Raw genomic sequence first — 115343 nt, forward strand, 5'->3', positions numbered from 1 at the left:
CGTCGACAAGTACCGGGCCAACACCCCCGACGTCATGGTGCTCGACATCATGCTGCCCGACATGGACGGGCTCGGAGTGCTGGCGCAGATCCGCGCCGAGGACGCCTACACGCCGACCCTGTTCCTCACCGCGCGCGACTCGGTGGCCGACCGCGTCACCGGGCTGACCGCCGGCGGCGACGATTACATGACCAAGCCGTTCTCGCTCGAGGAACTGGTCGCGCGGTTGCGGGGCCTGCTGCGCCGGTCGGCGTACATGACACCCGCCGACGACGAGTCGCTGGGGATCGGCGACCTGGTGCTCGACGGGGCCAGCCGGGAGGTGACCCGCGGCGGCACAGCGATCGCGTTGACCTCCACCGAGTTCGAACTGCTGCGGTTCCTGATGCGTAACCCGCGTAAGGCGTTGAGCCGCAGAGAGATTCTGCACCGCGTGTGGAACTACGATTTCGGCGGGCGGTCCAGCATCGTGGATCTGTACGTGTCTTATCTGCGCAAGAAGGTCGACGCGGGCCGCGAGCCGATGATCCACACCGTGCGCGGCGTCGGATACATGCTCAGGCCGCCAGGGTGAAACGGATCTGGCAGAGCTGGACCCTGCGACGGCAACTCGTTGTCGGCGTCTCGGCGGTGGTGATGCTCGCGCTGGTGACGTTCGGGACGATGTCGGTGGTGAGCCTGCGCTCCTCGGTGCTGGGCATCATCGACTCGCAATTGGCCACCAGCGCCGAGGGTTTCAGCCAGTCGCTGACGAAATACCGCACCACACCGTTGCAGAACGGTGAGCTGCCGCCGCCCGGCGCAATGAAACCGCTGACCCATCTGATCGGGCAGGCGCCGGACAACGTCGTCGCCCTGATTCAGAACGGCACGGTGGTCGACTCGGCGCACTTCATCGACGGGGATGCGGTGCCCGCACCGCCGGCGGTGGTCGACGCGATCGGCCGAATGTCCTGGGACACAGCCGGACCGCACACCGTCAAGCTGCCGGAACTGGGCTGGTACCGGATGGAGAGCCGGCCCGGTGACGGTGACGAAATGCTGGTGACCGCGGTGTCGCGGGCACCGGCGTGGGACGCGATGATGCGCGAGACCGCGATCGTCGCGGGGATGACGGTGCTCGCGCTGGTGATCACCGCGCTCAGCACCGTCGCGATCGTGCGATACGCGCTACGCCCGCTGCGTCGGGTCGCGGCCACCGCCGCCGAGGTGGCGACGCTGCCGCTCGACCGCGACCACCACGCGATCACACCCCGGGTGCCCACCGGCGACACCGACCCGCGCACCGAAGTCGGCCTCGTCGGCGACACCCTGAACCGGCTACTCGACCACGTCGAGCGCGCATTGGCCGACGTCGCCGCCTCCGACCGGCGGATGCGCCAGTTCATCACCGACGCCAGCCACGAACTGCGCACCCCGCTGGCCGCGATCCACGGTTACGCCGAACTCACCCGGCAGGACAGCGCGGTGCTGCCGGAAACCACCGAATACTCGCTGGCGCGGATCGAAGCCGAGACCCAGCGGATGAACTCACTGGTCGCCGACCTGCTGCTGCTGGCCCGGCTCGACGAGGGCCAAGACCTCGACAGCGCCGACGTCGACCTCGGCGACCTCGTCGTCGACGCGGTCAACGACGCCGCGGTGTCCGCGCCGCAGCACCGGTGGGTGACCGACGTGCCCGAGTACCCGGTCTGGGTGCGCGGCGACCGGACCCGGCTGCACCAGACCTTGGCGAACCTGCTGTCCAATGCGCGCGTGCACACCCCGCCGGGCACCACGGTGGCCGCCGCGCTGCACCCTGGACCTGCGGGGTTCGTCGAGGTGACAGTCAGCGACGACGGACCCGGCATCGCCTCCGAGCTGCTGCCCCATCTGTTCGAGCGGTTCGTCCGCGCCGACAAGTCGCGCTCTCGGGAAGCCGGCAGCTTCGGCCTCGGGTTGTCGATCGTCGCGTCGATCGTCGAGGCGCACGGCGGGACCATCCGGGCGGAATCCGGCGCGGGCCGGACGCGGTTCACGATCCGGCTGCCGGAGATCGTCGACCACACCGCGCCCACCGCGAGAAAAGTGGCCTCTTCTTCGTTTCGTGACCATTCAAGCGGGTAGGCTTGTCTCACTGGGTCTGAGCTGACAGCCCCGCCACAGCGTCACCTTCGAGGTGAGCTCTATTGACCACCATTGAGACCCGCAAGTTCGAACGTTCCCACGTCGAGATCACCGGCCCCGCCGACGCCGACGAATTTCTCGAGGATACGTACGGCGTCGCCTTGCGGCCCAGTCGCCGACTGCCTCCGCGCTGGGAAGGGCCCGTCCTCACCCACACCAGGACAACTGCCGGCTCGTTGGCGATCGACGAGTTGTACACGGCAGGTCACATGGACGTCCGCTCCGACCCGCTGAACAAGGTGGTCGGCATCTGGACCGCGGGCGGTCAGGTCGCCACCGCCTGCGACGGCACCCACACCGAGGTGGGTGCGGGAAACATCGGCATCCTTGCGCAACCGCACCTGCCGTATCGGGCACGGTTCGACGAGGCCAGGCTCACCGCGGTGCTGCTCGATCCGGCGGTGGTTGCGGGGGTAGCCGCCGGCCTGCCCAGCAGTCACGCGCCGCTGCCGATCCGCTTCACCAGCCTGCAACCCGTCGACACCTCCGCGGCGCAGGCGTGGAAGAGCACGGTCAGCTACGTCAGGGACATCCTGCTCGCCGACCGGTCGGTGGCCACGCCACTGGTGGTCGGGCATGCCTGCCGCCTGCTGGCTGCGGTGACGCTGGCAACGTTCCCGAACACGGCTACGTCGGAGCCGACCCCGCACGACCGCACCGACCACCAACCGGTCCTGCTGCGCCGGGCGATGGAATTTATCGACGCGAACGCCACCAACGACATCGCGCTCGCCGACATCGCGGAGGCCGTGCATGTCACGCCGCGAGCCGTGCAGTACATGTTCCGCCGCCATCTGGAAACCACGCCGCTGCAATACCTTCGCCGGCTGCGGCTGCATTACGCCCATCAGGAGCTGCTGGCCGCGAACCGCGGCAGCGACACGGTGACCGACATCGCGGCACGGTGGGGCTTCGCCCACACCGGGCGATTCGCGCTGCTGTATCGCCAGACCTATGGGCAGAGCCCACACACGACGCTGCGCGGCTGATTCGCAGTATGCCGGGCGCGGCCTACTCTGGACAGCATCTCGTCCACGGGCAGGAGGTGGTCACGACGCACGACACCGACGACGCTGTTGCCCGCCGCGACCTCGCCCGCCGGCGGGCAGAGGAACTACGGGAACGCATGCGCGAGTTGACCAATGGATGTTCACCGACCACGGACTCGGTGAGGCAGGCGCGGTTGCGCGCCGAACAGGCCGCTGAGCGTGCCCGCCGAGCTCACCGTGCGGCGGCCGAACGGCACCGGGAGGCCGGCATGGCGCACCTGCGGGCCGCGGCCGCCCACGAGCAGGCGGCGTTGCAGGCGGACGACCGCATGGTCGAGGCCCATCAGGACCTGGCCGAGCATCACCGAGAGGCGGCGGACCGCCACGAGTGGGCGGCGCGCTGTGAGGACACCGAGGGGTGACCGGGGTCAGGCCAGCGCCTCCAGCAATAGCAACGCGCCGTGACCGAACCCTCCGAGGTGTGGAATCCCGTGCAGGTCACCCGGATTCGCGTCGTCTTGCCGCGGCGGTTCACGGCTTCTACAGTGGTTTCGGTAGTGATGTCGGGGTCGACGAACGCCTGACCGATCAGTGGCTTCACCTGTTCGGTGGGTAGCCCGATGTCCAACGCGGTCAGCGGCGAACCCACGGCCTCGTCCGACCGCAGCCCCCACAGTTCGACGCAGCCGCGGTTCCACAGCACCACCCGCATCTCACGGTCCACCACGACCATGCCGTACTGGATCGAGTTCACCAGGGAGTCCAGGAACATCCTGGTTTCGCCCAGTTCGACACTGCGCTCCCGCAGCGCGTCGTTGATCGTGTGGAGCTCGTCGTTGGTGGACTGCAACTCCTCGTTCATCGTCTCGAGCTCTTCGTTGGTGGACTGCAGTTCCTCGTTGGTGGTCTCGAGTTCCTCGACGGTGGACTGCAATTCCTCGTTGGTGGTCTCGAGCTCCTCATTGGTCGACTGCAGTTCCTCGTAGGCTGCCTCGAGTTGACTGTTGGTCTGAACCACCTTGTCGAGCAGTGCGCGCGTGGCCGTCACATCGAAGAAGACGATCGACACGCCGAGCAGCCCGTTGTCGCTGTCCACCAACGGGTTGACGTGGATCTCGAACCACGCCGAATCGGAACCCTGCCGCTGCCACTGCACATCGGGGATGCGGGCCGACCGGCGTTCGACCTTGGCTTGTTCGAGATATGCGCGCAGTTCGACCGGACGGTAGGACACCTCCAGGTCGCGCAACAACCGGCCGATGTCACGTGCCGACAGCCCGAACGTCGACTCCGCCTGCTGGTTGATCATGGCGACCGTGTCGTCCCCGGTCACCACGATCTGAGCGACGGGTCCCGCGCGGAACGCCAGTTCGCGGATCGGGTCCAGGCCGGGCAGATCACCGTGGCGCTCGCTGGCGGTGGTGCCGTTGCCGTTGTCATATCGCTGCACACCGGCGTGGGATCCGGCCGCCTTCCTGAAGATCCGGTGCTTGAGGTTGAGCGGGGCGAAACGGTCGCTGTGGCTCAGCAGCATCTCTGCGTGTCCGAGAAACAGGGTGCCCTGCGGCGCGAGCGCGAAATGTAAACGGCTCAATACGTTTCGCTGGGTCTCCGCGTTGAGGTACATCAGCGTGTTCCGACAAATCACAAGGTCTGCGCGAGAGATCGGGGCGTCCTTGACCAGATCGTTCCTGCCGAAGATCACCGCTCTGCGGAGATCCTTGCGAAACACGTAGCGGCTGTTGACCTTCTCGAAGTAGATGCTCAGCAGCTCCGGCGGCACCGACTCGACGGCACGTTCCTCGTAGCTCGCGGTGCGCGCCTCGGCCAGCGCGTCCTCGTCGATGTCGGTCGCGTAGATTTTCACCCGCTGCCGGAAGGCATCGGGCCCCATCGCCTCCGCGAGGAGCATCGCCGTCGTGTACGCCTCCTGGCCGGAGGCACATCCTGCGCTCCACACCCGGATCGGATCGTTGGGACCGCGTTCGGCGAGAATGGCCGGGACCACCTCGTCGCGGATGCAGTCCCACGCCGGCGCGTCGCGGAAGAAACTCGTGACGTTGATCAGAATCGTGTTGAACAGCGCGTTGAACTCGTCGGCGCTGGCCTGTAGGTGGTCGAGGTACTCCTCGTAACTCTCGAAGCCGGCGTGGGTCATCCGGTGCCGCACCCGCCGCATCAACGAGGTGCGCTTGTAGCCGGTGAAGTCGAACCCCCGCGAGTCACGCATGAAGTTCAGCAACGTCTCGAACGCCTCGTCAGGTTGCTCGTTCAATTGCTGTCCGTTCATCTGTACTCGCGGAGTCTGTCCGACGATACCTACTACAGCGTGTTCTCCGGACCCAGGACCGCCCACACCACCTTGCCGGACGTGTTGGGGGTGTTGCCCCACGCGCGACACAGCGCGGCGACGATCTGCAGCCCCGACGGCTGCGCATACGCTGCGACGCTCTCACGCACCCCCGCCGGACGGGGGTCCGCATCAGTGACCGCGACGGTCACCGTCGCGTCCTTGGCTTCGAGTCGCAGCGTGGGGCAGCTCTCGGTGTGCCGCAACACGTTCTCCACCAGCGTGGTCGCCACCACCTTGGCGGTCGGAATCAGCTCGGGCATCGACCACGCCGTCAGCCACTGCGCAATCAGCTCGCGGGTGCGCTGCAGGCTTGCTGCTTCGGCAAGCAGTACGGCGCGGGCCCGGCGGCGAACCGAGGTCGCGGGTTCGCCGGTCACCGCGGCCAGCGCACCGGACAGCGTCGGATGCACAGGCACGTACCGCGTCACCCCGTTGCGCGCGAGAGCCGAGCGGTCGTGGGCGGACTCGGACACCAACACGATCGGGACCTCGGGCCACCGGTCGACGTGCCACCGCGCGCTGGTGAACACCGCGAGTGCTGATTCCGCGGGCACCTGGAGGTCGGCGACATCGACGATGACGCCATGGGGTTCCTCGAGTGCGGCCTTGATGATCGCGTCGCGCAGGGGTCGGTATGTGCTGCTGTCCAGCACCCCGGTCGGCCGCAGCACTACCGCGTCGCCCACGGATTCGGCCGCCACCCGCAGGACACTTTCGTCAGAGGCCACCGGATTCACCCGTAGCCGGTGTCACCGCCAGTTGCTCGCCGAGCACCGTCGCCGCGCGGTCCGCCTCCTCGGCGGTCTGAAGGTAGCGCTCCTGCATCCCGCCGGGGCCGACGGTGTCGGCCAGCCGCCGCGACATCTTTGCTTTCTCGCGCAAGCTGCGCAGCGCCACCCACAGCGCGCCCTCGATCTCGTCGTCGCGTGCCTTCAGCAGCGCGTCGGCGGTCCAAGCATGCCCCACCCGACAGCGGTAGCTGCTCGGCCCGACCTCGATGAGCGAACCGTTGCAGTCGGGGCACACGTAGCCCGAGTGCGGGCCCAATTCCTCCGAGTCGAACGATGTCGAGAACCGGCGGCCCATGGCGATGCGGTTCTCCAGATCCATGGTGTTGTCCGGTTCCATGTCGCGGACCTCGATCTCTCGCTCGAGCAGTTTCATCAACAAGGGTCCGATGTCGCTGGCCGTCACCTGGTGGTCGGCCACCCCGGCGTCGATGGCATTGGTGGGCATCGCCGGAAACATCGCGTCGTCGGGACGCTGGACGATCGTGGTGCCGCCCCGAGAGCGGATGGCCGCGGCGCCGAGCACGCCATCGTCGAGTACCCCCGACAGCAGCACGCCGACGGCGTGAGGCCCGAAAGACAGTGCGACTGAACGGAAGAGCGCGTTCACCGCCGGACGGCGGCCGTTCTCGGTGGGGCCCTCCGAAAGCAGGATGTGACCGTCGGCGACCATCAGGTGACGGTCGGGCACACAGACGTAGATGTGCCCGGGCTTCAGCGCCGACCCGTCGGTGGCCGGTTCCGCAGGCAGCGGGCCTGCGCGGTCGAGGATCTTCGGCAGTACGCTCGGCGCCTCCGGCGGCATGTGCAGCACCACGAGGACGGCGTACGGCGCGTCCTGGGGCAGGTTCGCGACGAGGCGGGTGAGCGCCTCGACCCCACCGGCGGACGCCCCGACCGCCACCACCCGCAATTCGTCGTCCACCACTCCGGGCGGCTACCCGGCGATCGGCGGTGATAACCCTTTCAGACCTTCGCGATCACGTGCTCGGCGAATTTCTCGAGGTGCCGGATCTTGGTGTCGAGCGGTTCGGTGTCGGGACCGGTGATGTACGGGATCCGGAATCCGACGATGACGTCGGTGACACCCAGGTCCTCGAGGCGTTTGATGCCGTCGAGGCTGTAGGCGTCGGCGGAGATGACGTGGATCTCGAACGGGCCGGTGCGGCCCTCCTCCTCACGGATCTGCTTGAGCCGTTTGAGTAGAAGGTCGAGTTCCTCGGGCGAGCCGCCGCCGTGCATCCAACCGTCGTTGCGGGCGGCGCGCTTGAGTGCGGCGTCGGCGTGCCCGCCGATCAGGATCGGGATCGGCTCGGTGGGCGCCGGGGTCATCTTCGTTTTCGGGATGTCGTAGAACTCGCCGTGGAACTCGAAGTACTCGCCGGTGGTCAGGCCGCGGATGATCTCGATGCACTCGTCCATCCGCTTGCCGCGCTTGGCGAACGGCACGTCCATCAACTCGTAGTCCTCGGGCCAGGGGCTGGTGCCGACACCGAGACCGAGGCGGTTGCCGAACAGCGCCGCCAGCGACCCGGCCTGCTTGGCGACCAGTGCGGGCGGGCGGATCGGCAGCTTGAGCACGAAGAAGTTGAACCGCAGGGTCGTCGTCACCGCGCTGAGCGCGCCGGCGAGCACGAACGCCTCGATGAACGCCTTGCCGTCGAGGAATTCGCGGTTGCCGTCGAGGGTGTAGGGATATTTCGAGTAGGACTCAAAGGGGTAGGCGACGCTGTCGGCGATCGTCATCGCGTGATAGCCGGCGGCCTCGGCCGCCTGCGCCAGCGGCAGGTAGTAGGTGGGATCAGTCATCGCTTCGGCATAGGTGAACCGCACGCGGTCATACTAGAACGTGTTCTAGTCCAGGGTTTAGGGATTGGTGCGCCGGGAATCGCCGAGTGTGTGAGCGCAGCCAAGGCCATGTACAAACCCCTGTCGATCGTCAGCAGCGTCGTCGGCGGCCTGATCGCCGGCAAGATCTTCACCGAGATCTGGCAGCGGGTGAACCCGTCCGACGAAGAACCCGACCCGAAGGACCTCAGCCGCTCGACGCGTGAGGTGATGATCGCCGCCGCGCTGCAGGGCCTGCTCATCGGCGTGGTGCGCGCGGCGCTGGCCCGCGGCCAGGCGAAGGGCTTCCACGCGCTGACCAACGAGAACCCCGAGTAGCCGCGTGGCGAACCTCGTCGCCGACGCGATGGTCGCGCGGCTGCGCGACTGGGGGGTGACGCGGATCTTCGGCTACGCCGGCGACGGCGTCAACACGCTGCTCGGCGCCCTGGCGAGGGCGGGTGACCCCGAGTTCGTCTCGACCCGGCACGAGGAACTCGCGGCCTTCATGGCCTGCGGGCACGCCAAGTACACCGGCGAGGTCGGCGTCTGCCTGGCCACCCAGGGGCCCGGCGCGATCCATCTTCTCGCCGGCCTCTACGACGCGAAACTCGACCGTCGGCCGGTGGTGGCGATCGTCGGTCAGGTGGTGTCGACGGCGCTGGGCAGCGGCTATCTGCAGGAGGTCGACCTGCACACGTTGTTCAAGGACGTCTGCGCGCAGTATGTGCAGACCGTGTTCACGCCGGAGCAGATGCCCGCGGCGGTGGACAACGCGATGCGCACCGCGATCGCCACGTCGACCCCGACGTGTCTGATCGTGCCGCACGACGTCCAGAAGGCGTCGATGCCCGAGGAACTCGAGCACAGCCACGGAATCGTTCCGTCGTCGGCGGTCTACGCACGGCCGCACATCGTGGCCAGAGACGACGACGTCCGTCGCGCCGCCGAGGTGCTCAACGACGGCGCCAAGGTGGCGCTGCTGGTCGGCCGTGGCGCTGGGGGCGCCGAGGAGCAGATCCGCGACATCGTCGACGCGCTGGGCGCGGGCGCGACGACGTCGCTGCTGGGCAAGCCGGTGCTCGACGAGGCGGCGCCGTGGCACACCGGTGTGATGGGCCATCTCGGCACCACCGCGAGCGCCGAGTTGATGGCCGCCTGCGACACGCTGCTTATCGTCGGGAGCAACGACCCGTGGACGGAGTTCTACCCGAAACCCGGTCAGGCGCGGGCGGTTCAGGTCGACATCGAGCCGCGCGTGGTGGGCGCGAAGTATCCGATCGACGTGGCGGTGACCGGAGATGCGGCCGATGCACTGTCGCGGTTGCTGCCACTGCTGCGCCGCAAGGACGACCGGCAGTGGCAGCAGCAGGTCACGCAGTGGACCGAACGGTGGCACCGCGAATCCGCGCAACGTGCTGAGGTGCAGGGCGAATCGGCGAACCCGGAGTTCGTGGTGCGGGCGCTGTCCGAACACCTGCCGGGCGACGCGCGCGTCGCGGTCGACGTCGGGTCGGCGACGTACTGGTACGCCCGACACCTGCGGTTGCCGCGCGACGTGCCGGCCCACGTGTCGGGATACCTCGCGTCGATGGGGTGTGCGCTGCCGTACGGCGTCGCGGCCAAACTCGATGCCCCGGACCGCCCGGTGGTCGCGCTGGTCGGCGACGGCGCCATGCAGATGAGCGGGCTGCTCGAGCTCGTCACGCTGGCCGACCGGTGGCGTGACTGGGCGGATCCCCGGTTCGTGGTGCTGGTGCTGCACAACCGCGACCTGAGCGAAGTGTCCTGGGAACAGCGGGAAATGGAAGGCGACCCGCGGTTCTCGGCGTCACAGGACGTGCCGTCGTTCCCCTATGCGGACTACGCCCAGTTGCTGGGTCTGCGCGGAATCCGCATCACCGAGTCCGGCCAGGCGCACGAGGCGTGGCGACAGGCGCTCGAAGCGGACCGCCCGACCGTGATCGAGGCGCTCGTCGACCCCGCGACGCCGCTGCTGCCCCCGCTGATGCCATCATCGAAGACCGACACGGTACTCAGCGCGCTGAACGTCGAGTCCAACAGCGCTGCGGCGCAGCGGGTCACGGACCAGAGCGAAGGGCAATCCTAGATCTCGTACGGGGGAGCGCCGACACCGACGACGGTGTGGGTGCCCCAGGGCGTGATCTCGGTCAGCTGACCGTCAGCGCTGCGGTCCCCGATCAACAGACGTACCTTCTGCGGCAAGCGCGCCGGCGCGGCCAGGTCGAAAACCATTCCACGCCAGTGATACCGGCCGTCGATCGGATCGAGGTGACCGGTCAGGCGCACCCGCACCGGATGGTCGGTGTCGTCGAGCCGCGCGGCCGCCGGCCCGTCGTACACGGCGGTCATGCGGGCAGAAACCCGCTTCGGCGCCACATCCTGCGTGCGATGGGCCCGAGCAGCCCCACCTCGTCGAGGAACGCGGCCAGCGGAGCGAAGCCCGCGACCTGAGTCTCGATACGGTGCGGGCTGCGCCGCGCCATCCGTCGCGCCTGCCTGGCATCGAGCCCGACGCGGTGATACTGCACCTTGTTCGTGAACAGGAAACGGAAGAAGTAGCCGCCCAGCCCGTTGATATTGGACACCACGAACTTCGGCAGCGGGCGCATGTTCGGTACCCGCCTGCGCAGCCCGTCGCGGGCGAACTGGATGTGCCGGGCCTCCTCGGTGACGTGAATCCGCATAAGCCGCTGCACGATCGGCTGCAGCTCATCGTCGTCCATCATCCTGCGCTGCAGCGAGTCGAAGATCTCCTCGCCGATCAGCGCCGCCACCCACAGCGCCGCACCCTGGAACGCGAACGGCAGCGCGTTGATGATCACGCGCTGATACCACCTGGGCCACACCGGCTTTGCCCCGACGCGTTCGATCGCCTTGCCGAACATCACCATGTGGCGGGTCTCGTCGCCGAGTTCGGTCAACTCGTAGTGGGTGGCGCTGGCGGTCGGGTCCTGGTGCATCATCTTGCGCAGCAGCGACTGGTTGAGGATGTTCTCGAACCAGATGCCCGCCGACAGCGTGTTGACCAGTTCTTGACGGCTCAGTTCGATCTGCTGCTCGCGTGTCATCGCGTCCCACAGCGGGGTGCCGTACAGCGAGACGACCTTGGGCGGCAGGAAGAACTTGTCGGGGTCCAGCGGGGCGTCCCAGTCGATGTCGACGACGGGCGCGTAGGACCGCTTCACCGAACCTCGCAGCAGGCGTTCGGAGGACTCGTTGCGAGTGGGGCTCGGCGCTGAGCTGGTCATCGTTGACGTCCCTTCCGTGACGGTTCACCCAAGGTATGCAGCGATGTTGAGTTAGTCAATACCCGCGGTACCGCATACTGCGGGTAACACGCCGTTTCGGTCCGTCGCTCCCGGGTATCGGGGTGGCATGCAGACCGATGAGGCCACGAAGGCGGGCTCCCCGCCGGATCCGGACGACCCGCGCAAACCGGATTCGCCGACCGACCTGACCCGGCCGTCGCTGCTCTACGCCATGCGCAAGGCCGTCCGCGAGTTCCAGCACGACGAGTGCACCGACCTGGCCGCGGCGCTGACCTACTACGCGGTGCTGTCCATCTTCCCGGCGCTCGTCGTCGTGGTGTCCCTGCTCGGTGTGTTCGGCCAGGGGCGGCGCACCGTCGACGCCCTGCTCGACATCGCCGACGACGTGGCGCCGGCATCCGCGCTGGACACCCTGCGGCCGACGATCGAGCAGCTGGTGGCCTCGCCGTCGGCGGGGTTCGCGCTCGTCGTCGGCATCGTCGGCGCGCTGTGGTCGGCATCGGGGTTCGTCGGCGCGTTCGGGCGGGCGATGAACCGCATCTACGAGATCGAGGAAGGCCGGCCGGTGTGGAAACTGCGCCCGGTGCAGCTGCTGCTGACGCTGGCCGGGTTGGTGATGGCCGCCGCCGTGGTGTTCATGCTGGCGGTCAGCGGCCCGGTGGCCCAGGCACTCGGCGACGCGGTTGGGCTGGGCGACGCCGCGGTCACCGTCTGGAACATCGCCCGCTGGCCGCTGATCCTGCTGTGCGTCGTGCTCGCGGTGGCGATCCTGTACTACGTAACTCCCAACGTCGAACAACCGAAGTTCCGGTGGATCAGCGGCGGCGCCGCGCTGGCGATCGTGGTGTGGTTGGTGGCGTCGCTGCTGTTCGGCCTCTACGTCGCGAACTTCAGCAGCTACAACAAGACCTATGGGGCACTGGCCGGCGTCATCGTGTTCCTGCTGTGGCTGTGGATCACCAACCTGGCGTTGTTGTTCGGCGCCGAGGTGGACGCCGAGGTGGAACGCAGCAGGCAACTGCAGGCCGGCATGCCCGCCGAACACGAACTGCAGCTCCCGCCGAAGGACACCCGCAACCTGCGCAAGGAGGAGGCCGCGGCCGAGAAGGACGTCAAGCGGGCGCGCAAGCTTCGCTTTTCGCGGGGCCGCAAGCACTGACGGCATACTCTGCGGCGTGACCCGTCGAATTCACGTCATCGGCATCGGGGCGGGCGACCCGGACCACGTGACCGCGCAGGCGGTCACCGCGCTCAACGACACCCAGGTGTTCTTCGCGATGGACAAGGGCGCCCAGAAGGACGACCTGGTCGCGTTGCGGCGCGAGATCTGCCGTCGGTTCATCCGCGAACCCGGCTACCGGTTCGTCGCGCTGCCCGACCCGCCGCGCGCCAAGGACGGCGACTATCGGCAGGCGGTCGCCGACTGGCATGCCGCGCGGGCCCGCATGTGGGCGGACGCGATCACCGCCGAACTCGGGCCCGACGGTGTCGGCGCCTTTCTGGCGTGGGGTGATCCGTCGCTGTACGACAGCACCCTGCGGATACTGGAAACGGTTGCCGGGCAAGTCGACATCGACTACGACGTGATCCCCGGCGTCACCGCGATCCAGGCCCTGACCGCGCGGCACCGTATCCCGCTCAACGATGTCGGCGAACCGGTGCTGATCACCACCGGCAGGCAGCTGCGCGAGCACGGGCTGGCCGGGAGCGCGGTGGTGATGCTCGACGCCGACTGTTCGTTTCTGACCTGCCCCGCGTCGACTCGCATCTGGTGGGGCGCCTACCTCGGCACACCGCACGAGATCTTGATGTCCGGCACGGTCGGTGAGATCGGCGACGAGATCGCGCGGCTGCGCGCCGACGCCAGGGCCCGGCACGGCTGGATCATGGACACCTACCTGCTGCGTTCGGCACACTGACCGCACGACCGGCTTCCTGCTGCGTGCCGCGCTGACCGGATTCGCACTGTGGGTGGTGACGCTGATCGTGCCCGGCATCCGGTTCGTCGGCGCCGAATCCCGGCTCGCCGAGATCGGCATCGTCTTCGTCGTCGCGGTGATCTTCGGTTTGGTCAACGCGATCATCAAGCCGATCGTGCAGATCATCTCGATCCCGCTCTACATCGTCACGCTCGGGCTGTTCCACATCGTCATCAATGCGTTCATGCTGTGGATCACCTCGTGGATCACCGAGCACACCACGCACTGGGGACTGTTCATCGACGACTTCTGGTGGACGGCGATCTGGGCCGCGATCGTGTTGTCGATCGTGAGCTGGGCGCTGTCTCTCGTTACCGGCGGCCTCGGACGGCGCTGACCGGCACACTGGAACCATGCCCGAACTGCCCGAAGTCGAAGCGCTCGCGGACCACCTGCGCCGTCACGCCGTCGGCCTGACCGTCGCCCGCATCGACGTCTCCGCGCTGTCGGTGCTCAAGACCTTCGACCCGACGCTGACCGCGCTGCACGGCCAGACCGTGACCGGCGCCGACCGGTGGGGCAAGTACCTCGGACTGGCGGCGGGCGGCCTGCACCTGATCACGCATCTGTCGCGGGCGGGGTGGCTGCGGTGGTCGGACAAGCTGGCCGCCGCACCGCTGAAACCGGGCAAGGGGCCGATCGCGCTGCGGGTGCATCTCGGCACACCGGGGGAGGGTGCGGGTTTCGACCTCACCGAGGCAGGCACCCAGAAACGGCTGGCGGTGTGGCTCGTCGACGACCCGGCCAAGGTGCCCGGCATCGCGACGCTCGGTCCGGACGCGCTGTCGCTGGGCCTCGAGGACCTGGCCGGCGTGCTGGCGGGCAACAGCGGGCGGATCAAGACCGTCATCACCGACCAGAAGGTCATCGCCGGCATCGGCAACGCCTACAGCGACGAGATCCTGCATGTCGCGCGGCTTTCGCCGTTCGCGACCGCGGGCAAGCTCACCGACGCGCAGTTGTCCTCGTTGCACGACGCGATGATCGGCGTGCTCAGCGACGCAGTGACCCGTTCGGTCGGGCAGCAGGCGGCGACGCTGAAAGGCGAGAAGCGCTCGGGGTTGCGGGTGCACGCCAGGACCGGTCTGCCGTGCCCGGTCTGCGGGGATACCGTGCGCGAAGTGTCGTTCGCGGACAAGTCATTTCAGTACTGCCCGACGTGTCAGACCGGCGGCAAGATCCTCGCCGACCGGCGGATGTCGCGGCTGCTCAAATGACCCGGCAGTACGAGCGGGTGGCCGACGCCAGCGCCTGACGGAACAGCGGGTCGAACCGGCGGGCGTCGCCGACGGCCTGCGTAGCCGTCGACAGAGCCGCCGCGCAGCCGGGGCTGTGCAGCGAATTCCATTGCGCGGCGATCTCTTCGACCATGGTCTTGTTCAACCGGTCGATCTGCCCGCGCGACTCGGCCAGGTCCGGAGCCGTCGTCGGCGCGGTGGCGGGATCGAACTTCCACTGCCCGAACCGGGTGTACTCGATGCCTTCGGTCGCATCGATCTGGTTGCGGAAGACGTCCCGGACGTACTGCCGGTCGATGCCGCGGGCGTCGGCCTCGGCGGCGACGTCGTCGAGCACCTTGTCGGCGCGCGGCTTGTCGGTGAGCGGGCCGCCGTTGATCCACTTGGCGGCGGCGACGGGGTCGGCGGTCTCGAGCCGTTGCGCCGCGGCGTCCACCAGCCGGTACAGCGGGCTCACAGGTTGCGCGCCCGCCGTCGCTTGCGGGAGTGCGAAAGACAGGGTGGCCAGCAGGAGGACCGTCGTCCGCAGTATGAGCATCCGCCCATTCTGACCCCGCGAACCTTGCCATAACCTGTGAGGGTGATTCGGCAGAAGATCTTGATCACCGGCGCCAGCTCCGGGCTGGGCGCGGGCATGGCGCGGGCATTCGCCGCAAAGGGGCGCGACCTGGCGCTGTGTGCCCGGCGCACCGACCGCCTCGACGAGCTCAAGGCCGAGCTGCTCGAGCGGCATCCCGGCATCACCGTCGCCGTCGCCGCGCTCGACGTCAACGATCACGAGCAGGTGCCCAAGGTGTTCGAGGCGCTCTCCGATGAACTCGGCGGGATCGACCGCGTCATCGTCAACGCCGGCATCGGCAAGGGCGCCCGGCTCGGGTCCGGGAAGCTGTGGGCGAACAAGGCCACGATCGAGACCAATCTCGTTGCGGCGCTTGTCCAGATCGAGACCGCGCTCGAGATGTTCAAGGACGCCGGCGACGGCCACCTGGTGCTGGTGTCCTCGGTGCTGGGCAACAAGGGGGTGCCGGGGGTGAAGGCGGCCTACGCGGCGAGCAAGGCCGGCGTGTCCTCACTCGGGGAGTCGCTGCGGGCGGAGTATGCGCGTGGGCCCATCGCGGTGACCGTTCTCGAACCGGGTTATATCGAATCCGAGATGACCGCCAAAGCCGCGTCGACGAACTTGATGGTGGACAACGAGACTGGTGTCCGGGCGATGGTCGACGCGATCGAGCGCGAGCGCGGACGCGCCGCAGTGCCGTGGTGGCCGTGGGCCCCGCTGGTCCAGCTGATGCGGGTGCTGCCGCCGCGGCTGACGAAGCCGTTCGCCTAAGCCTCCGTGTAGAGGCCGCCGCTACGGGGTAAACCGCAGCGCTGGTGTCTACGGGAGGTTTCGATGAGGGTGCTGTTGACCGGGGGGACCGGTTTTGTCGGGGCGTGGACGGCAAAGGCCGTCGCCGATGCGGGCCACCAGGTGAGGTTCCTGGTGCGTGATCCGGCCCGATTGGAGACCAGCGCCGCGCAGCTCGGGATCGACACCGGCGACTTCGCCGTCGGCGACATCTCCGACGCCGAGTCGACGGCCGCGGCGATGGACGGGTGTGACGCCGTAATCCATTCGGCGGCAATGGTTTCGATCGACTCGCGACAAGCCGACGTGATGCTCGAGACCAACCTCAGCGGTGCCCACAATGTGCTCGGCCAGGCGGCCGACCGCGGGCTGGACCCGATCGTGCACGTCTCGAGTTTCAGTGCGCTGTTCCGTCCCGGCTGCCGCGTGCTGCACGCCGATCTGCCGGTGGTCGGCGGGAGCGACGGCTACGGCAAGTCCAAGGCGGCGGTGGAGAAGTATGCCCGCGAACTGCAGGAGCAGGGTGCGCCGGTCACCATCACCTATCCGGGCATGGTGCTGGGGCCGCCGGCGGGCAAGCAGTTCGGCGAGGCGGCGGAAGGGGTCGAAGCGGCGGTGCGGATGCGCGGGGTTCCCGGTCGCGGCGCCGCGTGGACCGTGGTCGACGTGCGCGACCTCGCCGCATTGCACGCGGCGCTGCTCGAGCCCGGCAAAGGTCCGCGCCGATACATGGCCGGCGGCAAGCGGGTTGCGCTCGCCGAGCTCGCAACGATGATCGGACACGCAGCGGGGCAAACACTTCGGGTGTACCCCGTGCCAGATGTGCTCCTGCGCAACGTCGGACGGCTCATGGACGTGGTCGGACCGTATCTGCCGCTCGACGCGCCGGTCACCGGGGCGGCGATGCAGTACTACACCCAGATGCCCTCGTGTGACGACTCTCCCAGCGAAACCGAGCTCGGCATCAGCTACCGCGATCCGCAGGAAACGCTGGCGGACACCGTTTCCGGGCTGCGGCGCGTCGGCCGATTGTGAGCGTCCTCATGAGACACACAGGAACTCGGAGGTTTCGTCGACCGGACGCGGTGGTAGCCCTAAGGACATGAACGTGAAGATGATGAAGATGACGCCTCTGTTGTTCGCGGGTGCAGCGGCAGCCGCCATCGCCGCCGCGCCGATCGCTGGTGCGCAGCCCGCTCCTCCGCCGCCGTGCCTGAATGCCGACGGCACTCCCTGCGCGGGTCTCGGCAACATCGAAGCCGGCCCCGGTGGCGGTGCCGACGTGAACATCCCCAACGGCCCGCAGGGCACCGCTGATGGTGGCGGCGCGTCCGGTGTGATTCCGGGTGGCCCCGGCGGTACGGCTGGTCCCGGCGGCGCGAGCGGTTCACTCGCCCCGAACGGTCCCGGCGGCACGGCCGGCCCCGGTGGAGCCGCCGGATGCCTGCCGAACGTCGGCTGCATCAACATTCCGGTTGGCTGAGGTCTGACCTCTCCCTGACCGCCCGCAAGCGGCGCGCACTCCCTCGGGAGTGCGCGCCGTTTTGCCTTTCGGGGCACGTCGCGAAATCACTTCTGTCTCTTTGGTTTCAGAGGTCACATCGCCAGGTCGGTTTGTCGGTGGGTCGAACTAGTGTTCGAAGTATGGAGTCGGGCCGGGTCAGCGAGCGGATCGCGGCGTTGCGCCGCGAGGTCGATGCGCTGATGGCCGAGCCCCTCGATGCCTTGAGCACTGCGCAGGTGTTGGCGGCGACCGCGGAGTGGGAGTCGTTTGTGCGCGCGTCGGCGATGGTGAGGCATCACCTGGTGGCGCAGTTGGGCCGCGCACCGGTTACCGAGCTGGGGGAGTCCAGTGTGGGTCGGGCGCTGTCGACGTTGTTGCGGATCTCGGTCGCGCAGGGCAATCAGCGGGTGGCCGAGGCCAAACAGTTGGCCCCGCGGGTCACGATGACCGGTGAGCGGTTGGCCCCGGTGCTCGCGAACACGGCTGCAGCGGTGCGGCAAGGGTTGATCGGTGCTGAGCATGTACGGGTGATCCGCAAGTTCTTCGATCGCCAGATCCCGCGGTCGGTGGGCTTTGATGTGCGCGAGGCCGCCGAAGCACACTTGGCTGACCTGGCGGGTGGGCTGGATCCGCAACAGCTGGGTCAGGCCGCCAAGCGGTTGGCTCAGCACATCGATCAAGACGGTGAGTTCTGCGAGGAGTTGGTCAAGCAAAAGCGTGGGATCTGGTTCAGCAAGCAGCGCCCCGATGGCAGCAGCGAGATCCACGGCACCGTCGATGCGGCGACGCGGGCGTGGATCGAAGCGGGCTGGGCGATCTACGGCATCTACGGCGCCCCGGGCAGCAACAACCCCGACGCCCCGGACGTCGAACCCGCCCCCGAGCCCGGCGACGACCCCGCCGAACCCTCAGCGGACGTCGTGGTCACCGATACCCGCACGCGGGCGCAGCGCAATCACGATGCGATGGGCGCGATGTGCCGAGATCTGCTGGCGTTGCGGGGCCGCAGCACCCATAACGGGTTGCCGGCCACCGTCGTCATCACCGCGACCCTGCAGGACTTGCAGGCCGCGGCGGGGCACGGGGTGACCGCGGGCGGGACCCTGGTGCCGATGCGCGACGTGATCGCGATGGCCGCTGACGCGCACAACTATCTGGCGGTGTTCGACCAGCACACCAGCCAACCGCTCTACCTCGGGCGGGCGCGCCGGTGTGCCAGCACCGCGCAGCGGTTGATGCTGTTCGGCCGCGAGCGTGGCTGCACCAGACCCGGCTGCACCGCGGCGGCCTATGAAACCCAGGTCCACCACGCGGTCACCGACTGGGCCGACGGCGGGCGCACCGACATCACCGAACTCACCCTGGCCTGCGGGCCCCACAACCGCTCAGTGAAACCCGGCGGCTGGCGCACCGGCAAACGCCGCGACTTCCGCACCGAATGGCTACCCCCACCACAGCTCGACACCGGCCAAGCCCGGGTCAACAACTACCACCACCCCGAGCGCTACCTGATCCCCGACGACGGCGCCGACGGTGACGCCGGCGACGGCGACGGCGAAAGACCCAGCCCCAGCGACCCTGACCGCGACGCCAGCTGACGCCGCGGAGCGCCACCCTGCGCATATGTCATATACCCTTGACGAATCGTTGGGTTTTCCTAACACTGTGTTGTATGAGTCCGGTGAGAAGGGGCAAGACGCTCCCGATCCACAACCGCATCGGCGTGCTGCGCGCCGAGCGACGGATGACGCGGGCCGAACTCGCGGCGCTGATCGACGTCAACCCGCAGACCGTGGGCGCGCTGGAACGGGGCGATCACTACCCGAGCCTCGATCTGGCGTTCCGCATCTGCGACGTGTTCGGACTGCCCGTCGAGGCGGTGTTCTCCCGCGAGGAGTTCACCCCGCTGTCCACCGAGCTCTACCGAAATCCGCGACTGCAAGGAGGCGACCGAGATGTCCCCGTCGACCCGGCAAGCTGATCGAAACCTGATCGACCGATACCAGGACTTCCGCACCCGGCGCTTCCTCAAACACGAACGCACCTACGCCAATTCACTGCCGCGGTGGCGTACTCAACGCCGGCGTCGGATGCTCGTCGTCGTCATGGCGGCGACCCTGGCCGTCATGCTCTGCGTCAGTGTGGTGTGCGCCTTCGGATTTCGACAGGCCGCGCTCATCTGGCTGCCTGCCACCCTGATCTTCTTCCCGACATTCCTCGTGTTGCAGATCGTGTCCGGCCGCCAGGGTGACGCCCCGCAGGGAGTGCTCGACGAGTACGAGATCCAACAGCGCAACAGCGCCCGGTCCATCGGCCTGACGGTGACCCAGAACCTGATGCTGGTGCCGATCCTCTACCTGATCGTGCTGTCGGTGAACATGCGGACCGCCGACGCCGACGCCGTACGCGACATGGCGTACGCCGGAGGTCTGATGGCGCTGGCCGTGCTGCTGATCGGCGGATGCCTGCCCGTGATGATCCTCGGCTGGAGCCGACCGGACCCCGACGCCTAGGCGGACCTGCCGCGCTCGGTGCGATACCTGCGCACCAGCGCGTCGGTCGACGAGTCCGACTGCTCGGCCGGCGAGTCGTCGCCGGTGATCACCGGCAGCAGCGCCTTGGCCTGTGTCTTGCCGAGTTCGACACCCCACTGGTCGAACGAGTCGATGCCCCCGATGACGCCCTCGGTGAACACCTGATGCTCGTACAGTGCGATCAACTGCCCCAGCACCGACGGTGTCAGCCGGGTCGCCAGAATCGACGTCGACGGCCGGTTGCCCGGCATCACCTTGTGCGCCACCACATGTGGCGGAGTGCCCTCGGCGGCGATCTCCTCGGCGGTCTTGCCGAATGCGAGCACCTGCGTCTGCGCGAAGAAGTTGCTCATCAGCAGGTCGTGCATGCTGCCGGTGCCGTCGCCGGTCGGCAGGTCGTCGGTCGGCTGCGAGAAGCCGAGGAAGTCCGCGGGCACCAGCCGCGTACCTTGATGCAGCAACTGGTAGAACGCGTGCTGGCCGTTGGTTCCCGGTTCGCCCCAGAAGATCTCGCCCGTGCTCGTCGTCACCGGTGATCCGTCCGCGCGCACCGACTTGCCGTTGGACTCCATGGTCAGCTGCTGCAGATATGCGGCGAACCGCGCGAGGTCGTTCGAATACGGCAGCACCGCACGGGTTTCCGCCCCGAAGAACTCGTTGTACCAGAGCCCGATCAGCCCCAGCAGCACCGGCACATTGGCTTCCAGCGGCGCCGTGCGGAAATGCTCGTCGACGATGTGGAAACCGGACAGGAACTCGCCGAACCGTTCACGGCCGATCACCGCCATCACGCTCAGGCCGATCGCGCTGTCCACCGAGTAGCGACCCCCGACCCAGTCCCAGAACCCGAACATGTTGTCGGTGTTGATGCCGAAGTCGTCGACCAGCTTCTTGTTCGTCGACACCGCCACGAAATGCTTGGCCACCGCGGCATCACCCAGCGCGTCGGTCAACCACCGGCGCGCCGCCATCGCGTTGGTCAGCGTCTCGAGCGTGGAGAACGTCTTCGACGCCACGATGAAAAGCGTTGTCGCCGGGTCGAGCCCGTCGAGCTTGGCCACCAGGTCGGCCGGGTCGACGTTGGACACGAACCGTGCCGAGATCCCCGCATCCCCGTAGTGCCGCAACGCCAGCGTCGCCATCGCCGGGCCGAGATCGGATCCGCCGATGCCGATGTTGACGACCGTCGTGATCCGTTGGCCCGTCGCCCCCGTCCACTCGCCGCTGCGCAGCCGGTCGGTGAAGTCGCCCATCCGATCGAGGACCTCGTGCACGTCGGCGACGACGTTCTGCCCGTCGACCACCAACTCCGCGTCGCGCGGCAACCGCAGCGCGGTGTGCAGCACCGCCCGGTCCTCCGACGTGTTGATGTGCGCGCCCGAGAACATCGCGTCCCGGCGCTGCTCGAGCCCGGCCGCCCGCGCCAACTCCACCAGCAACCCGAGCGTCTCGCGGGTGACGCGGTGCTTGCTGTAGTCGACGTAGAGGTCGCCCACGGTTGCGGCCATCTCGGTGCCGCGAGCCGGGTCGTCGGCGAACAACTCACGCAGGTGCTTGTCGCCGATCTGATCGTGGTGGCGTTGCAGGGCCTGCCAGGCGGGGGTCGAGGCGATATCGCTACTCATGTGCACGACCCTAATGCGGCGATTTGACCAAAGGTGTAATCAAGAGTCATGGATACCGCGAAGCTGCTGTCGTCAGTGCCCACCGGGCTGTGGATCGGTGGTGAGGAGCGTCAGGGCTCGTCCACCTTCGACGTGCTCGACCCCTCCGACGATCAGGTGCTCACCTCAGTCGCCAACGCCACCGCCGACGACGCGATCGCCGCGCTCGACGCCGCCTGCGCTGTCCAGGCCGACTGGGCGGCCACCGCACCACGTGAACGCGGCGAGATCCTGCGCGCGGTCTTCGAGAAGATCACCGAACGCGCCGAGGACATCGCGACCCTGATGACCCTCGAGATGGGCAAGACGTTGCGCGAGAGCATGGGTGAAGTCACCTACGGCGGGGAGTTCTTCCGCTGGTTCTCCGAAGAGGCGGTGCGCATCGCGGGGCGCTACACGCCGAGCCCCGCGGGCACCGGCCGCGTGCTCGTCACCAAGCAGCCCGTCGGCCCGTGCTACGCGATCACCCCGTGGAACTTCCCACTGGCGATGGGCACCCGCAAGATCGGGCCCGCCTTCGCCGCCGGCTGCACGATGATCGTCAAACCGGCGCAGGAGACGCCGCTGACGATGCTGTACCTGGCCAAGCTGATGGACGAGGCCGGCCTGCCCAAGGGGGTGCTGTCGGTGCTGCCGACCAAGAGCCCCGGCGACGTCACCGCCGCCCTCATCGACGACGGCCGGCTGCGCAAGCTCACCTTCACCGGATCCACCGGTGTCGGCAAGGCACTGGTCAAGCAGTCGGCGGACAAGCTGCTGCGGACCTCGATGGAACTCGGCGGCAACGCCCCGTTCGTGGTGTTCGACGACGCCGATGTCGACGCCGCCGTCGACGGCGCGATCCTGGCCAAGATGCGCAACGGCGGCGAGGCCTGCACCGCGGCCAACCGCTTCCACGTCGCCAACTCGGTGCGCGAGGAGTTCACCGAGAAACTCGTCAAGCGGATGAGCGAGTTCACCCTCGGCAAGGGCATCGACGAGTCGGCCACCCTCGGCCCGCTGATCAACGCCAAGCAGGTCGCCACCGTCGAAGACCTGGTCTCCGATGCCGTCTCGCGCGGCGCGACAGTCGCCATCGGTGGCGTCGCCCCCGGCGGGCCGGGCAACTTCTATCCGGCCACCGTGCTCGCCGACGTCCCCGCCGACGCCCGCATCCTCAAGGAGGAGGTGTTCGGGCCCGTCGCACCGATCACCGGGTTCGACACCGAAGAAGAAGGCATCAAGGCCGCCAACGACACCGAGTACGGGCTGGCCGCCTACGTCTACACGCAGTCGCTGGACCGGGCGCTGCGCGTCGCCGAGGGCATCCAGTCCGGCATGGTCGGCGTCAACCGCGGCGTGATCTCCGATCCGTCCGCACCGTTCGGTGGCGTCAAGGAATCCGGCTTCGGACGCGAGGGCGGTTTCGAGGGCATCGACGAATACCTCGACATCAAGTACATCGCCTTGACGAAGTAACAAGACACGCCGCCGCGCCTGCCGCCACGCGTCTGCCCGCGCAGGCAAGATTTCCCGAGTGAACGCGCGTCGCTCCGTCGCGCCCGCTGATCGCCGCCCGGGTCGGCGTGGCGAGATCCCCGCCCTGGACGGCATCCGAGCCGTCGCCGTCGCGCTGGTGCTCGCCGACCACGGCGGCATCCCCGGCGTGACCGGCGGGTTCCTCGGCGTCGACGTGTTCTTCGTGCTGAGCGGCTTCCTGATCACGTCGCTGCTGCTCGACGAGCACGCAGGCACCGGGCGAATCGGCCTGCGCGACTTCTGGATCCGGCGCGCCCGCCGGCTGCTGCCGGCGCTGCTGGTGATGGTGCTCGCCGTCGTCGCCGTGCGGGGGCTGTTCGCCGCCGAGTCCATCGCCACGCTGCGCGACGACGCCGTCGCGTCGTTCTTCTGGATGGCGAACTGGATGTTCGTCGCGCAACACACCGACTACTTCGCGCAGGGCGCACCACCGTCCCCGCTGCAGCACACCTGGTCGCTCGGCGTCGAGGAGCAGTATTACGTGCTGTGGCCGCTGCTGCTGATCGCGCTTGCGGCGGTGTTCTGCCGACGCAACCGGCACCGGCTGCGGTGGGTGGTGCTCGGCGCGGCGAGCGCGGGCGCGATCGCCTCGGCCGCCGCGGCGATCGTGTTCACCGACGGCGCGACTTTGAACCGGATCTACTTCGGCACCGACACGCGCGCGCAGGCCCTGCTCGTCGGCGCGGCCGCGGCCGCCCTGCTCGTGCACGACTGGACCACCGTGACGCTCGGCGGGCCGGTGATCCGCACGCGGTGGCTGCGCTGGGTCGCGCGCATGCTGTCCGTCGTCGGCGTCGCGGTGCTCGGCTACGCGGCGCACACCGGCACCGGCAGCGTGGCCGACTTCCGCGGCGGTCTGCTGATCGTGGTCGCCGTCGCGGCGGCGCTGGTGATCGGGGCGGTCGCGCTGGACCAGGAGGGGCCGGTCGCGCGCGTGCTGGCGTGGCGGCCGCTGGTGTTCCTGGGCGCCATCTCCTACGGCGTCTACCTGTGGCACTGGCCGATCTTCCTGGCGGTCAACGGCGAGCGGACGGGCTGGTCGGGCTGGTCGTTGTTCGCGGTGCGGTGCGCCGCGACGCTGGCGGTCGCGCTGCTGTCGTGGTGGCTGCTCGAGCAGCCGATCCGGCGCTGGCGCCCGGTGATCGTCCCGATGCTGCCGTTGGCGGGTGCGACGGCGGCGACGGCGGCCGTCGTCACCATGACCGTGCTGCCGGTCGGGGTGCCGCATGAACCGGTGCAGGAGTCGCGCATCGACTCGGCGGCGCTGGTCGCGCCCGAGGTGCCGGTCGAGGTGCGCAGGCCCACCGCCCGCGACCCCGGCACGCGGAGCGTCGCGGTGTTCGGTGACTCGGTGGCCTGGACGCTGATGCGCTATCTGCCGCCGACGCCGGGCCTGTCGTTCTCCAACTACACGACGATCGGCTGCGGCATCGCGCGCGGCGGGCCGTACCGCTACGTCGGGCAGACGCTCAACCAGAAGCCCGAGTGCGACACCTGGCCGATGCGGTGGTCGCAGCGCATCTCCCACGACCGGCCCGACGTGGCGCTGCTGATCGTCGGCCGCTGGGAGGTCGTCGACCGGATGAACGAGAGCCGCTGGACCCACATCGGCAAGCCGGCCTACGACGCGTACCTACGCGGTGAGCTCAACCGCGCGCTCGACATCCTGTCGTCGACGGGGGCGCGCGTCGTGATCACCACCGAGCCCTACAACCGGCGCGCCGAGAAACCGGACGGCAGCCTCTACCCCGAGGACAACCCGGACCGCACCGACGACTGGAACGCGTTGCTGCGCAGCGTGGTCAAGTACCGGCAGAACGTCACGGTGCTCGACCTCAACCGCAAACTGGGGCCCAACGGCGGCTACACCAACCGCATCGACGGCATTAAGGTGCGCGCGGACGGGGTGCACCCGACGCCGGAGGCGGTCGAGTGGCTCACGCCGTGGTTGGTGGACGCGCTGCGTTAGGAATGGCCGAGGCGGCCCCGCTAGGAATGGCCGAGGCGGCTCAGTTAGGAATGGCCGAGGCGGCCGCGGCCCAGGCGCAGCAGCAGCATCGCCAGGTCCTTGCCCTCCGGGCCGAGTTCGCTGTAGCGCTCGATGACCTTCATCTCGCGGCTGTGCACCAGCCGGGTGCCGCCGGACGCCATGCGGGCCTGCCCGATGAGCTTGGACACCTCGGTACGCCGCTTGACGGCGGCCAGGATCTCGGCGTCGAGCCGGTCGATCTCCTGGCGAAGATCATCGATATCAGGCACGGTTTCGGTTTCGATCGTCATGGCCTTCTCTTCACTCTCGTTGGGGTCCGTGGGCGCTTCCGTTCGGGCCTCACACAAGAGACGAGCCCCGAATCCGGAAGCGGACCGCGGGGCTCTTGGGGAAGCAGCTAGACCACGGGCACCGCGGACCGGTACCCGTAGAAAAATCGCCGCTTGTCGAGCACGAAAGAAAGTGTGCCACCAACGACAGCGTCAGCGCAAAGGTTGTCCCTGCGCAGCGGTAGGTTTGTCGGTGATATGTCTGTTTCTTCACCGGCCACCGATACCGACCATCTGCTCGACGGGCTCAACCCGCAGCAGCGTCAGGCCGTCCTGCACGAGGGCTCGCCGCTGCTCATCGTCGCCGGGGCGGGCTCCGGCAAAACCGCGGTGCTCACCCGCCGGATCGCCTACCTGCTGGCGGCCCGCGACGTCGGCGTCGGTCAGGTCCTGGCCATCACGTTCACCAACAAGGCCGCTGCCGAGATGCGCGAGCGTGTCGTCGGGCTGGTCGGGCCGCGCGCCCGGTCGATGTGGGTGTCGACGTTCCACTCCACCTGCGTGCGGATCCTGCGCAACCAGGCCTCGCTGATCAAGGGCCTCAACTCGAACTTCTCGATCTACGACGCCGACGACTCGCGGCGGCTGTTGCTGATGATCGGCAAGGACATGGGCCTGGACACCAAGCGGTACTCGCCGCGGCTGCTGTCCAACGGCATCTCCAATCACAAGAACGAGCTGATCGGCCCCGAGCAGGCCGCCGCCGAGGCGTCCGAGGCCGGTGAGGAGTTGCCCGGGATCATCGCCGAGGTCTACGCCGAGTACCAGCGGCGGCTGCGCGCGGCCAACGCGCTGGACTTCGACGACCTGATCGGCGAGACCGTCGCGGTGCTGCAGGCCTTCCCGCAGATCGCGCAGTACTACCGGCGCCGGTTCCGGCACATCCTGGTCGACGAGTACCAGGACACCAACCACGCGCAGTACGTGTTGGTGCGCGAGCTTGTGGGATGGGCTGGCTCCGACGACGATCCAGCCGGCGTGCCGCCGGCCGAATTGTGTGTCGTGGGTGACGCCGACCAGTCGATCTACGCGTTCCGCGGGGCGACGATCCGCAACATCGAGGACTTCGAGCGCGACTATCCGAACGCGACAACGATTCTGCTGGAACAGAATTACCGCTCCACGCAGAACATCCTCAACGCGGCCAACTCGGTGATCTCCCGCAACGCCGGGCGGCGCGAGAAGCGGCTGTGGACCGACGAGGGCGACGGCGAACTGATCGTCGGCTACGTCGCCGACAACGAGCACGACGAGGCGCGCTTCGTCGCGCAGGAGATCGACGCGCTCGCCGATCAGGGCGGCTACTCGTACAACGACTTCGCGGTGTTCTACCGCACCAACAACTCCTCTCGGGCACTCGAAGAGGTGTTCATCCGCGCCGGCATCCCGTACAAAGTCGTTGGCGGCGTGCGGTTCTACGAGCGCCGGGAGATCCGCGACATCGTCGCCTATCTGCGGGTGCTGGACAACCCCGGCGACTCGGTCAGCATGCGGCGCATCCTCAACACCCCGCGCCGCGGTATCGGCGACCGCGCCGAAGCGTGCGTCGCGGTGTACGCCGAGAACACCGGGCTGTCCTTCAACGACGCGCTGCAGGCCGCCGCCGAGGGCAAGGTGCCGATGCTCAACACCCGTGCGGAGAAGTGCATCTCGGCGTTCGTGGAGATGCTCGACGAACTGCGCGGCCGCCTGGACGGCGAACTGGGCGAACTGGTCGAAGCGGTGCTCGACCGCACCGGCTACCGCACCGAGCTCGAGTCGTCGAGCGATCCGCAGGATCTCGCGAGGCTGGACAACCTCAACGAATTGGTCAGCGTCGCACACGAATTCAGCATCGATCTGGCCAACAACCAGGCGCTCGCCGAAGACGAACCCATCGACGAGGACATCCCCGACACCGGGGTGCTGGCGCAGTTCCTCGAGCGGGTCTCGCTGGTCGCCGATGCCGACGAACTGCCCGAGCACGGCGCGGGCGTCGTCACGATGATGACCCTGCACACCGCCAAGGGCCTGGAGTTCCCGGTCGTGTTCGTCACCGGCTGGGAGGACGGCATGTTCCCGCACATGCGTGCGCTCGGTGATCCGACGGAGCTGTCCGAGGAACGTCGGCTGGCCTACGTGGGGATCACCCGCGCCCGGCAGCGGCTGTATTTGAGCCGCGCCAAGGTCCGCTCGTCATGGGGCCAGCCGATGCTGAACCCGGAATCGCGCTTCCTCAAGGAGATTCCGCAACATCTCATCGACTGGCGGCGCACCGATCCGACGCCGTCGTTCAGCGCCCCGGTGAGCGGTGCCGGCCGCTTCGGCACACCGCGCCCGTCGCCGGCGCGGACCGGGGCGGGCAAGCGTCCGCTGCTGGTGCTCGAACCCGGCGACCGGGTCACCCACGACAAGTACGGGCTGGGCCGCGTCGAGGAGGTCAGCGGGGTCGGCGAGTCGGCGATGTCGCTGATCGACTTCGGCAGCTCCGGGCGGGTCAAGCTGATGCACAACCACGCGCCGATCAGCAAGCTCTAACCTGAACGTTCCCAGCGGCCGGTTGCGGGCAGCACCGCCAGCACGATGCACGCCACCGGCAGCAGCGGGATCGCGTACACCACCGACGGCAGCTTGGCGCCCGCCACAAAGAGGCTCGAGAAGATGAGCAGCGCCACCACCGCGCCGACGACGATCAGCAGCCGGCTCACCCAGCGCCGCAGCAGCAGCCCGATCAGACCCGCGATCAGTGCGGCCGCCGAGATCGCGGTCAGGAAACCCACAGCGACGCAGAACAACCGGTCCGTGCGCCACCACCCGGTGATCAGATCGGTGGCGATGACGGCCGTCGTCCAGCCGGTGAGGATGGCCACCACCGCAGTGGCCATCGCCATCCTCGGTTTGGCCGGCTGGGTGGGCCCGACGGTGACCGGGCGGGCCCGGGGGATGTACTGGGTGCTCGGATCGCCCTGAGTGGACAGCTGCGTCGGCGCGCCGGTCAGCTGCGTCGGGACATCGGCGAGCTGCGTGGGGGGTTCGGAGACGGGAAACGCTCCGGTGGGGTGACGACGGATGATGCTCGTCTGCGGATCGGGAGAGTCCCCGGTGATCTGCTCGTCGCTGGCCACTCAGCCAGAGTAGTTGCCGGGGGACAGCCCGCGTTTGGCCAACCAGCCGACCGGATCGACCCGGGCGTTCCCGCCCTGCAGCACCTCGAAATGCAGATGCGGCCCGGTCGAGTTGCCGGTGTTGCCCATCTTGGCGATCTGGTCGCCGGCCCACACCCGCTGCCCGACCTCGACCTGCCAGGAGCTCAGGTGCCCGTAGAGCGTCACGGTGCCGTCGGAGTGGCGGACCTTGACCATGTTGCCGTAGCCGGCGTACGGGCCCGCCGAGATCACCACGCCGTCGGAGGCGGCGAGGATCGGGGTGCCGATCGAGTTGGCGATGTCGATGCCGCCGTGCAGCACACCCCAGCGGTAGCCGAAGCCGGAAGTCCACACGCCCTTGGTGGGCATCACGAACATCGGCCGCTGCAGCCGGGCCTCGCGTTCGGCCCGCTCCTGCGCGAACGCCGCGGCCTTCTGGATCTCCTCGGTGTGCAGCGCGGTGCTGGCCGCGGGCGTGACCGCGATGACCTGCATGCCGTCCGAGGGAGCCGCGGCCGGATCGGCGAGCTTGGCGTGGTCGGCGGCGAGCGTGGCCGTCGCCGACGAGTCCTGGGTGGCGTTGGCCATCGAGTAGGCGCCTGCGGCCGTCGCGCCCACCGCCATCGCCGCGACCATCAGCCGGCCCTTCACGGGCACTTCCTGCTTGCGGTGCTGGCCGCCACGCGAGCCGATGTTGATCACATCGGTGGCGGCCATGCCGTCGCTGGTGTCGGTGTAGCTGTCGCGGTAGGCGCGGGTGCGGCGTTCCTGCTGGGGGTCGGCGGCGAACCGCGACGGCACCGCGAGCGGGCGGGGCGTCTCGTCGCAGTCGTGGAGGTCGTCGAGCTCCGGTGCGTGGATGACCTGAGCCTCGCGGTCGAACGCGCTGTTCTCGCGGAAGTCGATGTCGTCGAGGTCGCCGAATTCGTTGAAGGGGATGATGTCGGTGACTTCGGCAGGACGTTCGGTGACGCGACCGTCTATTTGCCGATTCGTCGCTCTATGAAGAGATCTCGACGAACGGTGCGAAGCCAACCTGAGGAATCCTTCTAGTCGTGACCTAAACGTGATCTAGACCAGAGGCACGTTAACCAAATTCCAATGAAGCCTGCAACCCGGGGAGTCATTCCCGTGCAGATTGTGATTTGTATCACGATGCCGGACCGGTGAGATCTACCACATGAGTGGTGGGCGGTGTCAGCGTACGGCAGACGGGTGGATAAAGTTCCCCCGAGCCTTCGGCCCAACAACTCCGCAATCGACGCGCTAGAGACAGTGAGCTAATGGATCTCTTCGAATACCAGGCGAAAGAGCTCTTCGCCAAGCACAACGTGCCCACCACGCCCGGGCGGGTGACCGACACCGCCGAGGACGCCAAGACGATCGCCGACGAGATCGGCAAGCCCGTCATGGTCAAGGCCCAGGTCAAGACGGGCGGCCGCGGCAAGGCCGGCGGCGTCAAGTACGCGGCCACCGCCGACGACGCGTTCACCCACGCCCAGAACATCCTCGGCCTCGACATCAAGGGCCACATCGTCAAGAAGCTGCTGGTCTCCGAGGCCAGCGACATCGCCGAGGAGTACTACATCTCCTTCCTGCTCGACCGCGCCAACCGCACCTACCTGGCGATGTGCTCGGTCGAGGGCGGCATGGAGATCGAAGAGGTCGCCGCGACCAAGCCCGACCGGCTGGCCAAGGTGCCGGTCGACGCCACCAAGGGTGTCGACGAGGCGTTCGCCCGCGAGATCGCGCAGAAGGGCCACTTGCCCGAAGAGGTGCTCGACTCGGCGGCCGTGACCATCGCCAAGCTGTGGGAGGTCTTCGTCAAGGAGGACGCCACGCTGGTCGAGGTCAACCCGCTGGTGCGCACACCGGACGACCAGATCCTGGCGCTCGACGGCAAGGTCACGCTCGACGGCAACGCCGACTTCCGGCATCCCGAGCACGCCGAGTTCGAGGACCGCGACGCCACCGATCCGCTCGAGCTCAAGGCCAAGGAGAACGACCTCAACTACGTCAAGCTCGACGGCGCGGTCGGCATCATCGGCAACGGCGCGGGTCTGGTCATGTCGACGCTCGACGTGGTCGCCTACGCCGGCGAGAAGCACGGTGGCGTCAAGCCGGCCAACTTCCTCGACATCGGCGGCGGCGCCTCGGCCGAGGTGATGGCCGCGGGCCTCGACGTGATCCTCAACGACTCACAGGTCAAGAGCGTGTTCGTCAACGTGTTCGGCGGCATCACGTCCTGTGACGCCGTGGCCAACGGCATCGTCAACGCGCTGAAGATCCTCGGCGACGAGGCCAACAAGCCGCTGGTGGTCCGCCTCGACGGCAACAACGTCGAAGAGGGTCGTCGCATCCTCGCCGAGGCCAACCACCCGCTGGTGATCCAGGCCGACACCATGGACGCCGGTGCCGACAAAGCCGCCGAGCTGGCGAACAAGTAAGGGACGCAACCCATGTCGATCTTTCTGAACAAGAACTCCAAGGTCATCGTCCAGGGCATCACCGGCGGCGAGGGCACCAAGCACACCGCGTTGATGCTCAAGGCGGGCACCCAGCTGGTCGGCGGCGTGAACGCGCGCAAGGCCGGTACGACGGTGTCGCACAAGGACAAGGACGGCAAGGACGTCGAGCTGCCGGTGTTCGGCTCGGTGTCCGAGGCGATGAAGGAGACCGGCGCCGACGTGTCGGTGGTGTTCGTCCCGCCGAAGTTCGCCAAGGACGCGATCATCGAGGCCATCGACGCCGAAATCCCGCTGCTGGTCGTCATCACCGAGGGAATCCCGGTGCAGGACAGCGCCTATGCGTGGGCCTATAACGTCGAGAAGGGGCAGAAGACCCGCATCATCGGGCCGAACTGCCCCGGCATCATCACCCCCGGCGAGGCACTGGCGGGCATCACGCCGGCCAACATCACCGGCTCGGGCCCGGTCGGCCTGGTGTCGAAGTCGGGCACGCTGACCTACCAGATGATGTTCGAGCTGCGCGACTTCGGCTTCTCGACCGCCATCGGCATCGGCGGCGACCCGGTCATCGGCACGACCCACATCGACGCGATCGAGGCGTTCGAGAAGGACCCCGACACCAAGATCATCGTGATGATCGGTGAGATCGGCGGCGACGCCGAGGAGCGGGCCGCCGACTACATCAAGGCCAACGTCACCAAGCCGGTCGTCGGCTACGTCGCGGGCTTCACCGCCCCCGAAGGCAAGACCATGGGCCACGCCGGCGCGATCGTGTCCGGTTCGTCGGGCACCGCGGCCGCGAAGAAGGAAGCCCTGGAGGCCGCGGGTGTGAAGGTCGGCAAGACGCCGTCGGAGACCGCGAACCTGGCCCGGGAGATTCTGCAGAGCCTGTAGCAGGTTCCGGCCGAGCAGACGCGAAATGCCCCGAAATCGCGAGTTTTACGGGCATTTCGCGTCTGCTCGCCATATGAAGTGAGGTCTGTGATGGTCGATCCCCGGACTCCCGTGATCGTCGGCGTCGGGCAGTTCACCGAGCGCATCGACGATCCGGACTACCGCGGCATGTCGGCGGTGGACCTGGCGACGGCCGCCGTGCGGGCAGCGCTGACGGACACCGGTGTCGACGCGGCCACCGTCGCCGAAGCGATCCAGACCGTCTACGCGCTGCGGCAGTTCGAGATCTCCGGGCCGATGCCCGCGACGCTGGGCAAGTCGAACAACTACCCGCGGTCGGTGATGCGCCGCGTCGGCGGCGACCCGGCCCGGGTGGTGCTCGAACCGGTCGGCGGGCAGGGGCCGCAGAAGCTGGTGACCGAGGCCGGCACCGCGATCGCGGCGGGTGAGTTCGACGTCGCGATGATCATCGGTTCCGAACCGGGATCGACGGCCCGCTACTTCGCGAACCGGGACGACAAGCCCGATTTCACCGAACACGTCGACGGGCAACTCGAGGACCGCGGCCACCAGATCCACCGCTACTTCACCGAATACACCGCCAACCACGGGCTGACCGGCGCGGCTGTGCAGTACGGGCTGCTGGACAACGCGCGTCGCAGCCGGCTCGGCCTCAGCGTCGCCGACTACCGCCGCGAGATGGCCGAGTTGTTCGCGCCGATGTCGAAAGTCGCTGCGAAGAACCCGTTCTCGTCGTCACCGGTGGAGCGGTCGGTCGACGACATCACCACCGTCACCGACGACAACCGGATGATCTGCGACCCCTACCCGCGGTTGCTGGTGGCCCGCGATCAGGTCAACCAGGGCGCCGCGGCGATCATGATGTCGGTCGCGGCGGCCCGCAGACTCGGTGTGCCCGAGGACAACTGGGTGTACCTGCACGGACACTCCGATCTGACCGAACAGGGCCTGCTGGACCGTGTCGACCTCGGCGCCAGCCCGGCGGCGGTGCACGCCGCGCGGGAAGCGTTGCGGGTGGCGGGCATCGGCGTGCAGGACGTCGCGACGTTCGACCTCTACAGCTGCTTTCCGTTCCCGGTCTTCGTCGTGTGCGAGGAGCTGGGACTGGGCGCCGACGATCCCCGCGGTCTGACCGTCACCGGCGGACTGCCCTACTTCGGCGGCCCTGGCAACAGCTACTCGCTGCACGCCATCGCCGAGACCGTCGCCCAATTGCGCGACCGTCCGGGACAGTTCGGCTTTGTCGGCGCCAACGGCGGCACCATGAGCAAGTACTCGGTCGGCATCTACTCGACCACCCCTGCCGAGTGGCGAACCGACCGCAGCGCCGAACTCGACGCGGAGATCGCCGCGCTGCCGACGATCCCCGTCACCGAGTGGCCTGAGGGGCCCGGGACGATCGAGACGTACTCGGTGCGCTATGACTGGCCGACGCGCACGGGCATCATCATCGGCCGGTCCGACGCGGACGGCTCGCGGTTCATGGCGATCACCGAGGACGCGGACCTGGTGGCGTTGATGACCGACGGCGACCCGCTGGGCGCGGCGATCACCGTGCGCCGCGACGAGAAGGTCAACCGCGCAACCCTGGCGTGACATGCGCCGGTTGCTGGTCGTCCTGCTGGTCGCGCTCGCTGCCGGGTGCGCCCCCGAGGGCGACGGGTCAACGCTGACGGTGTTCGCCGCGGCGTCGCTGCAGCAGGTGTTCACCGACATTGGCGAGCAGTTCGAGCGCGACCATCCCGGCGTCGCCGTGGAGTTCTCTTTCGCGGGGTCGTCGGACCTCGTGACCCAGCTGACGCAGGGCGCCCGCGCCGACGTCTTCGCCTCCGCCGACACCCGCAACATGGACAGGGCGGCCGAGGCGGGGCTGCTCGCCGGCGCTCCGGTGAACTTCGCCACCAACACCCTCACCATCGCCGTCGGGCCCGGAAACCCGAAGAACATCACCAGCTTTCGCGATCTGGCCCGCCCGGGACTCGCCGTGGTGACCTGCGCTCCGCAGGTGCCCTGCGGGGCGGCGACCGACCGGCTCGAGGACGCCGCGGGGGTGCGGCTGGAACCGGTCAGCGAGGAGTCGTCGGTCACCGATGTGCTGAACAAGGTCATCGGGGGGCAGGCCGACGCCGGCGTCGTCTACGTCACCGACGCCCGCGCGGCGGGGGACCGGGGCGCCGAGGTGCCCGTGCCCGAGGCGGCAGGCATCGTCAACACCTATCCCATTGCGGCGCTGAAGGATTCGCCAGAGCTCGCGCAACAGTTCGTCGCCGCCGTCACCGGGGAGGTGGGGCGCAAGGTGCTCGAGGCGGCCGGGTTCGGGCCGCCCTGATCAGACCAGCGCGGCGAGCTTGCCCGCCAGCCGCTCGACGTAAGCGGCGACGTCGTCGGGCGCCTTGTCGGGCAGCCCGAACAGCACCTCGGTGACGCCGAGATCCGCCCAGCGCGCGAGCTTTTCGGGATCCGGCTTGAAGTCCAGCGCGACGATCTGCGGTGCGCCGTCGCGGCCGGCGGACGCCCAGGTGTCCTGCAGCAGCTTGACCGGCGCATCGATGTCGAAGTCACGCGGCGTGGTGATCCAGCCGTCGGCCGACCGGGCGATCCACTTGAAGTTCTTCTCGGTACCGGCCGCCCCGACCAGCACCGGGATGTGCGACTGCACCGGTTTGGGCCACGCCCAGCTCGGCCCGAAGTTGACGAACTCGCCCTCGTAGGACGCCTCTTCGTCGGTCCACAGCGCGCGCATCGCCTCGAGGTACTCGCGCAGCATCGTGCGGCGGCGGCCCGGCGGCACGTTGTGGTCGGCCAGCTCGTCGGTGTTCCAGCCGAACCCGACGCCGAGGCTGACCCGCCCGCCGGAGAGGTGATCGAGCGTCGCGATCGACTTGGCCAGCGTGATCGGGTCGTGCTCGACCGGCAGCGCGACGGCCGTCGACAGCCGAACACGCGAGGTCACGGCGGCCGCGGTGCCCAGGCTGACCCACGGATCCAGGGTGCGCATGTAGCGGTCGTCGGGCAGCGACTCGTCGCCGGTGGTCGGGTGCGCGGCCTGCCGCTTGATCGGGATATGGGTGTGTTCGGGCACGTAGAACGTGGTGAAGCCGTGATCGTCGGCAAGCTTGGCGGCGGCCGCCGGCGTGATGCCGCGATCGCTGGTGAACAGTACGAGCCCATAATCCATGCCCAGAATTAGAACGTGTTTCAGTCCGGTGGGCAAGGGCCGCCTGCGTAGTGACCCATTCGGCGGTGGCGTAGTCGGCTACTCACGACGCCGTCGTTGCCGACAGGAACAGTTGCGCTCATGACGGTTCGCGGCAAGGCCAACGAGTGGCTGCGGCGGTATCTGCCGCTCGAGATCGCCGGATGGATCGGTGAACTCGGCGCGGCCGCACTGGTCTACCTGTGGACCGGGTCACTGGCCGCCGCGGCCGCCGCCGCGACCATCGGATCCTCGGTGGGCTACTACCTGCCCGCCTATGTCAACGCGGTGCGGTGGTGCACCGTCCCGCACCACCGCACCGGGTTGACCCGCCGCTGGCTCACCCACCTGCTCGCACTGCGCAGCCTGACCGTGGAGTTCGGGCCGGCCGAGGTCGTCGACAGCCTGATCGTGCGGCCGCTGCTGATCTACAGCGCACCGCTGCTGCTCGACCACGTGCTGCTGGGCTGGATCGTCGGCGGCGCCATCGCCGACGTGGCGTTCTACGCCTGCACGATCTGCAGCTACGAGCGGTTCAAGCGGCTGCTCATCATCCGCCCGCGACACGAGGAGGTCTTCGGTGAACCCGTTGCGACGCGCGCAGTTGCGTGAGGGTCTGCGCGAACAGCGAGACCGGTTGACCGCGCTCGTCGCGCGGCACGGCACCCCGCTGCTGGTGCTGCAGCCGCATCTGGTCGCGCGGCGGTACCGGCAGCTGGCCGACGCCCTGCCGAGCTTCCGGCTGCACTACGCGGTGAAGGCGCTCCCGCATCCGTTGGTGCTGTCGACGATCGCGGTCTGCGGCGGCGCCTTCGACGTGGCCACCAGCGCCGAGATCGACCAGCTGCGCGCGCTCAGCGTGCCGATGGACCGGTGCATCGACACGCATCCGGTCAAGAAACCCGCCGACATCGACCACGCGTATGCAGCCGGTATCCGCACATTCGTCGTCGAGAACCCCTGCGAGGCAGCCAAGTTCGTCGGCAGACCGGACGACATCGAGGTGCTGGTGCGGCTGGCGTTCCGCAACCCGACCGCCAAGTCGGACCTGTCGACGAAGTTTGGTGTCGAACCGGCCGAGGCCGAACTGCTGGTCAAGCATGTGCTCGCGGCGGGGGTGAAGTTCGCGGGCTTCAGCTTCCACGTCGGCAGCCAGAGCGCGACCGTCGAACCGTACCGCGCGGCGCTGCGCGGCACGGTCGAGCTGACGGCCCACGTCGAGGACTCGCTCGGGGTGGCCGCCCGCGTCATCGACATCGGCGGCGGCTTCCCGGTGAGCTACCGCGACCAGATGCCCGACGTCGCGGCGCTTTCCGAGATCGTCGACGACGTGCTCGGTCCGGCGCGCGACGAGTTCACCCTGCTGGCCGAACCGGGCCGGTTCTTGGTCGCCGACTGCATGACGCTGGTGACCAGCGTGGTCGGCAGCGCCGTCCGCGACGGCCAGCTGTGGCATTACCTCGACGACGGGCTGTACGGCAGCTACTCCAACGTGATGACCGAGGACGTGCATCCGCCGATCCTGGCGCTGCGCGAAACCGACGGCGGCGCAGGCGATCACGAGCTGGTGACGCTCGCCGGCCCGACGTGTGACAGCGCGGACGTGATCGCGCGGGACTACCCGATGCCGGATCTGGCCGTCGGGGACCTGGTCGTCAGCCCGATGATGGGCGCCTACACCAGCGTGACGGCGTCGCGGTTCAACGGCATCGCGCCGACGCCGATCGTGATGGCGTGAACTAGCTGCCGCCGTGCTGTTCGATCCGCGCGGCGAGCAGCGCGGTCCACTCTGCGAGGTACCGGTCGTCGGCGATGGCGGGCTCGGCCTGATGCAGCAGCGTGGCGGTGAAGCGGGTCCCGGTGAGCCCGTTGACGCCGACCGCGGCCAGCGCGGCGCGCTGCGACGGAGCCATCGCGGGCGCCCATGCGCCGATCCAGTCGGCGAGTTCCGCGTTGAGCCCGTCGATCAGCGCCGCGCAGGCGGCGTGGAGGCGTGCCGACCGGCCCGCCTCGGTGCGGGCCGCGATCTGCAGGAGCTGGCGTTCCTCGTCGACCACGTTGAGCAGGTAGCGCCCGAGGATCGTGAGTTCGGCGCGCAGGTCGCCGAGCCCGGCGAACAGCGCGCGGATGTCGCGCATCGCGCGGCGACGGTCGAGTTGGCGATCGATCCCGGCGTCGAGCAACGCCTCCTTCGACTTGAAGTGGTGGTACAGCGCCCCCGAACCGGCGGCCAGACCCGCGGCCGCCTCGATCTGCGAGACGCTGGTCGCCTCGTAGCCCTTTGCGCTGAACAGCCGCATCGCCTCGGTGACCAGGCGTTCCCGTGTCGGCGCCGGTGCTGGCATTGACCTCTCCCAAGTGATCACTTACCTTACTCAAGTCATCACTTTACTACGCGAGGGTCGGGGTTCGGAGGCTGATATGCAGCGGCACGACCCCCTTCCGCGCGGTCGGATCCGGCGCACCATGCCGCTGGCAGGCTTCACCGCGCGCGCTGCCGGAGGCCGGGTGGTGGCCGGGCTACGCGAGAGAACCGGCGACGCCGGTGCCGTCGAGCGGTTCCACGAGCGCACCGCCGAGCGCTACACAGAACTGCTCGGCCATTCCAAGGGTGTGCTGATGAAGGTCGGGCAGATGATGTCGCTGGTCGACGGCGACGCGTTCGGCACCGGCGGATTCGCGCCCTATCAGAAAGCGCTGTCGCGCCTGCGCCGCGACGCGCCGCCGATGGACCCGGCGCTCGTGCACGAGGTCCTGGCTGCCGAACTCGGTGACGCGGTGACGCTGTTCGAAGAGTTCGACGACGAGCCGATGGCGGCGGCGTCGATCGGCCAGGTGCATCGCGGCGTGCTGCGCGACGGCCGGGAAGTCGCCGTGAAGATCCAGTATCCCGGTGTGGCGCAGGCGATCCGCGACGACCTGGCCAACAGCGAGCTGCTGGCGACGTTCATGCGGTTCGTCTCGTCGGCGGCCGGCGTGGTGCCCGACACCCGCGTGATCGCGCGGGAGGCCGCGGCCAGACTCGCCGAGGAGCTCGACTACCGCCACGAGGCGCGGATGATCGCGCGGTTCGGCGAGCTGTACCGCGGCCACCCGCTGATCCACATTCCGGAGGCTGTTGCGGAGGTGTCCGGTGAGCGGGTGCTGACGATGACGATGCTGCACGGCATGGACTGGGCGCAGGCCCAGCCCGCCGATCAGGACCTCAAGAACACCTGGACCGAGGTGATCGCACGGTTCGTGCACGGCAACTTCCGGCACGCCAACCTGGTGCACGCCGATCCGCACCCCGGCAATTACCGGTTCAACGCCGACGGCAGCGTGGGTTTCCTCGACTTCGGCTGCGTCAAGGTGCTTCCGGAGCAGGCGCGGCACGACTGGGTGCTGATGAACCGGGCCGCACTCGACGGACGCTTCGACGACTGCCGGGCCCACATGCAGGGGGTCGGGTTCGTCGACGACGACACCGACCTGTCCACCGGCGAGATCCACCGCTGGTGGGATGTGCTGCTGCTGGAGTTGACCGGAGCTCCGCAACCGGTCACCTACACCTCGGAAAGCACAGCGAGGCTGATGAATTCGCTGTTCTCGGTCGACGCGAGGAGCCCGGTCAACCGGCTGCGCGTGCCCGAGGACTTCGCGTTCTTCCCGCGCGTGCAGCTGTCGTTGAACCACGTCGCCGTCGGGATGCGCGCCACGCTGTTCGTCCGTGCGCTCATGGACGACCTCGACGGTGTGGCAGAACCGGTCACCGACGTCGGCAGGCTGCACCGCGCGTGGGTACGCGAACGCGGACTACCCGCGGCGCTGGATCGTCATGACCAGTCCTGACGCGACCGCAGCCCGGCTGCCGTGGGACGCGGCGGATCCCTACCCGTACTACGAGCGTCGACGCCGCGACGGCGACGTCGTCTGGGACGAGCACGCCGCTGCGTGGCTGGTGCTCGGATACGAACCCGCGAAACGGGTCCTGACCGGGTCCGGCTGGACCAGCGATCCGCTGGCAAACCCCGGCGCCGCACCCGCTTGGCGCGCTATGGACCCGGATCTGTTGCGGCACAACATCTTGTTCACCGACGGCGACGACCACCGGCGACTGCGCGGCGCGGCGCGCGACGTGTTCACCCCCGGCTTCATCGCAGGCATGACCGACGGTATTGAGGCGATCGCGGCGGCGATCATCGACGAGCTGCCCGCGCACACCGAGTTCGACCTGATGGCCGAAGTTGCCGTACCACTGCCGATTTCGGTCGCGGCCGCCTGGCTGAACCTCGACGAGGAATCCGCTGCGCCGTTGCGGGAGGAGTCCCCGGCCATCAGTGCGATGCTCAGCGACTTCTCCGACGCGGCCACCGTCGACGCCGGCGCCGCGGCGTTCACGGCGCTGGTCGCCGAGTTCCTCCCGCTGGCCGCCGATCGTCGCACCCATCCCGGTGACGACCTGCTCAGCTTCCTGGCCGCCGACCCGACCGTCGATCTCGAGGACGTCGTCATCACCGCCGTCATCATCGCGGTCGCCGGACACGAGACCACCGCAAACCTGTTGGGCGCAGCGGTATTACGACTGGCATCGACGTCCGGCTCCCACCCCGTCGACGGCCGCCTCGTCACCGAACTGCTGCGGCTCGACGGCCCCGTCCAGGCCGTCGCCCGCACCGCCACCGGCGAGCACATCCTCGGCGATGTGCGAATCCGAGCGGGGGAACCGGCACTGGTCGTGCTCGCCGCCGCGAACCGGGACCCGGCGGCGTTCGACGAACCCGACCGGCTGCACCCGGAGCGCTCCGATCCTGCGCCGCTCACGTTCGGCTACGGCGCGCACTACTGCCTCGGTGCCGCGCTGGCCCGCCTCGAGATCACCGTCGCGCTGCGACGCATCCTCGCCCGCGGGCCGAACCTGCGCGGCGACCCGGTGTGGCGCGACACCTCCGCCATCCGCGGGCCCGAGCGCCTTCCGGTGCTGTTCGGGCGCTAACTCGCCACCGTAGTTTTCTTCACCGCGATCCATACCGATGACCGCGGCGCGCGCAGACGCTGAGATGGCAGACCATGACGACCGAACGCATCGCCGACCACGTCAAGTTCGCGTACTGGGTGCCCAACGTCAGCGGCGGGTTGGTGACCAGCGACATCGAACAGCGCACCGACTGGAACTACGACTACAACAAGAAGCTCGCGCAGACCGCGGAGAACAACGGCTTCGAGTACGCGCTGAGCCAGGTCCGCTACGAGGCCAGCTACGGCGCCGAGTACCAGCACGAGTCCTCCAGCTTCAGCCTGGCGCTGCTGCTGGCCACCGAGCGGCTGAAGGTGATCGCCGCCGTGCACCCCGGCCTGTGGCAGCCCGCGGTGCTGGCCAAGCTGGGGGCGACGGCCGATCAGCTCAGCAACGGCCGGTTCGCGGTCAACGTCGTCTCGGGCTGGTTCAAGGACGAGTTCACCCACCTGGGCGAGCCGTGGCTCGAGCACGACGAGCGGTACCGCCGCAGCGCGGAGTTCCTGCAGGTCCTGCGCAAGATCTGGACCGAGGACGACGTGGATTTCCGCGGCGACTTCTACCGCATCCACGACTTCACGCTCAAGCCGAAACCCGTCAACACCCCCGAGCGGCCCAACCCCGAGCTGTTCCAGGGCGGCAACTCCACCGCCGCGCGCCGCAACGGCGGCCTGTACGCCGACTGGTACTTCTCCAACGGCAAGGACTTCAACGGCGTGACCGAGCAGATCGTCGACGTCCGCAACCACGCCCGCAGCGTCGAGCGGGAGGTCCGGTTCGGGCTCAACGGGTTCATCATCGCCCGCGATTCCGAGCGTGAGGCCAAGGACACTCTGCGCGAGATCATCGCCAAGGCCAACCGCCCCGCCGTGGAGGGTTTCCGCGACGCCGTTCAGCAGGCCGGCAACTCGACCGGCGACAAGCGCGGCATGTGGGCCGACTCCAGCTTCGAGGACTTGGTGCAGTACAACGACGGGTTCCGGACCCAGTTGATCGGCACACCCGAGCAGATCGCCGAACGCATTGCGGCGTACCGCAAACGCGGAGTGGACCTGATCCTCGGCGGCTTCCTGCACTTCCAGGAGGAGATCGAGTACTTCGGCGCCAAGGTGCTGCCGTTGGTCCGCGAAATCGAGGAGGCCGAGCGGGATTCGGTGGGCGAACCCGTGCTGGTCTCGGCATGACCCACCGTGCGCTAGCGTGGTTTCGAAGCCCGCCCGAGCACAGGAGAGGCCATGTCGTACCCCTCAGGTCCGCCCGGTAGTCCCGGATACCCGCCCGCCCAACAGCCGACCAATCCGTTCGCCGCGCAGACGCAGCAGTTCGGCAAGGCACCCGAACCCGGTCCGTCGGCCGACGGCCCGAACAAGCTGCCGGCGTATCTGGCGATGGTGGTGGCGGCCCTCGGCCTCGCCGTCTATCTGTCCAGCTTCGCGCCGCTGTTCACGATCTCGGCGTCCGACTTCCCGGGCCTGGGCAGCATCAGCGGCAGCTCCTTCGGTCTCGTGCTCGCGGTCGGGGCGGCGCTGCTGGCCGGGCTGCTCGCCGGCGCCAGCCTGCTGCCGCGCCAGACGGTGTCGACGTCGGTGTACGCGGTGCTCGCGGTCGCGGCGTTCCTGCTCGTCATCGCCGAGGTCATCAACAAGCCCAGCCAGGCGGCCATCGACTGGGGCCTCTACCTGATCATCGCGTTCTCGCTGTTCCAGGCGATCGTCGCGGTGGCGGTGCTGCTGTTCGAGTCGGGCATCATCAGCCCGCCGACGCCGCGGCCCAAGTACGACCAGCCCTACGGGCAGCAGTACGGCGCCCCGGGCCCGTATTACGGCCAGCCGGGTCAGCATCAGCCGGGCCCGCAGCAGCATCAGCAGCGGCCGGGTTATCCGTCGACGTACCCCGGCACGTATCCGGGTGGCCCGTCGACCGGTGGCTACCCGACCGCGCAGCCGCAGCAGCAGGGCGGTCAGCAGGGACAGCAGCCCCAGCAGCCGCAGCAGCAGGGTGGTCAGCAGACCGGGCCGCCGACCCCGCCGACCGGTTTTCCGACCTACGGTCAGCCCCCGTCGAGTTCGGCCCCCACGACACAGGTTCCGGCACAGCCGTCGTCTTCCTCGCAGTCGGGCCAGTCGACCTCGTAGTCTGAGCTGCGCGTGCGGCAACATCGCATGCGTGAGCTTGTGCGAGGAGCGGCGCCACCTGTGAATCAACGGCCAGTCGGCACACGTCAGGCGCGTGAGCTGCTCCGGGTGGCGTTCGGGCCCTCGCTGGTGGCGCTGGTCGTCATCGCGGCCGTCGTGTTGCTGCAGCTGCTGATCGCCAACAGCGACATGACCGGCGCGCTCGGCGCGATCGCCAGCATGTGGCTGGGTGTGCACCTGGTGCCGGTGTCGATCGGCGGCGCCGAACTCGGGGTGATGCCACTGCTGCCGGTGCTCGCGATGGTGTGGGGCACCGCCCGCACGACGGCGGCGGCTACCGCACCCGCCGGGCGGGCGCCGGTGTCCTGGTTCGTCACCCGCTGGGTGGTGGCCTCGGCGCTGGGCGGACCCCTGCTGATCGCCGCGATCGCGCTGGCCGTCATCCACGATGCGGCCTCGGTGCTCACCGAACTGCAGACCCCGCACGCGCTGCGCGCCTTCGCCAGCGTGCTGGCCGTGCACGGCATCGGCGCGGTGATCGGGGTCGGGTCGCGGGTCGGCCGCCGATTGTTGGCGGCCACGGCGTTACCGGGATGGCTGCCCGACGCGGTCCGGGCCGCCACCGCGGGCCTGCTCGCGCTCGCGGGGCTGTCCGGGGTGGTGATGGCCGGCTCGATGATCGTGCACTGGTCGACGATGGACGAGCTGTACTCGATCACCGGCTCGGTGTTCGGCCAGCTCAGCCTGACCCTGCTGTCGGTGCTCTACATCCCGAACGTGATGGTGGGGACGGCCGCCGTCGCGGTCGGGTCCAGTGCGCACGTCGGGTTGGCGACGTTCAGTTCGTTCACCGTGTTCGGCGGGGACATCCCGGCGCTGCCCGTGCTGGCCGCCGCGCCGACGCCGCCGCTGGGCCCGGTGTGGGTGGCGCTGCTGATCGTCGCGGCCGCCTCCGCGGTGGCGGTCGGGCAGCAGTGCGCGCGCCGGCCCCTGCCGCTGTTGCCCGCGCTGGGCAAGCTGGTCGTCGCGGCGGCGCTGGCAGCGGTGACCATGGCGGTGCTGGGGCACGCCGGCGGCGGCCGGCTGGGCAACTTCGGCGACGTCGGGGTGGACCAGGCGACGTTCGGACCCGCGGTGTTCCTGTGGTTCGCGGGGATCGGCGCGCTCACCGTGGCGATGACGGGCGGCATCGCGCGACGCCCGCGCGCACCGAAGCCGGTGGCCGCGCCGGAGCCGGAGCCGGAGCCCGAAGAGCCCGAGCCCGAGGCCGTCGAACCCGAGCCCGAACCAGAGCCTGTCGAACCCGAGCCCGTCGACGAACCGGCGAGCGAACCCGCCCCGAACGGCGTCGTCGAGGACCCGGAGGAGCACTTCATGGTGGACGACGACGGCCCGTCGGGCACCCATTAGGCTGCCAGGCGTGCAGCAACCCCTCCGAGTGCCTCCGAAGGTGCCTGCACGGGTCGTCGTGCTGGCCTCCGGCGCGGGTTCGTTGCTGCGCTCGCTGCTCGACGCGACCGGCGGCGACTATCCCGCCTCGATCGTCGCCGTCGGCGTCGACCGGGACTGCCCCGCCGTCGACATCGCCGCGGCGGCGTCGGTGCCGTCGTACACGGTGCGGCTGCGCGACCACGCTGATCGCGACGCGTGGGACGCGGCGATCACCGAAGCCACCGCCGCGCACCAACCCGACCTCATCGTGTCGGCGGGTTTCATGAAAATACTTGGCGCGCATTTCCTTTCGCGATTCATGGGCCGCATCATCAACACCCATCCCGCGTTGCTGCCCGCGTTTCCCGGCGCGCACGCGGTGCCCGATGCGCTGGCCTACGGGGTGAAGGTGACGGGCTGCAGCGTGCACCTGGTCGACGCGGGCACCGACACCGGGCCGCTGCTGGCGCAGGAAGCCGTCCCGGTCCTCGATGACGACGACGAGGCGACGCTGCACGAACGGATCAAGGTCGTCGAGCGGCGACTGCTGGTAGATGTACTGGCCGCGGTGGCTGTCCGCGGCGTGACCTGGACGGGACGAAAGGCGACATTGGGATGAGCGACGGCAAGCGGCCGATTCGGCGGGCGTTGATCAGCGTCTACGACAAGACCGGCCTGGCCGACCTGGCCCGCGGGCTGCACGACGCCGGGGTCAGCATCGTCTCGACCGGGTCGACCGCGAAAACCATTGCCGCCGCAGGTGTTCCGGTGACACCGGTGGAAGACGTCACCGGCTTCCCCGAGGTGCTCGACGGCCGCGTCAAGACCCTGCACCCGCGGGTACACGCCGGTCTGCTCGCTGATCAGCGCAAGCCCGAACATGTTTCGGCGCTGACCGAGCTCGGCGTGGAGGCGTTCGAGCTCGTGGTGGTGAACCTGTACCCGTTCACCGAGACCGTCGACTCCGGTGCCGGCGAGGACGAATGCGTCGAACAGATCGACATCGGCGGGCCCTCGATGGTGCGTGCCGCCGCCAAGAACCATCCCAGCGTCGCGGTCGTCGTCGACCCGCTCGGCTATGACGGTGTGCTCGCGGCCGTGCGGGCCGGCGGGTTCACGCTCGCCGAGCGAAAGAAGTTGGCGGCGTTGGCGTTCCGGCACACCGCCGAGTACGACGTCGCGGTCGCGTCCTGGATGGGTTCGGTGCTGGCGCCCGAGCAGGACGGCGACGTCTCGCTGCCGCCGTGGGTGGGCGCCACCTGGCGGCGCAGCGCGGTGCTGCGCTACGGCGAGAACCCGCACCAGCAGGCGGCGCTGTACCGCAACGACGCGGCGTGGCCGGGGCTGGCGCAGGCCGAGCAGCTGCACGGCAAGGAGATGTCGTACAACAACTACACCGACGCCGACGCCGCGTGGCGCGCCGCGTTCGACCACTCCGAGATCTGCGTGGCGATCATCAAGCACGCCAACCCGTGTGGCATCGCGGTCTCGTCGGAGTCGGTGGCCGATGCGCACCGCAAGGCCCACGAATGCGATCCGCTGAGCGCGTTCGGCGGGGTGATCGCGGCCAACACCGCGGTGACCGTCGAGATGGCCGAGACCGTCGCCGACATCTTCACCGAGGTGATCGTTGCGCCCGCCTATGAGCCGGGTGCGGTCGAGGTGCTGGCCCGCAAGAAGAACATCCGGGTGCTGGTGGCCGCCGAACCGCAGCCGGGCGCCACCGAGTTCCGTCAGGTCAGCGGCGGCCTGCTGATGCAGCAGCGCGACGAGTTCACCGCACCCGGCGACGATCCGGTCAACTGGACGCTGGCCACCGGTGAACCCGCCGACCCCGCGACCCTCGCGGACCTGAAGTTCGCGTGGCGGGCATGCCGGGCGGTGAAGTCCAACGCGATCGTCGTCGCCGCCGACGGCGCGACCGTCGGCGTCGGAATGGGGCAGGTGAACCGCGTCGACGCCGCCCGGCTGGCCGTGCAGCGCGCGGGCGACCGGGTCCGCGGCGCCGTCGCGGCCTCCGATGCGTTCTTCCCGTTCCCTGACGGGCTCGAGGTGCTGACCGACGCGGGCGTCAAGGCGATCGTCCACCCCGGCGGGTCGGTGCGCGACGGCGAGGTGACCGAGGCCGCGGCCAAGGCCGGCATCACGCTGTACCTCACCGGGGCTCGACACTTCGCGCACTGACGCACCCGGTGCGCCGAACGTGGGTTACCCGCACGCCCTGGCGCCGTTTCGCGTGCGGGTAACCACGTTCGCGCCACACGTCGTAGCTTGGAGTGGTGACTCAACCGCAAGATCTGCCCCGTACCGTCGGCGAGCTGAGAGCGTCCGGCCATCGCGAGCGGGGCGTCAAGGACGAAATCCGGGAGAACCTGCTGTCCGCGCTGGCCGAAGGCCGCGACGCGTGGCCAGGCATCCTGGGCTTCGAAGACACCGTCATCCCCCAACTCGAACGCGCGCTGATCGCCGGCCACGACGTCGTGCTGCTGGGCGAGCGCGGTCAGGGCAAGACCCGGCTGCTGCGCGCGCTGACCGGCCTGCTCGACGAGTGGACCCCGGTGATCGCGGGCTCCGAGCTCGGCGAGCACCCGTACACCCCGATCACCCCGGAGTCGATCCGGCGCGCCGCCGACTCCGGCGACGACCTGCCGATCACCTGGCGCCACCGCAGCGAGCGCTACACCGAGAAGCTGGCTACCCCGGACACCAGCGTCGCCGACCTGGTCGGCGACATCGACCCGATCAAGGTGGCCGAGGGCCGCAGCCTCGGCGACCCGGAGACCATCGCGTTCGGCCTCATCCCGCGCGCACACCGCGGCATCGTCGCGATCAACGAGCTGCCCGACCTCGCCGAGCGCATCCAGGTCGCGATGCTCAACGTGATGGAGGAGCGCGACATCCAGGTCCGCGGCTACACGCTGCGGCTGCCGCTCGACGTGCTCGTCGTCGCCAGCGCCAACCCCGAGGACTACACCAACCGCGGCCGCATCATCACCCCGCTCAAGGACCGGTTCGGCGCCGAGATCCGCACCCACTACCCGCTCGAGCTGGCCGCGGAGGTGGGCGTCATCAAGCAGGAGGCGCACCTGGCGGCCGACGTGCCCGAGTACCTGCTGCACGTGCTGGCCCGGTTCGCCCGCTACCTGCGCGAGTCCCGGTCGATCGACCAGCGCTCCGGGGTGTCGGCGCGGTTCGCGATCGCGGCCGCCGAGACCGTCGCCGCCGCCGCGCGGCACCGCTCGGCGGTCCTCGGTGAGCAGGAGTCGGTCGCGCGGGTGGTCGACCTGTCCAGCGTGGTCGACGTGCTGCGCGGCAAGCTCGAGTTCGAGTCCGGCGAGGAGGGCCGCGAGCAGGCCGTGCTCGAGCACCTGCTGCGCCGGGCCACCGCCGACACCGCGCAGCGGCTGCTCGGCGGCATCGACGTCGGCCCGCTGGTGGTGGCGATCGAGAACGGCTCGGCGGTCACGACCGGGGACCGGGTCTCGGCGCGCGAGGTGCTGGCCGCGGTCCCCGAAGTGCCGGCGATCGCCGAGGTCCAGCAGCGGCTGGCGGCGACGACCGACGGGGAGCGAGCGGCCGCCGTCGAATTGGCCCTCGAGGCGCTGTATCTGGCCAAGCGGATCGACAAGGTGTCCGGAGAAGGCGAAACCGTCTATGGCTAAACACACGTCGCGGTATTCGCGATACACCGGCGGGCCGGATCCGCTGGCGCCGCCGATCGACCTGCGCGACGCGCTCGAGCAGATCGGCCAGGACGTGATGGAGGGCAGCTCGCCGCGGCGGGCGCTCGCCGAGCTGATGCGACGCGGCACCAAGGACATGCGCGGCGCGGACAAGCTCGCCGCCGAAGCCAACCGCCGCCGTCGAGAACTGTTGCAGCGCAACAACCTCGACGGCACCCTGGCCGAGATCAAGAAGCTGCTCGACGAGGCCGTGCTGGCCGAACGCAAGGAGCTGGCCCGCGCGCTCGACGACGACGCGCGGTTCAACGAGATGCGCATCGAGTCGCTGCCGCCGTCGCCCGCCAAGGCGGTCCAGGAGCTCTCCGACTACGACTGGCGCTCGGCCGAGGCCCGCGAAAAGTACGACCAGATCAAGGATCTGCTCGGCCGCGAGATGCTCGACCAGCGCTTCGCCGGCATGAAGCAGGCGCTCGAGAACGCCACCGACGAGGACCGTCAGCGCGTCAACGAGATGCTCGACGACCTCAACGACCTGTTGGACAAACACGCCAAAGGCGAAGACACTCAACAGGATTTTGACGATTTCATGAAGAAGCACGGCGAGTTCTTCCCGGAGAACCCGAGCAACGTCGACGAGCTGCTGGACTCGCTGGCGCAGCGTGCCGCGGCCGCGCAGCGGTTCCGCAACAGCCTGTCGGCCGAACAGCGCGCCGAGCTGGATGCGCTGGCGCAGCAGGCGTTCGGCTCGCCGTCGCTGATGAACGCGCTCAACCGGCTCGACTCGCATCTGCAGGCGGCCCGGCCGGGGGAGGACTGGACGGGGTCGTCGAAGTTCTCCGGCGACAACCCGCTCGGCATGGGCGAGGGCGCTCAGGCGATGGCCGACATCGCCGAGCTCGAACAGCTCGCCGAGGCGCTGTCGCAGAGCTATGCGGGCGCCACGATGGAGGACGTCGACCTCGACATGCTGGCCCGCCAGCTGGGCGAGGAGGCCGCCGTCGACGCGCGCACGCTGTCCGAACTGGAACGCGCGCTGATGGACCAGGGCTTCCTCGACCGCGGCTCCGACGGCCAGTGGCGGTTGTCGCCCAAGGCGATGCGCCAGCTCGGTCAGGCCGCGTTACGCGATGTCGCGCAACGACTTTCGGGCCGCCACGGCGAACGCGACACCCGCCGCGCCGGTGCGGCCGGCGAGTTGACCGGCGCGACCCGGCCGTGGGCGTTCGGCGACACCGAGCCGTGGAACGTGACCCGCACGCTGACCAACGCGGTGCTGCGGCAGGCCGGCGCCGGAGTGGCCGAGCGGCCGATCCGGTTCGCGGTCGAGGACGTCGAGATCTCCGAGACCGAGACGCGCACCCAGGCCGCGGTCGCGCTGCTGGTCGACACGTCGTTCTCGATGGTGATGGAGAACCGGTGGCTGCCGATGAAGCGCACCGCGCTGGCGCTCAACCATCTCGTCAGCACCCGGTTCCGCTCCGACGCCCTGCAGATCATCGCGTTCGGCCGCTATGCGCGCACCGTCTCGGCCGCGGAGCTCACCGGCCTCGAGGGCGTCTACGAGCAGGGCACCAACCTGCACCACGCGCTGGCGCTGGCGGGTCGGCACCTGCGCAGGCACCCCAACGCCCAGCCGGTGGTGCTCGTCGTCACCGACGGCGAACCGACCGCGCATCTGGAGCACTATCCGAGCGACGAGGGCGGGCCCGCGGTCTTCTTCGACTACCCGCCGCATCCGCGCACCATCGCCCACACCGTCAAGGGGTTCGACGAGATGGCCGCGCTCGGGGCGCAGGTGACGATCTTCCGGTTGGGCAACGATCCCGGGCTGGCCCGGTTCATCGACCAGGTCGCGCGCCGGGTGGAGGGCCGGGTCGTGGTGCCCGACCTGGACGGGCTGGGCGCCGCCGTGGTCGGCGACTACCTGACGTCGCGCCGGAGGCGCTGAGCCGGATTAGGCGGCTTTGCGCTTCTTGCGCTTGACGCCGACACTGCCGCCGAGCGCGAAGCCGCGGATGCGCACGCACGGCGCGCCGGGCGAGCCTTCGCCGTCCACCGCGTGGTCGAACGTGCCCATCACGCCGATGCCGCGCAGGTCGACGTTGACCTCCGGCGGCACCAGGATCGTCTGGCCGCCGAAGATTGAATACGAGTGGATCTCCACCTCGGGCGACGTGAAGTCGGCGTACCGCAAATCCACCACCCCGCCGCCGAAGAGGGCGAACGTGGTCATCCGGCGCGGCACATTCCACCGGCCGCGGCGTTCGAACCCGCTCATGATGGCCAGCAGCATGGTCGACGGCGCCGGCCGGCACGGGCCGCCGCTGCGGCCGCGGGTGACCGCGCCGGGCAGATCGGCCGACAACCGGTCCAGCTCGTCGTAGGTCTGCGCGGCGTATGCCCTGGTGAGGCGGTCCTCGTACTCGGGAAGCTGCAGGCGGCCCTGGGCGGCGGCGTCAGTGAGCAGCTGCGCGACCTGTATCCGATCGGTGTCGCCAGCACGCATCGAACCGTTCCGCGACGCTGAAGTGCTCATCGTTTACGAGCCTACGACGAACCGTGGCACATGCAAGCTCGTTGTCCAAACTGTGCCCTCACCCACCACGGCGAAGAATGTAGATGAGCAAACTTCATGCCGGTCGGGCGGGGGAGGACGCCAGAAACTCCGCGAAGCCTTGGGTGCCGAGCGGGTTGTCCGGGACGAGGTTCGCGCCCGTGCGCAGTGCCGCGGCGAGCCGCCCGGGCGCCGGCACCGCGACCACCCGGCGACGGCTGCCACCTGCGGAGAGGTACATCCGGGCCAACTCCGCGTGGGTGTGCACGGTCGGCCCGCCGACGTCGGGGGCGCGCCCCGCGGGCACGTCGGCGGCGAGTTCGACCAGGCGCGCGGCGACGGCCGCGGTGTCGATCGGCTGGAACTGCACGCCGCGCACCGCCCACAGCACCGGCGAATAGCGCTGCACCGCGAAGATCGTGCGCAGCAGGTCGTGGAACTGCGTCGCGCGCAGCACGGTGTGGGCGACGCCGGAGGCCTCGAGGACCCGCTCGGCGGCGAGCTTGGCGCGGTAGTAGGGCAGCGGGATGCGGTCGATCCCGACGATCGACACATGCACGATGTGGCCGACCCCGACGTGGGCGGCGGCCGTGACGAGGTTGCGCATGCCGGTGACGTCCTCGCCGCCGGTGGGTTGGGTGGCGCAGTTGATGACGACGTCCACCCCGTCGAGCGCGGCGTCCAGGCCGGTCCCGTCCAGCAGGTCGCCGCGGGCCCAGTGCACGCCGGTGTAGCCGACGTGGCTCTTGCGGCTGAGCGCGCGGACCCGATGCCCCGCCCCGACGGCCTCCGGGACCACGCGGTGTCCCAGCGTGCCGGTCGCGCCGGTGACGAGGATCGAGTGCGGCATCAGCCCACCCAGCGCGGTGGTCGCTTCTCCAGAAACGCGAGCATGCCTTCGCGGGCCTCCTCGGAGACGAACAGCTCGGCGGACTGCCGGGTGAGCTCGTCGGCGTGCTGATCGAAGGTCTCCAGAATATGCCGCGTGGTCAAGGCTTTCGAGGCCGCCAGACCCTGCGGTGAGGCCTGGCCGATCGCCGCGGCGAGCGAGCCGACGGTGGCCTCGACGTCGTCTGCGGCGACGCTGACCAGCCCGATCCCGGCGGCCTCCGCGGCGCCGAACTTCTCGCCGGTGACGAAGTAGCGGCCAACGGCGCGGGCGGACATCTTGGGCAGCAGGGTCAGCGAGATGATCGACGGCGCGACGCCGATGCGGGCCTCGGTCAGCGCGAAGGTGCTCGCCGGGCCCGCGACGACGATGTCGCACGCTCCGACGAGGCCGAGGCCGCCGGCGCGGACGTGGCCGTCGATCGCGCCGATGACCGGGACCGGCAGCTCGAGGATGCGCCGCAGCAGCCGGGTCATCTCGCGGGCCCGGTCGACGGCGAGCTCGCTGGGGTCCCGGCCGGCTGCTTCGGCGAGATCGGCTCCCGCGCAGAATGTTCCGCCGGTGTGACCGAGGACGACCACCCGCACGGCCGGGTCGTCGACCGCGGCGGTGAAGCCCTGGTGCAGCTGGTCCACCAGCGCCGTCGACAGCGCGTTGCGGTTGGCGGGGGAGTCGAGGGTGAGCCGGGCAACCGGCCCGTCGACCGCGTATCCTACCAGCGTCGCCATCAGTACGACCGGGGCAGGCCCAGCGAGGTCTGCGCGACGAAGTTCAGGATCATCTCCCGGCTGACCGGCGCGATCCGCGCCAGCTTCGACGCCGTGACCGCGGCGGCGATGCCGTACTCCTTGGTCAGCCCGTTGCCGCCGAGCGACTGCACGGCCTGGTCGACCGCGCGCACCGACGCCTCGCCGGCGGCGTACTTGGCCATGTTCGCGGCCTCCGCGGCGCCGACGTCGTCGCCTGCGTCGTACAGCGTTGCCGCCTTCTGCATCATCAGCTTGGCGAGTTCGATCTCGATGTGGTTCTGCGCCAACGGATGCGACAACCCCTGGTGGGCGCCGATCGGCGTCTTCCACACCTGCCGGGTCTTGACGTAGTCGACGGCCTTGTCGATCGCGAAGCGGCCCATGCCGACCGCGCTGGCCGCGCCCATGATGCGTTCGGGGTTCAGCCCGGCGAACAGTTGGGCGATCGCCGCGTCCTCCGAACCGACCAGCGCGTCGGCGGGCAGCCGGACCTCGTCGAGGAACAGCTGGAACTGGTTCTCGGGGCTGACGATCTCCATCTCGATCTTGGTCCAGCTCAGGCCCTTCGTGTCCGTCGGCACGATGAACAGCGCGGGCTTGAGGTTGCCCGTCTTGTGGTCCTCGGTGCGGCCGACGACCAGCACCGCCTGCGCCTGGTCGACGCCGGAGATGTACACCTTCTGCCCCGACAGGATCCAGTCGCTGCCGTCGCGGCGCGCGGTGGTGGTGATGCGGTGGCTGTTGGAACCCGCGTCGGGTTCGGTGATCGCGAACGCCATCGTGATCGACCCGTCGGCGATGCCGGGCAGCCAGCGCCGCTTCTGGTCCTCGGTGCCGAACTTGGCGATGATCGTGCCGTTGATGGCGGGCGAGACGACCATGAGTAACAGCGGACAGCCCGCGGCCGACATCTCCTCCATCACCACCGCCAGCTCGTACATGCCTGCGCCGCCGCCGCCGTACTGCTCGGGGAGGTTAACCCCGATGAAGCCGAGTTTGCCTGCCTCACTCCACAACTCGTCGGTGTGCTGGTCGGCGCGCGCCTTCGTCAGGTAGTAGTCCTGACCGTAGTTGGCGGCCATCGCGGCGACCGCCTTGCGTAGCGCCTGCTGCTCCTCGGTCTCGACGAAACCGCTCATTGCTCTCCTTCGGTAGGGGCCTGGACCCTGGCCAGCACGAAGCCGACGTCGACCTGCTGGCCCACGTCGACGTTGAGTTCGGTGAGCACACCGTCGGCCGGCGCGGTGATGGTGTGCTCCATCTTCATCGCCTCCAGCCACAGCAGCGGCTGGCCCGCGGTGACTTTGTCGCCGACGGCGGCGCCGACGCGCAGCACCGAACCGGGCATCGGCGCCAGCAGCGAACCGTGCGCGACGGCCGCGTCCGGATCGCCGAACCGCGGCACCGTCGCGAACTGCGCCGGCCCGGAGGGTGAGTCGACGAACACCTGGTCGCCGTAGCGGGCGATCTCGAACGGCCGGTCCACCCCGTCGACGGTCAACACCACGCGGTCCGGGGTCGCGGAGGCCAACGAGACACCGGCATGGTCGGGCAGCTCGAGCGCCCCGCGGTTGAAGCGGTAGCGGACCTCGTGTTCAGTGCCCGTGCCGTCGGTGTACCGCTTGACCTGGTATCCGGATGCGAGGTTGCGCCACCCGCTGGGTGCAGCGGCGAAAACGACTGCCTTGGAACGGTTGTCGGCGGCGTCGCTCAGCGCGGCCGCCACCGCTGACAGCGCCGTGGTGCGCTCGTCGGTCACGGGTGCGGCCAGCGCGGCCAGGCCGTGGGTGTCGAAGAACGCGGTGTCGGTGGCGCCGTCGAGGAACGCCGGATGCCGCAGCACGTTGACCAGCAGGTCGCGGTTCGTGCGCACACCGTGGATGCGGGCCCGCGCGACGGCGTCGGCGAGCACGCCCGCGGCGCGGCGGCGGGTCGGTGCATAGGAGATCACCTTGGCCAGCATCGGATCGTAGAAGACCGACACCACCGAGCCGTCGACGATGCCGGAGTCCACGCGCACGTTGTCCGGCACCTCGAAGCGGTGCACCGCACCGGCCTGCGGTTGCCAGTTCTTCGCGGGATCCTCCGCGTACAGCCGCACTTCGATCGAATGACCGTGTGCCGGTGGCGGTTCGGGATCGAGTCTGATGCCGTCGGCCACCGCCAGCTGCAGTTCCACCAGGTCCAGCCCAGTGGTCTCCTCGGTGACCGGATGCTCGACCTGCAGCCGGGTGTTCATCTCGAGGAAGAAGAACTCGCCTGAATCGTCGGCCATGAACTCGACGGTGCCCGCGCCGGTGTAGCCGATCGCGGTCGCGGCCAGCCGGGCGGCCTCGAACAGCCGGGAGCGCATGCCCGGCGTCCGCTCCACGAGCGGCGACGGGGCCTCCTCGACGATCTTCTGGTGGCGGCGCTGGATGGAGCATTCGCGTTCGCCGACCGCCCACACGGTGCCGTGCGCGTCGGCGAGCACCTGCACCTCGACGTGATGGCCGCCTGCGAGATAGCGCTCACAGAACACCGTCGGATCACCGAACGCGGACTGGGCCTCGCGGCGGGCGGCCTGCACCTGCTCGGGCAGCTCGGACAGCTCGCGCACGACGCGCATCCCGCGGCCGCCGCCGCCCGCGGACGCCTTGATCAGCACGGGCAGCTGGGCGGCGGTGACGGCCTCGGAATCCAGTTCCTCGAGCACCGGCACCCCGGCGGCGGCCATCATCTTCTTGGCCTCGATCTTGGAGCCCATCGCCGCGACCGCCTCGACCGGCGGGCCGATCCAGGCCAACCCCGCCGCGGTGACCGCAGCGGCGAATTCGGCGTTCTCCGAGAGGAATCCGTAGCCCGGGTGGATGGCGTCGGCGCCGGAGGCGTGCGCCGCCGCGATCAGTTGCCCGGCGTCGAGGTAGCCGTGCCGACCGTCCAGCCGCACCCGCGCATCGGCCTCGCCGACATGAGGGGACGCGGCGTCGGGGTCGGTGTAGACCGCGACGGTGCCGATCCCGAGGCGTCGGCAGGTGGCAAAGACGCGCCGGGCGATCTCGCCGCGGTTGGCCACCAGAACTCGAGTGATCATCGAAGCCTCACATCCGGAAGACGCCGAAGTTCGACGTCCCCTCTATCGGGCCGTTGGCGATGGCGGACAGGCACATTCCCAGCACGGTGCGGGTGTCGCGCGGGTCGATGACGCCGTCGTCGTAGAGCCGCCCGGACAGGAACATCGGCAGCGACTCGGCGTCGATCTGCGCCTCGACCGCCGCGCGCAGCGCCGCGTCTGCGTCCTCGTCGACGGTCTGCCCGCGGGCCTCGGCGGCGGCACGGCTGACGATCGACAGCACGCCCGCCAATTGCGTGCCGCCCATCACCGCGGATTTGGCGCTGGGCCAGGCGAACAGGAACCGCGGGTCGTAGGCCCGCCCGCACATGCCGTAGTGGCCGGCGCCGTAGGACGCGCCGATCAGCAGCGAGATGTGCGGCACCGTCGAATTGGACACGGCGTTGATCATCATCGAGCCGTGCTTGATCATGCCGCCCTCTTCGTACTTGCGGCCGACCATGTATCCGGTGGTGTTGTGCAGGAACAACAGTGGGGTGTTCGAGCGGTTGGCGAGCTGGATGAACTGGGTGGCCTTCTGCGATTCTTCGGAGAACAGCACGCCGCGGGCGTTGGCCAGGATGCCGAGCGGGTAGCCGTACAGCCGCGCCCACCCGGTCACCAGCGAGGAGCCGTACATCGGTTTGAACTCGTCGAACTCCGAACCGTCGACGACGCGGGCGATGACGTCGCGGGGGTCGAACGGGATGCGCAGGTCGGCGGGAACGATGCCGACGAGTTCCTCGGCGTCGTAGCGCGGTTCGACGACCGGTGCGGGCGCCGGGCCCTGCTTGCGCCAGTTCAGCCGGGCGACGACGCGCCGCCCGATGCGGATGGCGTCCGGTTCGTCGAGCGCGAAGTAATCCGCGAGACCCGATGTGCGGGCGTGCATCTCGGCGCCGCCGAGGGACTCGTCGTCGGACTCCTCGCCGGTGGCCATCTTCACCAGCGGCGGACCTGCCAGGAAGACCTTCGAGCGTTCCTTGATCATCACGACGTGGTCGGACATGCCGGGGATGTAGGCGCCGCCGGCGGTGGAGTTGCCGAAAACCAGCGCGATCGTCGGGATGCCCGCCGCCGAGAGCCGGGTCAGGTCGCGGAACATCTGCCCGCCGGGGATGAAGATCTCCTTCTGCGTCGGCAGGTCGGCGCCGCCGGACTCCACCAGTGAGATCACCGGCAGCCGGTTCTGCAGCGCGATCTGATTGGCGCGCAGGATCTTCTTGAGCGTCCACGGGTTGCTGGTGCCGCCCTTGACGGTCGGGTCGTTGGCGACGATCAGGCACTCGACGCCTTCGACCGCGCCGATCCCGGTGACCACGCTGGCGCCGACGGTGAAGTCGCTGCCCCACGCCGCCAGCGGGCTCAGTTCCAGGAACGGCGCGTCGGGGTCGAGCAGCAATTCGATCCGCTCGCGGGCGGTCAGCTTCCCGCGGTCGTGGTGGCGCTGCACGTACTTTTCACCACCGCCGGCGAGTGCCTTGGCGTGTTCGGCGTCGAGTTCGGCGAGCTTGGCGGTCATCGCTTCGGCAGCCTCGCCGAAGGCGGGTGACGCGGCATCGAGCGTGGAGCGCAGTGCGGTCATGACTGGAATCCCAACGTCTTGGCGGCCAGCGAGGTGAGGATTTCGGTTGTGCCGCCGCCGATTCCGAGGATGCGCATGTCGCGGTACTGGCGTTCGACCTCGGACTCGGCCATGTAGCCCAGCCCGCCGAACAGCTGCACGGCCTGGTTGGCGACCCATTCGCCGGCCTCGACGGCGGTGTTCTTGGCGAAACACACCTCGGCGATCAGTCCCGTCTCGCCCGCCAACTCGCGCTCGACCACATGCCGCGTGTACACCCGCGCTACGTCGACGCGACGAGCCATCTCGGCCAGCGTGTTCTGTACCTGTTGTCGCGAGATGAGCGGCCTGCCGAATGTCTCGCGGTTGCGGCACCATTCGACGGTGAGGTCGAGGCAGCGCTGTGCGCTCGCGTACGCCTGCGCGGCCAGGCCCACCCGCTCGGAGACGAACGCCCCGGCGATCTGCACGAAGCCGGTGTTCTCCGCCCCGACCAGGTTGGCGGCGGGCACCCGCACGTCGGTGTAGGACAGTTCGGCGGTGTCGCTGGACCGCCAGCCCATCTTGTCGAGCTTGCGGCTGACCTCGAATCCGGGTGTGTCCTTGTCCACCACGAGCAGCGACACCCCGGCGGCGCCCGGTCCGCCGGTGCGCACCGCGGTGACGACGTAGTCCGCGCGCACACCGGAGGTGATGTAGGTCTTGGCGCCGTTGACGATGTAATGATCGCCGTCCCGAACCGCGCGCGTGGTCAAATGCCCCACGTCGGATCCTCCGCCGGGTTCGGTGATCGCCAGGCTGCCGATCTTCTCGCCGCGCAGCGTCGGCCGCACGTACTCCTCGATCAGCCGCTCGTCGCCGGAGGCGACCATGTGCGGCACCGCGATTCCGCTGGTGAACAGCGAGGCGAACACGCCGCCGGGGCAGCCCGCGTAGTGCAGTTCCTCGCAGATGACCACGGCGTCGGCGCCGTCGCCGCCGCCACCACCGACCGACTCCGGGAATCCCGCGCCCAGCAGGCCGGCCTGCCCGGCCGCGCGGTGCAGGTCGCGCGGCAGCTCGCCGATGCGTTCCCATTCGTCGACGTGCGGCAGGATCTCTCGCTCGGCGAACGTGCGCACCGTCTTGCGGAGCTGCTCGCGTTCGGGCGTACACCAGATGTTCACGCCAACAACTCCTTCGGTATGTCGACGACCCTGCTGCGCAGCCATTCGCCGAGCCCCTTGGCCTGCGGGTCGAACCGGGCCTGGTAGGCGACGCCCTGCCCGAGGATGTCCTCGATGACGAAGTTGACCGCCCGCAGGTTCGGCAGTAGGTGGCGGTGCACGGGCAGGTCGGCCGCCTCGGGGAGCAGCTCGCGCAGCTTGTCGACGGTCAACATGTGTGCGAGCCAACGCCACTCGTCGTCGGTGCGCACCCAGACGCCGACATTCGCGCTGCCGCCCTTGTCGCCGCTGCGGGCGCCGGCGACACGGCCCAGCGGCGCGCGGACGGTCTCACCCGACGGCGGCGGTTCGGGCGCCGCGGGTGGTGACACCGCAGCCAGTTCCAGAACGTCGGCGGGAGGCGGGATCTCGACCCGGGTGCCGTCGGCGTGCACCGCGACGTGCGGCACGGAATCAACCGGTACGTAGGCCGGGGAGAACACGCCGTAGACCTGCCCGGCGCCTGGCGGGCTGGTGGCGTGGAAACCGGGATAGCTGGCCAGCGCGAGTTCGACTGCGGCCGAGGAGAATTGGCGACCAACCTTCTCGGGGTCCTGATCGCGCACCACGCAGCGCAGCAGCGCGCTGGCGGCCTCCTCGGTGTCCGCATCGGGACGGTCGGTGCGCGCCAGTGTCCACGTCAGCTCGGCGGGTTTGACGGTGAGCGCGGCCTCCAGCTGGCTGCGCACCAGCTCGGCCTTCGCGTCGATGTCCAGACCCGTCAGCACCAGCGCCATCTCGTTGCGGAACCCGCCGATGCTGTTGAGTGAGACCTTCAGCGTCGGTGGCGGCGGCTCGCCGCGGGCGCCGCTGATCCGCACCCGGTCGGTGCCGTCGTCGGACAGCTCCAGGGTGTCGACCCGCAGCGTGGCGTCCGGGTTGGCGTAGCGCGCGCCGCCGATCTCGTAGAGCAGCTGCGCGGTGACGGTGCCGACGGTGACCGCGCCGCCGGTGCCCGGATGCTTGGTGATCACCGAGGAGCCGTCGGCGTGGATCTCGGCCAGCGGGAATCCCGGATGGGTCAGGTCGGCGAGTTCGGTGAAGAAGGAGTAGTTGCCGCCGGTGGCCTGCGCCCCGCATTCGATGACGTGACCGGCCGCGACCGCGCCGGCCAACCGGTCGTAGTCGGTGCGCGCCCAGCCGAAGTGCGCCGCGGCGGGCCCGACGGTCACCGAGGCGTCGGTGACGCGGCCGGTCACCACCACGTCGGCGCCGCCGTCGAGGCATTCGACGATGCCCCACGCGCCGAGGTAGGCGTTGGCGGCCAGCACGTCGGTGAACCCGAACTCCTGCGCTCGCCCGATCAGGTCGTCGCCCTCGACGTGGGCCACCGACACCGACAGCCCGAGCCGGTCGGCCAAGGCCCGCACGGCGTCGGCCAATCCCGCCGGATTCAAGCCGCCGGCGTTGGCGACGATGCGTACCCCGCGGTCCTGCGCGAGGCCGAGGCACTCCTCGAGCTGGGTCAGGAAGGTCTTGGCGTAGCCGCGGTCGGGTGACTTGGCGCGGTCGCGGGCCAGGATCAGCATGGTGAGCTCGGCGAGATAGTCGCCGGTCAGGTAGTCGAGGTCGCCGCCGGTGAGCATCTCGCGCATCGCTGAGAGCCGGTCGCCGTAGAAGCCCGAGCAGTTGCCGATGCGGACCGCGCCACCAGCAGACGTCACGCAGGCTCCCTTCTCAGCCGTCGCACCAACCAACCGGTAGGTTACGGGGTACCGCCGGTATCGCGTCAAGGTTTCCCGGCGTCGATTCCGCTGTTTTGGAGGCTACGCAGGTCGTTGGCTATCCTGAAGGGCACTTGCCGGCGCCCCGTGCTGCGCGCGGTGATGCCAGGCCGCCGGTTCGCCGGCGCAGACTTACCCCGTCAAGAGGAGACCCGACCATGGCTGTGCCCAAGCGCAGGATGTCGCGCGCGAACACCCGTAGCCGTCGCGCGCAGTGGAAGACGAAGGCCACCGGGCTGGTCAACGTGAACGTCGCGGGCCAGCAGCACAAGGTGCCGCGCCGCCTGCTCAAGGCCGCCCGCCTCGGCCTGATCGACCTCGACCGCCGCTAGATCGTTTCGCGCCTCTCAGGTCACTCTCAGATAGGGGGTCGACACTGTGGCCGTGCGCATTCTTGTCGTTGACGACGATCGCGCGGTGCGCGAGTCGCTGCGCCGCTCGCTTTCCTTCAACGGGTACGCGGTCGAACTGGCCCAGGACGGTGTCGAGGCACTGGAGGCGATCGCCAGCGACCGGCCCGACGCGCTGGTGCTGGACGTGATGATGCCCCGCCTCGACGGCCTCGAGGTGTGCCGCCAGCTGCGTAGCACCGGCGACGACCTACCGATCCTCGTGCTCACGGCCCGCGACTCGGTCTCCGAGCGGGTGGCCGGACTCGACGCCGGCGCCGACGACTATCTGCCCAAGCCGTTCGCGCTCGAGGAACTGCTGGCCCGCATGCGCGCGCTGCTGCGCCGCACCAACCTCGACGAGGGTGCCGATTCGGCGGCCATGACGTTCTCCGACCTGTCACTGGATCCGGTCACCCGCGAGGTCACCCGCGGTGACCGCCAGATCAGTCTGACCCGCACCGAGTTCGCGTTGCTCGAGATGCTGATCGCCAACCCCCGTCGCGTGCTGACCCGCAGCCGCATCCTCGAAGAGGTGTGGGGCTTCGACTTCCCGACGTCTGGTAACGCCCTCGAGGTGTACGTCGGTTACCTGCGTCGCAAGACCGAAGCCGAAGGAGAGCCGCGACTGATCCACACCGTGCGCGGGGTGGGTTACGTGCTGCGCGAGACGCCTCCGTGATGTCTGTTCCCACCGGCCCGGTGCCGCTGAACGGTCATGCGGCTCAACCCGTTTCACCTCAGGCGCCGTCGAGAACCCGATCGGTGACGCTGCGCTGGCGGGTGATGCTGCTGGCGATGTCGATGGTGGCGATGGTCGTGGTGTTGATGGCGGTCGCGGTCTGGGCGGTGGTGTCGCGCGCGCTCTACGACGACGTCGACAACCAGCTGCGCAGCCGCGCGCGGTTGCTGATCGAGAGCGGCTCGTTGGAGGTCGACCCGAGCAAGGCCATCGAGGGCACCGCGTACTCCGACGTCAACGCGATGCTGGTGATCCCGGGCCGGGCCATCTTCACCGCCAACCAGCAGGGCCAGTCACTGCCGCTCGGCGAGCCCGAGAAGGCCGTGCTGCGCGGCGAGCTGATCATGTCGCTGCGCACCACCAACCACCAGCGGGTGCTGGCGATGCACCTGGACAACGACAGTTCGCTGCTGATCAGCAAGAGCATGGCGCCGACGAGCGAACTGCTCGGGCGGCTGGGGACGGTGCTGCTGATCGTCGGCGGGGTCGGGGTCGCGGTCGCCGCCATGGCCGGTGGCGCGGTGGCCCGTGCGGGGCTGCGGCCGGTCGCGCGGCTGACCCAGGCCGCCGAACGCGTGGCCCGCACCGACGACCTGCGCCCGATCCCGGTGTTCGGCAGCGACGAACTCGCCCGGCTGACCGAGGCGTTCAACATGATGCTGCGCGCGCTGGCCGAGTCCCGGGAACGCCAGGCGCGGCTGGTCACCGACGCCGGTCACGAACTGCGCACCCCGCTGACGTCGCTGCGGACCAACGTCGAGCTGCTGATGGCGTCGATGGCGCCCGGCGCCCCCCGGCTGCCCGATGCGGAGATGGACGAACTGCGCGCCGACGTCATCGCCCAGATCGAGGAGTTGTCGACGCTGGTCGGCGACCTGGTCGATTTGACCCGCGACGACGCCGGGGTCGTCGTACACGAACCGGTCGACCTCGCCGACGTGGTCGACCGCTCGCTGGAGCGAGTTCGTCGCCGCCGCAACGACATCGACTTCGACGTGACGGTCACGCCGTGGGTGGTGCACGGCGACGGGACCGGACTGGCGCGGGCGGTGCTCAACCTCCTCGACAACGCGGCCAAGTGGAGTCCGCCGGGCGGGCGCGTCGTGGTGCGGCTGACGCAGATCGCGCCGGCGCACGCCGAATTGGTGGTCTCGGACTACGGCCCCGGTATCCCGCCGCAGGAACGCCCGCTGGTGTTCGAGCGGTTCTACCGATCGACGACCGCGCGGGCGATGCCCGGTTCGGGCCTGGGGCTGGCGATCGTCAAGCAGGTCGTGCTGCGGCACGGCGGTTCGCTGCGCGTCGAGGACACCGTCTACGGCGGACAGCCGCCCGGCACCTCGATGCACGTCGTGCTGCCCGGGCAGCCGGGCTCCGAAATCGGCTTCGACGAACCTGCCGAGCCGACACGCGCACGCTGAGGCGCCCGCCGAGCGGCGGCGTCGGCGATGATTGACGGTGGTGGGAAAAGGGGAACGAGGTCTGGGTGTGTCCCGAGTGTTCTCTAAGTGGATTCTCAGCCCCACTGGGCACTGTTGACCATGCGTCCAACGTTGACCAGTTGTCGGACCCAATAAAAGAAAGAGCCCGAGCGACATGACGAACCACCCGAGGTATTCGCCGCCACCCCCGCCGCCCGGCCGTCGACCCGTCGGCCATCAGCAGGCGTCATCCGGCTACCCGAGCGGCCCGCAGCGCCCGAGCGGCTACCCGCAGCAGCCCTACGACTGGCGATACGCCACCCAGCAGCACCCGACGTCGGCGCAGTACCGCTCGCCGTACGACCCCTATCGCGGTGCGCCCCAACCCTTGCCGAGTCAGCCGCCCCAAAAGCGTTCGCGCGCAGGCGCATTGACTGCCGGAGCCCTCGCCGTGGCGATCGTCTCAGCCGGGATCGGCGGCGGGGTCGCGATGCTCGTGTCCGGGGACGGATCGCCGTCGTCCTCGTCGATCGGCGGTGCCGCCCCCAGCATCCCCGCCGCCAGCCTGCCCGCCGGCTCGGTGGAGCAGGTCGCGGCCAAGGTGGTGCCCAGCGTCGTCAAGCTCGAGACCGACATGGGCCGGGCCTCCGAAGAGGGTTCCGGGGTGATCCTGTCCTCCGACGGGCTGATCCTGACCAACAACCATGTGGTCGCCGCCGCGCAGGGCGGACCGGGCGCCCCGGGTGGTGCGCAGACCAAGGTGACGTTCTCCAACGGCCGCACCGCCCCGTTCACGGTCGTCGGCACCGATCCCAGCAGCGACATCGCGGTCGTGCGCGCGCAGGGTGTCTCCGATCTGCAGCCGATCACCATCGGCTCGTCGTCGAACCTGCGGGTCGGCCAGGACGTGGTGGCGATCGGCTCGCCGCTCGGCCTGGAGGGCACGGTCACCACGGGCATCATCAGCGCGCTGAACCGTCCGGTGGCCGCCGGCGGTGACGCGCAGAACCAGAACACGGTGCTCGACGCGATCCAGACCGACGCCGCGATCAACCCCGGTAACTCCGGCGGCGCGCTGGTCAACATGAACGGCGAGCTGATCGGCGTCAACTCCGCGATCGCCACCTTGGGCGCCGACGCGGGCCCGCAGGCGCAGAGCGGATCCATCGGGCTCGGCTTCGCGATCCCGGTCGACCAGGCCAAGCGGATCGCCGACGAACTGATCAAGAACGGCACCGCCGCCCACGCCTCGCTGGGTGTGCAGGTGGGCAACGACGCCGCCGTCGACGGTGCCCGCATCGTCGAGGTCACCGAGGGCGGCGCAGCCGCCGCGGCCGGCCTGCCGAGCGGCGTGGTCGTCACCAAGGTCGACGACCGCGTGATCAGCAGCGCCGACGCGCTCGTCGCCGCCGTGCGGTCCAAGGCGCCCGGGGACAAGGTGACGCTGACCTACCTGGATCCGGCCGGCAAACCGCAGACCGTGGACGTGACGCTCGGAAAGGCGCAGCAGTGAGCGCGCCGACCGACTCGGTCACCCTGAGAGTGGTCGCGCCGGCGTCACTGCCCGCATATACGGTTGAGCTCATGGAACAGCCAGGGGAGTTGGTGGGCCGGGCACTGGTCGTCGTCGTGGACGACCGCACCGCACACGGTGACGAGGAGGATCACAGCGGTCCGCTGGTCACCGAGCTGCTCGGGGAGGCGGGTTTCGTCGTCGACGGCGTCGTCGTGGTGTCGTCGGACGAGGTCGAGATCCGCAACGCCCTCAACACCGCGGTGATCGGCGGTGTCGACCTGGTGATCTCGGTCGGCGGCACCGGGGTCACCCCGCGCGACGTCACGCCTGAAGCCACCCGCGACATCCTCGATCGCGAACTGCTCGGCATTTCCGAGGCGCTGCGTGCCTCGGGCCTGTCCGCAGGCATCATCGATGCCGGTGTTTCCCGCGGCCTTGCCGGGATCTCCGGCAGCACACTCGTGGTGAACCTCGCGGGGTCCCGCGCGGCGGTGCGCGACGGCATGGCCACCCTGGGTCCGCTGGCGGGCCAGGTCATCGGCCAGCTCTCCAGCCTGGAAATCTGACCTGGTAGCAGCCGCCAATGGCACGATGTGTGATCTTCGTCACAGCGGAACGGTCTGGTGACTGACCGCCCGCAGCGTCGACGCGACGCAGTTAACGAAGTTTTCGGGGAGGAACTGCCCCGGGTCGCTCCCGACGAGCGCGACGAGGCGTCCCCGGAGGACGAGGCCGAGCGTGACCGTTGGTTGCGGGAAAACCGTCCGCCACACCACCTTTGACCAGTTCCGACCGCTCGTGCGACGTGGATCACGTTCGGTAGCCGGTTGTGAACTTAGCCCGCCTCAGCGTCGCTTGGCGCGCCACTCGATGTTGCCTGCCGGTGATGCCGCCGTGACCGTGACCGCTCGGCGCTCCCTAGCAAATCGCCAGCTCCCGTAACGGCCGACCGCGGTCGGCCGATGTTCGCGTTGCCGGGTGGATGCACGACCGTTATGTTCCTCCTGTTTAGGATGAGCAAAACGTAAGAGCAGCATGTGAGGTCTCTCATTTGCGTCACATGAGGCTCCTGCGTCGTGTGTGGTGTACCGGTAGGGCCAGGCACGAACAAAAGAACACGACGGGCCGAACGGTTCGTCGTCGACATAGCTAGGGAGAACATGAAGGTAATCAGTCGGGTGCTGATCGCGTTGGTTGCGGCCATCGCGTCTCTGTTCGTGAGCACTGGCACCTCTCACGCAGGTCTGGACAACGAGTTGAGCCTGGTCGACGGCCAGGATCGGACGCTGACCATCCAGCAGTGGGACACGTTCCTCAATGGCGTGTTCCCGTTGGACCGCAACCGGCTGACCCGTGAGTGGTTCCACTCCGGGCGCGCCAAGTACATCGTCGCCGGCCCCGGTGCCGACGACTTCGAGGGGACGCTGGAGCTGGGCTACCAGATCGGCTTCCCGTGGTCGCTGGGTGTGGGCATCAACTTCAGCTACACCACCCCCAACATCCTGATCGACGACGCGCCGATCACGAACCCGTTGAGCTCGATCATCACCCCGAACCTGTTCCCGGGTGTGTCGATCAGCGCCGACCTCGGTAACGGCCCTGGCATCCAGGAAGTCGCGACCTTCTCGGTCGACGTCGCCGGCGCCAACGGCGGCGTGGCGGTCAGCAATGCGCACGGCACGGTGACCGGTGCTGCCGGTGGTGTGCTGCTGCGTCCGTTCGCTCGGCTCATCTCGTCGGCTGGTGACAGCGTCACCACCTACGGCGAGCCCTGGAACATGAACTAACACCTCTCCCAGGCAAACGAAGCGGCCCCCGGAAACCCGGGGGCCGTTTTCGTTGTCCGCCACCAGATGGCCTGGGCATTGCACGCTTGTTAACCGCAGGTGTCGCGCATCCGTGATCTTGAACACAGCGAACCGCCCGGTCTCGGTATGGCGCTGACCGCGCGGTTTGCCTGCTCGAGCCTTCGGGGACGCGGCGGCGTCGCTGAATCCCGAGCTTGACGGGCCCGACGGGCGTCGCCGTCATCGATGGCCGTTTGACGCAATCGTTAACGCCAGCGCGAACGGAACTCAGCAACATCGGCGCAGGCGGGTGTCGAATGGGGACCCTCGCGTTGCCGGGCGGTCCGGGTGCCGTTATGTTCCTCGTGTCAACGATGAGTGGAACGTAAAGGCTTCGTGTGAACGCTCTAATCCGCACCATATGAAGCGCGCGTCGTGACCAACACCAGTGCGGACCCACCGGGGGTCCGCATCGACATGGCTAGGGAGAACATGAAGGTAATCAGTCGGGTGCTGATGGCGTTGGTTTTGTCGGTAGCGGGGGCCCTCACGTCTCTGTTCGTGAGCACCGGTACTTCTCACGCGGGTCTGGACAACGAGTTGAGCCTGGTCGACGGCCAGGATCGGACGCTGACCATCCAGCAGTGGGACACGTTCCTCAACGGCGTGTTCCCGTTGGACCGCAACCGGCTGACCCGTGAGTGGTTCCACTCCGGGCGCGCCAAGTACATCGTCGCCGGACCCGGGGCCGACGACTTCGAGGGGACGCTGGAGCTGGGCTACCAGATCGGCTTCCCGTGGTCGCTGGGTGTGGGCATCAACTTCAGCTACACCACCCCCAACATCCTGATCGACGACGCGCCGATCACGAACCCGTTGAGCTCGATCATCACCCCGAACCTGTTCCCGGGTGTGTCGATCAGCGCCGACCTCGGTAACGGCCCTGGCATCCAGGAAGTCGCGACCTTCTCGGTCGACGTCGCCGGCGCCAACGGCGGCGTGGCGGTCAGCAATGCGCACGGCACGGTGACCGGTGCTGCCGGTGGTGTGCTGCTGCGTCCGTTCGCTCGGCTCATCTCGTCGGCTGGTGACAGCGTCACCACCTACGGCGAGCCCTGGAACATGAACTAACGCTTCTCCCAGGCACTTTCGCAGGACGCGAAAACGGCCCCCGGATCATCCGGGGGCCGTTTCTCGTTCGGTCAGGACTTGTCGGCGCTCGTCGTCTCCGCGGTGTCGGGACTCGGGCCGGCGCCTGGTCCGGCCGCGTGTGCCCCGGCCGAGCCGTTGGTTTCGGCGAGGATGTTGCGGATCTCGGTCAGCAGGGACAGCTCGGTGTCTTGCGCCTGCTCGACCTCGCCTTTCTTGCGCAACCGGTTGTAGGGCACGACGACCAGGAAGTACACCACCGCGGCGACCAGGACGAAGTTGATGGCCGCCGACAACAGGACGTTGAGGTCGATGGTCTGGCCGCCGCCGATGCCGATCCGCAGGATGCCGTAGTCGGATTCGCCGCCCGCACCGATTCGGTTGATGAGCGGCTGGATGATGCTGTCGGTGAACTTCGTCACCAGCGCCGTGAAGGCGGTACCGATGACGACGGCGACCGACAGATCGACGATGTTGCCTCGTGCGAGAAATTCCTTGAAGCCCTTGAGCATGCTGTCGCGAATCCTCTCTCGATCGGGTGCTGTTAGCGACGTTAGCTCTGAGGCCCGCGATGCTGGGTGAGAATCTCCGTTCGGGCACGACCCTCAATGCAGGGTGACCGTGATCGCCTGCACGAGCGCGGCGGCCGCGACCTCGTTGGCGGCGAGGGCGGGTAGCGCCACCAGCACCACCCGATCGGCGCCTGCCGTCGCACCCGTCGTCTTCGGCGAGACCAGCACGACGACCGCGTCCCTGGCGACCAGCCGCGGCCGGGCATCGGACTCGTCGCCCGCGGCGAGTACGTCGACCACGTCGCCGGCGCGCAGCAGGTCGAGCACCGCGTTGTCGTCGAGCGTCAGCGGCACGATCCGCGCGTTGGGCCCGGCCGCCGCGTCGGCGAGGCGCGGGCCGAGCAGCCGGATGTCGGTCAGCGCCTCGCCGCGCCGCACCGGACCCGCAGGCCGGCTGCCGACGACGGTTGACGAATCGGTGTGGACGCCGTCGGGAAGTGTTGTGGCGCTTTGTCTTTCGATGCGAACATCCTCGGCGGTGAGCTCGGCGCCCGGGGACAGGTCGCGGGCCGCGACGACCACGGCGACGCGTTCGTCATCGGGGTCTGGGCGTAACGCGGCGACGGCAGCGAGGACGACGAGGCCGGCCGCGGCGGCGCGGCGGGCCGCCATGGTGCGTGTCCAATCCGGGCGTGCGAGCGCCCGGCGCAGGAGCGATGGATTGAGCGATTCCCCCATGTCGCCAAGCTAGGCAGCGGGGGGCCGCGATGGGGCGGCAGTCGGCCGCCCTGTGGATAACTCGGGTCAGCTGGACGCGGCGGCGGGCGCGGCCGACGTCGAGGTGCTCGAACTCGAGCTGGACTCGCTCGACGAGCTCGACTTCTCCGACGACGACGACGACGACGACGAGCTCGACTCCGAGCTGCTGCTCTTGCCGTTCGAGGAGCTCTTGCCGGCCTCGCGGCTGTCGGTGCGATAGAAGCCGCTGCCCTTGAAGACCACTCCCACGTTGCCGAAGAGCTTGCGCAGGCGGCCATTGCACTTGTTGCAGGTGGTCAGCGACGCGTCGCTGAACGCCTGAACTGCGTCGAACCGATCGCCGCATTCAGTGCACGCATAGGAATAGGTAGGCACGAAAACCTCCGAGGTGGTCAAACTTCTTAGCACTCTACCGGCTCAAGTGCTAGAACCGCCAGGTGGCGTATGTCATTCCCGTCTGCCGAGCGCCACGACTCCGGCGCGCGGCGTGAGCGCGTGGGTCATCGGCACGTCGTGCGGTTCGGCCGGTAGCTGGTCGACGAGTTCGTCGTCGCGCACCACCGCGATCAACCGCGCCGCGGGCGAGGTTACCGTCAGCGTCCGGTCGTAGAAACCGGCGCCGCGGCCCAGTCGCACGCCCGCGTGGTCGACGGCGAGCGCAGGCACCAGGACCGTCGCCGCCTCTACTACTGCATCCGGCGGAAGCGTGGGCCCGGTCGGTTCCTTCAGACCGAACCGCGCCGCCACCAGCTCACCCGGGACGTAGACACCCCACAGCAACGGCTGCGGGACGCCGGCGGCGTCGTGCCGTGCGATCGGCAGCAGCACGCGCACACCGTTGCCGTGCAGGGTGTCGAGCAGCTCAGGAGACCCGGGCTCGGAGCCCACCGGCACGTACGCGCACACCGTCTGACCTGCTGTGGCGACCGCCGCGACATGGGTGAGCAGCGCCCGGGCCTCCTCGTCGCGCACCCGCGCGGTCAAGGCACGCCTGCGGGCGATCACCGCGGCGCGCAGCTCGGCCTTTGTCGCGCTCACCGATTCGCTCGCAAAACACCAGACCTCGACCTGTTGAACCTGCCCAATGAGGTTAATGTGTGAGCGATGAGGCCAGAGGTACCGATCCCATACACCGCTGTGGTCCCGGCGGCAGGGCTGGGCACCCGCTTCCTGCCCGCCACCAAGACCGTTCCCAAGGAGTTGCTGCCGGTCGTCGACACCCCCGGCATCGAGCTGGTCGCCGCCGAGGCCGCCGAAGCCGGCGCCGAACGCCTGGTGATCGTCACGTCGGAGGGCAAGGACGGCGTCGTCGCGCACTTCGTCGAGGACCTGGTGCTCGAGGGCACGCTCGAGGCCCGCGGCAAGCAGTCGATGCTCGAGAAGGTCCGGCGCGCGCCCGCGCTGATCAAGGTCGAGTCGGTCGTGCAGGCCCAGCCGCTGGGCCTCGGCCACGCGGTCAGCTGTGTGGAACCCAAGCTCGGACCCGACGAGGACGCAGTGGCGGTGCTGCTGCCCGACGACCTGGTGCTGCCGACCGGTGTGCTCGAGACGATGTCGAAGGTGCGGGCCAAGCGCGGCGGCTCGGTGCTGTGCGCGATCGAGGTGCCGCGCGAGGAGATCAGCGCCTACGGCGTGTTCGACGTCGAGACCGTGCCCGACACCAACAACCCGAATGTGCTGCGGGTCAAGGGAATGTACGAGAAGCCGAAGGCCGAGGACGCGCCGTCGCCGTTCGCCGCGGCCGGCCGCTACGTCCTCGACCGGGCCATCTTCGATGCGCTCAAGCGGGTTCCGCGCGGCGCGGGCGGGGAGATCCAGCTGACCGATGCGGTCGCGCTGTTGATCAACGAGGGCCATCCCGTGCACGTGGTTGTGCACCGCGGATCTCGACACGACCTCGGAAATCCCGGCGGCTACCTCAAGGCTGCGGTTGACTTTGCGTTGAAGCGCGATGACTACGGGCCGGAACTCCGGCGGTGGTTGGTGGAGCGACTGGGGCTGATCGACTGCTGATCCCGCGCAGGCAACCCACGACGGCCCTGACGCGGAGATAGGGGCACGGTGCGTTCGGTCGAGGAACAGCAGGCACGAGTTGCGGCTGCGGCGGTGGCGCCGCGTCCGGTGCGAGTGGCGATCGCCGAGGCGCAGGGACTGATGTGCGCCGAGGAAGTGGTCACCGAGCGTCCGCTGCCCGGTTTCGACCAGGCCGCGATCGACGGTTACGCCGTGCGCAGCGTCGACGTGCTCGGCGTTGGCGACGACGGGGACGGCGAGGAGTCCGGCGAGCGCGAGGTCAGCCTTCCGGTGATGGGCGTGATCGAGGCGGGTGCCCGCACGCCGAGCCGGCTGCAGCCGCGCCAGGCCGCCCGCGTGCAGACCGGTGCGCCGATGCCGACGCTGGCCGATGCGGTGCTGCCGCTGCGCTGGACCGACGGCGGCGACGCCCGCGTGACGGTGCTGCGCGGCGTGCGGTCGGGCGCCTATGTCCGGCGCACCGGCGACGACGTGCAGCCCGGAGACGTCGCGGTGCGGGCGGGCACGATCATCGGCCCCGCGCAGGTCGGCCTGCTCGCCGCGGTCGGCAGGGAGCGGGTGCTGGTGCATCCGCGGCCGCGGCTGTCGGTGATGTGTGTGGGCGGCGAGCTGGTCGACATCTCCCGCACCCCGGGCAACGGGCAGGTCTACGACGTCAACTCCTATGCGCTGGCCGCCGCGGGCCGCGATGCCGGCGCCGAGGTGAACCGGGTCGGCATCGTCGACACCGATCCCAAACAGCTGCGCGAGGTCGTCGAGGGCCAGATCAACCGCGCCGAGGTGGTGGTGATCGCCGGCGCGGTCGGCGGTGCGGCGGCCGAAGCGGTGCGCTCGGTGCTGGCCGAGCTGGGGGAGATGGAGGTGACCCGCATCGCGATGCACCCCGGTTCGGTGCAGGGGTTCGGCCAGCTCGGCCGCGACGGTGTGCCCGTGTTCCTGCTGCCCGCCAACCCGGTCAGCGCGCTGGTGGTGTTCGAGGTGATGGTCCGTCCGCTGATCCGGCTGTCGCTGGGCAAGCGTCAGGCGCACCGGCGGATCGTGCAGGCCCGCACGCTGTCGCCGATCGAGTCGGTCGCCGGTCGGCGCGGTTATCTGCGGGGTCAGCTGATGCGCGACCAGGACACCGGCGAGTACCTCGTGCAGGCGCTCGGCGGCGGGCCGGGTGCGTCGTCGCACCTGCTGGCCACCCTGGCCGAGGCGAACTGTCTGGTCGTCGTGCCCAGCGAGGCCGAGCAGATCCGCACCGGCGAGATCGTCGACGTGGCGTTCCTGGCGCAGCGCGGTTGACCCCGACCGGCGTGTCGACATGAGCTTTCTGCGGTCCAGCGCCCTGCACCCGGGCTGGCCGCAACCGGCCGGTCCGCTGCGGGTGGCCGCGGGCGTGGTGCGGCTGCGGCCGGTGCGGCTGCGCGACGGCGCCCAGTGGAGCCGCATCCGCCTCGCCGAGCGTGCGCACCTGGAGCCGTGGGAGCCGGCCACGGGTGTCGACTGGGAGACCCGGCACGCGATCACGTCGTGGCCGGCGGTGTGCTCGGGGCTGCGTTCGGAGGCGCGCAAGGGGCGGATGCTGCCGTACGTCATCGAGGTCGACGGTGATTTCGCCGGACAGCTGACGATCGGCAACATCACCCACGGCGCGCTGCGCTCGGCATGGATCGGATACTGGGTTTCCAAGGCGCTCAACGGAGGTGGCGTCGCGACGGCCGCGTTGGCGCTCGGCGTCGACCACTGTTTCGGGCCCGTCGCGCTGCATCGCGTCGAGGCGACCGTGCGGCCCGAGAACGCGGCGAGCCGGGCGGTGCTCGGCAAGGTCGGCTTCCGCGAGGAGGGATTGCTGCGCCGGTACCTCGAGGTCGACGGCGCCTGGCGCGATCACCTGCTGGTGGCCATCACCGTCGAGGAACTGGTCGGTTCGGCGGCGGCGGCGCTGGTGCGGCAGGGCCGGGCCAACTGGACGTGACGCGGGGGAGCAACGCGCCGGTCGCGTGGTGTCGCTGAGTTCTACTGGAGGGTCGTTCGCGGAGCAAAATCACTGCCCTGGTGTAGAAATCGGCGCACCCGACGGGTCGGCGTTGTTACCAATGTGACATTTGTGACTGTTGGTGCTTGTCTGCTGTGAATTACAGGTGTGTAATTGTCTCGGCGCGCCGCCCACGGATGCGCAGGTCACAGACCTAGCCTTATCGGGGAAAGGAGCAGGCGACATGCCAAGCATCCCCCAATCCCTTCTGTGGATTTCTCTCGTCGTCCTCTGGCTCTTCGTGCTCGTGCCGATGCTGATCAGCAAGCGCGACTCCGTGCGGCGCACCAGCGACGTGGCACTGGCGACGCGGGTGCTCAACAGCGGGCGCAACGCGCGGCTGCGCAAACGGCACGGCCCCGCCGCGGGCCACGCCCACGATCCGGATTGGCGGCCATCCGAAGACGACTTCGACGACCACCTCGACGAGGAGGTTGCGGACGAGCCGGTGGGCCGGTCGGTCGTGCGCGCCGCCGCGGTCGAGGTCGAGCCCGAACCCGACTATCTCGACGTCGACGTGGTGGCGGAGGACGCGGAGGCACTGCCGGTGGGCGCCTCGGCGGCTGAAAGTGACGAGCTGACACTGCAATTCGACGAGGAGCCGGTCGAGGACGTCCCCGTCGAAGAGGAACCTGTGAAGGAGGCGCCGGAGCCGGTCGCCGAGGCGGACCCGGAGCCGGAGGACGAACTCGACGACGAGTACGAGTACGTCGACGACTCGTCGGGCCTGGAGGCGCCGTCGGAGGAGGCCGATGCGCCCGTGGCCGATTCGCTGTCGGCTGCGCGCCGGCGCCGCTACGAGTCGAAGACGGCGGCCGCGGTCAGCGAGCGCAAATACAAGTTCCGCAAGCGCATGCTGACGGCGATGGGGGTGCTGCTGGTCGGTTCGGCCGCCGCGGCGTTCACGGTGATGCCCGGGATGTGGTGGGCGTGCGGTGCGGTCGGCGCGGTGACGGTGCTCTACCTGGCCTATCTGCGCAGGCAGACGCGAATCGAGGAGCGGTTGCGGCGGCGCCGCGCACAGCGGATCGCGCGGTCGCGGCTGGGTGTGGAGAACACCGACGACCGCGAGTTCGACGTGGTGCCGGCGCGGCTGCGGCGGCCGGGCTCGGTGGTCCTGGAGATCGACGACGAGGACCCGATCTTCGAGCATCTGGACTACGCACCGTTCGCGCGGCATTTCGATCTGCCGCGGGCCGCGGGTCAGTAGGCCTCGATTTTCGGCCGCCGTCCGGTGACTGGTAGCCTGCTACCGGTATCAGGGGCTATGGCGCAGTTGGTAGCGCGACTCGTTCGCATCGAGTAGGTCAGGGGTTCGATTCCCCTTAGCTCCACAGAAATTGCTCGGCCGCCAGAATGTGTGCGGGGCGCCGCGCCGGCTGGCTTAAAATTCATCTCATGGCAGCGACTCTGCGCGTTGACCCGTCGAAGCTGCGGGAAGTGGCCGCCACCCAGACCGAGGTCGGGTCGTTCGTATCAAGCATGGGCACAGGGACTCAGCTCGCCACCGCCGCCGCGGCAGTGACCGAGCTGCAGAGTGCCGCGGCATGCCAACTGGCCGCCGAGGTGCTCGACAAGACCGCTGCCGTCGTCGGCAAGGAGCTGGCCACGCACGCCGAGCGGCTGACCTCTGCCGCCGAGCGCTACACATCGACCGACCAGGCGCTGGCCCAACGGCTGCGGAGCATCGCCGAGTGACCCTGACCGCAGGATGACCACATGCCGGTGACGATCCCTCAGGTCGAAGCGTCACGACCCGAGGGACTGACCCAGGCCGCCGCCGAACTGTCCCGGCAGGCGACCGGACTCAACAACCAGATCACCACCCAGCAGGCCGCGCTGGAGAACCTCAGACAGGGCTGGAGCGGCACCGCCTCCGCCCAGGCGCTCGCGAAAGCCACCCCCACGCTCGACCAGATGCGCCGCCTGCACGAAACCCTGACCAACCTGCAGTCGACCCTGCAGAGCGGCGGGGCGACCTTGACCGCGAACCGCACCAGCGTCCTGCAGACCGTCACCCAACTGCAGCAGCAGGGCTGGCAGGTCGGCCCCGACGGCAGTGTGTCGGTGAAGCCTGGCAGTCCGCTCGACCAGTACGCCCGAGCGAGCCCGGTCAACGCGATGCGCGTCGATCAACTGGCCGCGACGAACAGCCTCACCATGAAGACCGCGCTGGCGAATTTCGACACCGCCGACCGCCAGCTCAGCCAAGGCGTGCGCAGCACCGTCGCCGGGTTGTCCGACACCACGATGCGGTCCTGGGGGCCCGGCGGGCCGTTGCCGCAGGCGCCGCCGAAGGAATCCGGTCCGAAGATCCCGGACACCAAGGACCCGGTCGAGGTCAAGAACTGGTGGAACTCGCTGTCAAAAGAGGAGCGCGACAGGCTCATTCGCGAACAGCCGGAAAAGATCGGCAACCTCAACGGCGTTCCCGTCGAACCGCGCAGCCGGGCCAACAAGGCCGTCATGCAACGCGACATCGACCGCGTCGAGCAGCGCGCGGCGGTCACCGGAGCCACCGTCGACCAGGTCAAGGCCAACCCGGACAAGTTCGGCCTCACCGGCACCGACATCACCCGCTACAACAACGCCGTACAGGTCAAGCGTGGCCTCGAGACCAACAGTAAGAACACCGGCGGAACCGAAACCTTCTTGTACGTCTACGAACCCGAGGCGTTCGACGGGCAGGGCCGCGCCGCCGTCGCCATCGGCAACCCCGACAACGCCGACAACACCGCTGTCGTCGTGCCCGGCACCGGCAACAGCGTCACGTCCGGCTGGCTGAGCAATCCGGACGCCGCGAACGTCTACAACGAGACCGCGGCCGCCAACCGCGGCGCCACGACGTCGGTGGTCGCATGGATGGGCTACAACGCGCCCGACAGCCTGTTCGACCCGCAGGTGGCGCAGGTCGGTAACGCCCGCGAAGGCGGCAACCTGCTGGCCAACGACATCAACACGCTCGAGCTGACCAACCGCGGCGACTCGCACGTCACGGTGATGGGGCACTCCTACGGGTCGACGACGGTCGCCGACGCCTGCGCCGGTTACGGACTGCGCGCCGACGACGTGGTTCTGGTCGGATCGCCCGGCACGGATCTGGCCGAGACCGCCGCCGACTTCAACCTGCCGCCCGGCGGTCAGGTGTACGTCGGGTCGGCCTCCACCGATCCGATCACGCACCTCGGCGGGGACACCCAGGCCCACGTCCCGGGCACCGGTGTCACCGTCGGATTGGGTTCTGACCCCGCGACGACCGACTTCGGCGGCACCCGCTTCAAAGCTGAGGTCGCTGGCGTCGACTGGCCGTGGAAGGACCACAGCGGCTATTACGTCACGGGCAGCGAATCGCTGTTCAGCATCGGCGAGATCGCCGCGGGCAACGGCGACCGGCTCGACGACCTCGGCATGACGGCCGGCGAACGTCACACCATCGACATCCCGATTCCCGGGCTGCCCGACGTGGAGATCGACCCCGAGACCTACCGCCCCGCCACCCGTGACCACCACCACTGACAGATTGGACGCCAACGATGCGCAACCCCGGCACCCGCATGTTGCCGAAGGTGACCGTCGCCGCCGCGCTGTGCGCGTCGCTGATGACAGGATGTGACTCGATGACAACGCAGAACGGTCCCGGCGACGATGCGCTGACCCCCGAGCAGTCCAAGGCCCAGGTCGTCGACAGCGCACGCGAAGTCGTGCAGAGCCTCCAATTGCCGGTGACGCGAGCGCTTTTCCGGCACGAGTCGTGCAACGACCAGCAGGAGCCGCCGTTCCGCGGCAACGTCAGCGTCTGGCTGCCGCTGGCCGCCGACTTCCAGGAGTCCGACCGCGAAGTGGCGCAGTGGGTGGAGCGCCTGAAGTCGCAAGGATGGTCCGGCGACACCGAATTCAAGACCCACGGCACCACCGTCGAGAAGAACAACGTCGTCGCGTCGTTCGCCCCGCAGAACGTCAGCACCCCCAACCGGACGGTGACGTTCTACGGCGAGTGCCGCGACTTCACCACCACCAAGGCGACCGCCGGTGAGCCCGAGGACATCTCGCTCGACGGGTGAGATCCGCTCAGCCCGTGGTCGCGATCCCGCCGTCGACAGGAATCACCGCCCCGGTGAGGTAGGACCCCGCGCGGCTGGCCAGGTAGACCGCGATGCCCGCCATGTCGTCGTCGCGGCCGATGCGGCGCAGAGGTGCCGCCGCGGCGATCTGCTCGCCGTACGCGTCGAGCGTCGCCGCCATCATCTTCGACTGAAACGGGCCTGGCGCAACGGCATTGACGGTGATGTGCTGCGGCCCGAGCTCGCGGGCGAGGACACGGGTGAGGTGGTGGACGGCGGCCTTGCTGCTGCTGTAGGAGTACGTCGGCAACTGCGGGGCGCGGAGCCCGTCGATGCTGCCGACGTTGATGATCCGGGCCGGGTCGTCGGCGGTGCCTGCGGCGCGCAGGGCCGGCAGCAGCGCCTGCACCATCCAGAACGGCGCCTTCACGTTGAGGTCGAGCACCTTGTCCCACGCCGAATCGGGGAAGCTCTCCAGCGGCTCGCCCCACGTCGCGCCGGCGTTGTTGACCAGGATGTGCAGCGGTTCGCCGCCGGCGGTGAGGTCCTCGGCGAGTCGGAGGCACTCGTCATGGCGGGACAGGTCGGCGGGCACCGCCCGGACGTCGCCGTACTTCGACAACTGTTCCTCGGCCTGCGCGCACCCATCGGGTTTGCGTGAGCTGATCACCACGCGCGCGCCGGCCTGCAGCAATCCCCGCGCCATCATCGCCCCGATGCCCCGGGTGCCGCCCGTGACGAGGGCCCGCTTGCCGGTGAGGTCGAAAAGCTCTGTGTGCGTGCTGAACTGATCTTCGCTCATCGGCAAGCGCCTCCGTCGTGGTCCGTGACGGCCGTCGCCGCCCGGATAGAGACTAGAAGATCAACCCGTTCGCCTGGGTGGTCGCGGCCGCATAGCGGTTCTGCACGTCCTCCCAGTTGACGACGTTCCAGAACGCCTTGACGTAATCGGCTTTGACGTTCTTGTACTGCAGGTAGTACGCGTGCTCCCACATGTCGACCTGCAGGAGCGGGATGATGCCCAGCGGGACGTTGCCCTGCTGGTCGAACAGCTGGAAGGTCAGCAGCCGCTGGCCCAGCGTGTCGTAACCCAGCACGGCCCAGCCCGAGCCCTGCAGCCCGTTGGCAGCAGCGGCGAACTGGCTCTGGAACCGGTCGAACGAACCGAACTGGTCGTCGATCGCGGCCGCGAGGTCACCGGTCGGCTTGTCCCCACCGTTCGGTGAGAGGTTCTTCCACCAGATCGAGTGGTTGACGTGGCCACCGAGGTGGAACGCCAGGTTCTTCTCGTTGAGGAAGATCGCGGAGTGGTCGCCGGACGCCCTGGCCTCTTCGAGCTTGGCGATCGCGTCGTTGACGCCCTTCACGTAGGTGGCGTGGTGCTTGCTGTGGTGGATCTCGTTGATCTGCCCCGAGATGTGCGGCTCCAGCGCGCCGTAGTCGTAGTCGAGGTCGGGCAGCGTGTACTCGGCCATGAATGTCCTTTCCGTTGGGGTCCTCGTGCGGTTCGACGCTGTGTACCCGCGACCACGCGGAATCCACGTCGCGCGGCCAAGGGTAGGCCCGCAATTTGTCATCTGTCCACCTGTTCAGATGTTGTGATAGCGTCGGTCCCGCGGGCGGTCGTGGACCGCATCGATGCAGCACATCTCTGTGGGGTACCTGTCGTCCCGGCGGGCCGCTTCACCACGGCCGGCCCGCGCCCATCAGAGGGGCCGCGCGGGAGGGTTGCGACCGTTGCTGAGATTGCGCTGAGAAACGCTTTGCGCAGACTGCGCCCGCCGCTGACCCGTCGCGCGGACTGCGCCGAATTCGCCGTTTTAGTGTCTAATGGCCCCGAATTTCTTTACATTCTCGAATTCGCCCAGACTTCATTTGCCATTTCTGCACGAGGTGTTGCAAGAACGCGGCGAATGGGCACGTCGCCCGCCATTACGTGTGGGATCGGGCGCTGAATGGCGGGATAGCTAACCTGAGAAACTCCTGAGCACGCGCATTTCGGTCGAAGTGGCCCGAGATTTCCGGCCGAACGTCGAGGCAACGCTGGTGCGCGACCAGTGCAGACGCGTCGGACCCAGAGGGCCGTGATCGTGATCTCACGCAAGATCGATCTTTGCGGATTCACGTGAGAACGGCTCAAACAGCATGAAGAAGCAACTTTTCACTTCGGCAGCAACTTTGCTCAAACGACGTCTCGGGGCCCGATCCGGAGCGGATTAGCGAATCCACCTGGAATTTCCCAATTCTGGGAACGCACTGGTAGATTGGCCGCCGTGGCGGCATCGAACCACTCCTCGCAAACATCACGAGGCGCTGACCTCGATGTAAACCGATGGTGTGACGCCGACGCGGCCCGGCATGCGGGGTGCGTCGCGGCCGCCGCGGCCGGCTCGGCAAACAGGGGGATGGTTGCGGAGCGCGGAGACCGGTTCGGTACGCGCCGTTCGTGGCCGGGTGGACGCAAAGGTGGACAACATTTGTTGTCGATTTTTCGCATTTGTAACGTTCACCTGCACACGTCCCGATATCGCGATCGGGCGGCCACGGTCGTGGTTTCTCAGAGTTGAGACGACGGGTCACTTACCCCCTATCCTAATTCGAACGCACAACCTGAGCGGAAGCTGAGAAGAGGTTTTTCTACGTGGGCGAAACGCGTGCAATTCCCGTCGCTGTGATCGGGATGTCATGCCGACTTCCTGGCGGTATCGAGTCGCCGGAACAGCTTTGGGACGCCCTCCTGAAGGGTGACGACTTCGTCACCGAGATTCCGCGCGGCCGGTGGGATGCCGAGGAGTACTACGACCCCGAACCGGGCGTGCCCGGTCGTTCGGTGTCCAAGTGGGGTGCGTTCCTCGACGACGCCTCCGCCTTCGATCATGGGTTCTTCGGCATCACCGAGCGCGAGGCCACCGCGATCGACCCGCAGCACCGGGTGTTGCTGGAGACCGCGTGGGAGGCCGTCGAGCACTCCGGGATGAACCCGTCGAGCCTCGCCGGCTCCAAGACCGGCGTCTTCATGGGCCTGACCCACAACGACTACACCTACCTCGCGGCCGACACCAGGGCGCTGGAGGGCCCGTACGGGTTCACCGGGACGAGCTTCAGCCTCGCGTCCGGTCGCATCTCCTACGCCCTCAACGTGCACGGGCCCGCGGTCACCGTGGACACCGCCTGCTCGTCGGGCTTGAGCGCCATCCACATGGCCTGCCGGAGCCTGCACGAGGGCGAGAGCGATCTCGCGCTGGCCGGCGGCGTCTCGGTCCTGCTCGAGCCGCGCAAGGCCGCGGGTGGTTCGGCGGCCGGCATGCTCTCGCCGACGGGACGCTGCCACGCGTTCGACGTCGACGCCGACGGGTTCGTCTCCGCCGAGGGCTGCGCGGTGCTGATGCTTAAGCGCCTCGACGAGGCGGTCGCCGACGGTGACCGCATCCTCGCGGTGATCCGCGGCACCGCGTCCAACCAGGACGGCCGCACGGTCAACATCGCCACGCCGTCGTCGGACGCCCAGATCGCGGTCTACCGGGCCGCGCTGGAGAACGCGGGCGTCGAGCCCCAGACCGTCGGGCTCGTCGAGGCCCACGGCACCGGCACCCCGGTCGGCGATCCGCTGGAGTACGCCAGCGTGGCCGCGGTGTACGGCACCGACAGCCCGTGCGCGCTCGGCTCGGTCAAGACCAATTTCGGCCACACCCAGTCGGCGGCGGGCGCGCTCGGGGTGATGAAGGCCGTGCTCGCGGTACAGCACGGTGTCGTCCCCAAGAACCTGCACTTCAACCAGCTGCCCGACGAGATGGCCAAGATCGAGACCGGGCTGTTCGTGCCCGAGTCGAACACCACGTGGCCCAACACCGGCGCGCATCCGCGCCGGGCGACCGTGTCCGCCTACGGCCTGTCGGGCACCAACGTCCACGCCGTCGTCGAGCAGGCGCCCGAACCGCAGCGCGAACCCGTGACGCCGGCCGCCGAGGGCCCGCTGATGTTTCCGCTGTCGTCGACCTCGGCGGAGGAACTGCGCCGGACCGCAGGCCGGATGGCCGACTGGCTGGCGCAGAGCGGTGACGGCAACGGCCGCGGTCCTGCCATCAACCTGGCCGACCTCGCGTACACCCTGACCCGCAGGCGCGGCCACCGGTCGGTGCGCACCGCGGTGATCGCCGGTGGGCGCGACGAACTGATCACCGAGTTCCGGGCGGTCGCCGAGGGCGACACCCCGTTCCAGCCGGCCGTTGCGCAAGACGACCGCGGACCGGTGTGGGTGTTCTCCGGCCAGGGTTCGCAGTGGGCCGGGATGGGTGCGGAGTTGCTGACCCGCGAACCGGTGTTCGCCGCGACGATCGCCGAACTCGAGCCGCTGATCGCCCGGGAGTCGAACTTCTCGGTGACACAGGCGATGTCGGCGCCGGAGACGGTCACCGGCATCGACCGCGTGCAGCCGACCGTGTTCGCCGTGCAGGTCGCGCTCGCCGCGACGATGCGGTCCTACGGGGTGACGCCGGGTGCGGTGATCGGGCACTCGATGGGCGAGGTGGCGGCCTCCGTCGTCGCCGGCGCGCTGAGCCTCGACGACGCGGTGAAGGTGATCTGCCGGCGGTCGCGCCTGATGGCGCGCATCGCGGGCTCCGGCGCGATGGCATCGGTGGAACTGCCTGCCTCACAGGTGATTTCCGAACTCGCCGCGCGTGGGGTCACCGACGTCTCGCTGGCCGTGGTGGCCTCCCCGCAGTCGACCGTCGTCGGCGGTGCCACGCAGTCGGTGCGTGATCTGGTCGCCGCCTGGGAGCAGCGCGACGTGATGGCCCGTGAGGTGGCCGTCGACGTGGCGTCGCACTCGCCGCAAGTCGACCCGATCCTCGACGACCTGGCCGACGCGCTGGAGGATCTCGATCCGCGCGAGCCCGAAATCCCCTACTACTCGGCGACGCTGTACGACCCGCGCGACATCGCCGACTACGACGCGGACTACTGGGTGGACAACCTGCGTCACACGGTGCGCTTCGCTGCCGCGGTGCAGGCCGCCCTGGAGGACGGGCACCGCGTCTTCGCCGAACTGTCCCCGCATCCGCTGCTGACGCACGCCGTCGAGCAGACCGCCCGCAGCCTCGACGTGCCGTCGGCGGTGCTGGCGGGGATGCGCCGCGGCCAGGAGCTTCCGCACGGATTGCTGCCGCTGACCGCCGACCTGCACAGTGTCGGTGCGGCCGTTGACTTCTCGGTCCGACACCCGTCGGGCCAGCTGATCACCGCGCCGCTGCCGACGTGGACGCACACGTCGCTGCTGCTCGACCAGGACAGCGCGGACGTGCCGTCCCGTGGCGCGCACACGATCGCGGTGCACCCGCTTCTCGGTTCGCATGTCGTGCTGCCCGAGGAGCCCGAGCGCCACCAGTGGCAGGGCGAGGTCGGAACCGAGGCGCAGCCGTGGCTGGCCGACCACCAGGTGCACGAGGTTGCGGTGCTGCCCGGCGCGGCGTACTGCGAGATGGCGCTCGCCGCGGCCCGTGAGGTGCTCGGTGAGGCGGCCGAGGTTCGTGACGTGTCCTTCGAGCGGATGCTGCTGCTCGACGAGGAGACGCCGATCTCCGCTTCCACGACAACGGTTTCGCCGGGTCACGTCGAGTTCACGGTGGAGACCTACGAGGCCGGTGAGCGCACCCGGCGCGCGGCCGCGACACTCAACGCCGCCGGCGACGACGCGGCGGCGCCGGTGTCCTACGACATCGAGGCGCTGCGCGCCGCGCACACCAACGGCGTCGAGGGCGAAGAGCTGCGCTCGGCGTTCGGCAGCGTCGGCATCAAGCACGGCGCCGCGTTCGCGGGCCTGGCCACCGCCTACACCGGGGAGGGGGACACCGTGCTGGCGGCGACCGCTCTGCCCGGTCCGCTGCGGTCGCAGCAGGCCGGCTACGGCGTGCACCCGGCACTGCTGGACGCGTGCTTCCAGTCGGTGGTGGCCCACCCGGATGTGCAGAGCGCGGCCGCGGGCGGCGGAATGTTGTTGCCGCTCGGGGTTTCCCGGCTGCGTGCGTTCGGCTCGGCCCGCAACGCGCACTGGTGCTACAGCCGGATCGTCAGCGCTGACGCCGACGGCGTGGTGGCCGACCTCGAGGTGCTCGACGAGCACGGCACGGTGGTGCTCAGCGTCACCGGGCTGAAACTCGGTGCGGGCACCTCCGAGCAGGCTCAGGCCGACCGCAAGCTCAACGAGCGGCTGCTGACCATCGAATGGCAGCAGCAGGAACTGCCAGAGGCCGATCCCGACGACGCCGGAACGTGGGTGCTGATCAACATTAGCGGCAACGGCAATGCGCTGGCCGCCGATCTCGCCGACGCGCTCAAGTCGGCAGGGGCCGACTGCACCACGATGGCGTGGGCGCCGAACTCCGATCACGAAGCCAACGCCGAATCGCTTGCCTCGTACCTGGAGTCGCAGCTCGTCACCGGCGTGGTGGTGCTGCCCGGTGCGGCGCAGGGTGTCGACGCCGCGGCCGGACAGCGCGGTGTCGAATGCGTGCGGCACGTGGTGCGGATCGCCCGCGAGCTGCCCGAGATCGCCGGCGAGCCGCCGCGGCTGTACGTGGTGGCCCGCAATGCGCAACAGGTGGTCGCCGACGATGTGCCGAACGTCGAGCACGCCGGCCTGCGCGGGCTGATGCGCGCGCTGGGCATGGAGTACCCGCGGCTGCGCCCGACGCAGATTGACGTCGACGACGTCACCGACGGCGCTCAGCTCGCCGGCCAACTGCTGGCCGGTTCGGACGAGGACGAAACCGCGTGGCGCGACGGCCGGTGGTACACCGCGCGGTTGTGCCCGGCGCCGCTGCGCGCCGAGGAGCGCAAGACCGCTGACGTCGACGCCGAGCGTGACGGGGTGCGCCTGCAGGTCCGCACACCCGGTGACCTCGAGTCGCTGGAACTCGTTGCCTTCGACCGGACTCCGCCGGGGCCCGGCCAGATCGAGGTGGCGGTCAGCGCGTCGAGCATCAACTTCGTCGACGTCCTCGTCGCCTTCGGTCGCGCGCCGGCCTTCGACGGCCGGCTGCCCGAACTCGGTTCGGAATTCGGCGGTGTCGTCACCGCGGTCGGCCCTGGTGTTACCACGCACCAGGTCGGCGACCGGGTCGGCGGTGTGTCGGCGAACGGCTGCTGGGGTACGTACGTCACCTGCGACGCCAACCTCGCGACCAAGCTGCCCGACGGTTTCGCAGAACACGAGGCCGCCGCGGTCGGCCTGGCCTACGCCACGGTGTGGCTCGGGCTGATCGAGCTCGCCCGCATGGGCAAGGGCGAGAAGGTGCTGATCCACTCCGCGACCGGCGGTGTCGGCCAGGCGGCGATCGCCGTCGCACGGTCCGTGGGCGCCGAGATCTACGCCACCGCGGGCAGTGAAGAGCGCCGACAGTTGTTGCGGGACTGGGGAATCGAGCATGTCTACGATTCGCGCAGCACCGCGTTCGCCGACGAGATCCGACGCGACACCGACGGCTACGGCGTGGACATCGTGCTCAACTCCGTCACCGGCGCCGCCCAGCGGGCCGGCCTGGAGTTGCTGTCCTTCGGCGGCCGGTTCGTCGAGATCGGCAAGCGCGACATCTACGGTGACACCCGGATGGGACTGTTCCCGTTCCGACGCAACCTGTCGTTCTACGCCGTCGACCTGGCGTTGATGACGGTCACGCATCCGGACAAGGTGCGCACGCTGCTCGAGAAGGTGTACCAGCTGACCGCCGACGGCACCCTGCCGCTGCCGGACATCACGCACTTCCCGCTGACCGACGCGGCCACCGCCATCCGCAAGATGGGCGGCGCGCAGCACATCGGCAAGCTGGTGCTGGATGTGCCCAAGACCGGGCTGGGTTCGGCTGTCGTTCCGCCGGAGGAGGTTTCGCCGTTCCGCAGCGACGGTGCCTACCTCGTCACCGGTGGTCTGGGCGGGCTGGGCCTGTTCCTCGCCGAGAAGATGGCCGAGGCCGGTGCGGGTCGCATCGTGCTGACGTCGCGCAGCGAGCTGAGCACCAAGGCCAAGGAGATCGTCGAGCTCATCGCGGCGTCGGGTGCCGACATCGTGGTGGAGTGCGGCGACATCGCGGCGCCGGGCACGGTCGATCGGCTGGTCGCCGCGGCGACCGCGACCGGGCTGCCGTTGCGCGGTGTGCTGCACGCCGCGGCGGTGGTCGAGGACGCCACCCTGCCCAACATCACCGATGACCTCATCGACCGTGACTGGGCGCCGAAGGTGTACGGCGCGTGGAACCTTCACGTCGCGACGGCGTCGCAGCCGCTCGACTGGTTCTGCGCGTTCTCGTCGGCGGCCGCGCTGGTGGGTTCACCGGGACAGGGTGCCTACGCCGCGGCCAACAGCTGGCTCGACGCGTTCATGACGTGGCGGCGGTCCCAGGGCCTGCCGGCCAGCGTCATCGCGTGGGGCGCGTGGGCCGAGATCGGCCGCGGCACAGCGCTGGCCGAGGGCGACGGCGCGATCCTTCCCGACGAGGGCGCGTACGCGTTCGAGGCGCTGCTGAGCCACGACCGCGGGTACACCGGGTACGCACCGATTCTGGGCACCCCGTGGCTCACCGCGTTCGCGCAGCGCAGTCCCTTCGCGTCGGCGTTCAAGTCGGCGGGACAGGGACCGGCCGAGGGCCGGCGACTGCGGGCCGAACTGGCCGCCATGCCGAGGGAGGAATGGCCGACGCACCTGCGGCGGCTGATCTCCGAGCAGGTCGGACTGATCCTGCGCCGGGCGATCGACCCCGACCGTCCGCTCTCGGAGTACGGCCTGGACTCGCTGGGCAATCTCGAACTGCGCACGCGGATCGAGGCCGAGACGGGAATTCGCATCACCTCCATGGGAGTCAGCACGGTCCGAGGCCTTGCCGACCACCTGTGCGAGACGCTCGCCGCCGACGAAGCCGTCCCGGCCGCATCCTGACCATCGCTCCGACACACAAGAGGGGGACAAGTGTTCTCACTTGAAGCCATTCACGACTGGACTGACGCACCGGGTGAGTTCGTGTCGTGGGAGCCGTCATCGGCCAGCGCGGCCAAAGCCGCCGAGGCGCCGGTGTCCGAGGTGCCGGTCAGCTACCAGCAGGCGCAGCATCTGCGTGCCTACCGCGAGCACGTCGCGCGCGGCACGCAGATGGCGCGCCTGACGATTCCGGCCTGGAACATCCAGGGCCGCTGCGACATCCGGCTGATGACGCACGTCATCAACGCCTATCTGCGGCGGCACGACACCTACCGCAGCCGGTTCGAGTTCGTCGGGGACGGTGACGAGGTCGTGCGCCGGACGCTGCGCAGCCCCAAGGACATCAAGTTCGTCGCGACCAACCACGGCGAGACGTCGGCCGAGCGGTGGCGCGAGCACGTGCTGGCCACCCCGTCGCCGCTGCAGTGGGACTGCTTCCGGTTCGGCGTCATCCAGCGTGCCGACCACTTCACGTTCTTCATGAGCGTGGACCATCTGCACGTCGACGCGATGTTCATGGGACTGGCGTTCGTCGAGATCCACATGATGTACGCCGCGCTGGCCGGCGGCGGGGCGCCGATCGCGCTGCCGGAGGCGGGCAGCTACGAGGACTACTGCGTGCGGCAGCGCGAGTTCACCGACTCGCTGACCCCCGAATCACCGCAGGTGCGTGGGTGGTTCGACTTCACCGACCGCAACAAGGGCACGCTGCCGCAGTTCCCGCTGCCGCTGGGGGATCCGTCGGTGCCGTGCGAGGGCGACCTGCTGACCATCGACCTGATGGACGAAAAGCAGTCGGACCGTTTCGAATCGGCATGCACCGACGCGGGCGCACGGTTCATCGGCGGCATCTTCGCGGCGGTCGCCATCGCCGAGAGCGAGTTGACCGGCAACGCGAGCTATCACGTCATCACCCCGACGAGCACGCGCAATACGCAGGCCGAGATGATGACGACGGGCTGGTTCACGGGAACCGTGCCGGTCAGCGTGGACGTCACGCCGACGTCTTTCCGCGCCACCGTCCGCTCGGCGCAGAGCGCGTTCGACTCGGGGTTGCCGCTGGCGTACGTGCCGTTCGACCGCGTGCTGGAACTCGGCGCCGAACACGGTGTGCGCAAGCCCGATCCGGGCGTGCCGATGATCTCGTACATGGATGCCACGCTGGCGCCACTGTCGCCGACGGTCATCGGCGAGTGGGACACGCTCAACGGCAAGATCTACAGCGAGATGGGCGCGGCCCATCAGGTCGGCATGTGGTTCAACCGGTTCTGCAACGGCACCTCGGTGACGCTGGCGTTCCCGAACAACCCGATCGCCCACGAGTCGGTGACCCGCTACGTCGACGCGATGAAGGCCGTGTTCGCCCGCGTTGCTGCCGGCCGCGGCGAGCTGGCGCCGGTCGGCGACCTGGTCGAGCTCGGGATGGCGTGACGTCAGCCGATGACTGAGGGAGCCTTGGACAACCGGCTGTCGTACACCGACCAGCTGTTGTTCCTCGGACAGCGCGCGACCGGTCAGGAACTCGCGATGCAGGCCGTGTGGGTCTACGAGCGGCCGATCGACCTCGACGGCGTGCGCCGCTTCCACGAGAACTTCGGCTACGGGCTCTTCGGTCGGCGCATCGAGCGCTCGCCGCTGCCGTTCGGCAGGCACCGGTGGGTCGCGTCGCCAGGACCGGCGACCGAGCTGGCCATCGCCGAGACCCGGCCGCGGAGCGAGCTCAGCGACTGGGCCGACGAGCGGGTGCAGCTTCCGCTCGACCCCGAGTGGGGCCCGGGCTGGCACGTCGGCGTGCTGCCGATGTCGGATGGCTCGACCGCGGTCAGCCTGGTGCTGTCGCATTGTCTGGCAGACGGATTCGGGGGCCTGCTGACGATTGTCGACGCGCTCAAGGGCAACCTGCGTGACTTCGGCTATCCGCCGCCGCGGTCGCAGACCCGGTTACGGGCGGCCGTGACGGACCTGCGAGCGACCGCCAGGGCCACCCCCGAGGTGGCGCGCACCCTCGCGGCCGCGGCACGGCTGGGGTGGCGGCGCCGCGCCGAGTTCACCCGCCCGCGAGCGACACCGCCGCCGGTGACCGGCGGCGACGAGCGCGTCGTCGCGCCCGCGATCACCATCTACGTCGACCTCGACGCCTGGGACGCCCGCGCCGCCGCGCTTAACGGCAACACCCACTCACTGGCCGCCGGCTTCGCCGCGAAATTCGCTGAGCGCGTGGGCAGGCGGCGCGCCCGCGACGGGATCGTCACGCTGCAGATCCCGATCGCCGACCGGGTCGCCGACGACACCCGCGGCAACGCCGCGTCGATCGCGACCGCGTGCATCGACCCGGCGGGGGTGACCAGCGACCTCGCCGGCGCCCGCGGGGTGATCAAGCAGGCGCTGACGTCCCTGCGCGAAAACCCCGACGAGACACTGCAACTGCTGCCGCTGACACCGTTCGTCCCGAAGCGCGCGGTGCGCGGCGGCTCCGATGTGGTCTTCAACTTCTCCGACCTGCCGGTGTCGTTCTCCAACCTCGGCGACATCGACCCGGTGGTGTCGCGCATCGACGGCTCCGACGCCGACCTCATGATGCTGCGCGGCGTGGACCGCCACGTCAGCAGGCAGTTCCTCGAACGCCGCGGCGGGCTGCTCACCGTGCTGACCGGACGCGTCGCAGGCAAGATGTCGATCACCGTCGTCGCCTACCGGCCCGGCGCCCGAAACACCAAGGCGGAGTTACGCACGCTGGCGGCAGAGGTGCTCGCCGAGTTCGACCTGGACGGCCTGATCGAGTGACCCCCGACCCCACGCTCGACAACCGGTTGGCGTTCATGGACCAGGCCGGCTTCGCGCTGGAACGCGCCACCGGCATCGTCAAGCTGATGCAGATGGTGTGGATCTATGACCGCCCCGTCGACCTGGACGGCGTACGCCGGTTCCACCGCAACTTCGGCTTCGGGCTGCCGGGACGCCGAATCGAGAAGTCGCCGTTGCCGTTCGGCAGGCCCCGCTGGGTGGCGTCGTTGGGGCCGGTCGCCCCGCTCGACATCGCCAAGACGCCGCGTCCCCGCTCCGAGGTCACCGACTGGCTCGACGAACGCGCCGCACTGCCCGTCGACGTCGAGCACGGACCGGGTTGGCACATCGGGGTGCTGCCGCTGACCGACGGCGGCAGCGCGGTCACACTGGTCGGGTCACACTGCCTGGGCGACGGCGTGGCCGCGCTCCTCAGCGTGGTCGAGGCCACCGTCGCCGCACGACGGGACATCGGCTACCCACCGCCGTACTCACGCACCGGATTCCGCGGTGCCCTGACCGATCTGCGCGACACCGTGCGCACGCTGCCGCAGACCGGCCGCACGGTAGCGGCCGCGGCCCGGCTGGGCCTGCGCATGCGCGAGGAACCGACGGCCGAGCAACCGGTGGCGGCTGCCCCCAAGCCGGCGGTGACCGCCGGCGATGAGACCGTCACCATTCCCGCCGTCAACCTGTTCGTCGACCTGGCCGAGTGGGATGCCGCCGCGACATCGCGCAACGGCAACAGTTATTCGCTGCTGGCCGGTGTCGCCGCCAGGCTCGGCGTGCTGATGGGACGTCAGCGCCGCGACGGCACCGTTGGCCTGCTCATCGCGCTCAACGATCGCACCACGCTCGACGACACCCGGGCCCAGGCCATGGTTTTCGCCCAACTCGGCATCGACCCGGCGCCTGTGACCGGCGATCTCACAGAGGCCCGCATCGCGCTGCGCCAGGCGATCAAGAAGGCCCGCGAGGAACCCGACGAGACACTGCAGCTGCTTCCGCTGGTGCCGTTCGTGCCGAGGCGGGTGCTCTCCAAGGTCGCCGACGTCTTCTTCGGCTCCGGTGACGACCTGCCCGTATCGTGTTCGAACCTGGGCGATCTCGAGCCGTTGGCGGGCCGGGTCGACGGCACCGACGCCGACTACGTGATGCTTCGCGGCGTCGACCAGGGTGTGCGGCGGTCGGTCATCGAACGCGCAGGCGGCCAGCTGGTCGTGGTCGCGGGACGGATCAACGGCAAGATCTCGATCTGCGTCGTCGGCTATCAGTGCGGCGCCGAGAACACCAAGAACCGCCTGCGGGAACTGGCCCGGCAGGCGGTCGAGGAGTTCGGTCTGAGCGCCGAAGTGCTCTAGCGGTTTACGGCTTCTTGAGGTTGTACAGGCGGTACACGATGTCGCCGCGCTCCACCTCTTCGTAGAGCGGGCTGCCCTCCGTCACACCGACATCGCGGCCGAGCCGGCGCAGCGGCGGCGGGGCGTGGCGGTTGATCAGATCCTGGTACCGCTTCGAGTTCTTCTCCAGCCCGCGCAGCACCTGCTTGTTGATGTCCTCGCAGGACACCACTTCCAGACCCGACTGCGCCAGGTCGGACTCCCATTTCGCAACGTCATCACGGCCGCGCAGGTCCGCGTACAGGAAGTGCCCGCCGGGCTTGAGCACCCGCACGACCTGGGCCAGGAAGGTCGTGTAGTTCGGATACAGGTGTGCCGCTTCGACATTGATCACCGCGTCGAACGAGGCGTCGGGGAACGGCAGGTTCTCGGCGTCGCCCTCGAGGAACGCCAGCCCCGGCAGCGGGTGCTTGCGCCGGCAGAACGCGATACCGGACGGGTTGAGGTCCAGCCCGGTGTAGGAGGCCGGATTCATCGTCCGCATCACGTAGGACGCCGCGCCGCCGTGTCCGCAGCTGACCTCCAGCACGCGTTTGCCGGCCAGATCCTCCTGCGCCGCAACGCGGTGGTACAGCTGGATGCCGATCCGTTCCGGCTCGTCGGCGGGGTCCAACGGCAGGTTCATCGGCGGATCTTCCTCATAACCCCAGTTGAGGAAGAAGACGTCGTCGTCGCCCAGCCTGCGGGTCATGATGCTGTACCCGTACTTCGCGACGATCTTTCCGAAATGCCGATGCGAGAAGGCCACGGCCTTGGTCAATGTCTCGCGGTAAATGCCCTCAATCATTGCGGACAGTATCTCAGGTCGATTGCTGAATGACTAATCACAGAACCGCGGTCGCGGTGCGGTCATTGATACCGTTTGTTCCGATGGCCGACAACACCCTCGCGTTCATGGACCAGGCGTCCTACCTGTGGGTCCGCGCCAGCGGGCACGTCCACGCGATTCAGCTGACCTGGGTCTATCGCCGCGAGATCGACCTCGACGAGCTCCGGCGGGTGCACGACGGGCTCGCCCACGGACTGATCGGGCGCCGCGTCGAACCCAGCCGGTTCCCCGGCGGCCGGCACCGCTGGGTGGCCAGCCACGACCTGCCCGGCGTCGACATCGAAAAGCCCCGCAGCCGAGACGGTGTCGCCGATTGGTTCGAGGAACGGGCACAGAAACCGGTCGATCCCGAGTTCGGGCCGGTGTGGCACTTCGGCGTGCTTCCGGTGACCGACTACGGCACTGCTGTCACGCTCGTCGCGTCCCACACGGTGATCGACGGCGTGGGGCTGTGCGGTGCGGTCATCGACGCGGTGGAAGGTGTCGAACACGACTTCGGCTACCCGCCGCCCGGCGCGCGCACCCGCAGGCAGGCGCTGCTCGAGGACGCGCGCAGCACCGCGCGCGGGTTGCCGCAGGTCGGTCGCGCGCTCGGCGCCACCGTCACGGTGGCGCTGCACAACAAGCCGAGCTTCTGGCGGGACAAACAGCAGCGCCCCCCGAAACTGGCCAAGGCCGAGCGCAAACGACCGGTGGTGGTCCCCACCGCGACCGTCTACATCGATCTCGCCCAATGGGATTCGCGGGCAGAAGAACTCGGCGGCTCGAGCAACGCCCTGCTCGCGGGCTTCGCCGCCCGGCTCGGCGAGCGGTTCGGCCGCAGCCATCCGAGAACGAATCTGGTGACCCTGAACTACCCGGTCAACGACCGCACCGAGAACGACCTACGCGCCAACGCGCTCAAGGGGATGGATTTCGCGGTCGACCCGGCCGGGGTGACCGAGGACCTCCGCGGGGTGCGGGCCGCGATCAAAGAGGCCCTGGTGTCCGGCGCGAGCAAGTTCGCCGAGCAGGAACGGGTGTTCCCGCTGACCCCGTTCGTGCCGACATCGGTGGTCGCACGGTTGCCGCTGGGCGCCGTCAACGCCGCCGACTCGCCGGTCGGCTGCTCGGCATTCGGCGAGATCGACGCGCGGGTGACGCGGATCGACGGGGCCGAAGCCGACTATTTCACGGTGCGGATGGTCGAGCAGAACCTCACGGCGGACAGCCCCGAGGTGTCCTCGGGTGAGCTGTACATGACCTCCGGGCGGGTCTGCGGGAAGATGTTCATCAGCTTCCGCGCCTATCAGCCCGGTATGGCGAACTCCAAGGAGACGCTGCTGCAGCAGGTTTCACGCACCCTCGACGACTTCGGGCTGACCGCGTTCATCGAATGACCGATCGCGCGGTGCTGTTGCGGACCGCGTCCTCCAGCAGATCGGCCGCCGTCGCCACGCTCTGCGCAGGATCGGTGAGCTGCGCGGACACCGCGCGGGCGTGCTCGGCGCAGCGCGGGCTCAGCACGTTGCGTAGTTCGGCCAGCAGCGCCTCACTGGTCAGCCGCGAGAACCGCAGGCACCCGCCGATTTCCAGGCGCTGCACCTGCTTGCCCCAGAACGGCTGATCGGCGCCCACCCAGATCACCAGCGTCGGTACGCCGGAGCGCACGCTGGCGGCGGTGGTGCCCGCGCCGCCGTGGTGCACGATCGCCCGGCAGCGCGGGAACACCGCCGCGTGGTTGACCGTGCGCACGATCTTCACGTGCTCGGCGCCGGTGAGGTCGACATCCGACAGGTCCCACACGCCCGAGCTGATCAGGGCGCGCTCACCGAGCCGCCCGCACACGTCGATGATCATCTGCACTGCCGCAGCGGGTGATTCGACCGGCATGCTGCCGAATCCGAAGTAGATCGGCGGCGTGCCCGCGGCAATCCAGGAGCTGACCTCGTCGTCGTTGTCGGTCGACAGGCCCAGCGTCATCGAACCGATCAACGGCCGCCGCCCGGACCACTCCTCGGCCAGCCCGGGGAAGAACAGCGGGTCGTAGGCCTGGATCTCCAGGGCGCCCCCTTCGACGATGCGCCGCACCGCCCGCACCTTGGCCTTGGGCAGCCCCAGCTCGCGTCGCTGCGCGTCCTCGGCCTCCTTGAGCGCGCGCCAGTGCACCCACTCGGCGACGGCCCAACCGGACCGCACGATCTTGGGAGGCAGCGGTATCGGCAGCACCTGGCTGTTGGCGCGGGCCGGGAAGTAGTGCAGGGCGGCCAACGGGCTGTCGTAGTGCTCGGCGACATTCGCGGCGACCTCCTGGTAGGTCGTCCCGGTCAGGATCAGGTCGGCGTCCTCGGCCAGCCCGGTCAGCGTCGTGCTCATCTCGGCCCAGCCCTGGGTGATGTACTCGCGCAGCTCCCGCAGGATGGTGGCCGGATTGCGGATTTTCCAGTACTGCCGGAAGACGTTGGCGTCGAGCTGCTCTTGCGAGTCGACCCCGTAGGGCAAAGCCGGTAGACCGGCGGACTCGACGAAGTCGGTCAGGTTGGGCGGTGCGGCGAAGCCGACCTGATGCCCGCGGCGGACCAACTCCAGGCCGACGGCTGCGCACGGCTCGACGTCGCCACGCGTGCCATGAACGGCGATAGCAAATTTCATTGAGAACCTTGTCGTACTGTACGTGGACAAACGCGAACACTGCTGTTATCAGCAAATGTCGCAATGTTTCCCAGTGGTCCGCCGAACAGCGCTGTGCGCGATGGTTTGAGGTGCCATCTGCGCAGATCATGATCGGGAGCCGAACGGGGCACGGTCTGATTGAAGCACAGTCGGCGACCCGGCAAGCCGGTCGAAACCACAGGTGAAAGGGCTTTGCGCAACCGTCTGTGCAGTTGCTGGCAGCAAACAAGCGGCGTGGTCTCATGGACCCAAATTCGCGTGTAGCCTATTTGGGATGTTGCGGCGCGCCATACCCCGCGGTGCGTTTGACGGGGCGGGACTCGAAGGCCTGGGACGGCTGGTAGTTCGTCATCCCATTTTGGTCATCGTGGCTTGGGTGGTGCTGGCGGCAACGCTGTTCCTGACGTTGCCCCCGCTGATGGAGGTAGCCGAGCGTAAGCCGCCGGGCCTGCTACCGGACTCCTCGAGCGTGATGGTTGCCGGTAACGAGATGGGCGAAGCCTTCGCGGAGGGCGCCGGTTCGGGCAACTCGGGCAACGTCGGCGCGATCATCTTCGCCAACGAGGACGGCCTCACCCCCGACGACGAGGCCACCTACCGCAAGGTGGTGGACCGGCTCAAGGCCGACCCCGAGCACGTGCTGTCGACGCAGGACTTCGTCTCCATCCCCGAGCTCAAGCAGGTGATGACGAGCGAGGACAAGAAGGCCTGGCAGCTGCCCATCAGCATGCAGGGCACGATGGGCACGGGGGAGGGCCAACGCGCGTACAAGGCCGTCCTCAAGGAGGTCAAGGAGGCCACCGAGGGTTCGCAGCTCGAGGTCAACGTCATCGGGCCCGCGGCCACCTTCGACGACCTCAACAAGATCGGCAAGCGCGATCAGCTCGTCATCGAGATCGTCACCGTCGTCGCGGTGTTGTCGATTCTGATCATGGTGTACCGCAACATCGTTGCGATCATCCTGCCGATGCTGATGATCGGCGTCGGGCTGGTGGTGGCCCAGTCTGTGGTGGCGGGACTCGGCGACATCGGGGTGATCGGTCTCGGTCCGCAGACGTTGATGTTGATGACCGCGATGATGATGGGCGCGGGCACCGACTACGCGATCTTCTTCTTCACGCGCTACCACGAACTGGTCCGCGAGGGCGGCACCTCCGACGACTCGGTGATCGGTGCGCTGGGGTCGATCGGCAAGGTGATCGCCGGTTCGGCGGGCACCACCGCGCTCGCGTTCGTCGGTCTGGCGTTCACCGAACTGGGCGCGTTCTCCACCGTCGGCCCGGCGCTCGCCGTCACCGTGCTCATCGGCTTCCTGGTGTCGATCACGCTGCTGCCGGCGATGATCGTGCTCACCGGACGCCGCGGCTGGGTCAAACCGCGCAAGGACCTGACCAGCCGGTGGTGGCGCCGCTCCGGTGTGCACATCGTGCGCAAGCCCAAGGTCCACCTCGCCGCCAGCCTGGTGATCCTCATCGGGCTCGCCGCGTGCTGCAGCATGATCAGGTTCAACTACGACGAACGCACCAGCCTGCCCGCCGACGCCTCCAGCAACATCGGATATGCGGCGCTGGACAAGCACTTCCCGGTCAGCTCCACGATCCAGCAGTTCCTGCTCGTACAGGCACCGGATCAGGATCTGCGCAGCCCCAAAGCACTTGCCGACATGGAGGAGATGGCCAAGCGGGTCGCCGCGCTGCCGGACATCGCGATGGTCCGCGGCATCACCAGGCCGACCGGTGAGGTGCTCGAGCAGGCCAAGGCGACCTACCAGGCCGGCGAGGTCGGGTCCAAACTCGGCGATGCGTCACAGCTGATCGAGGACAACGACGCGAACCTCAACCTGCTCAGCGGCGGCGCGCACAAACTCGCCGACACGCTCGACCAGCTCCGCGACGGCGTGGTCGACGGGATCGTCACGTTGCGCCCGCTGGCCAAGGTGCTCACCGACATGCAGGCGAAGTACGGCGGCACCACCACGCTCGAGGAGATCGACAAGACCGCCACATTGGTGGCCAACATGCGCTCGCTGGGCGACGCGATGGGCGACAGCCTCATGCAGATGGCCGAGATGTACAGCTGGGCCGGTCCTATCGTCAAGTCGCTCAACGCAAGTCCGGTCTGCAACGTCGACCCGTCCTGCGTCGAGTCGCGGACGTACCTGCAGCGGATCACCAAGATGAACGACGACGGCACCGCGCAGAAGGTCGCCAACCTTGGTCGGGTGCTGCAGGAGACGAAGGCCACCCAGACCCTCGACGAGACCGTGCGCGATCTGGGCGCCAGCATGAAAGTCGCCGTCGAGGCGATCCGCGCCGCGGGCCTCGAGGACACCGGCAGCGTGCAGGCGCAACTCGCCGAAGCGCAGAAGGGCGCTGACCTGCTGGCGGATTCGAGCCGGCAGCTGGCCGAGGGCGTGCAGCTGCTCGTCGACCAGACCCGCAACATGGGCGGCGGGCTCGACCAGGCGTCGGCGTTCCTGATGGCGATGCGCACCGAGGCCAAGGACCCGCCGATGGCCGGGTTCTACGTGCCGCCGCAGATCCTCACCCAGGAGGAGTTCCAGAAGGCCGCCAAGCTGTTCATCTCGCCCGACGGGCACACGGCGCGCTATCTCGTGCAGACCGGGCTGAACCCCTTCGGCACCGAGGCCATGGACCAGGTCAAGGACATCGTGAAGGCGGCCGAAAGCGCCAAGCCCAATACGTCTTTGGCGGACGCGAAGATCTCGATGGTCGGGTTCTCCGCGGTCCAGAACGACATCCGTAATTACTACAACGGCGACGTGCGGTTCATCATCATCGTCACGCTGCTCGTGGTGTTCCTGATCCTCGTCGTGCTGCTGCGCTCGCTGATCGCGCCGATCTACCTGGTGGGGTCTGTGATCCTGTCGTACATTTCGGCGCTCGGCATCGGGGTGCTGTTCTTCCAGTTCTTGCTCGGCCAGGGCATCCACTGGAGCGTGCCGGGGATGACGTTCCTGGTGCTGGTCGCGGTGGGCGCGGATTACAACCTGTTGCTGATCGCGCGAATACGCGACGAGGCCGCACGGGGGATCCGCACCGCGGTCATTCGCACGGTCGGGGCCACCGGCAGCGTGATCACCTCCGCGGGGCTGATTTTCGCCGCGTCGATGTTCGGCCTGACGTTCTCGAGCCTGCAGGCGGTTGTGCAGATCGGCTTCGTGATCGGTATCGGTCTGCTGCTCGACACGTTCCTCGTGCGCACGATCACCGTGCCGGCGATGGCGGTGTTGATCGGTGACCGCAACTGGTGGCCGACCAAACCCACGTTCGAGGCCAAGCCGTTGATCACCCCGATCGTCGGCCAAAAGCGGGTCGACGACGACCCCATCACCGAGCCGATCGGAAATCCCGAACTCGCCGATGACGCCGACGCCGACATCGACACCGGCGAGGATGACCGCACCGACGAATTGGTCTCTGTGGGAGCGGATTCGGGCAGTACCCGAACCGCCGACGGCTGGGTGCAGCCCCAGTAGGTCAACGGCGTAGGGATGTCTCGTGTAAGCCCGCTGTGGACGATTCCATCGTCTCGTCTATCAATCGTTTCCAATCGCCTACTATGCTGCGAGACACGGATTTCCGGCGGTGAGCTGCTTCTGAGAACTCCCGTTCCGAAATAGGTCCGTCTTCGAGCGACCGAATAGCGGATGCGAATGCATCAGTTTGAGGTTCCGCGACTCTGCCGGGAACGAGGTGCGGAATGACCTGCGCCATGACGCTGCGATCCGCTGCGACTACCGGCGTACTGAAATCTGCTGCTTCGAACAGCACCAATCCGTACGTCTCGCCGAGCGATGGATGGATGACGATCTGAGACTGCGAATAATATTCGGCCGGGTTCGGTACGTAGCCATGGAACCTCACGCGATGGGCGATCCCGAGTTTGTCTGCGAGGCGTTCGAGAGTGCTGCGTTCGGGACCGTCTCCGAGTATGTCGAGTGAATAATAATCCGGCAGTTGGGCTAGTGTTTGCAGTGCTAGTGCTTGATTCTTGGTTTTGGTCAGCGAACCGACAGCGAGAAGTCGCCCAGGCAGTTTTTTCCTCACAAGCCACGAGTCAAATTCGGGGACAATGTTAGGAATGACCTCGATTCGCTCGTTGAATCCAGCCTTGCGCATATGCAGTCGCGGAGATTCGCTGACTGTTACAGTCGCGAACGCGCGCGGATAAACTTTTCGCGCAGCGGCTTGCATCAGCGCCAGATCCCTGCTCGTCGTGACTTTTCCCCTATCAAAGGAGTGCTCCCAGATCAGCGTCCGCGCGAGCAGTTTCTTCGGGAGCGTGAGCGCTATCGGGATGGCAGTCCAAACGCCGCTGACGATTATCACGTCGCTGTCGAGTTCGTTGCGGTGTCGGAAAGCCCGCAGCAACGTGATCGCTCGCTCCCAGTCCGGTACGGGCTTGCCCCAGGACGTGATATCCACCGAATCCCCCAGGGGAACGCCACTCTCGTCGCCTGCGAGCAGGACGACCTGGACCTCGTAGTCGGTCGTCAGTGCGTTGGCCAGTGCGACAGTCGCCGCTTCCATGCCTAGCAGTGGAGACAAGGAGAGGATGACGAAGGTGACGCGCGGCCGCCTCCCGGTGTTAGCGTCTTCGACTGCCATGTACTCGCCCCTGCCCCCCGTATTGAGCGTGCTCTCTCGTGGCGCGATGAAACTTCTGAGCCACGTTTGATGCTGACGACGGTATTTATGTTATGTCGGTGTCATCGTCAGTGTGGCACTTAGGAAGTACCTGCGCGCCCTGAATCTACCCGCAATTCCAAGATCAATTCCTTACGCCAACAAGGCCGCCGAGCGCCCATCCGTATGGTTTCATCGTGAGACGCCAAAGCTCTGCAACTGCGTGCAATTATTGTCGCGCGAGTAATTGTCACGGGGTGGCCAGATCTTTAGCCGAGGGGTGTAATTGATGCAAAAAGTCCGTACGGGTGCACAATGGATCAAACAGGTGAAACGTCGCATTGAAAGCGCGGTAGCAAAGTTCGGTTTCAGTACGTCGGCTGATTACTGGGAGAAACGCTACCAGCGGGGCGGCACCTCAGGCGCGGGGTCTTACCACCGACTCGCCGAGTTCAAGGCTGATGTGATCAACAAGTTCGTCCGCGATAAGCGGGTCCAGACTGTGATCGAGTTTGGCTCCGGCGACGGCGCGCAACTGCAGCTAGCTGACTACCCGAGCTACATCGGCGTGGATGTATCTCGCACTGCAATCTCGGCTACCCAGCGGCGGTTCGCAGACGACGCATCCAAGCGTTTCGTGCATACCAGTGAGATCACCAGCAGCGATCGGGCCGAGTTGGCGCTGTCGCTAGACGTTATCTACCACTTGGTCGAGGACGACGTGTTCGACTCCTACATGAAGCAATTGTTCGACGCCGCAACCAAGTACGTCATCGTCTACTCGAGCAACGACGCGCGCAGCTGGCCGGACCCGCACGTCAGGCATCGCCGATTCACCGACTGGGTGGAACAACACAGGCCTGATTTTTCGCTGGTCGAACAGATCCCGAACCGGTACCCGTACTCGAGCGATGACCCAGCCAACACTAGCTTCGCGGATTTCTTCGTCTTCGCACGCTGAAACGCACCTTGGTACCCGCAGCTAGTAATGCCGGCAGTTATCTGCCACTCAGCAGGAACCCGTAGCCGTGCTTGTCGATCATGTAGCGGATCGATTCGTACTGCTGTCGTCTGCGCTTCTTACCCCTGACGTCAATGTAGTGGTGTACCACCTCGATGCTGGGATCGAAATATCGCTTGACGCCGTGCTTTTCCAATCGGATCGCGAGATCCTGCGCGCCGTGGTTGCGCATCTTGGGGTCGTACCCCCCGATTGCCTTGAACACACTTGAGAAGATCAGCATATTGCCCTCGTGCAGCCAGTAGGCCTCGGCCGGGCGGGGAGGTTCGAGCACATTCGGCCACTTCTTCTCAGCCGGCTTCCCGAGAAGCCGAACCGCGCGGGTGAGCAGCGGCCGATCCTTGACTCGGTCCAGGAGCGGAGGGACCAGCGTGACAATGGTTTTCAGTGAGAACACCGGTCCGTAGTTGTACGGTTCCTGGCTGCCGTCCACCCGGCTCACCAGTCCACCAATCGCGCCGACACCACGGTCGGCATAGCGTGCGGCGACATCGCGTGCCACCGCAGCGGCCTCGGGCGTCGGCAGATCCATGTCGGCGTCGATGAAGTGGATCAGCTCCTCATCGCCGACATGGTCGATGATCTGGTTGCGGTTGGCCGTGCAGCCTTGGTTCTGGGGGGCCCGCACCAATCGCACGGCCCCATTGAACGAATTGACGACTTCGACGCTGTCGTCAGTTGAGCCGTCGTCGAGCACAAAGACACGGTCGTAGCCACGTTCGAGCACCTGCGGCAGTAGGAGGCGGAGGTGATGGCCCATGTTGTAGTTCGGGATAGCCGCGACAACGGGCATGTGCTTCGTCATTGTGGGCATCGGGACGTCAAACTCCTGTCTCGGCCGCAATTCGGTAGTTGCGGACAGCTAGCGGGACGAACACAACTGCAAAAAAGACCACCCAAGCGAGAGTCCCCAGTACAGGCCACAGGACGCCACCGCCCTCGGATAGTGCACGCATCAACTCGATCGGCGGCGACATCGGCTGGAATTGAATCAGGGGCCGTAGCCACGACGGGAACATCTCCATCGGCGCAACGCCAGAACTGCTGAACACCAATCCGATCGACGCCGTGCCCAAATAGGTGTACATGGCACTGCCGTCCGGCCCGACGGCGAGTGCCAGCGTCGTCACCACCATGGCGAACGTCATCACCATGACGACGGGAACTACGAGGTAGGGAATCAAAGCGAGCCAACTGGCCTGAAAACGTAAGCCCATGGCTATACCAATTCCAGTGATCAGCGCGGTGCTCACGACGGTCCGCGCACCCTCGGCAAGCAACCGTCCAATCAGTGCGCTGGCCCGGTGCACCGGGAACGTCCAGAACCGGCTCAGCAGACCACAGCGCCGCTCACCTGGTATGGAGAACCCGGCACCCAACGCACCGAACATGCCGCCCGCAAGCGCGCACAGCGGAACCAAGCCGTTGAGATTGTCCGTTCCGGCAAGCCGCACAAGCGATTCGCTGACCAGAAGGTGATAGATGATCAACAGAAGAGTTGGGTAGGCCACGCTCTGGATCGGCAGCAGGGGCTCGTTGCGCCACCGAACTAGATGCCGGCGCGCGAACAACAGGCTCTCAACGACAAGAGCATTCAGGGAGGAGGTGCGCGCGGTCATTCGGTCCGCCTTTGTAGCCGAAGTGCCAGTGCGCCGAAAACCACCAACATGCCGACACACCACGCCAAGGTGGCGGCCAGATTTCCCGTCACTACATCGCCGCTCGCGAACCCGCGAAGCGTCTCCGTGACCTGAGAGATCGGCTGGTGCACGACGAACGGTTGGATCCAATCCGGAAACGACTCTGCGGGAGCAACTCCCGTGGAAAGGAGAACCAAGAGCAGTTGGGGCACGAGCAGCAATTGGCTGGCTGCGTCGAGCCGCCAACCGATCGATCCGGTGGCATCGGCGCCCAACGAGAGCGCGAGCGTCAGCATCAGCGCCACAACCACGAACGCCGCGCCGTATCCGAACCCTCCTGACATCCGGAAGCCGAATACGTAAGCGACGGCGACCGCCGCGACCAAGGCCAAGAGACCCCGCAGCAGGCAGTAGAGCATGCGCGCGGCCAATGGCACTGCAGCTGAGATCGGCAGCGTCCGCAATCGCATGCCGAAGTCCGCTCGCTGGTCCTTGGCGGCGCGCTCAGCGGTCGTCATGGCGCCAAGAAGCATTGCCTGCACCACGACGGCAGGTAATACGTACTGGGCGTAACTGATGCCCCCGGTGTCTATGACATTTTGGAGCACGATCGTGAATCCGATGAAGGTAACCACCGGTGCGAGAATCGCGAACAGGATGTCCCGGTCGCGAACCGTGCTCACAATGACCCGTTCAGTCAGCGCGACGAGCGCAGTCATACCGTTACGGTCCCGGGAGTCAAGTGCAGGAAAACCTCGTCCAGCGAAGGCTTACGTAACGAGATGTCGTGCAGCTCGATACCAAGTGTCTCAACGCGGCGCAGCATCTCGACGAGGGTGGCGACACCGTTGGGCGCAGGGACGGCGACGGTGTTGGCCGAGTAGTCGATCTCGGCATCCTCGATGTCGGCGACTGCGGCTGCCAGTTGCGGCATGTCGGCGGGATTGACCGGCGATAGCTCGCAATAGCTGTATCCGACAAGACGTTTGAGGTCGTCGGCGGTGCCGCTGGCGATGACCTGGCCACCGTCAAGGATCACGATCGAGTCGCTCAGCACGTCGGCTTCTTCTAAGTACTGCGTAGTGAGCAGGACCGTAATGTCCTGCTCCTTCAGCCCAGACACCAACGCCCACAAGTCTCGCCTGCTACGCGGGTCCAAGCCGGTCGTGGGTTCATCGAGGAATAGGACCCTGGGCTCGTCGACAAGCGCGGCGGCGATGTCGATGCGGCGGCGCATTCCGCCGGAGTAGGTGCCGACCCGGCGGTCGGCGGCATGGTTCATATCGAATTGCTCGATCAGTTCGGCGGCTCGCCGGCGCGCGTCTGCACGACGCATTCCTCGAAGGCGGCCGAAGAGCACGAGGTTTTCCCGACCAGTGAGCGCACCGTCGAGTGCAGCCTCCTGTCCGGTGAGACCGATGCTCGCGCGCACCTTGCCGGGCTGCCGGGCGACGTCGTAGCCGGCGACCAGGGCCTGCCCGGCGGTCGGCCGCAGCAGCGTGGACAGGATCTTGACCACGGTCGTCTTGCCTGCGCCGTTGTGGCCGAGCAGGGCACACACCGACCCAGTGGGCACCTGAAAGCTGACGTCCCGCAGCGCGGTCACGTTGCCGCTGAACGTTTTACCAACGTTGTGCAGTTCGATCGCCATCATTCCGCCTTCGTCGCCGGCGACATCGCGCCGCGGCCGAGCGCGTAGACGTACCACCCGGCGCCGACCCAGTAGTCCCGATCGATCGCGTTGCGGGTGTCCAGCAGCCGCGGTTGCCGCACCAGCGAGCGGAAGGCCACCGGGTCGATCGCGCAGTACTCGTCCCACTCGGTCGCCAGCACGATGAGATCGACGTTGCGGCAGGCGTTTTCGACGGAGTCGCAGTACGTCAGGGTCGGGAACATCGCCTTGGCGTTCTCGATCGCGCGCGGATCGTGCACGCGGACGTCGGCACCCTTGAGGTGAAGCGCCGCAGCCACGTTCAGCGCGGGTGAGTCACGCACGTCGTCACTGTTCGGTTTGAACGCCGCACCCAGGACCGCGATGTTCTTGCCCAGGCAGTCGCCGCCGAGCATCGCGCCGGCCACCGAGACGGCCTTCTCGCGCCTGCGCACATTGATCTTGTCGACCTCGTGCAGGAACGTCAGCGAATCCGATGCGCCGAGTTCTCCGGCGCGCGCGCTGAACGCCCGGATGTCCTTGGGCAGGCAGCCGCCGCCGAAACCGAGGCCCGCGTTGAGGAACCGCCGGCCGATGCGTTCGTCGTAACCCAGCGCGCGGCCGAGCGTGACGACGTCGGCGTTGACCAGCTCGCAGACCTCGGCCATCGCGTTGATGAACGAGATCTTGGTCGCCAGAAAGGAGTTGGCCGCGACCTTGACCATCTCGGCGGTCGCCAGGTCGGTCGTCAGGTGCGGGGTGCCGCCCTCGATGAGGCGGCCGTACACCTGCTGCAGCGTCTTCTCGGCGTGCTCGGAGGTGACCCCGAAGATCAGCCGGTCCGGGTGCAGGGTGTCCTGAATGGCCTTGCCCTCGCGCAGGAATTCGGGGTTCCACGCCAGCTCGAGCAGGTCGCTGCCGGAGGCGGCCAGCTCGTCGGACAGCCGCTGCGCGGTGCCCACCGGGACGGTCGACTTGCCGACGACCAGACCCGGGCTGTCGGCGTGTTCGGCGATCGTGGCCACCGCGCTGTTGACGTACCGCACGTCCGCGGCGTTGGAACCGGGCGACTGCGGGGTACCGACACACACGAAGTGGACCGCCGCACCCGAAACGGCCTGCTTCGGGTCGTGGGTGAAGTGCAGGCGGCCGGTCGTCAGGACCTCGGCGAGCATCTCCTCGAACCCGGGCTCGTAGAACGGCGATGTGCCCGACGCCAGCCGGTCGATCTTCGCCGCGTCGGTGTCGTACGCGTGCACCTCGTGTCCGAGGTGTGCCATGCACACGGCGTGAACCGCGCCGAGGTAGCCCGTGCCGACGACGCTAATTCGCATCCGATGAATCCTGCAATCTCAAATCAATGGTCCTAACGCCGGTCAGCATATGTGCCCACGGCGCAGCCGGGCAGCCGAACAGAGCTCCATCAGCGAATCCGGAAATGACGCGGACATGCCGATAAATCTGTGACTGAAAGCCTCAGCGTTTCGCGAATACCCGAGGCGTTACCAGGGGAACTTCGGCGGGCCGAGCTTCAGCTTCGGCGGCGGCGGCAATTGCAGCTTCGGCGCCGGGGGCAGTTGCAGCTTCGGTGGCGGGGGCAACGCGGCGGCAGCGGCTGCGCCGGCGCCGAAGTCCGGGAAGCCGATGGCCGGCGGTGCGATCGTGATGTCCGGGACCACGTCGGGCAGACCCATGCCGAACGACAACGGCACGGACACCTCGGCGAGCTTCGGCACGTCGACGGCGCCCCAGTTCGGCGCGGGAAGCTGCTTGGCGGCGTTGATGATCTCGCACCAGTCGCCGCGGCACGGCTCGGCCGGCTTCTCCTCGCGCGGCTGCTCTTCGGCGGCGCGGTTCTCGGTGCCGGGCGCGGGCGCCGGCGCGGGGACCGGGGGTGGCGGTTCGGCGGCGGCGACCGCGCTGGAAAGAAGGAGGGCGCCGAGGCCGGCCGCGGTCGCAAGGCTTGCTTGCGCGGCGATGTGCTTGAGGCTCACTGATTCACTCCTGCCGTAGATACGACGATCATAGGTTGCCCGCACCCAAAATGTGGCATCCATTCGGTGCGCGGATTGACTGCTCGGGAACCGCGAAAGAATTTGCGGTAACCGGCATCCGACGAGCAATCGGAACCGGTATATGCGCTGAGTCGCCGTCCCGCACCAAATGCCGGACGACGCATACTCAGCAAATTGTTGTGCATTAACGGCACGCGCTCACGCGTCCAGCCGGGTGAACTGGCCCTTGCCGTACATCTCGACGCACGTCGAGCGGCGGATCTTGCCGCTCGTGGTGATCGGGATCGACCCGGGAGCCACCAACACCAGCTCCGAGGCGGCCAGGCCGTGGTTGCGCGAGATCGCGGACGTGACATCGCCCTTGATCGACTCGAACCGCGCGCGAATCTCCTCGTCGGAGTCGCCGCGCTTCTTGAGTTCGACGATCGCCACCAGCTTCTCGCTCCGCGCATCGGACACCGCGATCGCCGCGACCCGGCCGCCGGTGATCTCGGAGATCGTCGCCTCGATGTCCTCGGGATAGTGGTTGCGGCCGTAGACGATCAGGACGTCCTTGATGCGGCCCATGATGAACAGTTCGCCGTCGGAGACGAAGCCGAGGTCACCGGTGCGCAGCCAGCCGCTCTCCGGCAGGCCAGCCGAGGGGCTCACCAGCGTGCCGCCGAACGTCCGTGCTGTCTCCTGTGGCTTCTGCCAGTAGCCGGCGGCGACGTTCTCGCCGTGCACCCAGATCTCGCCGATCGTGGCGGCCGGGCTCTCGGTGTTGGTCTCGGGGTCGACGATGCGCACGGTCACCGACTCCGGCGTGCCGTAGCTGACCAGCGGCGTGCCCCCGGCGGCGGTGCGCCGTTCGGCGTGACCGGCCGAGAGCTTCTCGGACTCGAAGTCGACGACCAGCGGCGCGCTGCCGGGCTCACGGGTGGCCACGTACACCGTCGCCTCGGCCAGACCGTACGACGGGCGGATCGCCTTCTCGGGGAAACCGAACTTAGTGAACTTCTCGGTGAACCGCTGCAGCGTCGCGGCGTGCACGCGCTCGCTGCCGCTGATGACACCGAGCACGTCGCTCAGGTCGACCCCGGACATGTCGTCCTCGGTGGTGCGCTTGACCGCGAGCTCGAACGCGAAGTTCGGCGCCGCGGTCAGCGTGCGGCCGTGCTCGCCGAGCAGCTGGATCCAGCGGGCCGGCCGCTCCAGGAACGACAGCGGGCTCATCAACACGCTGGGTAGGCCGCCGAGGATCGGCACGCAGACCCCGAGCAGCAGACCCATATCGTGATAGAAGGGCAGCCAGGACACCACGGCGGTGTTGGGCGGCGGGATCTTGCCGATGTCGGTGAAGTAGTCGGCGTACATCTGCTCGAAGTTGGCCGACAGGTTGCGGTTGGTGACCATGACGCCAGCCGGCTCACGCGTCGAGCCGGAGGTGTACTGCAGGTAGGCGACCTCCTGGCTGACGTCCCCGCGGATCCGCCGGATCTTCTTGTTCTCCGACTTGAGGGTGTCGACCACCACGACGGTCGGCTTGGTCTCCGTGGCCTCCGCGTACCGGGTGACGTCCTCGGCGACCGCCGACGTCGTCAGGATCACGGTGGGCGCGGTGTCACGCAGCACCGACGTGACGCGCTCGTCGTGCGCGCCCGGCTGTGGGACCGAAAGCGGCACGGCGATGAGACCGGCCTGCAATGATCCGATGAACGCCGCGATGTAGTCGAGGCTCTGCGGAGCCAGAATGACCGCGCGGTCGCCCTGTTCGCCGCAAACACTCAGCTCGGCTGCAACATTTGCGGAACGCCGATAGAGCTGGGAGTAGGTGAGCGTTTCCGGAAGCGCAGTGCCGTCGGGTGCATAGTCGATGAAAGTGAATGCCGTGTCGTTCGGTTGAAGACTGGCGCGTTCGCGCAACACGGCGGGAATGGAAGATCCCATCATCGGCGTACGTCGACCTTTCGTGTCTGGAGTGAAACCGGCTGCGAACAGCGTCTTTGCTAATTGACCGCGCGGATAATTGCTTCCAGCTTAAGCGTCCGCGGGTCCCGCTGCGAACATTCGGCTGTACACGATGGTAGAGCGCGAACCCCCAACTTGCGTACTCCACGGAATGTCCGGCTCCGAAATCATCCGATCATGATTTGCTGAAATTCGGATTTTTACCGCAAAGCCGAGCAAGAATTATGTGCAGCAAACAAAATTGTACTAGCTGATCTTCGCATCTAGATCGATCTTGATCGGACCGGCGGCGCGCCCCAGCGAAAGATCACAAGCATTCGCGGCCATCGGAGGCCGGCGCGAGGGGTCCGGCGGCCGCGCCAAGGACGGGGTCTGGTGCGGGCCAGCATCGTGGCCATATTTTGCCAGAGTGTCAATTCAGACTTCGCCGGGAGCCCGCGCGGATCGCCCGTTTGCCCGCTGAGCCGGTTTTCCACTCCGTCCTTGCCGGTCGCGAGGACCAGCCCGTAGCCTCGTGACGTGGCCGGCCTGGCAGGCGTCCGCGCCGACGAACTCACTGCGCTGGAGATTTTCGGCGGTTACCGGGCCGAGGATCTGGTGTCCCTCGCAGCGCAGCTCAGGCCGCTTCAGGCCGCAGCCGGTCAGGTCCTCATGCACCAGGACGAGCTGGCCGTGTCGTTCCTGCTGATCGGTTCGGGTCAAGCCGAGGTCACCCACGTCGACGACGCCGGCCACGACACGGTCGCGAAGCTGAACCCCGGGATGATCGTCGGCGAGATCGCGCTGCTGCGCGACACCACCCGGACCGCGACCGTCGTCGCCGTCGAGCCGGTGACCGGCTGGGTCGGGGACCGCGAGGCCTTCTCCACCCTGCTGCACGTCCCCGGCATGCTGGAGCGGCTGCTGAGCACCGCCCGTCAACGCCTGGCCGCCTACATCACGCCGATCCCGGTTCGGCTGCGCGACGGCTCCGAACTGTTCCTGCGGCCGGTCCTGCCCGGCGACAACGAACGAACCACCAGTGGTCCGGTCGAGTTCTCCAGCGAGACCCTGTACCGCCGGTTCCAGTCCGTGCGCATTCCGAACACGTCACTGATGCGCTACCTGTTCGAGGTGGATTACGTCCACCACTTCGTCTGGGTGATGACCGACGGGCCGGAAGGGCCGGTGGTCGCCGATGCGCGGTTCGTGCGTGAGGAGGTGGACCCGTCGATCGCCGAGGTCGCGTTCATCGTCGCCGACGCCTACCAGAATCGCGGCATCGGGACGTTCCTGATGGGTGCGCTCGCGGTGGCGGCGAAATATCATGGCGTGCAACGGTTCACCGCGCGCGTGCTCACCGACAACTATCCGATGCGGGCGATCATGGACCGGTTCGGCGCGCGTTGGCAGCGCGACGACCTCGGCGTCGTTACCACTGAAATCGATGTTCCCCGACCGGATTTCGCCACGGAGCTGTCGCGCCAGATCCGCGACATGACGCGCCAGGTCGTCAAGGCGGTCGGCTGATGCGGGTGCCGCTGTCGAAGGACACCCGGCTGTGCATCTCGCTGTCCGGGCGGCCGAGCAACATCGGCACCCGATTCCACAACTATCTCTACGACCTGCTCGGCCTCGACTACATCTACAAGGCGTTCACCACGACCGACATCGCGGCCGCGATCGGCGGGGTGCGGGCGCTGGGCATCCGCGGGTGCTCGGTGTCGATGCCGTTCAAACAGGATGTGCTGGCGCTGGTCGACGAGGTGGAGCCGTCCGCGCAGGCGATCCGCGCGGTCAACACGATCGTCAACGACCTGTCGGTGCCCGGTGGCAGGCTCACCGCATCGAACACGGATTACCTTGCGGTGCAACGCCTTATCGGTGAGCACGGGTTGCAGCCGACGCAGTCGGTGCTCGTCTACGGCAGCGGGGGAATGGCCAGCGCCGTCGCGACCGCGTTCCGCGACCTCGGTTTCGAGCGCGGCACCGTGGTCGCCAGGAACGCCGAGACGGGCCGGGCGCTCGCCGAGCGCGTGGGCTACGACTACGCCGGAGAGCCCCGCGGCGGCGACGTGCTCGTCAACGTCACCCCGGTCGGGATGGCCGGTGCGGCCGAGGCGCGCGAGACGCCGTTTCCCGACGCGGTCATCGCCGCCGCGCACACGGTGTTCGACGTGGTGGCGATGCCGTCGGAGACGCCGCTGATCAAGGCCGCGCGGGGCGCGGGTGTTCGGGTCATCACCGGCGCCGAGGTGATCGCGCTGCAGGCTGCCGAGCAATTCGAGCGCTACACCGGCGTGCGCCCGACTGCCGAGCAGGTACTCGCCGCGTCGGCGGTGTCGCGCGCCTGATCAGGGCGTGATCTTGGTCTGTTCGTCGATGACGGACGTGGCGTCCATCAGCGCGCCCATCTGATCCTCGGTGCCGTCGGCGTTGAGCTGCAGCACGTACAGCGCGTCCTGGCCCGGGATCACGACGGTCTTCTGCGCGATAGCGCGCTTGGCGCCGTCCTTGTTGTAGCTGCCGCCCAGTTGGACTGCGTCGAAGCCGCCGAGCTTGGACGGGCTGCCGGACCTGGCGCCGTCATAGCCGGGCAGGTTCTGGATCTCACCGGGCGCGAACTCCAGGATCTTGGCAGGGTCGACGTTGCCGGTCAGCTTCGACACCAGGGCGATGATCGTCGGGGGGTTCTGCGCCCACTGCGGATCCTCGGAAACGATGGCGCCGTAGGCCCATTCGGGGGTGGCCGGGCCGGCGTCGCGCCACCCCGGCGGGAACGGCAGGTCGATCGTCGGTGCACCGGGATCGCCGCGCTTGACCGGAGCCTCCTGGATGCCGTTCTCGCGGATGTAGTCGACGATCGTGTACTGCGGTCCGGCCGCCTGCGCCGAGGTCGGGGACGCTGCCGACGTGCTGGCGGCGGCCGCCGACGTCGTCTCCTCCGACGACGTCGCTTCGCTGGTGTCGCTCGATCCGCAGCCGGCGAGCCCGACACCGAGTGCGACGGCCGCAACGGCGAGCACGCCGGCCCTCATCGAACTGCTCATTGGGTCTCCCATCGGTTCATCGCGCCGGCGGTCGCGGCGGCCCCCGATGCGGCAAACTAGCTCATTTGCTGCCGCGATGGCGGGCGTTTCGCCGCCAAGAGCCGTCACCTGTTACAAACTTGGAGTGGATCGCGGGGACGGGCGGGATTTCGGGCTTGCTCAGCGACGGCGTCGAGGGATGAGGGGTGCGCCATGCGGGTAGTTGGTCGGTCAGTGGCTGCGGTTGCGGTCGCGTTGTTCAGCACGATCGTGCTGGCGGTGGCGTGGACTGCGGCGACCGCGGTGCAGTTGGCGGCGAGTGCGCTGATCATGGGCGGCACCGAGCACCCGCTGGCCCCGCCGACCGACGGGCCGGGCTTCATCAACCCGTATCTGCAGAACGTCGTCAACGAGTTCATCAACCTGGCCGCCGACGCGCCGACCGGCACCGGCGGTGCTCCGATCGACGCGGTGGACGGCGACGTCTACGCCGTGACGTATCCCGCCGAGTTCTTCCCGGTGTTCGGCAGGAAGACCTTCGAGACCTCGGTCGGCGAGGGCCGGGCGAACCTCAACCAGTGCGCGAGCGGATCGAGCGCGTGCGAGTACAACGAGGATCCGGCGATCGACCCCGGACCGCCCGCCGGGCCGCCCGCAGAAGGTGAAGACCTGGTGATCTTCGGCTACTCGCAGAGCGCCGTGGTCGCATCGCTGGTCAAGCGTGACCTGATCGCCAACCCGCGGGAGGGGGCGGCGTCGTTCTTCCTGCTCGCCAATCCGATGCGGCCCAACGGCGGCATCCTGGCGCTCGGCCCGCGCGGGCTGACCATCCCGATTCTCGGCATCCCGTTCTACGGGCCGACTCCGACCAACAGCTGCGAAGAAGGCGAGTGCATGCCGACCGTCGACGCGGCGGCGCAGTACGACATCCTCGGCGGCGACTCGCCGTCGAGCCTGACCAACGTGCTGGCGATCGCGAACGCGATCGCGGGTTATCTTCTGCTGCACGGCAATCTGCAGACCGCGAGCTTCGAGGACGCGCTGTATCAGGGTTCGCACGGCGACACCGACTACTACCTCTATCCCACCGAGCGGCTGCCGATCCTGATGCCGCTGGGCGCGGTGGTGCCGTCGCCGATCCTCACCGCGCTGGACGCGCCGCTGCGCGCGGCGATCGAGGGCGCCTACCACCGCGACATCAACCCGGGCATCGCGACCGGGCTGGGGCTGACGTCGCTGCTGCCGTTCCACGACCCGGTGCGCACGATCATCAACATCATCCGCGCCATTCCGGTCGGCCTGGACGACGCGCTCGCCGAGGCGACCGGCAACCCGAACTTCCGGCCGTTCGGCACCACGCCGGTGACCAGTCCGTTCGGGGTGGGTGGCCCGGAGCTGCCGGAGGCGCCGGAGGAAGAGGCGCCCGAAGAAGAAGAGGCACCGGAAGAAGAGGTGACGACGACCGCGCAGGACTCGTTCCGTGCGCTGAGCTCCGACGGGGATGCCAAGGATCCGGCCGAAGAGGAACCCGCGGACGAGTCCGAGGACCCGGCTGCTGACGCCGCCGGCGACACCGCGCCGGAGCAGCCGAAGGTGCGCGGGCCGATCGAGTTCGACTCGCGCAAGGAGACCGTCACGCCGTCGACCTCAGCGCCTGTCGGCGGCGAGCAGACGACCGGTGAGCCGGCCGACGATGACGACGCTGATGACGCCGGGGCTGACGAGACCGGATCTGACGACGGCGGCCAGGCGGCGGCCTAGGGGGTCAGGCCTGCCGGTCGCAGTTCAGCGAGACGGTGATCGACCGGCTGACCACGACGGTGATGTACTCGCGGTCCTCGCCCTTGCCGACGCGGAACGTGCGGGTGACCTCCTGCGGGTTGCGCACGCTGGTGACCACGCATTGGTTGAGCGGCGCCGTGCCGACCCGGTCGATGACGACGTCGTAGCCCGTCGCCTCGAGTTCGCCGATGGTCTGCAGCGCCCCGCCGGCCTGTACCGGCTGCGCCGACGCGACCGCCGCCGGCGCCAGGATGACGCCCGCCGTCGCTGCTGTTGCTGCCACACTCCAAAGAGCACGCATGACAGCCTCCGTCCGTTGAGAGTTGAAGTTGCTAACTGTTGATCGCCGCACGGCCTCGAAACGTTGCAAGGTGGGCGCCGTCGCGGCGGTGGCGATGTGCCTGGTGGCCTGCGGCGCACCGCAGGAACCCGCGCCGGAGCCGCCGTCGTCGCAGGCGTCGACCCGCATCAACCCGGCCCGGGTCGACCGGGCGCGCGCCGACCTGCCACCCGGCTACGAGGTCGCCGACCTCGACGGTCGCGTCGCACCGGTGACGGCCTGGGGTTACGGCCCGCAGTGGAGCACCGAACCTGCGCAGTGCGCGGCGCTGGCCGACCCGGTCGGGGACGCGGCCGCCGAGGGTTGGTCGGCCTCGGGGCCCGGCGGCATCGTCTACGCGGCCGTCGCCGCGGCGCCCGGTGCGATGGATCGCGCCGTCGTCGACGCCTGCGGGCAGTGGACGGTGTCGGGCGGGCGCACCACCGGCACCGTCACGCTCGCGCCTGCGCCTCCGCTGCCGGATGCGACGACCGTCGCCATGTCCACTGACAGCACCACCGTCGTCGAGGGCGGCACCGAAACCCGTTCGCACGCCGAGACCGTCACCGCATACCTGGGCGACCACGTCGCGTTCGTCACCGTCGTCACCGATCCGGGGTCCGCGCATCCGCAACTGAGCGCCGAGTTCGCCGCCACGCTGATCGACAAAACCGTGTCCGCGTTACGCGGTTAGGCGACCGTCGCCGGGTAAGTTGTGCGGCGATGTCTACGAGGGCGATGGCGGTCTGCGCGTGCGCGGGGGTGCTTGTCGCGTGCGGACAGTCCGGGGCGGACCTGTCGCAGGCCGACATTGCGCGGGTCAAGGACGTGCGCTCGAGCTTCGGACCGGGCTTCACGGTCACCGACGTGGGGCCGACGGGCATCGACCCGCGGCTTCTCGGCCAGCAGTCGGTGCCGCCGGGCATGCGCTTCGAGCCGGCCGACTGCGCGTCGTTCGCCAACCAGCAGATGGTGCCCGCCGGTGCCAAGGGCAACATGGTCGCCACCACCGCCGAAGGTGACGGCAACCGGTTCATCACGATCGCGCTCGAGACGTCGGAGGCGGCGGAAGTCAAAGCGCCGCAGGACAATTGCCGCAAGGTCGGATTCGCCGGCGGCGGTGTGCGCGGGCTCGTCGAAGAGGTTGAGGCGCCGCAGATCGAGGGCGTGCAGACGCTGGGGACCCACCGGGTGCTGCAGACGACGGTGGACGGCAAGCCCCGCACCGGTGAGCTGTACAACTATGTCGCGGGTTTCGGAACGTTCCTGGTGATCGTCACCGCGAATCCGTTGGTGCTGCCCGACAAGCCGGTCGCCGAGGTCGACACGCAACGCGCCCGCGACCTGCTGGCGGCCGCGGTGAAGGCGGTCCAGAACTAGCGCACGTCGTGCGGGCGGAACTGGATGCTGATCCGGGGGCCGACCGGGCGCGTCGTCTTCGGGATTGCGTGCTCCCACGTGCGCTGACAGGAACCGCCCATCACCAGCAGGTCGCCGTGGGAGTGCTGCAGCCGCAGCGACTTGCCGCCGCCACGCGGCCGCAGCGCGAAAGTCCTTGTGGCGCCGAGCCCGACGATCGCGACCATGGTGTCCTCGGTGCTGCTGCGGCCGACGGTGTCGCCGTGCCAGGCGACGCTGTCGTTGCCGTCGCGGTACAGGCACAGGCCGGCCGTGGTGAAGGGCTCGCCGAGCTCACCGGCGTAGAGGTCGTTGAGCCGGCGCCGGATCTGCTTGAGCCGCGGGTGCGGCGCGGGCTCGTCGACCAACCGGTGGAAGCTGACCAGCCGGGGCACGTCGACGACCCGGTCGTACATCGGGCGGCGTTCGGCGCGCCACGGGATGGCGTCGACCAGTTCGCGGAACAGCGGGTCGGCATCGTCGAGCCAGCCGGACCGGAAGTCGATCCAGGCTCCGTTGCCGAGATGGCGGCGTTCGGCGTGCTCGAACAGCGAGCTCTGCAGAGCCAGCTCCATGGCGGCCAGTTTATCGCACACCCGTTCGATCGGGTCAGAGCCGGGCGGCACCCGGGCCGTTCTCGGCGAGCACGTCGCCCGGGTTGGACAGCGCGCAGGTCTTCAGGCTCAGGCAGCCGCAGCCGATGCAGCCCGTCAGGTTGTCGCGCAGGCGCTGCAGATGCAGGATGCGGTCGTCGAGGTCCTGGCGCCAGCCTGCCGACAGCCGCGCCCAGTCCTTGCTGGTCGGGACGCGGTCGGTGGGCAGCGTGGCCAGCGCCTCGCGGATGCGCGAGAGCGGGATGCCGAGCCGCTGCGACATCCGGATGAACGCGACGCGGCGCAGGGTCTCGCGGGCGTAGCGCCGCTGATTGCCGCCCGTGCGCCGGCTGTGGATCAGGCCTTCGCGTTCGTAGAAGTGCAGCGCCGAGACCGCAACACCGCTGCGCGAGGACATCTCGCCGGGAGTCAGCTCGTGAATCAACTCCATAACATCAACCATAGTTGAGGTGGGGTCGGGTATTACGGTGCTAGATGTGACGTTGGGCTGCGACTCCGAGGTGGGCAGGCTGAGCGCGGTCATCCTGCACCGGCCCGGCGCCGAGCTGCAGCGCTTGACGCCCCGCAACAACGACAGGCTGCTGTTCGACGGACTGCCGTGGGTGGCCAAGGCGCAGCGCGAGCACGACGCGTTCGCCGCGCTGTTGACGTCGCGCGGCGTCGAGGTGCTGCTGATGGCGGATCTGCTGACCGAGGCGCTGTCGCACAGCGGCGCAGCCCGGATGCACGGCATCGCGGCGGCGGTCGATCCGCGACGGCTGGGACTGCCGCTGGCGCAGGAACTTTCGGCGTATCTGCGCTCGTTGGAACCGGCGGCGCTGGCGCGGGTGCTAATGGCGGGGATGACGTTCAACGAGTTGCCGTTGTCGGGCGGCGAATTGGGCTTGGTCCGGCGGATGCACCACGGCGGGGACTTCGTGATCGATCCGCTGCCGAACCTGTTGTTCACCCGCGACTCGTCGTTCTGGATCGGCCCGCGGGTGGCGATCACCTCGCTGGCGCTGCCCGCGCGGGTGCGCGAGACGTCGTTGACCGACGTGATCTATGCGCATCACCCGCGGTTCCTCGGGGTGCGCCGCGCCTACGAATCGCGGTCGGCGCCGGTCGAGGGCGGCGACGTGCTGCTGCTGGCGCCGGGCGTGGTGGCCGTCGGGGTGGGGGAGCGCACGACACCTGCCGGCGCGGAAGCGTTGGCGCGCAGCCTGTTCGACGACGATCTCGCGCACACGGTGCTGGCCGTGCCGATCGCGCAGGAGCGCGCACAGATGCACCTCGACACCGTGTGCACGATGGTCGACGTCGACGCGGTGGTGATGTACCCGGCGATCGTGGATTCACTGTCGGCGTTCACCATTCACCGCGACGGGAACGGCGGCGTGCGCATCGACGACGCGGCGCCGTTCGTCGACGCCGCCGCCGAGGCGATGGGGATCGAGCGGCTGCGGGTCATCGCGACGGGGCTGGATCCGGTGACGGCCGAACGCGAGCAGTGGGACGACGGGAACAACACGCTGGCGTTGGCGCCGGGGGTCGTGGTCGCCTACGAGCGCAACGTGGAAACCAATGCGCGCCTTGCCGATGCGGGCATCGAGGTGCTGCCGATCGAGGCGTCGGAATTGGGCACCGGCCGCGGCGGCCCCAGGTGTATGTCGTGCCCGGCGGGCCGCGACCCGCTCTAACGGTGCTCGTTTTTGCGTCCAGGGCTGTTTCTCGGCCGCGGGAGCAGCCCTCAGCGCAATCTTCGCGGCGGCTTCCAGCCCCGCCGAGCGAACGCCTCGTACGCGCGGTGCAGGATGAAGCGTCTGCTGTGTTCGGCGACAACGCGGATGTCGAGCCAGCCGCGCCGCTCGATCAGCTCGCCGCGGCCGATGTCGTAGACGTACTGGCCCCGGTCCTCGCTGTGGTGCGCTCCCTCGTAATCGAAACCGACCTTCGGTTCGTCGTAACCCATGTCGATGTAGGCATCCTGAAAGCCGTCGCTCACCAGGATCTGCGTTCTCGGCGCAGGCAGGCCGTCGTCGATGAGGATCAACCGGACGCGCGTCTCCTGCGGTGACTCCGCCCCACCATCCATCAGCGGCAGCGCGATGCGGGCGCGCGGTAAGCCTCGTGCCCGCGGGTAGCGCTCCGCGAGGGGCAGCACATCCACGACGGTCAGCCCGGTGGCGCGTGCCAGCGCGTCGAGGTGGCGCACCGCGATGTCCCGAGGGAGGTGCCGAGCCAGATCGAATGCGGTTCGCTGCGGTGTCGTCACGGGCAGGCCGTCGATGAATTGCACGTCATCGGCGTCCATCCGCTCGTTTCGGACCACGATGCCATCCGGCGGACGTCCGTTCTGCCACAGCATCTCGACCGGTGTGGTCGCGTCGACGTATCGCGCACCGTGTAGCGCTGCGGCGGCACGCCCCGCGATGATGCCGTTTCGCCGTGACCACAGGAACGCGCCGTGGATGCGGTCCCGCAGCGTGGGCACAACCAGTTTCGACACATAGACGTCCGGAAACATCGCGCGGTAGTTCCAGCGCAGGCTCGCGCGCGTCAGCCCGCCACCCGCCAACGCGGCGCTACCGATAAATACCTCCCCCATGCCGACGATGCTGATCGCCCGCGCCGACAACAACGCCCCCCCGTCGCCGTTTCTGCCTGTAGGGCTGTGGATAACGCTTACGAACGACCGTGAACGCAAAAACGAGCCGTCGGCGGCGCACCAAGCAGAACTACCGCCAGGACGGCAGCCAGATCTGCATGTTCCACGTCGCCGGCGAGATCGGCAGACCCGTCAGGATCGGGTACATCCACGCGAAGTTCGTCAGCACCAGTGCGACATAGAAACTCACCGCGAGCAGTCCGAGCGTCCGCCGCTCGGCGTTCTGGTTCGGCTTGTACAGGATGTCGCCGAGGATCAGCGCGATCATCAACACCAAGAACGGCGCCATCGTCGCCGCATAGAAGAAGTACATCTGGCGGTCGATGTCGGCGAACCACGGCAAAAAGCCCGCGCTGTAGCCGACCAGCGCGACCGCGTACC

103 protein-coding genes, 1 tRNA gene and 1 pseudogene (2 of these 105 cut by a window edge) are annotated in these 115343 nt (G+C 68.5%); 62 read left to right on the forward strand and 43 right to left on the reverse strand.

Features of this window, described 5'->3' with window-relative positions:
- From BLW81_RS12220 to BLW81_RS12235, 4 genes are all read left to right on the forward strand, one after another.
- Positions 1-574, forward strand: the 3' portion of a protein-coding gene (locus BLW81_RS12220) for a response regulator transcription factor (RefSeq protein WP_083407409.1). 188 nt of this gene lie to the left of the window's left edge; 574 of the gene's 762 nt are visible here — the last part of the coding sequence; its start codon lies off the left edge, out of view; the stop codon is at positions 572-574.
- Complete coding sequence (locus BLW81_RS12225; protein ID WP_173839610.1) at positions 571-2106, forward strand: sensor histidine kinase; 1536 nt, start codon at positions 571-573, stop codon at positions 2104-2106. The genes BLW81_RS12220 and BLW81_RS12225 overlap by 4 nt, the downstream gene beginning before the upstream one ends.
- Before the next feature lie 62 nt (positions 2107-2168).
- A complete protein-coding gene (locus BLW81_RS12230; protein WP_083407410.1) occupies positions 2169-3155 on the forward strand; it encodes a helix-turn-helix transcriptional regulator in 987 nt (328 codons plus the stop codon).
- 56 nt (positions 3156-3211) lie between these two features.
- Entirely contained in the window at positions 3212-3577 is a 366-nt protein-coding gene (locus BLW81_RS12235; protein ID WP_157897675.1) for a hypothetical protein, read from the forward strand.
- Between the two features lie 6 nt (positions 3578-3583).
- Here BLW81_RS12235 and BLW81_RS12240 read toward each other — a convergent pair.
- From BLW81_RS12240 to BLW81_RS12255, 4 genes and pseudogenes are all read right to left on the reverse strand, one after another.
- Positions 3584-5445, reverse strand: a pseudogene (locus BLW81_RS12240) (CheR family methyltransferase).
- Positions 5446-5477: 32 nt separating this feature from the next.
- Positions 5478-6236 (reverse strand): STAS domain-containing protein, encoded by a 759-nt coding sequence (locus BLW81_RS12245; RefSeq protein WP_083410486.1) that lies wholly within the window; start codon positions 6234-6236, stop codon positions 5478-5480.
- Positions 6226-7224 (reverse strand): chemotaxis protein CheB, encoded by a 999-nt coding sequence (locus tag BLW81_RS12250; protein ID WP_083407412.1) that lies wholly within the window; start codon positions 7222-7224, stop codon positions 6226-6228. Before BLW81_RS12250 ends, BLW81_RS12245 begins: the two co-directional genes overlap by 11 nt.
- A gap of 38 nt (positions 7225-7262) precedes the next feature.
- On the reverse strand, positions 7263-8129 hold the full coding sequence (locus BLW81_RS12255) for an LLM class flavin-dependent oxidoreductase (protein WP_083407413.1): 867 nt from the start codon (positions 8127-8129) through the stop codon (positions 7263-7265).
- Positions 8130-8195: 66 nt separating this feature from the next.
- Between BLW81_RS12255 and BLW81_RS12260 the strand changes: the two genes are divergently transcribed.
- Positions 8196-8462: a DUF4235 domain-containing protein gene (locus tag BLW81_RS12260; protein ID WP_083407414.1), complete on the forward strand. Its 267-nt coding sequence runs from the start codon at positions 8196-8198 to the stop codon at positions 8460-8462.
- A 4-nt stretch (positions 8463-8466) separates the two neighbouring features.
- A complete protein-coding gene (locus BLW81_RS12265; protein ID WP_083407415.1) occupies positions 8467-10233 on the forward strand; it encodes a thiamine pyrophosphate-requiring protein in 1767 nt (588 codons plus the stop codon).
- Here the strand turns inward: BLW81_RS12265 and BLW81_RS12270 are convergent.
- Both BLW81_RS12270 and BLW81_RS12275 read right to left on the reverse strand, forming a co-directional pair.
- Positions 10230-10496: a DUF4873 domain-containing protein gene (locus tag BLW81_RS12270; protein ID WP_173839611.1), complete on the reverse strand. Its 267-nt coding sequence runs from the start codon at positions 10494-10496 to the stop codon at positions 10230-10232. The two genes, BLW81_RS12265 and BLW81_RS12270, sit on opposite strands and share 4 nt — an antisense overlap.
- Positions 10493-11395: an AurF N-oxygenase family protein gene (locus tag BLW81_RS12275; protein ID WP_083407417.1), complete on the reverse strand. Its 903-nt coding sequence runs from the start codon at positions 11393-11395 to the stop codon at positions 10493-10495. Before BLW81_RS12275 ends, BLW81_RS12270 begins: the two co-directional genes overlap by 4 nt.
- Before the next feature lie 127 nt (positions 11396-11522).
- On the opposite strand from BLW81_RS12275, the gene BLW81_RS12280 reads away from it, so the two are divergent.
- Genes BLW81_RS12280 through BLW81_RS12295 form a run of 4 tightly spaced genes read left to right on the forward strand, consistent with a single transcriptional unit; the run spans position 11523 to position 14612 of the window.
- Positions 11523-12575 carry a YihY/virulence factor BrkB family protein gene (locus BLW81_RS12280; RefSeq protein WP_083407418.1) on the forward strand — a complete coding sequence of 351 codons (1053 nt, stop codon included), beginning with the start codon at positions 11523-11525 and terminating at the stop codon, positions 12573-12575.
- 16 nt (positions 12576-12591) lie between these two features.
- Positions 12592-13335 carry a precorrin-6A synthase (deacetylating) gene (cobF, locus tag BLW81_RS12285; protein ID WP_083407419.1) on the forward strand — a complete coding sequence of 248 codons (744 nt, stop codon included), beginning with the start codon at positions 12592-12594 and terminating at the stop codon, positions 13333-13335.
- 16 nt (positions 13336-13351) lie between these two features.
- On the forward strand, positions 13352-13732 hold the full coding sequence (locus BLW81_RS12290; RefSeq protein ID WP_083410487.1) for a phage holin family protein: 381 nt from the start codon (positions 13352-13354) through the stop codon (positions 13730-13732).
- 16 nt (positions 13733-13748) lie between these two features.
- A complete protein-coding gene (locus tag BLW81_RS12295; protein ID WP_083407420.1) occupies positions 13749-14612 on the forward strand; it encodes an Fpg/Nei family DNA glycosylase in 864 nt (287 codons plus the stop codon).
- Here BLW81_RS12295 and BLW81_RS12300 read toward each other — a convergent pair.
- On the reverse strand, positions 14605-15171 hold the full coding sequence (locus tag BLW81_RS12300) for a chorismate mutase (RefSeq protein WP_083407421.1): 567 nt from the start codon (positions 15169-15171) through the stop codon (positions 14605-14607). The two genes, BLW81_RS12295 and BLW81_RS12300, sit on opposite strands and share 8 nt — an antisense overlap.
- Positions 15172-15213: 42 nt before the next feature.
- Between BLW81_RS12300 and BLW81_RS12305 the strand changes: the two genes are divergently transcribed.
- From BLW81_RS12305 to BLW81_RS12330, 6 genes are all read left to right on the forward strand, one after another.
- Positions 15214-15963: an SDR family oxidoreductase gene (locus BLW81_RS12305; RefSeq protein WP_083407422.1), complete on the forward strand. Its 750-nt coding sequence runs from the start codon at positions 15214-15216 to the stop codon at positions 15961-15963.
- Between the two features lie 63 nt (positions 15964-16026).
- Positions 16027-17016: an SDR family NAD(P)-dependent oxidoreductase gene (locus BLW81_RS12310; RefSeq protein ID WP_083407423.1), complete on the forward strand. Its 990-nt coding sequence runs from the start codon at positions 16027-16029 to the stop codon at positions 17014-17016.
- A 67-nt stretch (positions 17017-17083) separates the two neighbouring features.
- Entirely contained in the window at positions 17084-17464 is a 381-nt protein-coding gene (locus BLW81_RS12315; protein ID WP_083407424.1) for a hypothetical protein, read from the forward strand.
- Between the two features lie 161 nt (positions 17465-17625).
- Positions 17626-19083, forward strand: coding sequence for an HNH endonuclease signature motif containing protein (locus tag BLW81_RS12320; RefSeq protein WP_083407425.1), 1458 nt, complete (start codon positions 17626-17628; stop codon positions 19081-19083).
- 74 nt (positions 19084-19157) lie between these two features.
- The gene (locus BLW81_RS12325) at positions 19158-19466 is read left to right on the forward strand and encodes a helix-turn-helix transcriptional regulator (protein WP_083407426.1); all 309 of its coding nucleotides are present in this window, start codon (positions 19158-19160) and stop codon (positions 19464-19466) included.
- Complete coding sequence (locus BLW81_RS12330) at positions 19441-19998, forward strand: hypothetical protein (RefSeq protein ID WP_083407427.1); 558 nt, start codon at positions 19441-19443, stop codon at positions 19996-19998. The genes BLW81_RS12325 and BLW81_RS12330 overlap by 26 nt, the downstream gene beginning before the upstream one ends.
- Here the strand turns inward: BLW81_RS12330 and pgi are convergent.
- Positions 19995-21644, reverse strand: coding sequence for a glucose-6-phosphate isomerase (gene pgi, locus BLW81_RS12335; RefSeq protein ID WP_083407428.1), 1650 nt, complete (start codon positions 21642-21644; stop codon positions 19995-19997). The two genes, BLW81_RS12330 and pgi, sit on opposite strands and share 4 nt — an antisense overlap.
- A gap of 48 nt (positions 21645-21692) precedes the next feature.
- Between pgi and BLW81_RS12340 the strand changes: the two genes are divergently transcribed.
- Together BLW81_RS12340 and BLW81_RS12345 are read left to right on the forward strand one after the other, a co-directional pair.
- A complete protein-coding gene (locus BLW81_RS12340; RefSeq protein WP_083407429.1) occupies positions 21693-23141 on the forward strand; it encodes an NAD-dependent succinate-semialdehyde dehydrogenase in 1449 nt (482 codons plus the stop codon).
- Positions 23142-23199: 58 nt separating this feature from the next.
- Positions 23200-25170 (forward strand): acyltransferase family protein, encoded by a 1971-nt coding sequence (locus BLW81_RS12345; protein WP_083407430.1) that lies wholly within the window; start codon positions 23200-23202, stop codon positions 25168-25170.
- Between the two features lie 44 nt (positions 25171-25214).
- On the opposite strand, the gene BLW81_RS12350 is transcribed toward BLW81_RS12345, so the two are convergent.
- Entirely contained in the window at positions 25215-25538 is a 324-nt protein-coding gene (locus BLW81_RS12350) for a chorismate mutase (RefSeq protein WP_268875597.1), read from the reverse strand.
- A gap of 180 nt (positions 25539-25718) precedes the next feature.
- Between BLW81_RS12350 and pcrA the strand changes: the two genes are divergently transcribed.
- Positions 25719-28037 (forward strand): DNA helicase PcrA, encoded by a 2319-nt coding sequence (gene pcrA, locus BLW81_RS12355; RefSeq protein ID WP_083407431.1) that lies wholly within the window; start codon positions 25719-25721, stop codon positions 28035-28037.
- Here pcrA and BLW81_RS12360 read toward each other — a convergent pair.
- On the reverse strand, positions 28034-28624 hold the full coding sequence (locus tag BLW81_RS12360) for a hypothetical protein (RefSeq protein WP_173839612.1): 591 nt from the start codon (positions 28622-28624) through the stop codon (positions 28034-28036). The two genes, pcrA and BLW81_RS12360, sit on opposite strands and share 4 nt — an antisense overlap.
- Positions 28625-29680 (reverse strand): M23 family metallopeptidase, encoded by a 1056-nt coding sequence (locus tag BLW81_RS12365; RefSeq protein ID WP_083407432.1) that lies wholly within the window; start codon positions 29678-29680, stop codon positions 28625-28627.
- Between the two features lie 248 nt (positions 29681-29928).
- Here BLW81_RS12365 and sucC point away from each other — a divergent pair, with 248 nt between their 5' ends.
- The 4 genes from sucC to modA all read left to right on the forward strand — a co-directional run bounded on the left by sucC (position 29929) and on the right by modA (position 34357).
- On the forward strand, positions 29929-31092 hold the full coding sequence (gene sucC, locus BLW81_RS12370; protein WP_083407433.1) for an ADP-forming succinate--CoA ligase subunit beta: 1164 nt from the start codon (positions 29929-29931) through the stop codon (positions 31090-31092).
- 12 nt (positions 31093-31104) lie between these two features.
- Positions 31105-32007 carry a succinate--CoA ligase subunit alpha gene (sucD, locus tag BLW81_RS12375; RefSeq protein ID WP_083407434.1) on the forward strand — a complete coding sequence of 301 codons (903 nt, stop codon included), beginning with the start codon at positions 31105-31107 and terminating at the stop codon, positions 32005-32007.
- A 90-nt stretch (positions 32008-32097) separates the two neighbouring features.
- Complete coding sequence (locus BLW81_RS12380) at positions 32098-33624, forward strand: acetyl-CoA acetyltransferase (protein ID WP_083407435.1); 1527 nt, start codon at positions 32098-32100, stop codon at positions 33622-33624.
- 1 nt (position 33625) lies between these two features.
- Complete coding sequence (gene modA, locus BLW81_RS12385; protein ID WP_083407436.1) at positions 33626-34357, forward strand: molybdate ABC transporter substrate-binding protein; 732 nt, start codon at positions 33626-33628, stop codon at positions 34355-34357.
- Here modA and BLW81_RS12390 read toward each other — a convergent pair whose 3' ends face one another.
- The gene (locus BLW81_RS12390; RefSeq protein ID WP_083407437.1) at positions 34358-35206 is read right to left on the reverse strand and encodes an LLM class F420-dependent oxidoreductase; all 849 of its coding nucleotides are present in this window, start codon (positions 35204-35206) and stop codon (positions 34358-34360) included.
- A 120-nt stretch (positions 35207-35326) separates the two neighbouring features.
- On the opposite strand from BLW81_RS12390, the gene BLW81_RS12395 reads away from it, so the two are divergent.
- Together BLW81_RS12395 and BLW81_RS12400 are read left to right on the forward strand one after the other, a co-directional pair.
- Positions 35327-35836, forward strand: coding sequence for a hypothetical protein (locus BLW81_RS12395; RefSeq protein ID WP_083407438.1), 510 nt, complete (start codon positions 35327-35329; stop codon positions 35834-35836).
- A complete protein-coding gene (locus BLW81_RS12400) occupies positions 35805-36962 on the forward strand; it encodes a type III PLP-dependent enzyme (protein ID WP_083407439.1) in 1158 nt (385 codons plus the stop codon). Before BLW81_RS12395 ends, BLW81_RS12400 begins: the two co-directional genes overlap by 32 nt.
- 1 nt (position 36963) lies before the next feature.
- Here BLW81_RS12400 and BLW81_RS12405 read toward each other — a convergent pair whose 3' ends face one another.
- Positions 36964-37569 carry a TetR/AcrR family transcriptional regulator gene (locus BLW81_RS12405; RefSeq protein ID WP_083407440.1) on the reverse strand — a complete coding sequence of 202 codons (606 nt, stop codon included), beginning with the start codon at positions 37567-37569 and terminating at the stop codon, positions 36964-36966.
- A gap of 76 nt (positions 37570-37645) precedes the next feature.
- Here BLW81_RS12405 and BLW81_RS12410 point away from each other — a divergent pair, with 76 nt between their 5' ends.
- The 9 genes from BLW81_RS12410 (at position 37646) to BLW81_RS12450 (ending at position 49417) form a co-directional block, all read left to right on the forward strand.
- Positions 37646-39055 (forward strand): ABC1 kinase family protein, encoded by a 1410-nt coding sequence (locus tag BLW81_RS12410; RefSeq protein ID WP_235632247.1) that lies wholly within the window; start codon positions 37646-37648, stop codon positions 39053-39055.
- A complete protein-coding gene (locus BLW81_RS12415; protein WP_083407441.1) occupies positions 39042-40199 on the forward strand; it encodes a cytochrome P450 in 1158 nt (385 codons plus the stop codon). Before BLW81_RS12410 ends, BLW81_RS12415 begins: the two co-directional genes overlap by 14 nt.
- Before the next feature lie 74 nt (positions 40200-40273).
- Positions 40274-41404, forward strand: coding sequence for a dimethylsulfone monooxygenase SfnG (gene sfnG, locus BLW81_RS12420; RefSeq protein WP_083407442.1), 1131 nt, complete (start codon positions 40274-40276; stop codon positions 41402-41404).
- Positions 41405-41455: 51 nt separating this feature from the next.
- Positions 41456-42355, forward strand: coding sequence for a DUF5336 domain-containing protein (locus BLW81_RS12425; RefSeq protein ID WP_083407443.1), 900 nt, complete (start codon positions 41456-41458; stop codon positions 42353-42355).
- Between the two features lie 60 nt (positions 42356-42415).
- Complete coding sequence (locus tag BLW81_RS12430; protein WP_083407444.1) at positions 42416-43765, forward strand: cell division protein PerM; 1350 nt, start codon at positions 42416-42418, stop codon at positions 43763-43765.
- 10 nt (positions 43766-43775) lie between these two features.
- Positions 43776-44405, forward strand: a complete 630-nt coding sequence (purN, locus tag BLW81_RS12435) for a phosphoribosylglycinamide formyltransferase (protein WP_083407445.1) — start codon at positions 43776-43778, stop codon at positions 44403-44405.
- A complete protein-coding gene (gene purH, locus BLW81_RS12440) occupies positions 44402-45970 on the forward strand; it encodes a bifunctional phosphoribosylaminoimidazolecarboxamide formyltransferase/IMP cyclohydrolase (RefSeq protein ID WP_083407446.1) in 1569 nt (522 codons plus the stop codon). The genes purN and purH overlap by 4 nt, the downstream gene beginning before the upstream one ends.
- Positions 45971-46065: 95 nt before the next feature.
- A complete protein-coding gene (locus BLW81_RS12445) occupies positions 46066-47448 on the forward strand; it encodes a sigma 54-interacting transcriptional regulator (protein WP_083410490.1) in 1383 nt (460 codons plus the stop codon).
- Positions 47441-49417: a vWA domain-containing protein gene (locus BLW81_RS12450; RefSeq protein WP_083407447.1), complete on the forward strand. Its 1977-nt coding sequence runs from the start codon at positions 47441-47443 to the stop codon at positions 49415-49417. Before BLW81_RS12445 ends, BLW81_RS12450 begins: the two co-directional genes overlap by 8 nt.
- Before the next feature lie 6 nt (positions 49418-49423).
- On the opposite strand, the gene BLW81_RS12455 is transcribed toward BLW81_RS12450, so the two are convergent.
- The 8 genes from BLW81_RS12455 to BLW81_RS12490 all read right to left on the reverse strand — a co-directional run bounded on the left by BLW81_RS12455 (position 49424) and on the right by BLW81_RS12490 (position 59185).
- On the reverse strand, positions 49424-50005 hold the full coding sequence (locus BLW81_RS12455; RefSeq protein WP_083407448.1) for a DUF1707 SHOCT-like domain-containing protein: 582 nt from the start codon (positions 50003-50005) through the stop codon (positions 49424-49426).
- Between the two features lie 94 nt (positions 50006-50099).
- Positions 50100-50873: an SDR family oxidoreductase gene (locus tag BLW81_RS12460; RefSeq protein ID WP_083407449.1), complete on the reverse strand. Its 774-nt coding sequence runs from the start codon at positions 50871-50873 to the stop codon at positions 50100-50102.
- A complete protein-coding gene (locus tag BLW81_RS12465) occupies positions 50873-51640 on the reverse strand; it encodes an enoyl-CoA hydratase family protein (RefSeq protein ID WP_083407450.1) in 768 nt (255 codons plus the stop codon). The genes BLW81_RS12460 and BLW81_RS12465 overlap by 1 nt, the downstream gene beginning before the upstream one ends.
- Positions 51640-52800: an acyl-CoA dehydrogenase family protein gene (locus BLW81_RS12470; RefSeq protein WP_083407451.1), complete on the reverse strand. Its 1161-nt coding sequence runs from the start codon at positions 52798-52800 to the stop codon at positions 51640-51642. The genes BLW81_RS12465 and BLW81_RS12470 overlap by 1 nt, the downstream gene beginning before the upstream one ends.
- Positions 52797-54734, reverse strand: coding sequence for an ATP-binding protein (locus BLW81_RS12475; RefSeq protein WP_083407452.1), 1938 nt, complete (start codon positions 54732-54734; stop codon positions 52797-52799). Before BLW81_RS12475 ends, BLW81_RS12470 begins: the two co-directional genes overlap by 4 nt.
- Positions 54735-54741: 7 nt before the next feature.
- The gene (locus BLW81_RS12480) at positions 54742-56337 is read right to left on the reverse strand and encodes an acyl-CoA carboxylase subunit beta (RefSeq protein WP_083407453.1); all 1596 of its coding nucleotides are present in this window, start codon (positions 56335-56337) and stop codon (positions 54742-54744) included.
- Positions 56334-57482: an acyl-CoA dehydrogenase family protein gene (locus BLW81_RS12485; protein WP_083407454.1), complete on the reverse strand. Its 1149-nt coding sequence runs from the start codon at positions 57480-57482 to the stop codon at positions 56334-56336. Before BLW81_RS12485 ends, BLW81_RS12480 begins: the two co-directional genes overlap by 4 nt.
- The gene (locus BLW81_RS12490) at positions 57479-59185 is read right to left on the reverse strand and encodes an acyclic terpene utilization AtuA family protein (RefSeq protein ID WP_083407455.1); all 1707 of its coding nucleotides are present in this window, start codon (positions 59183-59185) and stop codon (positions 57479-57481) included. The genes BLW81_RS12485 and BLW81_RS12490 overlap by 4 nt, the downstream gene beginning before the upstream one ends.
- Positions 59186-59403: 218 nt before the next feature.
- Here BLW81_RS12490 and rpmF point away from each other — a divergent pair, with 218 nt between their 5' ends.
- From rpmF to BLW81_RS12525, 7 genes are all read left to right on the forward strand, one after another.
- Complete coding sequence (gene rpmF, locus BLW81_RS12495) at positions 59404-59577, forward strand: 50S ribosomal protein L32 (protein ID WP_083407456.1); 174 nt, start codon at positions 59404-59406, stop codon at positions 59575-59577.
- A 52-nt stretch (positions 59578-59629) separates the two neighbouring features.
- The gene (locus BLW81_RS12500) at positions 59630-60316 is read left to right on the forward strand and encodes a response regulator transcription factor (protein ID WP_083410491.1); all 687 of its coding nucleotides are present in this window, start codon (positions 59630-59632) and stop codon (positions 60314-60316) included.
- Positions 60316-61797, forward strand: a complete 1482-nt coding sequence (locus BLW81_RS12505; protein WP_083410492.1) for a HAMP domain-containing sensor histidine kinase — start codon at positions 60316-60318, stop codon at positions 61795-61797. The genes BLW81_RS12500 and BLW81_RS12505 overlap by 1 nt, the downstream gene beginning before the upstream one ends.
- 175 nt (positions 61798-61972) lie before the next feature.
- A complete protein-coding gene (locus BLW81_RS12510; protein ID WP_083407457.1) occupies positions 61973-63310 on the forward strand; it encodes a S1C family serine protease in 1338 nt (445 codons plus the stop codon).
- A 71-nt stretch (positions 63311-63381) separates the two neighbouring features.
- Positions 63382-63879 carry a MogA/MoaB family molybdenum cofactor biosynthesis protein gene (locus BLW81_RS12515; RefSeq protein WP_083410493.1) on the forward strand — a complete coding sequence of 166 codons (498 nt, stop codon included), beginning with the start codon at positions 63382-63384 and terminating at the stop codon, positions 63877-63879.
- A gap of 594 nt (positions 63880-64473) precedes the next feature.
- On the forward strand, positions 64474-65100 hold the full coding sequence (locus BLW81_RS12520; RefSeq protein WP_083407458.1) for a porin MspA: 627 nt from the start codon (positions 64474-64476) through the stop codon (positions 65098-65100).
- 492 nt (positions 65101-65592) lie between these two features.
- Positions 65593-66231, forward strand: coding sequence for a porin MspA (locus tag BLW81_RS12525; protein ID WP_083407459.1), 639 nt, complete (start codon positions 65593-65595; stop codon positions 66229-66231).
- Between the two features lie 71 nt (positions 66232-66302).
- Here BLW81_RS12525 and mscL read toward each other — a convergent pair whose 3' ends face one another.
- From mscL to BLW81_RS12545, 4 genes are all read right to left on the reverse strand, one after another.
- Positions 66303-66761 carry a large-conductance mechanosensitive channel protein MscL gene (gene mscL, locus BLW81_RS12530; RefSeq protein ID WP_083407460.1) on the reverse strand — a complete coding sequence of 153 codons (459 nt, stop codon included), beginning with the start codon at positions 66759-66761 and terminating at the stop codon, positions 66303-66305.
- A 93-nt stretch (positions 66762-66854) separates the two neighbouring features.
- Complete coding sequence (locus BLW81_RS12535) at positions 66855-67499, reverse strand: SAF domain-containing protein (protein ID WP_083407461.1); 645 nt, start codon at positions 67497-67499, stop codon at positions 66855-66857.
- 66 nt (positions 67500-67565) lie between these two features.
- The gene (locus BLW81_RS12540; protein ID WP_083407462.1) at positions 67566-67895 is read right to left on the reverse strand and encodes an FmdB family zinc ribbon protein; all 330 of its coding nucleotides are present in this window, start codon (positions 67893-67895) and stop codon (positions 67566-67568) included.
- Between the two features lie 72 nt (positions 67896-67967).
- Complete coding sequence (locus tag BLW81_RS12545; protein WP_083407463.1) at positions 67968-68558, reverse strand: 5-formyltetrahydrofolate cyclo-ligase; 591 nt, start codon at positions 68556-68558, stop codon at positions 67968-67970.
- A 66-nt stretch (positions 68559-68624) separates the two neighbouring features.
- On the opposite strand from BLW81_RS12545, the gene BLW81_RS12550 reads away from it, so the two are divergent.
- From BLW81_RS12550 to BLW81_RS12585, 8 genes are all read left to right on the forward strand, one after another.
- On the forward strand, positions 68625-69533 hold the full coding sequence (locus BLW81_RS12550) for a UTP--glucose-1-phosphate uridylyltransferase (protein ID WP_083407464.1): 909 nt from the start codon (positions 68625-68627) through the stop codon (positions 69531-69533).
- 48 nt (positions 69534-69581) lie between these two features.
- Positions 69582-70841, forward strand: coding sequence for a molybdotransferase-like divisome protein Glp (glp, locus tag BLW81_RS12555; RefSeq protein WP_083407465.1), 1260 nt, complete (start codon positions 69582-69584; stop codon positions 70839-70841).
- A gap of 19 nt (positions 70842-70860) precedes the next feature.
- The gene (locus tag BLW81_RS12560; RefSeq protein WP_083407466.1) at positions 70861-71514 is read left to right on the forward strand and encodes a GNAT family N-acetyltransferase; all 654 of its coding nucleotides are present in this window, start codon (positions 70861-70863) and stop codon (positions 71512-71514) included.
- A gap of 244 nt (positions 71515-71758) precedes the next feature.
- On the forward strand, positions 71759-72784 hold the full coding sequence (gene sepX / locus BLW81_RS12565; RefSeq protein ID WP_083407467.1) for a divisome protein SepX/GlpR: 1026 nt from the start codon (positions 71759-71761) through the stop codon (positions 72782-72784).
- A gap of 51 nt (positions 72785-72835) precedes the next feature.
- Positions 72836-72908 (forward strand) — tRNA-Ala (locus tag BLW81_RS12570).
- Positions 72909-72972: 64 nt separating this feature from the next.
- Entirely contained in the window at positions 72973-73272 is a 300-nt protein-coding gene (locus tag BLW81_RS12575) for a type VII secretion target (protein ID WP_157897678.1), read from the forward strand.
- A 21-nt stretch (positions 73273-73293) separates the two neighbouring features.
- The gene (locus BLW81_RS12580; RefSeq protein WP_083407469.1) at positions 73294-75090 is read left to right on the forward strand and encodes an alpha/beta hydrolase; all 1797 of its coding nucleotides are present in this window, start codon (positions 73294-73296) and stop codon (positions 75088-75090) included.
- Between the two features lie 17 nt (positions 75091-75107).
- Positions 75108-75635: a lipoprotein LppJ family protein gene (locus BLW81_RS12585; protein WP_083407470.1), complete on the forward strand. Its 528-nt coding sequence runs from the start codon at positions 75108-75110 to the stop codon at positions 75633-75635.
- Between the two features lie 7 nt (positions 75636-75642).
- Here the strand turns inward: BLW81_RS12585 and BLW81_RS12590 are convergent, their stop codons facing one another.
- The gene (locus BLW81_RS12590; protein ID WP_083407471.1) at positions 75643-76437 is read right to left on the reverse strand and encodes an SDR family oxidoreductase; all 795 of its coding nucleotides are present in this window, start codon (positions 76435-76437) and stop codon (positions 75643-75645) included.
- A gap of 52 nt (positions 76438-76489) precedes the next feature.
- Positions 76490-77110, reverse strand: a complete 621-nt coding sequence (locus tag BLW81_RS12595; protein ID WP_083407472.1) for a superoxide dismutase — start codon at positions 77108-77110, stop codon at positions 76490-76492.
- A gap of 1166 nt (positions 77111-78276) precedes the next feature.
- Here BLW81_RS12595 and pks2 point away from each other — a divergent pair.
- Genes pks2 through BLW81_RS12615 form a run of 4 tightly spaced genes read left to right on the forward strand, consistent with a single transcriptional unit; the run spans position 78277 to position 88748 of the window.
- Entirely contained in the window at positions 78277-84564 is a 6288-nt protein-coding gene (gene pks2, locus BLW81_RS12600; protein WP_083407473.1) for a sulfolipid-1 biosynthesis phthioceranic/hydroxyphthioceranic acid synthase, read from the forward strand.
- A 30-nt stretch (positions 84565-84594) separates the two neighbouring features.
- On the forward strand, positions 84595-86034 hold the full coding sequence (locus BLW81_RS12605; protein ID WP_083407474.1) for a condensation domain-containing protein: 1440 nt from the start codon (positions 84595-84597) through the stop codon (positions 86032-86034).
- Positions 86035-86043: 9 nt separating this feature from the next.
- Positions 86044-87387: a WS/DGAT/MGAT family O-acyltransferase gene (locus BLW81_RS12610; RefSeq protein ID WP_083407475.1), complete on the forward strand. Its 1344-nt coding sequence runs from the start codon at positions 86044-86046 to the stop codon at positions 87385-87387.
- Entirely contained in the window at positions 87384-88748 is a 1365-nt protein-coding gene (locus BLW81_RS12615; protein ID WP_235632248.1) for a condensation domain-containing protein, read from the forward strand. Before BLW81_RS12610 ends, BLW81_RS12615 begins: the two co-directional genes overlap by 4 nt.
- Positions 88749-88752: 4 nt before the next feature.
- On the opposite strand, the gene BLW81_RS12620 is transcribed toward BLW81_RS12615, so the two are convergent.
- Complete coding sequence (locus tag BLW81_RS12620; protein ID WP_157897679.1) at positions 88753-89574, reverse strand: phthiotriol/phenolphthiotriol dimycocerosates methyltransferase; 822 nt, start codon at positions 89572-89574, stop codon at positions 88753-88755.
- A gap of 83 nt (positions 89575-89657) precedes the next feature.
- Between BLW81_RS12620 and BLW81_RS12625 the strand changes: the two genes are divergently transcribed.
- Positions 89658-90995, forward strand: a complete 1338-nt coding sequence (locus tag BLW81_RS12625) for a condensation domain-containing protein (protein WP_083407476.1) — start codon at positions 89658-89660, stop codon at positions 90993-90995.
- On the opposite strand, the gene BLW81_RS12630 is transcribed toward BLW81_RS12625, so the two are convergent.
- Positions 90985-92247: a glycosyltransferase gene (locus BLW81_RS12630; RefSeq protein WP_083407477.1), complete on the reverse strand. Its 1263-nt coding sequence runs from the start codon at positions 92245-92247 to the stop codon at positions 90985-90987. The genes BLW81_RS12625 and BLW81_RS12630 overlap by 11 nt on opposite strands.
- A 295-nt stretch (positions 92248-92542) precedes the next feature.
- Between BLW81_RS12630 and BLW81_RS12635 the strand changes: the two genes are divergently transcribed.
- Positions 92543-95767 carry an MMPL/RND family transporter gene (locus BLW81_RS12635; RefSeq protein WP_157897680.1) on the forward strand — a complete coding sequence of 1075 codons (3225 nt, stop codon included), beginning with the start codon at positions 92543-92545 and terminating at the stop codon, positions 95765-95767.
- 1 nt (position 95768) lies between these two features.
- On the opposite strand, the gene BLW81_RS12640 is transcribed toward BLW81_RS12635, so the two are convergent.
- Positions 95769-96899 (reverse strand): glycosyltransferase, encoded by a 1131-nt coding sequence (locus tag BLW81_RS12640; RefSeq protein WP_083407479.1) that lies wholly within the window; start codon positions 96897-96899, stop codon positions 95769-95771.
- 307 nt (positions 96900-97206) lie between these two features.
- Between BLW81_RS12640 and BLW81_RS12645 the strand changes: the two genes are divergently transcribed.
- Positions 97207-97878, forward strand: a complete 672-nt coding sequence (locus BLW81_RS12645) for a methyltransferase domain-containing protein (RefSeq protein ID WP_197680366.1) — start codon at positions 97207-97209, stop codon at positions 97876-97878.
- 37 nt (positions 97879-97915) lie between these two features.
- Here the strand turns inward: BLW81_RS12645 and BLW81_RS12650 are convergent, their stop codons facing one another.
- From BLW81_RS12650 to BLW81_RS12675, 7 genes are all read right to left on the reverse strand, one after another.
- Positions 97916-98743, reverse strand: a complete 828-nt coding sequence (locus BLW81_RS12650) for a glycosyltransferase family 2 protein (protein WP_235632249.1) — start codon at positions 98741-98743, stop codon at positions 97916-97918.
- A gap of 16 nt (positions 98744-98759) precedes the next feature.
- Positions 98760-99557: an ABC transporter permease gene (locus tag BLW81_RS29345; RefSeq protein WP_157897681.1), complete on the reverse strand. Its 798-nt coding sequence runs from the start codon at positions 99555-99557 to the stop codon at positions 98760-98762.
- Complete coding sequence (locus tag BLW81_RS29350) at positions 99554-100297, reverse strand: ABC transporter permease (protein WP_157897682.1); 744 nt, start codon at positions 100295-100297, stop codon at positions 99554-99556. Before BLW81_RS29350 ends, BLW81_RS29345 begins: the two co-directional genes overlap by 4 nt.
- Complete coding sequence (locus BLW81_RS12660) at positions 100294-101232, reverse strand: efflux ABC transporter ATPase subunit, DrrA-related (RefSeq protein ID WP_173839614.1); 939 nt, start codon at positions 101230-101232, stop codon at positions 100294-100296. Before BLW81_RS12660 ends, BLW81_RS29350 begins: the two co-directional genes overlap by 4 nt.
- Complete coding sequence (locus BLW81_RS12665; protein WP_083407482.1) at positions 101229-102563, reverse strand: UDP-glucose dehydrogenase family protein; 1335 nt, start codon at positions 102561-102563, stop codon at positions 101229-101231. The genes BLW81_RS12660 and BLW81_RS12665 overlap by 4 nt, the downstream gene beginning before the upstream one ends.
- A 168-nt stretch (positions 102564-102731) precedes the next feature.
- Complete coding sequence (locus BLW81_RS12670; RefSeq protein ID WP_083407483.1) at positions 102732-103223, reverse strand: hypothetical protein; 492 nt, start codon at positions 103221-103223, stop codon at positions 102732-102734.
- Positions 103224-103442: 219 nt separating this feature from the next.
- Positions 103443-105176 (reverse strand): AMP-binding protein, encoded by a 1734-nt coding sequence (locus tag BLW81_RS12675; RefSeq protein WP_083407484.1) that lies wholly within the window; start codon positions 105174-105176, stop codon positions 103443-103445.
- Between the two features lie 537 nt (positions 105177-105713).
- Here BLW81_RS12675 and BLW81_RS12680 point away from each other — a divergent pair.
- Positions 105714-106703: an acetyltransferase Pat gene (locus BLW81_RS12680; protein WP_083407485.1), complete on the forward strand. Its 990-nt coding sequence runs from the start codon at positions 105714-105716 to the stop codon at positions 106701-106703.
- Positions 106703-107527 (forward strand): shikimate 5-dehydrogenase, encoded by an 825-nt coding sequence (locus BLW81_RS12685; RefSeq protein ID WP_173839615.1) that lies wholly within the window; start codon positions 106703-106705, stop codon positions 107525-107527. Before BLW81_RS12680 ends, BLW81_RS12685 begins: the two co-directional genes overlap by 1 nt.
- Here BLW81_RS12685 and BLW81_RS12690 read toward each other — a convergent pair whose 3' ends face one another.
- Complete coding sequence (locus tag BLW81_RS12690) at positions 107528-108223, reverse strand: envelope biogenesis lipoprotein LpqN (protein ID WP_083407487.1); 696 nt, start codon at positions 108221-108223, stop codon at positions 107528-107530.
- A 213-nt stretch (positions 108224-108436) separates the two neighbouring features.
- Here BLW81_RS12690 and BLW81_RS12695 point away from each other — a divergent pair, with 213 nt between their 5' ends.
- Complete coding sequence (locus BLW81_RS12695; RefSeq protein WP_235632250.1) at positions 108437-109963, forward strand: PE-PPE domain-containing protein; 1527 nt, start codon at positions 108437-108439, stop codon at positions 109961-109963.
- 4 nt (positions 109964-109967) lie between these two features.
- On the opposite strand, the gene BLW81_RS12700 is transcribed toward BLW81_RS12695, so the two are convergent.
- On the reverse strand, positions 109968-110285 hold the full coding sequence (locus tag BLW81_RS12700) for a hypothetical protein (protein WP_083407489.1): 318 nt from the start codon (positions 110283-110285) through the stop codon (positions 109968-109970).
- A 70-nt stretch (positions 110286-110355) separates the two neighbouring features.
- Here BLW81_RS12700 and BLW81_RS12705 point away from each other — a divergent pair, with 70 nt between their 5' ends.
- Positions 110356-110997 carry a DUF5642 family protein gene (locus BLW81_RS12705; RefSeq protein WP_235632251.1) on the forward strand — a complete coding sequence of 214 codons (642 nt, stop codon included), beginning with the start codon at positions 110356-110358 and terminating at the stop codon, positions 110995-110997.
- A 29-nt stretch (positions 110998-111026) separates the two neighbouring features.
- Positions 111027-111683 (forward strand): DUF5642 family protein, encoded by a 657-nt coding sequence (locus tag BLW81_RS12710; protein WP_083407490.1) that lies wholly within the window; start codon positions 111027-111029, stop codon positions 111681-111683.
- Here the strand turns inward: BLW81_RS12710 and BLW81_RS12715 are convergent.
- Together BLW81_RS12715 and soxR are read right to left on the reverse strand one after the other, a co-directional pair.
- Complete coding sequence (locus BLW81_RS12715) at positions 111680-112276, reverse strand: alpha-ketoglutarate-dependent dioxygenase AlkB (RefSeq protein WP_083410498.1); 597 nt, start codon at positions 112274-112276, stop codon at positions 111680-111682. The genes BLW81_RS12710 and BLW81_RS12715 overlap by 4 nt on opposite strands.
- 34 nt (positions 112277-112310) lie before the next feature.
- Positions 112311-112745 (reverse strand): redox-sensitive transcriptional activator SoxR, encoded by a 435-nt coding sequence (soxR, locus tag BLW81_RS12720; protein WP_083407491.1) that lies wholly within the window; start codon positions 112743-112745, stop codon positions 112311-112313.
- Positions 112746-112782: 37 nt separating this feature from the next.
- Between soxR and arcA the strand changes: the two genes are divergently transcribed.
- On the forward strand, positions 112783-113994 hold the full coding sequence (gene arcA / locus BLW81_RS12725) for an arginine deiminase (RefSeq protein ID WP_083407492.1): 1212 nt from the start codon (positions 112783-112785) through the stop codon (positions 113992-113994).
- Between the two features lie 50 nt (positions 113995-114044).
- Here arcA and BLW81_RS12730 read toward each other — a convergent pair whose 3' ends face one another.
- Positions 114045-114902, reverse strand: coding sequence for a type IV toxin-antitoxin system AbiEi family antitoxin (locus tag BLW81_RS12730; protein ID WP_083410499.1), 858 nt, complete (start codon positions 114900-114902; stop codon positions 114045-114047).
- Positions 114903-115032: 130 nt separating this feature from the next.
- Positions 115033-115343, reverse strand: partial view of a dolichyl-phosphate-mannose--protein mannosyltransferase gene (locus BLW81_RS12735; RefSeq protein ID WP_083407493.1) — the 3' end only. 1231 nt of this gene lie beyond the right edge of the window; the window shows 311 of its 1542 coding nt (coding positions 1232-1542); its start codon lies off the right edge, out of view; its stop codon occupies positions 115033-115035.

This window comes from Mycolicibacterium rutilum, assembly GCF_900108565.1.
GTDB lineage: Bacteria > Actinomycetota > Actinomycetes > Mycobacteriales > Mycobacteriaceae > Mycobacterium > Mycobacterium rutilum.

Bases quoted from the DNA above. Each gene is read 5' to 3' on its own strand.
- BLW81_RS12270 (WP_173839611.1), bottom strand. From the start codon at position 10,496: ATGACCGCCGTGTACGACGGGCCGGCGGCCGCGCGGCTCGACGACACC.
- BLW81_RS12275 (WP_083407417.1), bottom strand. From the start codon at position 11,395: ATGACCAGCTCAGCGCCGAGCCCCACTCGCAACGAGTCCTCCGAACGC.
- BLW81_RS12280 (WP_083407418.1), top strand. From the start codon at position 11,523: ATGCAGACCGATGAGGCCACGAAGGCGGGCTCCCCGCCGGATCCGGAC.
- BLW81_RS12295 (WP_083407420.1), top strand. From the start codon at position 13,749: ATGCCCGAACTGCCCGAAGTCGAAGCGCTCGCGGACCACCTGCGCCGT.
- BLW81_RS12300 (WP_083407421.1), bottom strand. From the start codon at position 15,171: ATGCTCATACTGCGGACGACGGTCCTCCTGCTGGCCACCCTGTCTTTC.
- BLW81_RS12310 (WP_083407423.1), top strand. From the start codon at position 16,027: ATGAGGGTGCTGTTGACCGGGGGGACCGGTTTTGTCGGGGCGTGGACG.
- BLW81_RS12315 (WP_083407424.1), top strand. From the start codon at position 17,084: ATGAACGTGAAGATGATGAAGATGACGCCTCTGTTGTTCGCGGGTGCA.
- BLW81_RS12320 (WP_083407425.1), top strand. From the start codon at position 17,626: ATGGAGTCGGGCCGGGTCAGCGAGCGGATCGCGGCGTTGCGCCGCGAG.
- BLW81_RS12325 (WP_083407426.1), top strand. From the start codon at position 19,158: ATGAGTCCGGTGAGAAGGGGCAAGACGCTCCCGATCCACAACCGCATC.
- BLW81_RS12330 (WP_083407427.1), top strand. From the start codon at position 19,441: ATGTCCCCGTCGACCCGGCAAGCTGATCGAAACCTGATCGACCGATAC.
- pgi (WP_083407428.1), bottom strand. From the start codon at position 21,644: ATGAGTAGCGATATCGCCTCGACCCCCGCCTGGCAGGCCCTGCAACGC.
- BLW81_RS12340 (WP_083407429.1), top strand. From the start codon at position 21,693: ATGGATACCGCGAAGCTGCTGTCGTCAGTGCCCACCGGGCTGTGGATC.
- pcrA (WP_083407431.1), top strand. From the start codon at position 25,719: ATGTCTGTTTCTTCACCGGCCACCGATACCGACCATCTGCTCGACGGG.
- sucC (WP_083407433.1), top strand. From the start codon at position 29,929: ATGGATCTCTTCGAATACCAGGCGAAAGAGCTCTTCGCCAAGCACAAC.
- sucD (WP_083407434.1), top strand. From the start codon at position 31,105: ATGTCGATCTTTCTGAACAAGAACTCCAAGGTCATCGTCCAGGGCATC.
- BLW81_RS12380 (WP_083407435.1), top strand. From the start codon at position 32,098: ATGGTCGATCCCCGGACTCCCGTGATCGTCGGCGTCGGGCAGTTCACC.
- modA (WP_083407436.1), top strand. From the start codon at position 33,626: ATGCGCCGGTTGCTGGTCGTCCTGCTGGTCGCGCTCGCTGCCGGGTGC.
- BLW81_RS12390 (WP_083407437.1), bottom strand. From the start codon at position 35,206: ATGGATTATGGGCTCGTACTGTTCACCAGCGATCGCGGCATCACGCCG.
- BLW81_RS12395 (WP_083407438.1), top strand. From the start codon at position 35,327: ATGACGGTTCGCGGCAAGGCCAACGAGTGGCTGCGGCGGTATCTGCCG.
- BLW81_RS12405 (WP_083407440.1), bottom strand. From the start codon at position 37,569: ATGCCAGCACCGGCGCCGACACGGGAACGCCTGGTCACCGAGGCGATG.
- BLW81_RS12410 (WP_235632247.1), top strand. From the start codon at position 37,646: ATGCAGCGGCACGACCCCCTTCCGCGCGGTCGGATCCGGCGCACCATG.
- BLW81_RS12415 (WP_083407441.1), top strand. From the start codon at position 39,042: ATGACCAGTCCTGACGCGACCGCAGCCCGGCTGCCGTGGGACGCGGCG.
- sfnG (WP_083407442.1), top strand. From the start codon at position 40,274: ATGACGACCGAACGCATCGCCGACCACGTCAAGTTCGCGTACTGGGTG.
- BLW81_RS12425 (WP_083407443.1), top strand. From the start codon at position 41,456: ATGTCGTACCCCTCAGGTCCGCCCGGTAGTCCCGGATACCCGCCCGCC.
- purH (WP_083407446.1), top strand. From the start codon at position 44,402: ATGAGCGACGGCAAGCGGCCGATTCGGCGGGCGTTGATCAGCGTCTAC.
- BLW81_RS12450 (WP_083407447.1), top strand. From the start codon at position 47,441: ATGGCTAAACACACGTCGCGGTATTCGCGATACACCGGCGGGCCGGAT.
- BLW81_RS12455 (WP_083407448.1), bottom strand. From the start codon at position 50,005: ATGAGCACTTCAGCGTCGCGGAACGGTTCGATGCGTGCTGGCGACACC.
- BLW81_RS12460 (WP_083407449.1), bottom strand. From the start codon at position 50,873: ATGCCGCACTCGATCCTCGTCACCGGCGCGACCGGCACGCTGGGACAC.
- BLW81_RS12465 (WP_083407450.1), bottom strand. From the start codon at position 51,640: ATGGCGACGCTGGTAGGATACGCGGTCGACGGGCCGGTTGCCCGGCTC.
- BLW81_RS12470 (WP_083407451.1), bottom strand. From the start codon at position 52,800: ATGAGCGGTTTCGTCGAGACCGAGGAGCAGCAGGCGCTACGCAAGGCG.
- BLW81_RS12475 (WP_083407452.1), bottom strand. From the start codon at position 54,734: ATGATCACTCGAGTTCTGGTGGCCAACCGCGGCGAGATCGCCCGGCGC.
- BLW81_RS12480 (WP_083407453.1), bottom strand. From the start codon at position 56,337: ATGACCGCACTGCGCTCCACGCTCGATGCCGCGTCACCCGCCTTCGGC.
- rpmF (WP_083407456.1), top strand. From the start codon at position 59,404: ATGGCTGTGCCCAAGCGCAGGATGTCGCGCGCGAACACCCGTAGCCGT.
- BLW81_RS12505 (WP_083410492.1), top strand. From the start codon at position 60,316: ATGTCTGTTCCCACCGGCCCGGTGCCGCTGAACGGTCATGCGGCTCAA.
- BLW81_RS12510 (WP_083407457.1), top strand. From the start codon at position 61,973: ATGACGAACCACCCGAGGTATTCGCCGCCACCCCCGCCGCCCGGCCGT.
- BLW81_RS12515 (WP_083410493.1), top strand. From the start codon at position 63,382: ATGGAACAGCCAGGGGAGTTGGTGGGCCGGGCACTGGTCGTCGTCGTG.
- BLW81_RS12520 (WP_083407458.1), top strand. From the start codon at position 64,474: ATGAAGGTAATCAGTCGGGTGCTGATCGCGTTGGTTGCGGCCATCGCG.
- BLW81_RS12525 (WP_083407459.1), top strand. From the start codon at position 65,593: ATGAAGGTAATCAGTCGGGTGCTGATGGCGTTGGTTTTGTCGGTAGCG.
- mscL (WP_083407460.1), bottom strand. From the start codon at position 66,761: ATGCTCAAGGGCTTCAAGGAATTTCTCGCACGAGGCAACATCGTCGAT.
- BLW81_RS12535 (WP_083407461.1), bottom strand. From the start codon at position 67,499: ATGGGGGAATCGCTCAATCCATCGCTCCTGCGCCGGGCGCTCGCACGC.
- BLW81_RS12550 (WP_083407464.1), top strand. From the start codon at position 68,625: ATGAGGCCAGAGGTACCGATCCCATACACCGCTGTGGTCCCGGCGGCA.
- BLW81_RS12560 (WP_083407466.1), top strand. From the start codon at position 70,861: ATGAGCTTTCTGCGGTCCAGCGCCCTGCACCCGGGCTGGCCGCAACCG.
- sepX (WP_083407467.1), top strand. From the start codon at position 71,759: ATGCCAAGCATCCCCCAATCCCTTCTGTGGATTTCTCTCGTCGTCCTC.
- BLW81_RS12575 (WP_157897678.1), top strand. From the start codon at position 72,973: ATGGCAGCGACTCTGCGCGTTGACCCGTCGAAGCTGCGGGAAGTGGCC.
- BLW81_RS12580 (WP_083407469.1), top strand. From the start codon at position 73,294: ATGCCGGTGACGATCCCTCAGGTCGAAGCGTCACGACCCGAGGGACTG.
- BLW81_RS12585 (WP_083407470.1), top strand. From the start codon at position 75,108: ATGCGCAACCCCGGCACCCGCATGTTGCCGAAGGTGACCGTCGCCGCC.
- BLW81_RS12590 (WP_083407471.1), bottom strand. From the start codon at position 76,437: ATGAGCGAAGATCAGTTCAGCACGCACACAGAGCTTTTCGACCTCACC.
- BLW81_RS12595 (WP_083407472.1), bottom strand. From the start codon at position 77,110: ATGGCCGAGTACACGCTGCCCGACCTCGACTACGACTACGGCGCGCTG.
- BLW81_RS12610 (WP_083407475.1), top strand. From the start codon at position 86,044: ATGACTGAGGGAGCCTTGGACAACCGGCTGTCGTACACCGACCAGCTG.
- BLW81_RS12620 (WP_157897679.1), bottom strand. From the start codon at position 89,574: ATGATTGAGGGCATTTACCGCGAGACATTGACCAAGGCCGTGGCCTTC.
- BLW81_RS12625 (WP_083407476.1), top strand. From the start codon at position 89,658: ATGGCCGACAACACCCTCGCGTTCATGGACCAGGCGTCCTACCTGTGG.
- BLW81_RS12630 (WP_083407477.1), bottom strand. From the start codon at position 92,247: ATGAAATTTGCTATCGCCGTTCATGGCACGCGTGGCGACGTCGAGCCG.
- BLW81_RS12635 (WP_157897680.1), top strand. From the start codon at position 92,543: ATGTTGCGGCGCGCCATACCCCGCGGTGCGTTTGACGGGGCGGGACTC.
- BLW81_RS12640 (WP_083407479.1), bottom strand. From the start codon at position 96,899: ATGGCAGTCGAAGACGCTAACACCGGGAGGCGGCCGCGCGTCACCTTC.
- BLW81_RS12645 (WP_197680366.1), top strand. From the start codon at position 97,207: ATGCAAAAAGTCCGTACGGGTGCACAATGGATCAAACAGGTGAAACGT.
- BLW81_RS12650 (WP_235632249.1), bottom strand. From the start codon at position 98,743: ATGACGAAGCACATGCCCGTTGTCGCGGCTATCCCGAACTACAACATG.
- BLW81_RS29345 (WP_157897681.1), bottom strand. From the start codon at position 99,557: ATGACCGCGCGCACCTCCTCCCTGAATGCTCTTGTCGTTGAGAGCCTG.
- BLW81_RS29350 (WP_157897682.1), bottom strand. From the start codon at position 100,297: ATGACTGCGCTCGTCGCGCTGACTGAACGGGTCATTGTGAGCACGGTT.
- BLW81_RS12660 (WP_173839614.1), bottom strand. From the start codon at position 101,232: ATGATGGCGATCGAACTGCACAACGTTGGTAAAACGTTCAGCGGCAAC.
- BLW81_RS12665 (WP_083407482.1), bottom strand. From the start codon at position 102,563: ATGCGAATTAGCGTCGTCGGCACGGGCTACCTCGGCGCGGTTCACGCC.
- BLW81_RS12675 (WP_083407484.1), bottom strand. From the start codon at position 105,176: ATGATGGGATCTTCCATTCCCGCCGTGTTGCGCGAACGCGCCAGTCTT.
- BLW81_RS12685 (WP_173839615.1), top strand. From the start codon at position 106,703: ATGCGGGTGCCGCTGTCGAAGGACACCCGGCTGTGCATCTCGCTGTCC.
- BLW81_RS12690 (WP_083407487.1), bottom strand. From the start codon at position 108,223: ATGAGCAGTTCGATGAGGGCCGGCGTGCTCGCCGTTGCGGCCGTCGCA.
- BLW81_RS12700 (WP_083407489.1), bottom strand. From the start codon at position 110,285: ATGCGTGCTCTTTGGAGTGTGGCAGCAACAGCAGCGACGGCGGGCGTC.
- BLW81_RS12710 (WP_083407490.1), top strand. From the start codon at position 111,027: ATGTCTACGAGGGCGATGGCGGTCTGCGCGTGCGCGGGGGTGCTTGTC.
- BLW81_RS12715 (WP_083410498.1), bottom strand. From the start codon at position 112,276: ATGGAGCTGGCTCTGCAGAGCTCGCTGTTCGAGCACGCCGAACGCCGC.
- soxR (WP_083407491.1), bottom strand. From the start codon at position 112,745: ATGGAGTTGATTCACGAGCTGACTCCCGGCGAGATGTCCTCGCGCAGC.
- BLW81_RS12730 (WP_083410499.1), bottom strand. From the start codon at position 114,902: ATGGGGGAGGTATTTATCGGTAGCGCCGCGTTGGCGGGTGGCGGGCTG.